The following is a 114,499-nucleotide window of genomic DNA, read 5'->3' as shown; positions in this document are numbered from 1 at the left end:
ATCTCCAGGACCCGGGTCCCCGGGCCGACCCCGGCCAGGTCGAGCAGGCGGTCGATCTTGCGGTGCTGGGCGGCGTGGAACGCACGCGATGTGGCCGGGAGCGTGTCGAACACGGCTGAGGAGTAGGTCAGGCTCGGGTCCAGGAAGAGGGCGAACAGGTCGTTCGACAGGTCGTAGTGGCGCTGGATGTTGTCCCGGGCGCCGTCGAGGGTGTTGCGGTCGCGGTCGGGGCGCCGGTGCGCCCACGCACCCCGGAGGCGGCGCAGGGGGGCCGGTACGAGGTCGTCGACATGGGTGGCGAGGACGGTGAGCACGCCGACGAGGTCGTCGCTGTCCCACTCGCCGGCCATGTACGACTCGCCGAAGCCGATCAGGCCGTCGGCGCCGATCCGCCGGTGGAAGGCGCCGGGGTCGTGCAGGGTCAGCGTGGGTGGGCCGTCCCCGCTCGCGGCCGGGTGGGGAACGGTGGTGGGTGTGCTGCCGTTCCGTATCCGCAGCGGCAGGCGGGCGAGGGCGCGTTCGACGACGCGTCGGGCGATGGCTGTACGGAGGGCGGAGGCGCGCGGGAGGCGGGCGACGTCGGGCCAGCGCTCGGGGTCGACGCGCGGGTGGGCGGGACCGGTGGCGACGGGTTCGGGCGACGGGACGGTGACAGTCACAGCATGCCTTCTCGGGTGGGCGTCACGGGTCGGGGACGGACGGGAAGTCCCTTGAGGTACAGGCGGATTCCGTGCCACCGGATGCCTGCGCTGACGGCCGCGGTGGACCAGGGGTGGCGCAGCGCGGCGGTGAGCAGGCCGCGGGTGTCGGCCGGACGGCGTCGGCCTCGGACGGTGGCGGTGAGGGGGCGGCTCCCGTCGTCGTGCCGCAGTTGGACGGTGAGGTCGAGGCGCTCGCCGGGGAGCGGGAGCCGCATCCGGTAGGAGCCTTCGACGTCGAAGAACGGCGAGACGTAGAAGTCCTTGGCGACGTCGGCGCGTCCGTCGGCGTCTGGCCGCAGCAGGTAGCAGTGCCGACCGCCGTAGGTGTTGTGCACCTCGGCGACCACGCAGACGGGGCGCCCTGCCCGGTCGTGGCACCAGTACAGCGTCAGCGGGTTGAAGACATGGCCGAAGACCCGGGCGTGGGCCAGCATCAGCACCTGACCGTCGGCGTTCCGTACGCCGTGGGAGGCGAGGTACGCGTCGAGGCCCGCGCGCAGCGTGGGTGCCCGCCCCCCGAAGTGGTCGCGGGCGTCGAAACGGGCTAGCGGCCGCAGGAGGCGGGGCAGCCGGGGGAGGTCGTCGAGGTCCACGAGCCAGAGGTAGGTGCATCGGCGCAGGCTGTGGCGGACCGGCTGGACGCGGGTGTGCGCGACCTCGCTCGGGTAGAGGGCCGGCACCGGGACCCGTACGACGGTTCCGGTGACGGGCGGGACGTCGGCGGCCGGAGCTGTCACCAGTCCACCCCCAGGGCTCGGGCCGCCTCGACTCCGGAGCGGCAGCCGTCCTCGTGGAAGCCCCAGCCGTGGTAGGCGCCGGCGAAGGCGGTGACGGACGTGGCGAGGCCGGGCAGTTCACGCTGGGCGGCGACGGAACGGGGCGTGTAGACGGGGTGTTCGTACACCATGCGGGCGAGGACGGTGCTCTCGTCGACGCGGCCGTCGGCGTTGAGGGTCACGATGTGCGGCTCGTCCGCCGGGAGGCGCTGGAGCCGGTTCATGTCGTAGCTGACGCGTACGGACTCGGGGCGCGCCTCGCACGACGGGAGCCAGTAGTTCCATGAGGCGCGGGCGTGCGGTGACCGCGGCAGGACCGTGGTGTCCCGGTGCAGGACGGTGGGGTTGCGGGAGTAGGTGAACGCTCCGAGGACGCGGCGCTCGTCGGGGGTGGCGTCGGCGAGCATCCGCAGGGCCTGGTCGGGATGGACGGCCACGACGACGCCGGCGTACGTGTCGGACTCCCCGTCCTCGGTGGTCACGCGCGCGTGGTCCGGGGCACGTTCGATGGCCCGGACGGGTGTGGCCGTGCGGACGGCGGAGAGTCGCTTGGCCGCCTTCTCGACGTACGCGGAGGAGCCGCCGGTGACCGTCTTCCACCGGGGTGAGCCGGTGGTGGAGAGCAGTCCGTGGTGGTCGAGGAAGCGGAAGAGGTAGGCCGCCGGGTAGAGCAGTGCGGTGTCCGGCGCGCAGGACCACACGGCGGAGACCAGCGGGATCGCGAAGTGTCCGACGAAGTACGGCGAGAACCCTCCACGTTCCAGGAAGGCGCCGAGAGTCGGGCCGTCGTTCCCGGTGGCGAGCAGGCGACGGGCGGCGCGGTGGAAGCGCGGCACGTCGGCGAGCATCCGCAGATGGCGGCCGCGGCGCAGGTTTCCGCCGCCGAGCAGCCCGCGGGGGCCGCGGGCCCCGGCATACGCGAGACCGCAGCCGTCGCACCGGACGGACATGCTCATCTCGGAGTCCTGGGTGGCGACGCCCAGTTCGCGGAAGAGGCGCAGGAGGTTCGGATAGGTGCGCTCGTTGTGGACGATGAAACCGGTGTCCACGCGCACCGTGCCGCCCGCCCGGGTCGGCAGCTCGTGGGTGTGGGCATGCCCGCCGAGCCGGGAGTCGGCCTCGTAGAGCACGACGTCGTACGAGCGGGACAGCACGTGGGCGGCGGTCAGGCCGGACACACCCGCCCCGACGACGGCGACGGTCCTCCGGTTCATGCGTTCCCCCTCGTGTCCGCGGGCTTCCACCCGTCCGCCACGTCCGGAGCCAGGCGGCAGCGGAGCCGCTGCATTCCGCGCCGGGCATGGCTCTTGACGGTGCCCAGCGGCAGGCCGGTCCGCCGCGCGATCTGCACCTGAGTCAGGTCCCCGAAGTACGCGAGGGTCAGCACGTCGCGCTGGACGCCCGGCAGGCGGGCCAGTTCGCCCCTGACGACGAGCCGGTCGAGCACGTGGTCGGGCCCGTCGGCGGTCACCGTGTGCGGGGGCAGCGCGGCTCCGGCCGCGGCGATGAGGGCGGTCCTGCGGGTGCGGGCGGAGAGCGCGTCGGCGATCTTGCGGCGCGCGATGCCGACCAGCCAGGCCGGGACCGGTCCCCTCTCGGGGCGGTACCCCGCACGGCCGCGCCACGCGGCGAGAAAGACCTGCTGCGTGACGTCCTCCGCCTCGCGGGAGTCGCCGAGCGTACGGCTGGCGAGCGTGTGCACGAGACCGCCCCAGCGCCGGTACGCGAGAGCCATGCAGTACTCGTCGCCGCGGAGGAGCCCGGCGCCGATCTCTTCGTCCGTGGGCTCGTCCGTTGGTGCGTCCGTGGGCGGTTGTGCGGGACGTACGTCCGGGGCCGGCAGAAGAGGGCGCGGGGCGGACGGTGTGTCGGTCGCGAGCGGGCGGACGCGGCGCGCCGTGGGCGCTGTGATCATGACGGCCACTCCTTCTGTCCGGCGTACGGGCGCGGTCGGCCGGCAGGCGTCGGCCATGAGGGTGCCGATCCGCCACCCGAAGGCAGGCGCTTCCGGCTCCCTCAGGATCCGGCGGTCGGGAGTCGCGGATCAAGACGCATCGGTTGCGCATCGTTTCGGCGATGTCGTCGACCTCTCGCGCGGTGAGCAGCTCGTCGAGCTCCTGGAGGTACGCCGCGCACGTCGGCGAGGTGGAGGCGTGGATGCGGTCCCGTCCGGCCGTCCGGACGCGTGAGAGCCCCCGACGGCTTGGTGAAAACGGACCAGTGAGAGTGAGTGCCGCCCACGCGCGGGACCGTCGGGCCGTCCTAGCGTGGACGGAGCGGGGCATCCCCGCCCCACCCCACCCGCCACCGCCTTCACCGAGGACTGGTCCCATGCCCATGCAACCCTGGTTCCCCGATGCCAAGTTGGGCATCTTCCTCCACTACGGCATCTACGCGGTCGACGGCGTGCCCGAGTCCTGGTCGTTCTACAGCGGGCAGGTTCCGCACGAGCAGTACATGCGGCAGCTGGACGGCTTCACCGCCTCCGCGTACGACCCGAGGGCCTGGGCGGAGCTCTTCGCCCGCGCGGGCGCGCGGTACGCCGTGCTGACCGCGCGCCACCACGACGGCGTGGCCCTCTGGGACACCGACCACGGCGATCTGAACGTCGTACGGCACACGCCGGCCGGACGCGACCTCGTGGCCGGGTACGCCGCTGCGCTGCGCGAGAAGGGCCTCAAGGTCGGCCTGTACTACTCGCATTCGGACTGGAACCACCCCGACTACGCGAGCGTGGTGCACCCCGAGCCGCCGAACGAGGACGTGGCCACCCACCCGCTCGTCGCGCCGAAGGACGGGGTCGAGGACCCGGAGGCCTGGAAACGCTACGTCGCGTACCGTGACGCCCAGGTCGGTGAGCTGGTCTCCCGTTTCCGCCCCGATCTGCTGTGGTTCGACGGCGAGTGGGAGCGCAGCGAGGAACAGTGGGGCATGCGCGCGCTGGCCGAGCAGATCCTCGCCGGGAACCCCGGGACGGTCCTCAACGCGCGCATGCTCAGTCACGGCGACTACTCCACGCCGGAGCAGGGTGTGCCGCTCCTGCCGCCGGACGGGCCGTGGGAGCTCTGCCTGACCATGAACGACTCCTGGGGCCACCAGCACCAGGACCACAATCAGAAGTCGGTCCGCCAGCTGGTGCGCTACTTCACGGAGACCATCGGCATGGGCGGCAACCTGCTCCTTGCCGTCGGCCCCAGGGAGGACGGCACGATCCCGGCGGAGCAGGTCGAGCGGCTGGAGGGTCTCGGGGCCTGGATCGCGCGGCACGAACGGGCGGTGTACGGGACGGTGGCGGGGCTGCCGGCCGGACACCACTACGGCCCCAGCACGCTCTCCGCCGACCGGCGCACGCTCTTCCTGGTCTGCTTCGACGCCCCCCGTGAATCGGTCTCGCTGCGCGGTCTGCGCAACAGGGTCGAGCGGGTGACCGTCCTCGGTACCGGCGCCGAGCTGGCCCATCGCGTGACCGGCGGACTTCACGACGTGCCGGGGGTGCTGTGGATCGACGCTCCGGAAGAGGTCGACGTCGACGGGTCGGCGACCGTGCTGGCCGTCGAGCTCGACGGCGAACTCGACCTCTACCGGGGCACCGGCAGGACCTGAGGCCGCCCGGCGGCACCGCTGCTCCGCCCCGCTCGGCCGCCGGCGCGAACCCCTCGTGGGGAGACGCCCAGTTCGCGCCGGCACGCTTTGTTGAACGCCTGCAGGTCGTCGATCCCGACCGCCGCCGCCACCGCGGGGATCGGCAGGGTCGACTCGCGGAGCAGATGCCGTGCCCGCTCCATTCGCCGCTGCCGGATGTACGCCACGACGGTGGTGCCGGTCTCGGCGCGGAAGAGCCGCAGCAGATGGTTGTGCGACACCCCCGCGGCCCGCGCCACCTCGGGAACGAGGAGCCGCTCCGCCAGGCGCGACTCGATGTACGCGACGGCGGCGGCGAGCGAGGCGTGCGGACCGCTCTCACGCCCCACCGGCTCGGCCAGTTCCGCCAGCTCCCACAACGCCGTCCAGACCTCGGCGTCCGCCCTGCGGGGAGCACGCGGAGCCACCGCGATGGCCCGCAGCAGCAGTTCCGAGAGGGCCGGTGTGCGCGCACCGGCGTCCTGGACGACGGGCAGGGTGACGGCCTCCCCCGTACCGGAGAGGCTCAGGTGCGCGTACAGATGCTCGGACCGTCCGCGGTAGCGGAAACGCACCTCCGTCCCCGGTGGCACCAGGGACACGTACCCCGGGCGGATGACATGGAGCACGCCGTCGACCACGAGTTCGGCGGTGTACCGGTAGAGGTGCAGCTGCCACAGGTCCGGCAGCCGGAACACGTCGACCGGACTCGTCGTGCCGTGGACTCCGACACCGAGGCCGAGCACGCGCGGCGGCTCGTCGAGCCGTACCTCGCAGGAACGTCCCTGTCCCACCCGGACCCCTCTCCGTCATGTGAAGAATCCACCAGCGCATCATCCCTGGCGGCCCGCCGACTCGACCAGCGAGATGAGGACTTCCTTGCCCGACTCCCGCTCCCGCGCGTCACACAGGACCACCGGTGTTCCGGTTCCAGGTCCACGCCGCATGAACAGCCCGGGCGTCAAGGGCAGGGACCCTGGTGGGCCGCGTCCGATGCCGTCCGTGCCCCGCCGGGAAGCCGCACCGTGACCAGGAGGCCGCCGGTGGGGCGGGGGGTGAGATCGAGGGTTCCGTCGTGGGCGCGGACGATGCTGTGCACGATGGCCAGGCCGAGGCCCACGCCGGCGTGCTCGTCGGTGCGTACGCGTTCCGTTCCGCGCCGGAAGGGTTCGGTGAGGGTCGGCACCAGGTCCGGGGCGAGCCGAGGGCCCGTGTTCCCGACCCGCAGCACGCTCATGTCGCCGAGCGCCTCGGTGTGGACCGTCACGGCGCCGCCGGCGGGGATGTTGTGGACGACGGCGTTCTGGACGAGGTTCGTCACCATCCGCAGCAGAAGCTCCGCGGAGCCACTGGTCGGGGCCGCCCCGCCGGTGACGTCAAGCGTGATCCGGCGCTGTTCGGCGAGGGGAAGCAGCGTTTCGGCGGCTTCTTCGGCGAGCAGCGAGAGGTCGACGCTGTCGCGGGTGACATGTCCGCTGTCGCCGCGGCTGAGCACCAGGAGGGCCTCGGTGAGGTCGATCGCCCGCGTGTTGGCCGCGTGCAGGCGTTCGACGAGCTCGCCCCGGTCCCGCGTGGGGTCCTGGCGGGCGACGTCGAGGAGCGTCCGCGAGATGGCCAGCGGGGTGCGCAGTTCGTGGGAGGCGTTCGCGGCGAACCTCTGCTGCTCGGCGACATGGGACTCCAGTCGGTGGAGCATCGAGTCGAACGTGTCGGAGAGTTCCCGGAATTCGTCCTGGCGGCCCTTCATTCGGATCCGGTGGGACAGCGACCCGTTCCCGGCCCTCCGTGCCGCGTCCGTGATCTGTGTGAGGGGGGCGAGCATCCGGCCGGCGAGGATCCATCCCCCGACGAGGCCGAAGCCGAGCAGGAAGGCCATCGCCACGCCCGCGGCGGGGACGAAGGTGCGCACCAGGAGGTAGCGGTTGGGCGAGATCCCGAGCAGGCCCTGGGAATTGTCGGGTACGTAGCGCAGCAGGAACATCCACACCACGGCCAGCAGGAGGGCGCCGGCGACGGCGAGGAACCCGGCGTAACTGAGGGTGAGCCTGAGTCGGACGCTGAGCCCCGGGCGTCTACGCATGCGTGCTGCCGGGAAGGGCGGTGTCGGAGCCGGTCTCGATGCGGTAGCCGACGCCGGGCACCGTGGCGATCAGCCACGGTTCGCCGAGACGTTTGCGCAGGGCCGAGACGGTGATGCGCACGGCGTTGGTGAGGGGGTCGGCGTTCTCGTCCCAGGCCCGTTCGAGCAGCTCCTCCGCGCTGACGACCCCGCCCTCGGCGGCGACGAGGACTTCGAGGACGGCGAACTGTTTACGGGTGAGCGCGACGTAGCGTCCGTCGCGGAAGACCTCCCGGCGGAAGGGGTCGACCCGCAGGCCCGCGAGCTCGCGGACCGGGGGCCGGGCGTACGCGCGTCTGCGGTCGAGCGCCCTCAGCCGCAGGACGAGCTCCCGCAGCTCGAACGGTTTGGTGAGGTAGTCGTCGGCGCCGAGCCCGAACCCGGAGGCCTTGTCGTCGATCCGGTCGGCAGCGGTGAGCATGAGGATCGGGATCCCGCTGCCGGAGGCGACGATGCGCCGGGCGACCTCGTCACCGGAGGGGCCGGGGATGTCGCGGTCGAGGACCGCGAGGTCGTAGGAGTGGACGCTGAGCAGCTCCAGGGCCGAGTCGCCGTCGCCGGCGATGTCGGCGGCGATCGCCTCCAGCCGCAGGCCGTCACGGACGGCCTCCGCCAGGTAGGGCTCGTCCTCCACGATCAGTACGCGCATGGGGGAAGCCTAAGCAGGAGGGGATGTCGCCGGTGTGTGCGAGGACGTGTGGGCACCGGACGCGCGACTCAGCCCGCCTGTGCCATCGCGGGGTGAGGGCGGTCCGCCGGCGCCTCCGACGTGGTGCGCCACCAGCGGCGGGACGCGAACCCGGCCAGCACGGCGCCGGTGGCGTTGACCAGGACGTCGTCCACGGAGGAGACCCGGTCCAGCCGCAGGACGTACTGCGCGGTCTCGACCAGGATCGAGCAGCCCGCCCCGAGCGCCAGGATCCGCGGCAGGGACGCCACCGCCGCGAACCGCATCGGGGCGAAGAACCCCAGCGACGCGAAGACCAGCAGATTGCCGGCGATCCCGAGCGACCCCATTGTGACCAGGTCCCGCAGCGGTACCAGGCTCACCCGCGCGGGGGCGGTGCCCGGCGCGGCGCCCGGCATCATGGTCAGCCAGAGGAACGGCACCGTCCCGTGGACCATGCCCACCTCGGCCAGCGACTTCCGCCACGGCGACCGGACACCGGCGGTGCGCCGCCGGCGCGCGAGGGCCCATGCCACCAGCACCGCCAGGGGCAGCGCGACCAGCGTCATGAGCACGACCCCGTTGAACGTGTCGTAGCAGCCGTGCCACTGCCCGGCCATGCACCTCGGGGCGGACATCATGAGCGGTCCGCGCACGACGAACAGGGCGCTCGCCAGTCCGAGGACCGCCAGGCCGAGGAGCACGGTCCTGCGCGTGCGGCGGGGCGGTTCCGGCAGGGATGCGTCATGGTTCATGACCCCATTGGAGACGGAGGGCCGTTGCGGGGGCGTATGCGATTTTCGATACGCCCGCGATACACGGAGACTCCGGGCATCCACGAGGGCCGGCTCAGCGGCCTTCGATGAGGGCGTCGGCGAGGTCCGGGGAGAAGGAGCCGGCCGGCGGGGAGCCCGGCGGGCACGCGGCCGAGTCGCCGTCCGAGTCGCCGGGGTTCTTGATCCACAGGAGGTACTCGGCGCCGCCCTCGCCGGCCCGGGACGTCACGCCCAGCCTGCGCCCCTGCGGGTTGCAGAACCCCACGTGCCCGCTGCCGGGGTCGCCAGGGGTCGCATAGGCCCCGTTGCCGTTGCGCGCGGTGTCCACCACCCACCGGGCGTCGACGCCGAAGTCGGCCCTGAGCTGCGCGGCCAGCATGCTGCCGTACTGGTTGGAGATGTCGGTGGCGTCGAAGTTGGAGACGCCGATCGAGACCCCTCGGGCCATCGAGACGCCGGAGCGGTTGAGCAGGTAGGCCATCCGCTGGAGGCCGATGCCGCCGTCGCCGCCGAGGTCCTGCCCCAGGGTCCAGGTCGTGTTGCCTGCGTCGAGGTACGTCCGGACGAAGCCACCCTGCGCCTGGAGGTGCTGGTTGGCGTACCAGAGCATGTCGAAGCGGGCTTCGAGGGCTTCGCCCGAGATGCATCCCGGGTCGGCGGACTGGGCGACCGCGTCGGGCTCCAGGATCACGACGGCGGGCCGGCCCCCGATGCCCTGGGCGAAGGCGTCGATCCACGCCTTGTAGCGGTCCGCGTCCTCGGAACCGCCCGAGGAGGCACCGCCGCAGTCACGGCCGGGGATGTTGTACGCGACGAGCACGGGAAGCTCGCCCCGCGCCGCCGCCGCGCCCACGTAGGCGCCCACCTCGTCCCGGACACCGGTCGCCGGGTCGCCGTCGGCGTCCCAGTTGCCGAACCACTTCACGGTGGTGTGGTCCGCGACGGCCGACGCGATCTTCGCGGCCCGGGGGTCCGTCGTTCCGCGCACCCATGTCATGGCCGTGCTGGCGGGGTCGGTGTAGAAGCCCTCGCGGACGGTCGACGTGGTCAGCGAGACGTTGTCCAGGACGATGTCTGTCCTGTCGGCCTGGCCGCCGACCTGGAAGTCGATGTGGCCGTCGGCCGAGTCCAGGGAGGAGGTGAAGGTCCAGCTGAAGTGCTGGGTGTCGGTGGTCAGGTCGAGTTCGTTCGCCAGGGACGCCGGGTAGGGCTCGGTTCCGAGCTGGACCGTCGACCTGATCTTCGTCGCCCTGGAGGCGCTCGCGTCGAAGGACAGGGTGTACGTGACGCCCGGGCGCAGGGTGATCCGGTTCTGGCCCATGACCGTGCGGTACGACTGGCCGACCTGGTCCGCCGGGGCCGGTTCGACCGTGGCCCGCAGCGCGCCGTTCTCGGCGGTCATCGAGACGCCGGAAGTCCCCCACCAGTCCTCGGTGCCGGTGGCGAAGGTGCCGTTGCGCGCCAGTTCGCCGTAGACGGCCTGCTCGGGCTCCGCCTCGGCCGCCGTGGCGGGGGCGGCGAGGAGGGAGGCGACGAGCGCGCAGGCGCCGAGGCCGGTGATCGATATCGGGGTGTGCTTCATGCTCGGCCTTCTCTTCGACGGGAGGTGCTGGGCGAGGCGTCCGGGCTGTCCAGTACGGGCTGCGCGCCGTCCTCCCGCGCCACGTGTGCGGCGAGGAGACGGGGCGCCGACCGCTCTGGCGAGGCACTGACCGCCCTCCGACGCCGACTCCTCCCGGGGATCGACGGGCAGCGGCCGCAAGCCGAGCCCACGTCGGACCGGTGGGGTGTCTTCGGGGAGGTGAGGTCACACGTCCTGGATGCGCCGGAAGGGCCGCTCCGCCTCCAGCGCGAACGCGACCTCCAGGAGCGTCTGTTCCCCGCCCGGGCGGCCGGAGAACATGACGCCGATGGGGAGTCCGTCCTCGGTGGCGCTCACGGCGGGCACCGAGATCGACGGGGTGCCGACGACGTTGTTGACCGGGGTGAACGCGACGTACGCGAGGATGCGTTCGATCAGCGTCTCGTACGGAACGGTCGGGCTGAGGTGACCGATCGGCGGCGTGGTGTGGGCGAGCACCGGCGACAGGATGAGGTCGAGACCGCGGAACGCCGCCGCGTACGCGCGCTCCGTCCGCTTCAGTCTCCGCAGCACCCCCGGGGTGCGCTGCCAGGTCGCGAGGTACGCCTCGCGCAGGCCCCGGCTCAGGCCGTCCATGCGGCGCCGGTCGAAGTCCGCGCCGAGGGTCCGGCCGGTGATGCCGAGGAGGAACGACAGCATCCCCCAGTAGGCGAGGAAGTCCTCGGTGAAGCGCGGGTCGAGGGCCAGCTCCACGGGTTCCACGGTGTGGCCGAGTCGTTCCAGGGTGGCCGCGGTCTCCGTGACGGCCGCACGGGTGGCGGCGTCGGAGCGGACGCCGTTGGGCGAGTCGAGCAGCAGGCCGATCCGCAGCCGCCGTCCCGAGGGGCCTTCGACCAGGCCCAGCGGCGGCAGCTTCGGGTTGCGCCAGTGCGTCTCCGCGGCGGCGAGGAAGGCGGCGGTGTCCCGCACGGAGCGGCTCACGACGCCGTCGGAGACGAGGTCCAGCGGCAGTTGGCGGCTCTGGGCGTTCGCCACGACCCGGCCGCGGGTCGGCTTGAGGCCGACGAGTCCGCAGCAGGCGGCGGGGATCCGGATGGAACCGCCGCCGTCGTTGGCGTGCGCGATGGGGACCGCACCGGCCGCGACGAGCGCGGCGCTGCCTCCGGACGAACCACCCGCCGAGAAGCCGGTGTTCCAGGGGTTACGGACGGGCTCGGCGCCCTCGTACTCCGTGGTCGGGCTGAAGCCGAACTCGGGCAGCCGGGTCTTGCCCAGCACCGTGACACCGCTGCTCAGGAGCTGCCGGGCGAACGGAGCGTGCCGGCGGGCGGCCCTCGGGGTGAAGGCGGCACTGCCGTGGCCGGTCGGGAGCCCCTGGTGGTCGGTGTTGTCCTTGACGAAGGTCGGCACCCCGGCGAAGGCGCCGCTCCCGCCGGCCGCGTGCGCCGGAAGGTCGACGTGCACCTGGACCGCGTGGAGCCGGGCCTCGACGGCGCGCACCCGCTGCGCCGCGTCCCGTGCGGCCTCGTCGGCGCCGACCTCACCGCGCCGGATCGCCGAGGCGAGGCCGACGGCGTCGTGGTCTCCCAGGGCGTCGTCCCGGAAGGCGTGCACCGTGGTTCGTTCGTCGAAAGTCGTCACCGCTGCCTCAGCCCCCGACCGTGTGGATGGTTGCCCGTCATCATTCCCTACCGCCAAGTAGCACGCGAGGATTTCGGGGCTCCGTCGCGGCGCGTCCCTCCGACACCGGCTCTCGGCAAGGGAGTTGACGGACAGTCAAAACTGACAGGTACATGGCGGATGTGGGGTGCGGGGGCATACCGTCGAGGTTCCCGCACTCTCGGTTCCGCACGTTCCGCACGATCCCCAGCGGTTCCGAGCCCCCACGAGTGAAGGAGCAGCATGCCCCTCTCCACATGGCTGAAGGCAGGCACCACCGCCGCGGCGGTCGTCCTGGCCACCGCGACGGCGGCGACCGCCGCACCCGGAACCACGCCGCAGCCGTCGACGGCCGGCACGTCGGCGGTGGTGACACTTCGCTACGACGACAGCAGGGCCGGCGGCTGGGAGGCGGCCGTCGCGGCCGGAGTCGCCTCATGGAACGCGAACGTCGGCAACGTGAAGCTGGTCGAGGCCGCGCCGGGCACCCGGGCCGAGATCGTGATCGTGGCCACGACCGGCTGGCCCCAGGCCACCCTCGGCCCCGTCCGTCCGGGCCGGCAGGTCCGCGTCGAGCTCGGGAGCCAGGCGGTGACACAGGGGTACGACAAGACCCGGATAGCCGCCCATGAACTCGGCCACAGCCTGGGCCTCCCCGACACCAAGCCCGGCCCGTGCTCACAGCTGATGTCGGGGTCGAGCGCCGGCACGAGCTGCGTCAACGCGGTCCCGAACGCGACCGAGCGGGCACGGGTGGAGTCCACCTACGCCAACGGCGCCGCCCTGGGCATCCCCGTCGACGGCCGGATCCTGGTCGACGCTCCGTAGCCGAGGGCTCACCGCGGCAGGGTGCCCGACCCGGTGCCTCCCGGTCGGGCACCCTGCCGCCGTACGGTCACGACTTGCGCCGTATGTCCGCTTTCGAACCACTATCGAGCGTGAGACAGAGCACTCTGCGTAAGGCATTGCGCATGGATCCCCGGGGTCGGGGCAGGCGGCCCGACCGCCGGGCAACCGGCAGGGGGATTCAAGGAAACGAAGGGCCATACGCGACGTGACCGCAGAACAACAGACCATCCATGTGGGCGGAGAGTGGCGAGCGGCCCTCTCCGGCGCCACGCGCGACATCATCGACCCCGTCGACGCGACCGCCTTCGCGGTCGTGTCGGAGGGTGGTGTCGCGGACACCGACGACGCCGTGGCCGCGGCACGCGCCGCGTTCGACGACGGTGCCTGGCCGCGTACGCCGGTCGCCGAGCGGGCCACCCTGCTGCGGCGGGTCGCCGACCTGCTCGAGCGGGACCGCGAGCGCATCGGTGCGCTGGAGAGCCAGGACGCGGGCAAGACGCTGGAGGAGGGCCGCGTCGACGTCGACTGTGTCCGCGACGCCTTCCGCTACTTCGCCGACCTCGTGGAGAGCGAGAGCGGCGCACGCGTCGTCGACGCCGGGTCGGACGAGATCCACAGCGTCGTCGTGCACGAGCCCGTCGGCGTCTGCGCCCTCATCACGCCGTGGAACTATCCGCTGCTCCAGGCCAGCTGGAAGATCGCGCCCGCCCTCGCCGCCGGCAACACGTTCGTGATCAAGCCCAGCGAGATCACCCCGCTGAGCACCGTCGTCCTGGTCGAACTGCTCCTGGAGGCCGGGCTGCCGCTCGGCGCCGCCAATATCGTCACCGGCCCCGGCCAAACCGTCGGCGCCCGGCTCGCCGACCACCCCGACGTCGACCTCGTGTCGTTCACGGGCGGTCTCGTCAGCGGTACGAAGGTGGCCCGCGCGGCCGCCGACAGCGTGAAGAAGGTCGCGCTCGAACTGGGCGGCAAGAACCCCAACGTCGTGTTCGCCGACGCCTGCGCGACACCCGAGGGCTTCGACACCGCCGTCGACCAGGCGCTCAACGCCGCCTTCATCCACAGCGGCCAGGTCTGCTCCGCCGGCTCCCGCCTCATCGTCGAGGAGCCGCTGCGCGACCGGTTCGTCGCCGAGCTCGCCCGCCGGGCCGAACTGATCCGGCTCGGTCGCGGCACCGACGCGGGCGTCGAGTGCGGACCGCTGGTCTCCGCGGCCCAGGTGGCGAAGACCGAGGAGTACGTGGCCTCCGCCCTCGGCGAGGGCGCGGTCCTGCGTGCGGGCGGCGAGAAGCCGGCCGGTCCCGGCTACTTCTACCGGCCCACGGTCCTGGACCGGTGCCACCGCTCCATGCGGGTCGTCCGCGAGGAGGTCTTCGGCCCCGTCCTCACCGTGGAGACGTTCCGCACCGAGGAGGAGGCCGTCACCCTCGCCAACGACACCGAGTACGGCCTCGCCGGGGCGGTGTGGACCACCGACGAGGACCGTGCCCGGCGCGTCGCCGCCCGGCTGCGCCACGGCACCGTCTGGATCAACGACTTCCACCCCTACCTGCCGCAGGCGGAGTGGGGCGGCTTCGGAAAGTCCGGCATCGGCCGCGAACTGGGCCCCAGCGGTCTCGCCGAGTACCGCGAGGCCAAGCACATCTACCAGAACCTCGCTCCGCGCCCCGTGCGCTGGTTCGCGGGCACGACGGCGAAGGACCAGGCATGAACGACCAGCACGTGTACGACTACGTCGTCGTCGGCGGCGGCACCGCGGGTTCGGTCATCGCCTCCCGGCTGACCGAGGACCCGGACGTCAGCGTCGCCGTCATCGAGGGCGGCCCCAGCGACGTCGGGCGCGACGACGTCCTCACCCTGCGCCGCTGGATGGGCCTGCTCGGCGGGGAGCTGGACTACGACTACCCCACCACCGAGCAGCCCCGGGGCAACTCGTACATCCGCCACAGCCGTGCGCGGGTCCTCGGCGGCTGTTCCTCGCACAACACCCTCATCGCCTTCAAGCCCCTGCCCTCCGACTGGGACGAGTGGGCCGAGGCCGGTGCCGAGGGGTGGGACGCGGCGGCCATGGATCCGTACTTCGACCGGCTGCGCAACAACATCGTGCCCGTCGACGAGGCCGACCGGAACGCGATCGCCCGGGACTTCGTCGACGCGGCGCGGACCACGCTCGGTGTGCCGCGCGTCGAGGGCTTCAACAAGAGCCCGTTCCATGAGGGCGTCGGCTTCTTCGACCTGGCGTACCACCCGGAGAACAACAAGCGGTCGTCCGCTTCGGTCGCCTATCTGCACCCCTTCCTGGACCGGCCGAACCTGCACATCGCCCTGGAGACCTGGGCGTTCCGGCTCGAGTTCGAGGGCACCCGCGCCACCGGCGTCCACATCCGTACCAAGGAGGGCGGGGAGCACGTCGTACGTGCCCGGCGCGAGGTCCTGGTGTGCGCGGGCGCCGTGGACACCCCGCGTCTGCTGCTGCACTCCGGCGTCGGGCCGCGCGCCGACCTGGAGAAGCTCGGCATCCCCGTCGTGCACGACCTGCCGGGCGTCGGGGAGAACCTCCTCGACCACCCCGAGTCGGTCATCGTGTGGGAGACGCACGGCCCGATCCCCGAGAACTCCGCGATGGACTCCGACGCCGGACTGTTCGTCCGCCGGGACCCGGAGTCCGAGGGGCCGGACCTGATGTTCCACTTCTACCAGATCCCCTTCACCGACAACCCCGAGCGCCTGGGCTACGAACGGCCTCCGCACGGCGTGTCGTTGACCCCGAACATCCCCAAGCCGCGCAGCCGTGGCCGGCTCTACCTGACGAGCGCCGACCCCGAGGTCAAGCCCGCGCTCGACTTCCGGTACTTCACCGACGAGGACGACTACGACGGCCGGACCCTCGTCGACGGCATCCGCATCGCCCGGCAGATCGCGGCGAGCGAACCGCTGGCCGGATGGCTGAAGCGCGAGGTGTGCCCGGGGCCGGAGGTGACCTCCGACGAGGAACTCAGCGCGTACGCCCGCCAGGTCGCGCACACCGTCTACCACCCGGCCGGTACGTGCCGGATGGGGGCCGCCGACGACGAACTCGCCGTCGTCGCGCCCGATCTGAGGATCCGGGGCCTCGACGGCATCCGGATCGCCGACGCGTCCGTCTTCCCGACCATGACCGCCGTGAACCCGATGATCGGCGTGCTCATGGTCGGCGAGAAATGCGCCGACCTGCTGGGAGGCACGGCCCGATGACCACTCCGCACACTCCGCCGCAGAATGCCGCGGACCCCGTCTTCTCCGTACGTGACCTGTGGAAGGTCTTCGGTCCGAAGGCCGACCGCGTGCCCGCCGACCCGGAGCTCGGTTCCCTCGACGCCACCGAGCTGCGCGAGCGGACCGGCTGCACCGCCGCCGTCCGCGACGTCTCGTTCGACGTCCGCAAGGGTGAGGTCTTCGTCGTCATGGGCCTCTCGGGCTCGGGCAAGTCGACGCTCGTCCGCTGCCTGACCCGGCTCATCGAGCCGACCTCGGGCACCATCGCCATCGACGGCGAGGACGTGCTGTCCATGGACACCGGCCGGCTCCGGGAGCTGCGTCGGCACCGGGCGGCGATGGTCTTCCAGCACTTCGGTCTGCTGCCGCACCGGACGGTGCTCGACAACATCGCGTACGGGCTCGAGATCCAGGGCGTGGGACGCGGCGAACGCCGCGAGCGGGCCGCGGAGTTCGTCACCAAGGTGGGCCTGGACGGCATGGAGCACCGCAGGCCGAGCCAGCTGTCCGGTGGCCAGCAGCAGCGCGTCGGGCTGGCCCGCGCGCTCGCCGTGGACCCCGAAGTCCTGCTGTTCGACGAGCCGTTCAGCGCGCTCGACCCGCTCATCCGCCGGGACATGCAGGAGGAGGTCGTCCGCCTGCACCGGGAGGAGGGACGCACGATGGTCTTCATCACGCACGACCTGAGCGAGGCGCTGAAGCTGGGCGACCGCATCGCGCTGATGCGCGACGGCCGGATCGTCCAGCTCGGCACGCCGGAGGAGATCGTGGGCTCCCCCGCCGACGACTACGTCAGGGACTTCGTCCGGGACGTCCCGCGCGAGCAGGTACTGACCGTCCGCTCGGCGATGCGCCCGGCACTCGCCGACGAGCACGAGGCCGGACCCGCGCTCGCCCCGAGCGCCACCGTCCACGAGGCCATCGAGGCCGTCGCCCGTACGGGCGAGAACGCGCGGGTCGTCGAGAACGGCCGGTGCCTGGGCGTGGTCGACCAGGCGGGACTCCTCGGTGTCGTCGCCGGGGTCCCGGCCACGACGGGGAAGGCGGTGGCCTGATGTACGCCCATACGACCTGGCCGCCGCCGGGCGGCACGAGCGGTACCGGCGATCGGGCCGCCGCCCACTGCGTGAGCGGGACCCCCTCCACCGGGCGGTGGGGCCGATGACCGCCACCGTCACCCCCGCTCCCCCCGGCCCCACGGCCGCCCGCGACGCCGGGTCCGGTGCGCTGCGCGCGCTCGCGCGCCACCGCGGCCGGCTGATCGGCGCCGGCGTGGCCGTCGCGCTCGTCCTCGGAGCCGTTCTCCTGGGCGGCGGAAGCTGGCCCGCGTCGCTCGCCGTCGATCTGTCCGGGCCGCTGGGGCGCACCAGCGACTGGATCATCGACAACCGAGACGGCCACCCGCTCTTCCTCTACTTCCTCGGGCACGTCAGCAACGTCGTGGTCGTGTCCGTCCGCGCGGTGTACCTCGTGCTGCTGGCTCTCGGCTGGGCCGGCGTCACCGCCGCCGCCGGGCTCGTGGCCTGGCGCGTCGCGGGTGTGCGGCTCGCGCTGATCTCCGTCGCCGCCTTCGCCGCCTGCGGCCTGCTCGGCATGTGGGTGCCGACGATGCAGACGCTCGCCCTGATGGTGGTCGCCGTCGCCGCGTCCGTGCTGCTGGGCGGTCTCCTCGGCCTGGCCGCCGGCCTGTCGGACCGGATGCACCGGATCCTGCGCCCGGTCCTCGACACCATGCAGGTGCTGCCGGCCTTCGCGTATCTGCTGCCCGTCGTCCTGGTCTTCGGCATCGGCGTGCCCGCGGCCGTCCTCGCGACCGTCGTCTACGCCGCGCCGCCCATGGCCCGTCTCACCACGCTCGGGCTGCGCGGCGCGGACGCGGGGGTCATGGAGGCCGCCGCGTCGCTCGGCGCCACCGGTCGGCAGCGGCTGCTGACGGCCCGGCTTCCGCTGGCCCGCAAGGAGCTTCTGCTCGGCGTCAACCAGTCGATCATGATGGCGCTCGGCATGGCCGTGATCGCGTCGGTCATCGGCGCGGGCGGCCTCGGCGACCGGGTCTACCAGGCGCTTGCCTCCGTCGACGTCGGTGCGGCGCTCGCGGCCGGTGTGCCGATCGTGCTGCTCGCCATCGTCCTGGACCGGGTCACCGCCGCGGCCGGAGAGCGGATCGGCGCTGCTCCCGTCCGCCGGGCCGGACTCGGCTGGGCCGTCGCTCTCGCGGTGACCGTCGTCGTCGCCGTCGCGGGCCGCCTGTCCGACCGGCTCTCCTGGCCCGACGCGTGGACGGTGGACATCGCCGAGCCCGTCAACGGTGCGGTCGACTGGATGACCGCGCACCTGTACTCCGGCGTGCCGCTCGTCGGCGGCACCGCCGACTGGGCGGGGCGCTTCACCACGTGGGTCCTCAACCCCCTGCGCGACGGTCTGCAGTGGCTGCCCTGGTGGGCGGTCCTGCTGGCCGTCGGAGCGCTCGCCCTGCTCATCGGCACCTGGCGCACGGCGGCGACGGCCGTCCTCGCGATGGCGGCGATCGGTGTGCTCGGCGTCTGGGACCCGGCGCTCGACACGCTGTCGCAGGTGCTCGCCGCCGTCGCGGTGACGCTGGTGCTGGGTGTCGCGCTGGGCGTCGCCGCGGCTCGCAGCACGCGCCTCGGACGCGCCCTGCGTCCGGTGCTCGACGTCTTCCAGACGATGCCGCAGTTCGTCTATCTGATCCCCGTGGTCGCCCTGTTCGGTGTGGGCCGCGCCCCGGCGGTCGCCGCCGCCGTGGTCTACGCGCTGCCCGCCGTCGTACGGATCACGGCCCAGGGCGTGGGCGGGGTGGACCCGGCCGCGATGGAGTCCTCGCGCTCGCTGGGCGCGACCGGGCGGCAGCAGCTGTTCCAGGTCCAGCTACCGCTGGCCCGGCCCGCGTTGCTCCTCGCCGTCAACCAGGGCGTGGTGCTGGTCCTCGCCGTGGTCGTCATCGGCGGTCTCGTGGGCGGCGGCGCGCTCGGGTACGACGCGGTCTTCGGTCTCGCCCAGGGCGACCTGGCGACCGGTCTGGTCGCGGGCGCGGCGATCGTCTGCCTGGGCCTGATGCTCGACCGCGTCACCCAGCCGACGGAACGCCGTGAACTCGCCGGAAAGGGGGCCTGAGATGGCTCGCACACGCATCGCCGCACTCGTGACCGCGGCCGCCCTGGCGGCCGGCCTCACCGGCTGCGGCGCCGCTGACATGACCCGCCAGGCCTCCCCCTACGCCGACGCGAAGGGCTCCCGCACGGTGACCCTGTCCGTGCAGTCGTGGGTGGGCGCGCAGGCCAACGTCGCCGTCGCGCAGTACCTGCTGGAGCACGAACTCGGCTACCGGGTGGACACCGTCCAGATCGACGAGGTGCCCGCCTGGGACGCGCTCAGCCAGGGCCGGGTGGACGCCATCCTGGAGGACTGGGGCCACCCGGAGCAGGAGAAGCGGTACATCGACGACAAGGGGACGATCGCGCGCGGTGGCGATCTCGGGGTGACCGGCCACATCGGCTGGTTCGTACCGACGTACTTCGCCGAGAAGCACCCGGACGTCACCGACTGGAAGAACCTGAACAAGTACGCAGACGAGTTCCGTACCGCGGAGAGCGGCGGCAAGGGCCAGTTGCTTGACGGGTCCCCCTCCTACGTCACGAACGACAAGGCTCTCGTGGAGAACCTGGACCTCGACTACCAGGTCGTGTTCGCGGGCTCGGAGGCGGCGCAGATCACGCAGATCCAGCAGTTCGCCAAGGAGAAGAAGCCCTTCCTGAGCTACTGGTACAAGCCCCAGTGGCTGTTCGAGAGGGTTCCGATGACGGAGGTGAAGCTGCCCGCGTACACCGAGGGCTGCGACGCCGACCCGAAGAAGGTGGCCTGCGCGTACCCGCACACGCCGCTGCAGAAGTTCCTCAACGCCCGCTTCGCGGACGGCGGGGGCGACGCCGCCGCCTTCCTGAAGAAGTTCCGCTGGACGACCGAGATGCAGAACGACGTCGCCCTGATGATCGCGGAGGAGAAGCTGTCTCCGCAGGAGGCGGCGGGCCGCTGGGTGAAGGAGAACGAGGCCACCTGGCGGGCGTGGCTCCCGTCCTGACGCGGGCGCGGCGGACCGGGCACGATGCCGGCCCGCCGCGCCCTCCCGGGCCCCGCGCCCTCTCCGGGGCGCGGTACGTCTCAGTCCACGCCCCGGGGCTCCGGCTCCGGCGGTGGGGCGGCGCTCCGGCGGCGGCCGTAGAGGCGGCCGACCGGCTCACTGCTCAGGCCGTGCAGCACGATGCTGACCATGACGGTGATGACCATCACCCGGGAGATGAAGTCGCCGCCGCCGGCGGCGGGCAGCTCCAGCGCGGCGAGGAGCCCGAAGACCACCGAGGTCACGCCCCGGGGCCCCATCCAGCCCAGGAAGAGCCGGTCCGGCAGGGACACATCCGTACCGATCAGCACGAGCATCACGGGCACCATCCGCACCAGGGTGACGGCAAGGAGCCCATAGAGGACGACGGAGAGGTGGAAGCCGTCCCAGAACTCGTCGTTGACCAGCTGCCCGAAGAGGAACCACAGGGCGAGCGTCAGCAGGGTGACCAGGTCGTCGGTCATCACCACCGCGTCCTTCGGCAGATGCCGCAGCGCCGGCGCGATGCACACACCGGCCACGAAGGAGGCGACGAAGCCGTTGCCGCCCAGGAACGCGGACAGGGTGTACGCGGCGATGGGCACGCTCAGCACCGCGAGCCTCGTCGCGGCGGGCTGCGTCCACCCTCGCGCCCAGGAGCGGCGGAGCACCCATCCGGCCACGTAGCCGACGAGTGAGCCGGCGCCCAGGGCCCAGGCCGCCGCTCCGATCGCGTCGAGGACGGCCTCGGCGTAGTCGTCGCCCGCCGTGTGGGACTCGGCGGCGGCGGCGACGCAGAGCAGGAACACCGGGGAGACGATGCCGTCGTTCAGGCCGCCCTCGACGTTGAGCACGTCCCGCAGGCGCGCCGGGATGCGCTTGTCCCGGATCACGGCGGCGGTGGGCGCCAGGTCGAGGGGGACGACGACGGTCGCCAGTACGGCCAGCACCCATCCGGGCTGGTCGGGGAAGAAGGCGAGCGCGGTCAGGAAGGCGGCGGCCAGGGTGAGCGGCAGCGCGCCGCCGAGGAGTCGGACGACGACGCTCCTCTCCCGGCGGACGACTCCCTTGGGCACCTCGGTCGCGTCGACGAAGAGCAGAAGGGCGAGGACGACCTCCACGGCGTGCTCGAAGCCGGCCATGTCGCCGAAGTCGAAGACGAGCGGCGGATCGGAGCCGCTGGTGAGGGCGATGCCCGCGACCATCATGGCGATCGGTGCGGTGATGCTCCATCGCGCGAGCCGGTGTGACAGGACGCACCAGGTGAAGAGAATGCCCGCGATGACGGTGACGGCGATCAAGAGCATCCGCGCTTTCGACGGGGCCTCGGACAGACGCAGCGTACGACCGATGCCCCCGCCGACCCGTGTGAGCACGCCGACATTGGCGCGCCCCACCCCCGAGCGGCCCCTTGGCGCCGTGGGGCCGCCCAGGTCCGGCGACGGGGGTCAGATGACGCCCTGCGCCGTCATCGCCCGAGCCACCTTCAGGAACCCCGCGACGTTGGCGCCGAGCACATAGTCCTCGGGGTCGCCGCCGTACGCCTGGGCGGTGGCGCGGCACTCGGCGTGGACGCCGCGCATGACCGTGGCGAGCCGTGTCTCCGTCTGCTCGAAGGACCAGCTGTCGCGGGCGGCGTTCTGCTGCATCTCGAGCGCCGAGGTCGCCACACCGCCTGCGTTGGCGGCCTTTCCGGGTCCGAAGAGCACCCCCGCCTCCCGGAGCACCTTCACCGCCTCGGGCGTACAGGGCATGTTCGCGCCCTCGGCGACGGCGAGGACGCCGTGCTTGACCAGGGCCACGGCGTCGTCGCGACCCAGCTCGTTCTGGGTCGCGCAGGGCAGGGCGATGTCGCACGGGACGTCGTACACCGTGCCGCGGGCCGAGAAGCGCGCGGTCGGCCTGGCCTCCGCGTAGGCCGAGATCCGGGCCCTGCGTACCTCCTTGACGTCCTTGAGGAGCTCCAGGTCGATGCCGTCCTCGTCGACGAGGTAGCCGGAGGAGTCGCTGCAGGCCACGACGCGGCCGCCCAGGGCGTGCACCTTCTCCGCCGCGTACACGGCCACGTTCCCGGACCCGGAGACCACCACACGGCGCCCGTCGAAGTTCTGCCCGCGCGTGGCGAGCATCTCCTCGGCGAAGTACACCGCGCCGTACCCCGTCGCCTCGGTGCGGACGTGGGAGCCGCCCCAGCCCACCGGCTTCCCGGTGAGGACACCGGACTCGTACCGGTTGGTGATCCGCTTGTACTGGCCGAACAGATAGCCGATCTCCCGCGCCCCGACGCCGATGTCCCCGGCGGGAACGTCGGTGTGCTCGCCCAGGTGCCGGTACAGCTCGGTCATGAAGGACTGGCAGAAGCGCATGATCTCGCCGTCCGAGCGGCCCTTGGGGTCGAAGTCGGCGCCGCCCTTGCCACCGCCGATGGCCATCCCGGTCAGCGCGTTCTTGAAGATCTGCTCGAACCCGAGGAACTTCACGATGCCCAGGTTGACGCTCGGGTGGAAACGCAGACCGCCCTTGTACGGCCCGAGGGCGCTGTTGAACTCCACCCGGAAGCCCCGGTTCACCCGCACGGCGCCCTGGTCGTCGACCCACGGCACCCGGAAGAGCAGCTGCCGCTCCGGCTCGCACAACCGCTCCAGGATCCCGGTCTCCGCGTACTCCGGGTGCCGGTCGAGCGCGGGTGCGAGCGAGTCGAGCACCTCGGCCGCCGCCTGGTGGAACTCCGCCTCCCCGGGGTTGCGCCGGCAGATCTCGGTGTAGACGGCCTCGATGTGCGCGCTGACATGCATGCCTGGTGTCTCGCCTTCTGCTCGCCGAAAGTTCCGTCGCCCGTGTCCGTTGCCCACGGGCGACGTCACGCAATTGTTGCCGGATGCGCAGGCCCGTGGGGCGGTTGAGGCGATCCGCGTTCGGGTCGACCGCCCGGACGGCAAGCGGTGTCAGCGCGTCGAGGATCGGGAGAGCGACCGGCGGCCGGGCAGGAGGCGTCAGGTCGGGACTAGGTGGAGACGGTTTCGACGAAGTCGCCGACCTGGCCCTCGGAGAGGGTCCTGGCGACGTCCGCCTGGGCGATGATGCCGACGAGGACATGGTGGTCGATGACGGGTACGCGTCGGATCTTGTGCTCGCCCATGACGCGGAGCACCTGCTCGGCGGTGTCGTCCGCGGCGACCGTGACGATCGAGTCCTGCGCGAGGTCGCCGGCCGTGCACGTGGCGGGGTCCCTGCCCTGGGCGATGACCTTCACGACGATGTCGCGATCGGTCAGCATGCCGTGCAGCTTCTCGTCGGGGCCGCAGATCGGCAGGGCTCCGACGCCGAGGTCCGCCATCTTCCGCGCGGCCTCGACGATGGTCTCGCTCGCGCGGACACAGGTGGCGTCCGCCGTCATCAGGTCACGTGCGGTGGTCATGGATATCGCCTGATTCGTTTCCGTGGTGCGGGGTTCCCACGGCGACTTCCCCGTCACGTCACCGCCAACCGTGCCACGGGCTCCGGCCGGAGGGCATGGGCGTGCGCTCGTTCACCCTGCGGTTGCGGACACGGTCCGAGGTGCCGCGCTGAGCCGGTGGCGCCTCACCGGGACTGGCCCGACGCCCCGCGTGTTTCCGAAAGCCCCGTCCCCGAACGTCACGGTCATGCGCGTGCGGCATGTCCCTCGGCGACGCGGCGCAGGCGGTCCGCCGCCGCGGCGAGGGAGCGGGGGCGCGGGGCGGGGGTCCAGGGGTCGTCCTTGAGGAGTCGGTCCGCGTCGGCGAGGGTCCGGCGCCGGGCGTCGAGCCCCGGGTCGTCCAGGTCGCCCCAGGCGATCGGCGCGGCGACGGGCGCGCCGGGGCGGGCGCGTACCGCGTAGGGCGCGACAGCCGTCTGCCCGTACGCGTTGCGCTGGAGGTCGACGTAGAGCCGCCCGCCCCGCGCCTTCTTGCGGGCCTCGGTGGTGAGCCGGTCGGGGTGGCGGGCGGTGAGGACACCGGCGACGTCGGCGGCGAAGGCCCGTACGTCGTCGAAGGCCGCGCCGCGGTCCAGCGGGACGCTCACGTGCAGGCCGCGTGAGCCGGTTGTCATCAGCTGCGAGGGCAGTCGCAGCTCGTCCAGCAGGTCTTGGAGCCACCGCGCGGCATCGCGGACCCGCGTGAAGTCGTCGTCGGACGGGTCGAGGTCGAAGACAAGCCGGTCGGGCCGGTCCGGCAGGTCGGCCCGGGAGAGCCATCGGTGCGGGGTGATGCAGCCCTGACCGGCGAGCAGGACCAGGGTGGCCGTGTCGTCGCACAGGACGTACGTCACGGTGCCGCCCTCCTTGGGCAGTTCCGCGCGGTGGACCCAGTCCGGGAAGTGGTCGGGGATGTCCTTCTGCATGAATCCCCGGTCGCCGATGCCGTCCGGGTGCCGTTCCAGCATCAGGGGGCGGCCGCGCAGATGCGGCAGCATCCGGCGGGCGACGGTGCGGTAGTACGTCGCCAGGTCTGCCTTGGTGATGCCGTCCTCGGGGAAGAGCACCTTCTCCGGCCGGCGGACCTCGACCGTGCGCCGGCCCGCCCGGATCTTCTGCGGGGCGGTCATGCCGTCCTCCCCGCGGCGATCTGCCCCAGCGTGTGACCGGTGCGCACCGAGCGGGCGCGCCGGGGGTCGGGCGTGCCCGCTCCGGAGGCGCGCTCGTCGGAGCGTTTGACCAGCAGCCATGTCTCCCGCCCACCGTCCGAGTCGGTACGGAAGCGGGTGAGGGACCAGCCACCGCGCAGCTTGTGCCCGTCGAGCCAGAACGAGACGTGGCCGTCCGCCAGGGCCTGCGCGAACGGGATCTCCGTCTGTCCGTCCCGTCGCGTCGAGAGATTTCGGTACGTGCCCTCGTCCCAGACGATCACGGTGCCGGCGCCGTACTCCCCTCCGGCGATGACGCCCTCGAACTCCCGGTACGCCAGGGGGTGATCCTCGGTGGGCATGGCCAGCCGCTTGTCGTGCGGGTCGGTCGACGGCCCCTTGGGCACCGCCCAAGGACTTCAGGACCCCGTCGACCTCCAGCCGGAAGTCGAAGTGCATCGCTGTCGCGTCGTGGATCTGGACGACGAAGGACGGTCGCTCACCCGGCTCCGTCGCGGTGGTGTCCTCCGGTTCCGTCGTCTTCGAGAAGTCCCTGCGCCGGCGGTACTCCGCCAGTTCCGCGTGCTGGGGCGCCATGTGCGTCTCCCGCCGTCGGGTGGTCGAGGTCGAGGGTGAGGTCGCGGGTGAGGTCCACGGGCCCGCCGAGGTCAGCTCTGCCAGGCGTTGCGGACGTCGTCCCGGTGCGCGGCGAGCCAGTCGGCGAAGTTCTCCAGCGCGGGGTTGAGCTCCCGGGCGGCGGTGAGGTCGCGGGCCCTGATGTAGGGCTCCTCGCAGTCGGCGAAGAACTGGAACATGTTCCCCGCCTCGTCCGCGCCCGGGTGCCCCTGCGCCCGGTACGCGTCCGGCGTCAGCGGCCGGTACAGCACGGGTTCACCGCGTGCCTCCCCGAGCGCGGCGGCGAGGTCGGCGACCTTGAGGTGCTCCCCGGCGATGCTCACCGTGGCGGCGATGAGGTCCGTACCCCGCTTGAAGACGGCGAGCGCCGTCCTGCCGATGTCGACGGCGGCGATGCCCGAGAGCCGGTGGTCTCCCATCGGGAGGTTCAGCTGGAGCGTGCCGTCCTCGCCGCGCTGCGGGGGGAAGAAGTCGAGGAAGTTGTCCCAGTAGAAGGTGGTGCGCAGGAAGGTGGTCGGTACGCCTTCGTCGGTGAAGTAGCGGTCGGCCTCCGCCTTGGCGTCGAAGTGCGGCACCTTGTAGTGCTCCTGGAGCGTGGGCATCCGGTCGTCGTCGAGCGGGATGCACGCGCGTGTGTCCTCCAGCGTGGACCAGACGGCGTGCTGCACGCCCGCGTGCGAGGCGGCCCGGGCGAGCGCCAAGGCCTGGTCCTTCTCCTTGGCGGCGGACATGTGCTCCCAGAAGGGGGTGACGAGGAAGGCGCCGTAGGCGTGCTCGAAGGCCGGGGCGAGGCTGGGCGGGTCGTCGATGTCGCCGTGGACGATGTCGGTGACGCCGAGGTGTTTCAGCTCCTGCGCCGCGTCCCCGTCGGGGTGCCGCGTGACGGCTCGTACCGCGAACTCCTGGTCCGGGTCGGCCAGGACGGCACGGACGAGTCCGCCGCCCTGCTTCCCGGTCGCTCCGATCACCGTGATGATCTTCTTGTCGGACATGACTCGATTCGCCTCGCATATCCCGCGCGCGTCGACCTCTTCCCCAGCGCGTGCCCGGGGCGCGGGCCGGTATGCGTCATGCGTGGTGGGAAGGGTGCGGTTCGAAGGGGACGCCTCGGACGCGTCGCCTACTCGGCGATCTCCGTACGCTCCCACCACTCGTACACCCGCAGGGTCCCCGCGGCGGTGTCCTCACGGCGCGGGGTCTCCCTGAAGTGCTCGTATCCCCCGAGATGCGGGAGCTTCACGTCCTCGCCCGGGGTCTCGACCTCCACGATCCGCTCGGGGAGATCGTTCGGCCCGCCCTCCAGAAACACCTTGTGCGCCATGGCACCAGTCTTGCCACACTCGCCGCACGTCGCACGCGGGAAGCGTCTGTCGGGGCGGCCGCCGTGCCACCGTGCGGGCCGGGCCTGCGGGCGACGGCCGGTCGCGCGCGGGGAGGGTCCGCACGCGGCCGGCCGTGGGGACGGGCGTCGTCAGGGGCGGACGACCAGGACGTTGCCCAGCGAGCGCTGGCCCGTCGCGTCCGAGGGCCGGTTGACGACGCCCGACCGGGCCGTGGCCAGGACGCTGGAGCCGCCTCCGTCGAGGTTCATAGCCTGGCGGGCGCCGAGCTGCTTCATCAGCTGAGCGGCCTGCGGGACGCCGAGCCCCTCGCTGTACCCGGCCTGCCGGCCGTCGACGACCACGAGCATCAGCCTGCCCAGGTCGTCCACGCCGACCATCGAGCGCGGGTTGCTGCGCAGGGTCCAGTTGTACGTGAAGGTCTGGTCCGCGCCGTCGCGGATGATGCCGTCCGCCTGGGCGTTGACCGACACCTTCCCCTCACGTACCAGGGCCGGGCCGACCTGAAGGATCGTCGTGTCCGAGGTGAGCGGCACCTGACGGCCCCTGCCGTCCTCCACCCGCTCGGAGAACGTCAGTGTCTGACCGACCACGACGTGGCTCAGCAGCCACTCCGCACTCGCGCCGGTCGCCTGGACGGTCGACCCGCCGTCGGGCACGCTCGCGCCGCGCGAGGTGTTCACGGCCGTCACGCGGCCGGCGCCGTCGAGCACCGCCTCCGCGCCCGCTCCGGCCGGCGGCTTCCCCCATTCCGGGGTGAAGCGCACCAGCTCGCTGCTGTCGGTGCACTTCAGGTCGTGCTGCGGCTTCTGCGTCGGCAGGTCGCCGCCGACACCGCCGCAGTTCCAGACGTCACCGGGCACCCGGTTCACCCCGTCGACCTCGACGGTCTCCGTCCCGGTCTTGAGCGTCACATGCGCGGTGTACGTGTCCACGGCGAAGGAGCGGCCGCCGTTGGTCACCTTGAGGCCCGCCCGGCCCTGGGTCGCGGAGCCGAGCAGCTTGCCGTCCTTGACGTACAGACCGGCCGGTGCCTGGTTGTAGAACCACTGGGCGTTGATGCCGGCGAGCGCGCCCGTGGAGGCGATGAGGTCGGTCAGGGTCTCCGTGCCGTTGAGCCTCGGCCCGAAGTCCGTGCCCACGCTGCCCTTGAACGTACGGAAGTCCAGGCGCAGCACATGCACCTTCTGCGGTGCCTGCTTGTCGGTGCCATCCTGCGCCGTGTAGCGCGTACCGCCCGCGAAACCGGCGGACTTGATCCGGTTCAGCTGCGCCGTCGCGTCGGCTTCGTTCGCATGGAGGCCGACGCGGACGGTCCAGCCCAGCGTGCCGGGACGGCGGTCGGCGAACGCCGGGGCCACGACCTCTTCGACGCGGGGCTCGAACCCCTTCTCGCGCAGCGCCGTGGCCACCCGGTCGGCGGTGGCCCGGGGGCCGAGGGCCGTCCCCGCGGACGGGAGCGGGCCGTCGGGGGCCGCGGGGAGATAGACATGCACGGTCCACCGATCGTCGGCGTTCTGCTTGCCGTACGAGGTGGAGGTCAGGGTCACACCGGGCGCCACGGTCGTGCTCACCGAAGGAGCGCTCGGGATGAACGGGTGCGGGGTGCGGGCGACGGCCGATGCTCTGGCGGCCGCGGAGCTCTGCGGCGGCGCCGCCTCCGCGACGGGCACCGCCGAAGCCGTGCCCAGAACCGTCGCAGCCGCCGCCAGGAGGGAGAGGGACTTGCGCTGCATGAGCGTCCTTCCGTCGTAGGAACGTAAGGCAAGGCAAAGCGCAGTCAGTTGCCGGAAGATGACTCCTAGTGCAACGGACGAGGCAGCTCGGTGGAAGGGTCTTCTCCAGGTGGGCTCGCATCGTTTCAACGACGCGCATGAGCCCCGCGGCTCACACACCGTCATGACGAGCGCACCCCCCAAAGGTTTCGGGGGAGGGAAGGGCCCGTGCCGAGGAGGGGTTGTGGGGCTCGGTCGTCGACAGCCCGTCACCGGCGCCGAGTTCGGCACCGCGCGGCTGGCGCCGGAACGCGCGGCGCGGCTCCCCGCCGCATGGGCGGGAAGCCGCGCTTCGATGGATGTGTGGGGGTATGGGAGTCAGTGGGGTGTTCGGGTGCATCGAGCGTCCGCACGCTCAGAAACGCGGCGGCTCCCCGGACTTACCGGGGAGCCGCCGCGCCGGAGAGAGCCCGGTTCAGTCGGCGCTGTCCTCCTCGTGCGCCGCGGCGCTCCGCGCCTGGGCGCGGCGGCCCACGACGGCGGCGGCCGCGAGGGCGCTTCCGAGGAACGCGGTGGCGACGACCCAGGGGCGGTCCAGGACGTGACCGGTGGCGTGGTCGAGGGAGTAGCGCCCGGCGCCCGCGACACCGATGGCGGCCGCGGTGAACCCCAGGAAGGCCGGGTACTCGTAGCCACCGGCCTGGGCGAAGAAGCCGGCCGGGGCGTGGACGGAGACCGCGCCCGCCATCGCTCCGGCCGCGGCGGCGCCGGCGGCCGGGGTGGCCAGGCCCAGGGCCAGCAGGACCCCGCCTCCCGTCTCGCCGAGCCCCGCGGCGATGGCGCTCTCGCGGGGCGGATGGAAGCCCATGGCCTCCATCGCCTTCGTGGTCCCCTCCAGTCCGCCTCCCCCGAAGAAGCCGAACAGCTTCTGCGTGCCGTGTGCGGCGAGGACGGCGCCGGTGCCGACCCGGAGGACGAACAGCCCGATGTCGCGTCGGTTGAGGGTGGTCATCTGGGTCTCCCTGGGCAGAGCCGAAGCCGTACGACTTCTACTGTCACCTCTCCGAGGGCCGGGGCCGGTGCGTTGTTGCTCCATACAGGGAACGCTCCGTGCCACGCGGGTCCCGCCGCGCGCCGGGTGGCCACCCGGCAGGGGGCCAGGACGCATGCGCTACATTTTGCCGGTCCTTGACCGCGATCATTCACGATCCCTCCCCTCGGAGCCGGCAACACATGAGCGACATCGTCAACGGCCTCGGCCGGGCCACCGCCTACGGCGCCCTCGGCGTGGTGCTGCTGATCCTCGGCATCGTCCTCGTGGACCTGCTCACGCCGGGGAAGCTCGGCCGGCAGATCTGGGAGGAGCGCAACCGCAACGCGGCGACGCTCCTGAGCTCCGCGCTGCTCGGCATCGGCGGCATCGTCTTCACCTCCATATGGACGACGTACGACGACTTCGGCAAGGGCCTCGCCTCGACGGCCGCCTTCGGCCTGCTCGGCCTGGTCATGATGGCCGTGGCGTTCCTGGTCGTGGACCTGGTCACGCCGGGCAAGCTCGGCGCCACCCTCGTCGACCCCCAGCCCCACCCGGCGGTCTGGGTCACGGCCTCGTGCAACATCGCGGTCTCGGCGATCGTCTCCGCCTCCATCGCCTGATCCGAGCCGACCCGAGCCGAGCCGACCCGAGCCGACCCGAAACGAGCCGAGCCGCCAGGGGCCGTCCCTTCAGTGCCCCATCGGCTCGACCTCGAGGAACCGTCTGCGGCGCGGCCCCCGATAGAGCAGCGCCTCCCAGCCGAGCCGCTCCAGGACGGGCACGCACGCGCCCAGGGCGGACTCCTCCCCCTGGACCGCTCCCCCTCCGGGCGGCCCCACCCATTCCACGACGGCGGTGCCGGGCCGCTCCCCGGCCGTGACGCGGTACCCGGTCGCCGTCCGGCCGCCCGCGGCGTCGACCGCGGAGGGCGCGACGCCCGCCGCCTCCAGGGCGAGTGCCACCGCCCGGACGGGCTGTCTGCGCTCCCACTCGGCGGGCCGCTGCCGTGGATCGCCGCCTCCGTGGCCGCCGGTCAGCCGCCGTATCTGGAGCAGCCCCTCGACCGCGGCCCGTACCTCACGGGATCGCTGCTCCCTGTCTCCCTCCGGCAGCGGCGGATCGTCGCCCGTCACCGCCTCGAAGGTCCCCCGGTTCTTCGTCATGCCCCCACGCTAGGACCCGCCACTGACAACCGCGCTCAGCGCTGGCTGCGGCCGCTCGTCACGGCGTAGTACTGCATGTCCTGCTTGTCGACCGGCCGCCGGACCGGGTAGCGGGTCGTGACCTTCGTCGTGGTCGCCCCGGCGCGTACGACGGTCGCCGCGCTGTGTCCCGTACGCAGCGGGAACAGTTGCGCGTGCACACCGGACGGTGCCCGGTAGCCGCTGTCCGTGTCACCGGTCCTCGTGCGGATGTCGGCGGGGGCTGTGAGGAAGGAGAGGACCTCCACGGTGTCGCGGGGGTCCGTGGTGCCCTCGCGGGGCCGTATCACCTGCGGCTGGCGCGCGGCGGGCGGGAGGTCGTCGGCGAACTGGACCCGTGCGGTCAGATAGAGCGTGTCGCGCAGGATCTTCGGCCAGGCACCGGTCTTGAACCGCGTCAGGTAGTACGAGGACAGGTCCAGGTACGCGTAGCCGTTGTGCAGCGAGGGCGCGACGTGGGTCCCTTCGGAGTAGTCGTTCCAGGTGGTGAGCTGGACCCAGTCCGCGCCGGAGTCGATGGCGGCTCCCCAGCTCGCGCGCAGGGTCTCGGTGTTGCCGGCCTCGTCGTAGACGCCCTGGTTGGGGCGGGTGTCCTGGACGGAGACCGGCTGCATCCAGATCTTCCCGAGCCGGTGGGCCCGTTCGGCGTCGGCAACCGCCCCCGCCTGGCGGCCGGCGCTGCGGGCGCCCCATTCGGAGAGTCCGTGGCTGATCGCCGCGTACGCGTCCCGCTCCGGCGTGAAGTCGAGGAAGAGCGGAACGAGGGCGGTGCGGATGCCGTGCCGCGCCTCCAGTTCGCCCATCATCCGCCGCCACCAGTCGGGGTCCTTCTCCTCGGCCTTGAAGGGGGAGACGACCAGCCGTCCGTCGGGGAGCCGGTGTGCCGAGGGGCTCTTGGCCAGTTGCGCGAGCGAATCGGCGAGGCCGGCGGGGGTGGTCGACGTCAGGGCCGTCATGTCCGGCATGAGCTGGATCCGGAAGCCTGGGTCCTCCTCGTGGGCGGCGCGGAGCAGCAGTTCGGCGCGGTCCCGGTTGCGTCCGGTCTCGGAGAGCAGGTCGAGGGTGAAGCCGTCGAGTCCGGCGTCGCGGGCGGTGCGGACCTCCTGGCGCAGATGCGCCAGTTCCCAGTCCCCTGCCTCGGGCGCGGCCGGGATCGGGCGGTCGCGCAACAGCCCTCCGTAGGCCTGGTGTCTGCCCTTCTCTCCGTCCGGGGTGAGGTAGTTCCGCGCGTAGTAGTCGCGCTCGGCGGGCTCGTTGTCCAGGGAGAGCGGGTACGGGGTGAAGTAGTGGGCGAGGACCAGCTTGTCCGAGCGGCGCAGTTCGGCGGTGGACGGCAGGTCGAAGGGGAGGGCGGTGCTGTACGCCTTCGGGGGCGTGGCGGTCGCCTCGGCGGGGGCGTTCGCGCGGAGCGAGTTCGCCGCGCCGATGCCGGCCAGGGCCCCGACGAGGAGGACGCCGAGGCCGATTCCCGTGGCGAGCCGACGCCGTCGCGGAGCCCGGTGGGTGGTCCGGGCGGAGGACTTGTCCGCCATGGGCGTCCTTAGGGTCGGTCGCGGCTGCCGCGGAGCCGCGGGCTGGCTGTAGTACAGCCGATGGCGGACGGGGGAACAACCACCGTCGGGCGTGTGGCGGACCGGCCGCGCGAGCCTACGGCGTACCGCTTCCGAGGCGGTCGGTGCGGTGACCGGCGACGTACGCGGCCAGGGTGTCGTTCCGCATCGCCGCCCACAACGCGTCGGATCCGCCGCGGTCGAGGAGGACGACGGACTGACCCTTGATCATCGCGGTGCGGGCGACGGGCGCGTTCATGAAGACCATGTCGCCGGGCCTCACCGACCGGTTGTCCCAGAGGAGTTCGCGCAGGTCGGCGTCGCTGAGCCGGTCGTCCACGCTGACACTTGCGGTGAGCGTGTCGAGCAGTTCCGTCGCCCGGACGGGGTTGGTGAGGTTGCGCGTGGTCATCGTCTTGGTGAGGACGGCGCGCAGGAAGTTCTGCTGGCGGTGGGTGCGGTCGAAGTCGCCGCGGGGAAGGTTCTTGCGCTCGCGGACGTATACGAGCGCCTGGGTGCCGTTCATGTGGCGGACCGTGCCGTCCACGCGCAGGTCGACCCCGCCGACCGCGTCGGTGAGTTCCTTGAACCCCTCCCAGTCGATGATCGCGAGATGGTCCACGCGGACGTCGGTGAGGCGCTGGACGGTGTCGATGAGCAGCGGCGGACCTCCCCAGGAGAAGGCGGCGTTGAGCTTGGCGGTGCCGTGTCCGGGGATGTCGACCCAGGAGTCGCGGGGCAGCGACACGACGTACGCGTTGGAATGGTCGGCCGGCAGGTGGACGAGCATCATCGTGTCGCTGCGCTGGGCTCCGTACGTCCAGGACGGCGCCTTGGCGTCGCGCCCGGTGGTCGGCAGGTCGGAGCGGCTGTCGACACCGACGAGGAGGAAGGTCTGCCCGCCCTTGGAGGGTGGAGGCTGTTCGGCCGGCGGTACGTGGGTCGGGAACGCGCCCGGGATACGGTCGACCTTCCCGGTGTAGTGCTCGACCGCCCACCAGCCGGCACCGCCGAGCATCAGGATCCCGATCCCGAGCAGGGCCAGCGCCACCAACAGGACGCGTTTCGGGCTCACTCGGCGCTTGCGGGGCGTGACGGACGGTGTGCTTTCCGCCACAGTGCCGGCTCTCTCCCCCTCCGTGACCTGCTCCCCCTCCGACACGCTCCCACCTCTTCCTTCCATGGCCCCACGTGCGTCAACTCCCTTTGAACAGACGTATCATGCGCTCGGCCGTGTCCACACCGGCCCTCACGTCACGAGATGAATACGCCATCGCCTTCTGAGGTCGTTCGCGTGAACTGCAGCGGACGTGCGCATGTATGTCGTACTGTTCCGGCGTTGCGACGCTTGTTCGTCGATCAGGGGGTCGACGAACAGGGTGGCGAACGTCGACACGTGCCTGGGGGGTACATGTGGCATGCCCGCACAACTGAGACCAACTCCACCGGAACCGCTGCCGGTTCAGCGGTTACAGCGACACGCCCTCGCACCAAGGCGAGCTGGTATCCGGTCGCCGCGCTGACCGTCGACGTGCTCGGCGTGGGGCTGCCGGTCGCGCTGATACTGCGCGTCGAGCGCCAGCCGTACGCCTATGCCAGCGCCCTCGTGGCCGCTGTCGCCTGGGCCGCGGTGCGGTCCATGCGCCGACGGTACGCGCGGCGCGAGCTCGGCGAGTCGCGAGGCAGCCTGCCCGTCCTCCACGACTGGCTGATCCTGCTCGGGGTCCTCGCCGTCCTGCGGGCCGCCGCCGATCTGCACCACCCGGCGATCCTCTGTCTCGCCGCGCTGCTTCCGGCGCCCGTACTGACCCTGACCTGCTCAAAATTGACGTGGCGTCACCTGGTGGCCGCGCGCCGCGAGGCGCAGGTGGTGACCCGCGTGCTGGTCCTCGGTGAGCCCGCTGCCGCCGGTGACGTGGCCGAGCATCTCGCCGGGCGGACCGAGCATCCGTACGTGGTGGTGGGGATCGTCGCGATCGGCGAGGGCGCCGTCCGCACCGGCGCCCCGGTGGCCGCGCGGCTCGCTGTCCCGATGCCGGAGGCCGCGGACGGTGACACCCGGCAGGTGCTGGACGCCGCCCGCGAGCTGGAGGCTGACGTCGTCCTGGTGGCGGCGGGCCCTCTGATGGCGGGCGAGCGGTTGCGCCGGCTCTCCTGGGGACTGCATGACGCCGGGACCGAACTCGCCCTGGCGCCCGGCCTGGTGGAGTGCGCGGTCAAACGCCTGGAGACCACGTCGGCCGCCGGTCTCGCACTGCTCCGGGTCGCTCCGCCGCTGCGCAGCGGCGTGCAGCCGTTCCTGAAGTCCGCGATGGACCGGGCGGGAGCGGCGCTCGGGCTGCTTCTGCTGTCGCCGGTCTTCCTGGCGATCGGTGCCGCGGTCCGGCTGGGCTCGCAAGGGCCGGTCTTCTACCGGCAGGTGCGGATAGGCCAGGGCCGCGTGCCGTTCGTGATGTGGAAGTTCCGCACGATGTTCCTGGACGCCGACGCCCGCAAGGCGGAGCTGGAGCGGGCCAACGAGCACGACGGGCTGATGTTCAAGATGCGCCGCGATCCGCGGGTGACCCGCGTGGGCCGGCTGCTTCGCCGCACCTCACTCGACGAACTGCCCCAGCTGATCAATGTGCTGCTCGGTTCGATGTCCCTCGTCGGGCCGCGTCCGCCGCTGCCGGACGAGGTCGCCCGGTACGGGGACGTGGAGCTGCGCCGCCTCGCGGTGCGGCCGGGGATGACGGGACTGTGGCAGATCAGCGGCCGTTCGGACCTGTCGTGGGACGAGACCGTCGAGCTCGATCTGCACTACGTCGACAACTGGTCGTTCACGAGTGATGTGGATGTCATGGCCCGTACGTTCCGCGCCGTCGTCGACGGTCGCGGAGCGTACTGACGGGCCGCCGCGCATGAGATCAGTGCTGTTCCCGCCACCAGGCATAGGTGGCGGCGATCCCGTCCGGCAGGGCGATGGCGGGCTTCCAGCCGAGACCGGTGAGCCGGGAGACGTCGAGGAGCTTGCGCGGGGTGCCGTCGGGCTTGCTCGTGTCCCAGGCGATCCGGCCCTGATAACCCGTCACTTCTGCGACTGTTGCGGCCAGTTCGCGGATGGTGAGGTCCTCGCCGCAGCCGATGTTGACCGGCTCGTCGCCGTCGTAGCCGCGCAGCAGAACGGCACAGGCGGCGGCGAGGTCGTCGACGTGCAGGAACTCGCGGCGCGGGCTGCCGGATCCCCAGAGCGTGATCTCGTCCCGCCCCTCCTCGCGGGCCTCGTGGAAGCGGCGGATCAGCGCGGGAAGGACGTGAGAGGTCTCCAGGTCGAAGTTGTCGCCGGGGCCGTAGAGATTGGTCGGCATCGCGGAGACGTACTGCGCGCCGTACTGCTTCCGGTACGCCTGGATCTGGACGATTCCGGCGATCTTGGCGAGCGCGTAGGCCTCGTTGGTGGGCTCGAGCGGGCCGGTCAGGAGCGCGTCCTCGCTGATGGGCTGGGGGGCGAGACGGGGGTAGATGCAGGACGAGCCGAGGAAGAGCAGGCGCCGGACTCCGGCGGCGTGCGCACCGGCGACGACGGCGAGCTGGATCTGGAGGTTCTCCTCCAGGAACTGTACCGGGTAGGTGCTGTTCGCCATGATCCCGCCGACCTTGGCAGCGGCGAGCACCACGGCGTCGGGGCGGGTCTCGGCGAGGAAGGCGGCGGTCCGCGCCGCGTCCCGCAGGTCGAGCTCGGCACGGGTCCGGGTGATCACCTCGTGCCCGTCGGCGGCGAGCCGGCGGGTGATCGCGGAGCCGACGAGGCCGCGGTGTCCCGCGACGAATATCCGGGCCCGCTCGGGCAGGTACGACGTCGATGCGCTCGGAGAGGCGCTCGTCGATTCAGTCATGGCCCGGATCATGCCAGGCCGAGCGGGACCGCAGTACACCAGATCCGGATTTTCTGCTCGGATCACATCATATCCGCAAGATACGGACCGGCTGGGGGCCGGTCCGTCAGGGAGGGGCACGACGCATGAGCAAGACCGCACTGATCAGCGGCGTCACCGGGCAGGACGGCTCGTACCTGGCCGAGCTGCTGCTGTCCAAGGGCTACACCGTGCACGGCCTCGTCCGCCGCTCGTCGAGCTTCAACACCGAGCGGATCGACCACATCTACCAGGATCCCCAGCAGGCGAACCGTTCCTTCGTGCTGCACCACGCGGATCTCGCGGACGGTGTGGCCCTGGTGAACCTGCTCCGCGACATACGCCCCGACGAGGTCTACAACCTGGGCGCCCAGTCCCATGTGCGGGTCTCCTTCGACGCCCCGCTGTACACCGGTGACGTGACGGGCCTCGGCGCCCTGCGGCTCCTGGAGGCGATCCGCGCCAGCGGTGTCGACACCCGGATCTACCAGGCGTCCTCCTCCGAGATGTTCGGCGCGACCCCGCCGCCCCAGAACGAGGAGACCCCCTTCCACCCGCGCAGCCCGTACGGCGCCGCCAAGGTCTTCGCCTACTGGACGACGGTCAACTACCGTGAGGCGTACGGGATGTTCGCCGTGAACGGCATCCTGTTCAACCATGAGTCGCCGCGCCGGGGCGAGACCTTCGTGACGCGCAAGGTGACCCGGGCCGTCGCCCGGATCAAGGCCGGGCTTCAGGACCGGCTCTATCTGGGGAACCTCGACGCCGTACGCGACTGGGGTTACGCCCCCGAGTACGTCGACGCCATGTGGCGGATGCTCCAGCAGGACGAGCCGACCGACTACGTGGTGGCGACCGGAGTCCCCGCGACCGTACGGCAGTTCGTGGAGACCGCGTTCACGCACGTGGGGCTCGACTGGGCCGAGCACGTCCGCTACGACCCCAAGTACGAGCGGCCCAGCGAGGTGGACGCGCTGATCGGTGACGCGAGCAAGGCCCGGGACCTCCTTGGCTGGAAGCCCTCGGTGCAGGTGGACGAACTGGCCCGGATCATGGTCGACGCCGATGTCCGGCTCGTCGAGGACCAGTTGGCCGGCGTGACGGTACGCATCGACCGCTGAACTGCGCCTTTCGGTCGCGCCGGGGGACCGAGAGGCGCCTGCGTTCCGCGTGCCCCCGGGCGGCTCCCGGGCCGGCAGATACAGAATTGGTCAAGTTGGCTTGTCCGACTGCCACTTCGTCATACAGTTCGCATTCATCAGATGGCAGTTGCACCACTTCACGCCACATTGACTGGGCTATCACGCCTGGGGGGAACATGCGTAGATCCTGGGGGCTCACCACTGCCCTCGTCCTGACCGTCGCGGCCGGAGCCGGAGGCTCTCTGGCCCCGACGGCCGCGGCACTGACGCCGCCGGTGGCCTTCACCGCGGACGATCTGCCGACCTGGCAGACCAACGGTGTCGTCTGGGCGCTCGCCGAGGCGAACGACACCGTCTTCGTCGGCGGCACCTTCTCCGAGGTGCGTCCGCCCGACGGCGGGACCGGCACTCCGAGGAGTGCCGTCAACTTCGCGGCGATGGACGCGGCCACGGGCGCGCCCACCAGCTGCAACCTCTCCTTCACCGTCGGCAGCGGCACCGCGACCGTGCGGACCCTGGTGGTCTCGCCGGACAAGAAGACGCTGTACGCGGGTGGATACTTCGGCGCCGTCAACGGCACCCCTGTCTCCAGCCTCGCCGCGATCGACATCGCCACCTGCACGCCGAGGGCGTCCTTCACCCCGAGCTTCCCCGCCACGGTGCGGGCGCTCGCCGTCACCGACACCACCATCTACGCGGCCGGCGACTTCGGCACCGTCGAGGGGCAGACGCGGGAGCGGTTCGCCGCGATCACCACCGCCGGCGCGCTGCTGCCCTTCACGGCGAACGCGGACGAGCCGGGCCGGGCCGTCGAGGTGACCCCGGACGGACAGAACGTCCTGCTCGGCGGCGACTTCTTCAGCGTGAACGGGTCCAACTCGCACGCGCTCGCCGTGGTGAACGCCACGACCGGCGCCGTGACCAAGGCGTACCCGAACGGCTGGATCCCGTCGAACTCCGTCGTCAAGGACATCGAGACGGACGCGACGGGCTTCTACACCGGCAACGAGGGCACCGGCGGCGGCGTCTTCGACGGCCGCATCGCCCTGAACCTCTCGAACTTCGAGCAGCGCTGGCGCGACACGTGCCTGGGCGCCACCCAGGCCGTCCGCTCCTACGAGGGCGTGCTCTACAGCGCCTCGCACGCCCACGACTGCTCCAGCGTCGGCGAGTTCCCCGACGGGCGCCGCTACCACCTGCTCGCCCAGCCGACCACGTCGACCGGCAAGCTCGGCTGGTTCCCGGACACCAACGACGGCATCGGCGAGGGCATCGGTCCGCGCGCCTTCACCGTCTCGGGCAGCGGTTCCGCCAAGTACCTCTGGGTGGGCGGCGAGTTCACCACCACCAACGGAGCCCCGGCACAGGGTCTGACCCGCTTCGCGTCCGGTCCGGACACCGGCGCTCCGACCGTTCCGGTCGCCAGCGCGGCGGCCGTCGGCCCGAACTCGGTGCAGATCCGCTGGCGTTCCAGTCTCGACCTGGACGACTCGAAGCTGACCTACAAGGTCTACCGCAACGGCGCCGCGACGCCGATCGCGACCGTCCAGGGCGACTCGCTGCACTGGTCCCGCCCGCAGGTCTCCTTCAAGGACACCGGCGTGACCCCGGGCCAGACCTACAGCTACCGGGTGACCGCGGGTGACGCGGACGGCAACACCAGCGCCCTGTCCGCGACGTCCACGGTGACCGTGCCGACCTCGCCGGAGCCGTACGCCTCCAAGGTGATCGCCGACGGTGCCGGGCTGTACTGGCGCTTCGACGAGTCGACCACGCCCTACGCGGCCGACTCCTCCGACGGCGGCAACAACAGCGGTCTGTACGTCAACGCCCCCGCGATGCGCCAGACTCCGGGCGCCGTCTCCGGCTCGTCCACGGCCGTCGCGCTCAACGGCACGGACGAGCAGATCCACAGCGACCGGCGGCAGAGCGTCACCGGTGCCTTCACCGTCGAGACGTGGTTCAAGACCACCACGAACCGCGGCGGCAAGCTGATCGGCTTCGGCAACAACACGACCCGCAACAGCGGCAGTTACGACAAGCACCTGTACATGACGAACTTCGGCAACGTGGTGTTCGGCGTGTACACCGGGTCCACCCGGACGCTCACCTCCCTCGGCTCGTACAACAACGGCCAGTGGCACCACGCCGTGGGCACCCAGGGTCCCGAGGGCATGCGGCTGTACATCGACGGCCAGCTGGTCGGTTCCAACAGCGTCACCACCAACCAGCAGTACGACGGCTACTGGCACGTCGGCGCGGACAACCTCTCCAGCTGGCCGCTGCGGCCGACGAGCAACTTCTTCGCCGGTCAGGTCGACGAGGTCGCCGTCTATCCGTCGGCGCTCACCGGGACGCAGGTCGCCCAGCACTACAACCTGGCGAAGGCCCCGGCCGACTCGGTCACCACCGTCACGGCGGCCGAGGACACCTACGCCAACGCCGGCGCGCCGAGCACCAACTACGGCACGTCCAGCTCGCTGGCCGTCCGCGGCACCTCGCCGTACGCGTCCTACCTCCGGTTCCCGCTGCCGGCCGCTCCGGCCGGCACGGTCCTGAAGAGCGCCCGGCTCGCGGTGAAGACCACCACGATGACCGGCGCGGGCTCGGCCGACTCCCAGTCGGTCGTGCCGATCACGGGCTCGTGGGCCGAGGACACGCTGACGTACAACAACCGGCCGACGCTCGACGCGAACCCGATCGGGACGCTCAGCGGCGCGGTGGACGGCTCGGTGGTCTACTCGGCCGCGCTGGACACCACGGCGGTCTCGGCGGCTCTCGGCAGCTCGTACGGCCTGGCGCTGACCAGCACCGGGACGGACCCGCTGTGGCTCTGGTCGTCCGAGGCGACGGCGGCGGAGGGCACTCCGCAGCTGGTGCTGACCTTCGGCGCTCCGTAACGGGTCGTCGTACCTCCATCACGGATGCGGGGCCCGGCACTCCGGGCCCCGCATCCGACGTACCACAGGAGTTCGCTCATGCGTCGATCGCTTCAGCGGCGCCCGGCAGCGGCGGCGGCCGTGCTCGCCTCGCTGCTCGCCCTGTCCGCCTGTTCCTCGGGGAGCGAGGGCGCCGACGGGGCGGCGAAGGCCGCCGCGCCCACGCGCTCGGTGGCCGTGCCCGACCGGCAGGCCGAGTCGGAGCCCACGGGCCCCACCCCGTCCGCGACCACCACGGGCCCGGTCGTCCCCGACTCCGCGCTCAAGCCGGTCACCGGCTCGTTCACGGAGAAGGAGAAGAAGTTCCTGAGCGGGCGGGTGCCGCAGAACACGGACCCGGCCGCCGTCCTCCAGACCGGCCAGGAGTCCTGCCAGCGTCTGGAGCGCACCGCCAAGCGGGACAAGGACGCGGCCGTCGGCGCGATCATCGCCGGCGACATCCGCGACGCCGAGGCCGTCGTGACCCATCTCTGCCCGGCGCAGAAGCCTCTGTTCGCCACGGCGGAGACCGGCTTCCCGGACGGCACGGCGGCGAACCCGAAGGCCGGCACCTACCGCGCCCTCACCACCAGCCCCGCCTGCACCTGGCGGGCGGTCGGCGCGGACGGAAAGGTCCTCGCGTCCGGACCCGCGACCGGATCCGAGGGGCCTGTTCGCGCGAAGGTTCCGCCAGGGACGAAGGAGTTCGTCTCCAGCGCCTGCTACGCCTGGCTGCCGGCGTGACACCCGCGCGATACGAGTGAGCCCGGTGCGGTCATCGCGACCGCACCGGGCTCACTCGTACTCGGCCAGGTCAGACCCCGCCCGCCGCGCCTTCGTAGACCCCGAGCAGGGTGTCGAGGACCGCGTCCATCGAGAACGCCTCCGCCGCGAGCTTCCGGGCCGCCGCCGACGCGGCGTCGTTCGCTCCGGGGTCCAGGAGCGCGCACACGGCCGGGGCCAGGCCCGCGGCGTCCGTGACCACCCGTCCCGCGCCGGCCTCCTCGATGTCCCGGGCGAGGCCGTTGGAGGTGGTGACGACGGTCGGGGTGCCGACCGACAGGGACTCCAGGACGGACATCGGGAACGGCTCGTCGACCGACGGCAGGACGTACACGTGCGCCCGGCGCAGTTCGTCGAGCATCTGCCCGGACGTCAGCGGTCCCGGGCGGCTCACCCGGTCACCGACGCCCAGGTCGGCGACGAGCGCGTCCACCGCGGCCCGCTCGCCCTCGTCCGGTCCGGCGAGGACGAAGTGGGCGTCCGGATGGTGGCGCAGGATCTCCGGGACGGCCGCGACGAAGTCCGTGGGCCGTTTACGGGCCTGCAGCCTGGCCGCGTACAGGATGCGGGGCGGGCCGCTGGGCGCCGGGCGCGGCTCCTGGGCCGGGACGCCGTTGACCAGGCGTACGGACCCGGCGAGCGGCCCGCCGACGACCGCGTCCAGGTCCCGGCGCTCGCGGTCCGTCAGGTACAGCACGGCGGAGGCACCGCGGAGCACACGGCGTACGGCGACCGCGTCGAGGAGCTTGGCCAGCGGTCTGTCGCTGGGGTCGACCATGCCGTGCGTCTGGAGCACCAGCGGGCGGCCGGCCCGGAGCGCGGCGAGCGCGACGGGCAGGGTGACGAGATCGCGGGCCAGGTGGACGTGGACCACGTCGGCGTCCTTGACCAGCGCGCTCGCCCCGGCGAGCAGCGCGGGCGAGGTGATGCCGCTGAAGCCCAGCGGGAGGATCGAACGGGCCTGGTAGAGCCGCGCCGGCACGCCCTCCACGTCGGTCGGGAGGGGGCCCGGGAAGCCGTCGCCGAGAGCCGTCAGCCGCACCTGGTGGCCGCGTGCGGCGAGCCCGCGGCAGAGGTTCACGGCGACCCTGACCGGTCCGCCGAAGGCGTGGGTGGGGCTGTGCAGGGTGACCGCGTGGAGGATCCTGAGGCCGCTCACGCGGGCACCGGAACCGGTCGGCGGCCTTCGGCCGTGTGCAGCGTCAGCTCGGGCAGGTCCTTGTGGAGCGTCGTACCGGCCGCGACGACCGCGTGACGGCCGACGGTGACACCGGCGAGGACGGTCGCGCGGGCCGCGACCCAGGCGCCGTCCTCCACGGCGATCGGGGCGTTGCGGTAGCGGAAGTCCGCGGCGCGATGGTCGTGGCTGCCGGTGCAGAGCAACGCCTCCTGGGAGACACAGACATGGGCACCGAGCGTGATGGGCTCCAGGTTGAGCAGCCAGGCGCCCTCGCCGATCCAGGTGTGGTCGCCGACGGTCAGCTTCCACGGCCACAGGATCCGCACCCGGTGCCGTATGAGCACACCGTCGCCTATGGTCGCGCCGAAGGCCCGCAGCAGCGCGACCCTCAGTCCGGCCGGGCAGAACCAGGCCATGAAGACCGTGTTCATCACCGCGAACCAGAGGGCCTGCACGAGCTTGCCGCGGCCCTTGTCGTATCCGGCCAGCGTGAAGGCCGGTAGATTCCGCATGAGTTCACCCCCACCGGCGCCTCCCCAGGCGCCCGGCGTTCAGACTAACGGTTGACACGAGGTGACAGGGGGGCGTCGGTACACTGCCGCGAAGTGATGTTCCGGGGTGGGGACTTCGACGTCCTCGGCGGCCGCGGCTCCGGGGAGTCCAGGGGGCGGAATGACGACCGATGTACGCGGTGCGCAGGCCCAGGCGCGCCCGGAGCCGGCCGGGCCCGCGCCGCTGCTGCTCGCCCCCGCGGTGTCCCCGCGGACGCTGCTCTCGCGGGCTCTGTCGATCCCGCTGGTGCTCGGCTTCACGGTGTTCCTGCCGCTGCTCGTGGCGATCCAGCCCGGCGCGGGCGTGCACGACGCCGCGTACTACCTCCAGATCGCGCTGACCATGTACGCCGGGGCCCGGCTGTCGGCGATGATCCTCACCAGCCGGCGCAAGCTGCTCCAGGGGTCGTTCTGGCTCTTCGTCTACATGGCGATGGGGGTGGCGCCGCTCGCCCAGGCCGTCCTGGGCCGCGTGCCGACGCCCGTGGTGGGACCGCGCTCCGATCTGACGACGGCGGTGGCGCTGGTCCTGGTCGGCTGCGCCGCGTTCGACGTGGGGTCGCTGCTGGCCCGCGGCCGGCCGGGCACGTCGCGGAAGGCGGAGGGCCGCCCGGTGCTGGTGCACCGACGACGGCTCTACCTCCTGGTGCTGCTGGCCTTCGTGTGCAGCGGTCTGTTCGTCGTCAAGCTCGGCGGGCCCGCGGTCTTCTTCTCCAGTCGCCAGGAGATCATCGCGGGGATCGAGGAGGCGGGCGTCTCGCAGGCCGACTCGCAGGCCGGGCAGGCGTTCCTGCGCGGCTTCGGCACGGTCCCCGCGCTCTTCGCGCTGCTCGTGTACAGCCGCTGGCTGGTCACCTCGCGACGGGCCAGGCGCCGCCCCATGGTCCTCGCCGTGTTCATCGCCCTGGTGCTGCTCAACTGCGTGGTGAACAACCCGATATCGAACCCGCGGTACTGGTTCCTGACGGTGATGTTCTCGCTGCTGTTCACCGTCTTCCCGGTGAGCGCCGCGATGTACCGGTCGGCGCTGAGCCTGGGTGTGGTGATGGCGCTGATCGTCTTCCCGTTCTCGGACCGCTTCCGGTACGACGAGAAGAACTACCGCCCGGTCGAGACGACGTCCGTCCTGGAGCCGCTGGCGCTGAAGGACTACGACCAGGTCGGCATGTTCGCCAACACCATCACCCTGGTCGACTCGGGCAGCCGGCACCGGTACGGACGTCAGCTGGCGGGGTCCGTGTTCTTCGCCGTGCCGCGCTCGGTGTGGCCGGGCAAGCCGCGGGACACGGGGGTGATGGTCGGCCAGTGGATGGGGACGGTGAACACCAATCTCTCCTCCCCCGTCTGGGCCGAGCTGTGGATCGACTTCGGGGCCGTGGGGATGGGCGCCGGGATGATGGGGCTCGGCTACGCGGCCGCCCGGGTCGACGGGCGGTTCGCCCGCCGCGGCACGCGCCGGGCTCCCCCGGGCAGTCTGATCTCGCTGGTGGTGCCGCTGGTGGCGGGCTACTCCTTCATCCTGCTGCGGGGCCCGCTGCTCCAGGCCTCCGGGCGGGTGGCGATCGCGCTGATCTGTGTCGCCCTGGTGATGACCTGGCGTCAGGACAAGGGCGCGGCGCTGCGCTGATCCTCCGGGCGCGGCGCGGCCGGCTCGGGGTGGGTGCGCGCCACCCGCGTCCACGCGGCGAGGGCCTTGAGGGCGGAGCCGGCCGCCAGGCCCCAGGCCGCCCCTGCGGCGCCGCCGGCTCCGTATCCGGCGAGCATCAGGGCCACGGAGAGCAGCGAGAAGACCACCTGCACGGAGAGGGTGGCGCGCGGGCTGAGGACGCGGAGAGTGACGAGGGCGCAGGTGCCCGCCGCCATCACGGCGTACTGGCTGCCCGTGGCGGGCAGCAGCGCGGTGGTGGACTGCCAGGTGGCGCCGAGGAGTTGGCGTCCGACGCGGTCGGGCAGTGCGTACAGGACGGCGGCCCAGCCGAGGGCGACGAGAGCGAGGACGGCGGCGAGCGCGGCGGCGGCCCGTACCGTCGCGCGGCGGCCGCCGGCCCTGCCGAGGAGGGGCGGGCCGAAGGCGTTGACGGAGGTGAACAGCGTGTTGAGCGGGCCGAAGAGGGTGGTCGCGCCGCGCAGCGCGCCGACGACCAGGGGGCCGGCGACGAGTCCGAGGCCGAGGACGGCGAGCTGGCTGGAACCGCTGCCGACGGCGAACTCGACGACGAAGCGCCGGCCGAGGTGGTCCTTGCGCAGCTGGCGGCGGAGTGACCAGGGCCGGTTCCGTACGTACGGGTGGAGCAGGGCGAGCCCGAGGAGGGCGGCGGGCAGCGCCGACAGGCCCCAGACGAGGACGAGGCGGGCCGGTGAGCTGCCGTGCGGCTGGATCAGCAGGGCCGGGACGGCGCAGGCGAGCCGGAGCAGGTCGGCGGCGAGGGCCAGGTGTGGCCGGCGCAGCGCGGAGAAGCCGTAGCGCAGACCGTCCTGGACGAGTACGACGGGGAGGACCGCGCCGAGGGCGAGCACGGCGAGTCCGGTGGCGCCGCCGATGACGGCGCCGGCCGCGAGGAGCAGGGCCCCTGCCGCCGTGGAGGCGACCGCGGTGAAGGTGACGGCGGACCGGACCGCCGCGCCGATCTCGTGATCCTCGCCCTTCTCCAGGACGACGCTCTGCCCGACGTGGGCCGCGCCCAGGCCGAGGAGCACGGTGAAGACGATGTACACCATGGAGAAGGCGGCGAAGCCGTCCGCGCTGGAGGCACGGGCCGCGATCACCAGGACGGCGATGTTGGTGAGACTGGCCGCCGCCTGGTCGAGGACCGAGGCGGCGACGGTGACGGCACGTCTCAACGGTCGCCCGCGTGGATGTCGCCGGTCCGCAGGTCCTCCGCGCGGAGCGCGCGCAGGGCGACGGTGTCGGAGCCGTCGCCCACGAGGATCTGCTCGGGTTCGGCGGCGAACTCCTCCGTCCCGGCAGGCTCCGGTACGGGTCGGCCGGCCCGACCGCCGCCCGGACCTCGGCGGGCGGGCTGCTGCTTGGCGGCGCGGCGGCGCTGGCGGCCCGGGGTGTACACGACGGCGCCGAGGACGGTACCGCCGGCGCCCGCTATCAGCTCGCGGATGCGCTGGAGGTCCGTACGGTGGACGCCGCGCGGGTCGCAGACGATGAGGACACCGTCGACGCGGTCGACGAGCGCGAGCGCGTCCGCGTAGTTGAGGACGGGCGGGGCGAGGACGACGACGGTGGAGTTGGGCGAGTCGGCCTCGGCGATCAGCCGGGAGACCCGGGGGCCGGTCAGGGCGCGCGCCACGTTCCGTACCCGCTCACCCGGCACCAGACCGAAGGAGCCCGACTCCCCCGCGTCGACGGAGAGCTGACGCCTCGCGGGCCAGCCGTTCTCCTCGCTCTCCACCGGGTTGCTCCAGCGCGGAGCGGCCGCCGCGTGGGCGCGCAGCCGTCCGGCGAGGGTGGGAGCGCGCAGATCGGCCTCGATGAGCAGGACGTCCTTGCCGGTCTCTGCGAAGGAGGCCGCGAGGTGGGAGGCGACGGCGACGGCGGCCTCGTTGGAGCCGCGCGGGGCGACGACGAGGAGGCGTCGGCGGTCGGCGAAACGCTGGTCGTAGGCGAGCCTGAAGGCCACGGAGCGGTACTCCTCGGCGGCCCGGGCGTCGGTGTGGTCCTCGGCGAGAAGGACGTCGGTGGCCCCACGGGGCAGGGTGCCGAGGACCGGGGCGCGCACGGCGCGCGCGACGTCGCCGGCGGAGCGCGGCGCGGGGTCGAAGACGAGCCGGACCCAGGCGGCGAGCAGGCCGAGCGCCACGCCGACGAGGGCGCCGAGGCCGAGGCTCATGGGGAGGCCGGGACCGTCGGAGTAGCCGGGGGCGGTGGCGACGCGGATGACGGTGCCCGGCGACATGTCGAGCGACTTGAGCTGGGAGATCCGGCCGTCGAGTTCGTTGATGCGGTTGAGCAGGTTGGTCTTGACGCCGTACTCGGCGTCCCGGGCCGCCCCGTCGGGCATCCGGTCGAGTTCCTTGGTCTTCTGGTCGTGCTTCTTGGCCACCTCGTCGAGCTGTTTCTGCTGCCCGTCGAGCATCGTGGTCCTCAGGTCGGTCCACTGCTTCTTGCGCAGGTCGAGGTAGGCCTGGGTGACCGCGTTGGCCCGGTCGGCCGCGGCCTGGGGCGTGTCGGCCGTGTAGGTGAACTGGAGCACCTGGCTCTGGGGCGGGTTGGTGACCTGGAGGTCCTTCTGGAGCTTGCCGATGGTGCCGGTCCAGCGGAGCTTCTTCGCGGCCTGTTCGGCGACGCTGCTGCTGAGCGCGGTCTGCCGCTCGGACCCCATGTTGAGGGTCTTCTCCTGCGAGATGCTGGGGTTGAAGGGGTCGTTGACGGGAGCCCGGAGGACGACCTGGCTGGTGGCCACATAGGTGTCCGCGTTGGACATCCCGAACCAGACGCCGCCGAGCAGACCGATCCCGATGCCGGCGGCGATGATCGCGCGGTAGCGCAGGAGCTGGCGGAACTGGTCGCGCAGCAGCTCCGGTTCGTCGTCCTCCACCGCGGTGACGTGCGAGTGTGTCACGTGCTCGGACCCCCCAGAGCCTCTTCGATCAGTGCGTCGATCCGGGCGAGCCCGGCCGCCCGCGTCAGATGGGCCTCGACGTGGCGGGGCCCCTGGGCGCCGAGCGCGTCGGCGGCCGCCGGATCGTCGCCGAGTCTACGGATCTCGGCGAGCAGCGCGTCGGGATCCTCCGGAGGTACGAGAACGCCGGCGCCGGAGCGCAGGACCTCGTGGGCGGTGCCGCCCCCGGCGGCCACGGAGGCGACGACGGGGCGTCCGGCGGCGAAGTACGAGGTCAGCTTGGACGGCACGCTCATGTCGAGGACCGAGGCCCGCTGGGTGACGGCGAGGACGTCGGCCGCGGCGAGGGTGTCGGGGAACTCGTCGTCGCCGACGGGCGCCATGAACTCCAGGTTGGGGATGCCCACGCCCGACTCCGCCAGATGGGCCCGCTGGTTGCCGTCGCCCAGGAGCACGACCCTGATCTTCGGGTCGCGGCGGGCCGCTTCGACGAGCACCTCGAGTCCCTGCTTGAGGCCCATGTTGCCGGAGTGGAGGACGACGGTCTCTCCCTCGCCCCAGCCGAGCCGCTGCCGGGTCTCGTCGCGGGAAGCCGAAGGGCCGGTCACATGGGACCAGTTGGGGACGAGCCGGATGCGGCCGCGGTCGACGCCCATGGCGGCGACCTTGTCGACGAACGTCTCGTGGATGACGCCGACGAGCACGGCGCGACGCACGGCGTACGTCTCGGCCCGGGCGGCGAGTGCGGCGGCGCGGTCCCCGCCGGCGATCCCGCTCTGCGCGGCCGCCGCGCCCATCAGATCCTGGACGACGGGGACGTACGGAACGCGCCAACGGGCAGCGAGCCGGGCGCCGATGATGCCGCCGGCGAGGCTGGGCATCTGGGCGAGGACGGCATGGGGACGGGCCATCGTGGGCGGGGCCACGAGGCCGTGGGCGAGGACGCTGGCTTCGAACGCGGCACGTCTCAGCGCGGTTTGGCGAGGCGGGACGGTGTGGCGTCGGCGGTGGACGACGACTCCGGCCCGCTCTTCGGTGCGGCGCCAGGTCTTGGCGTAGGCCGGGTCTAGGGACCAGGAGGGGTAGTGCGGCATTCCGGCGAGTACATGGGTCTCGTGGCCGATGGCCGCCCAGTGTTCGGCGATCTGCGTCGCGTAGGGTCCTATGCCGGCATGCTCCGGTGCATAGTTGGTGGACACCATCAGCAGGCGCCTGCGCCCGTCCGGTGTATCCGAGCCGCTGTTCCCCGCCGTCCGTCCGCCCACGCGACCGCCCCTCTCCCCCGACGCGAACCGGTCATCACCCTAGTCGTTCACCCACTCTCAACGGAACGTGCACGCTATCGTCGAAACTCCTTCGCGCTGGGGAGCGCGAACGCACCTGGGGGGTTTCGTACATGACCGCAGGAAGGCCGTACCGCGTCGGCTACGCGCCGGGGGCCTACGACCTCTTTCACATCGGGCATCTCAACATCCTCCGGCACGCGCGCAGTCAGTGCGACTATCTGGTGGCGGGTGTGGTCTCGGACGAGATGGCCGAGCTGGCCAAGGGCCGGCGGCCGGTGATTCCGCTCGTCGAGCGGCTGGAGATCGTGCGCCATGTGAAGTACGTCGACGCGGCCTTCGTGGAGACGGTGCCGGACAAGCTGGAGACCTGGAAGCAGGTCCGGTTCGACGTGCTGTTCAAGGGTGACGACTGGCGCGGCACACCCAAGGGGGACCGGCTGGAGCGGGACTTCGCGGGGGTGGGGGTGGAGATCGTCTACTTCCCGTACACGATGCACACCTCCAGCACCCAACTCCGGCGCGCGCTCGACCTCCTGACGCAGGAGGCCGAGCCGGGCACCGGCGTGGGCGGGATCGGCGGCGTCAGCGAGGGGCTGCGCTGAGCTCGCGGAACCACTTGGCGAGGAAGGCGAGGAGGAACACCGCGCTCGCGACGCCGAGCGCGGTGTAACCCCAGCGGAAGGCCGATCCGCCGCCCAGGAGCAGGAAGACCAGGCAGAAGACCCCGTGGTCGACGGGGAGCAGGGCCACCGCGCGCAGGGTGGACGGCTGCGGGGCGGGGCTGCCCGGCGCCGGGCGGGGCTTGAGCTTCTCGGTCAGCAGGCCGCCGAAGAAGGTGACCACGGCGGCGAGTTGGAACCCGAGCGGGACCAGGAGCCAGCTGTCGGCCTCGGTGCCGAAGTGCTCGGGGTGGCGGTAGAAAGCGATCAGCACCGCGGTGTGCAGCGCGGTGATCTTCGCGCAGTCCACGACGTGGTCGAGCCACTCCCCCGCGGGGCTGCCGCCGCCGCGCAGCCGCGCGAGCTGCCCGTCGGCGGAGTCGAAGGCGAATCCGACAGCGAGACCGAGCCAGACCAGCAGACCGAGCACCCAGGACGGACCGCCGACGGCCAGTCCGGCGACAGCGGCGAAGCTGAACAGTGCGCTTGTCAAGGTGACTTGATTGGGCGTCAGTCCGATGGCGTACGAGCCGGCCGCGAGGAGGCGCCCCACCGGACGGTTGACGAACCGCGAGTAGAGCGAGACCCCCTTCGCGGACTTCTGGGCGGACTTCAGCTCGGTCAGCGCGGTCCCGATCGTTCCCACGAACCCCCCCGGGTCTTTGTGCGAGTTTCGTACTTTCGTACGTGATGGCGCACATCATGGCATCACCGGGGGGTTCGGGGTGGCGGGACCTACGCCTCCACCGCCTCCGCGTGGCGGTTCTCCTTGATCGTGATCCGGCCCTTGCGGATGGTCGCCAGGCGCGGTGCACGGCGGGCGATGGCACTGTCGTGGGTGACCATCACGAACGTCAGCCCGTGCTCCTTCCAGAGCCCTTCGAGCAGCTCCACGATCTCGTCGCGCATCGACTCGTCGAGGTTGCCGGTCGGCTCGTCGGCGAGGAGCACCTTGGGCCGCTTCACCAGGGCGCGGGCGATCGCGACGCGCTGCTGCTGTCCGCCCGAGAGCTCGGACGGCAGGTGCGCCCTGCGCTCGCCGAGACCGACGGCCTCCAGCGCCTCCGCCGCGAGGGAGCGCCGCTCCCCGGCCTTGATGCCCATCGGGACGAGCGCGGTCTCCACGTTCTCCTGGGCGGTGAGCGTGGGGATGAGGTTGAAGGACTGGAAGACGAAGCCGATGTTCTGACTGCGTACGGCCGTCAGCCGGCTCTCCGGCAGCTTGGCCAGATCGACGCCGTCGAGCATGACACTGCCGGCCGTGGGCCGGTCGAGACCGCCCAGCATCTGCAACAGCGTGGACTTGCCGCCGCCGGTGGGGCCCTGGATGACGAGTCGGTCGCCCTCCCTGATGGTGAGGTCGATCCCGGCGAGGGCGTCGACTCTCTCCTGGCCCCTGCGGTACTGCTTGGTGACGCCTGTGAGTTCGTACATGGTGCAACTCCTGCGATACGGGGAAGGGGTTCGGGCTACCGGCTACTCGACGCGGCGCAGCGCGTCCGCCGGGCGCAGGCGCGAGGCGCGCCAGGCGCCGAAGCCGCCCGCGACAAGCCCGCCGCCGAGGGCGAGGAGGACGGCGAGGCCGACGGTGGTGAGGCTCACGGGCGCGGTGAGGGCGATGTCGAGGGTGTTGCCGCCCCCGGCGTCGCGGGCCACGGCCATGCCGGGTCCGGCAAGCATCCGGCCACCGCCGCCGCCCGTCAGCGCGCCGCCGCCGAGCTCGGCGGTGAGGGTGGGGCTGACGGCGGTGACGAGGTACGCGCCGCCGAGGCCCACGGCGATGCCGAGTGCGCCTCCGATGAGGCCGTTGACGAGCGCCTCGCCCATCACCTGCCGGGTGACCCGGCCGCTCTTCCAGCCGAGCGCCTTGAGCGTGCCGAACTCACGCACCCGGCGACTGACGGCCGAGGAGGTGAGCAGCCCCGCGACGAGGACGGCGGCGACGAGGACGGCGTACGAGAGCCACTTGCCCACGTTGGTGGCGAGGTTGGCGGCGGTGTCGAGGGAACCGGAGACGGTCTCGGCGAGATCGGCGGAGGTGGTGACCGTGGTGCCGGTGACGTTCTTCTGGATGGCGGCCTTGACGGCCTCGATCTTCGTCGAGTCGGTCGCCTTCACATAGACGGTGGTGATCTTGTCCTTGGAGTCGGAGAGCGTCTGCGCCTTCGTGAGCGGCAGGTAGACCTGGGCGGCGGCCTGGCCGCTGTCGGCGGTGGCGACGCCGACGACCTCGAACTTCACGCCCTTGACCGTGAGCGTCTCGCCGACGTCGAGGCCCTCCTGCTTGGCGTAGGCGCTGTCGATCACGACGACCGCGGCGTCGGTCTCGGTGGCCTTGAACGTGCGGCCCTTGGTGAGGGTGGAGGTGGTGAGGGGGCCGAGGTCGGGGGCGGTGACGTCGGTGCCGTAGAGGGTGAAGGAGTTGACGTCGAAGGCGGCGCCACCGCCTTCGACCCGGCCCCCGCCGCCGCCGTTGCCGCCACCTGGGGTGCCGGGCTGGGCGGGCTGGGCGGGCTGCGCCTGCTTGAACTCGCCCCGCTTGAACTCACCGTCGATCTTGAGGTTGACGAGGCTGAGACCGCCGACGGCCTGGGCGACGCCGGCCTGCTTCGCGACCGTGGCGGAGGTGGAGGCGGGCAGGGTCTGGAACCCCTGGACCATCAGCCGGTCGCTGCTCTGCTCCTCGCCGTCCTCGCCGGCGTCGAACTCGAACCGCGGCCGCTGAGCCTGACCACCGGCCTGGGGCTCCTCACGGGCCTTGGTGACGGTCAGATCGGTACCGAGCCCGTAGAGGGACTCCAGGACCTGGGTCTGGGCCTGCTTCATGCCGGAGGCCACGGAGTTGACGACGATGACCAACGCGATACCGAGCGCGAGCCCGGAGGCGACGACGAGCGCCGCCTTTCTGCGACGGCGCAGCTCGCGCCGGAGGTAGGTGAAGAACATGGGCGCGAAGCTAGGTGCGCGCGGTGATGGCTGGATAAGGCCCGCGTGAGAGTGGGATGAGAGAACCAGGTGGGGCCGGGGGACTGGGCTCAGGGGGCGAGGCGGGGGCTCAGGGGCCGGGGCGGGGGGCTCAGGGTTGGATCGGGGGCCGGGGGGTCAGGGGCCGGGGCTCAGGGCTCGTACGAGAGGGGGTCCGCCAGGACTTGGCGGATGACGAACGCGGCCGCCCCGCGGGCCGCCGGGCTGGAGGTGGAGGCGGCGCGGAGGCGGCCCGCGTCCGGTGTCCAGAGGCCGGAGACCACGCGGCGGGCGAGTTCGGCGTCGACCGCGGGGCCGAGACGGGGCATCAGCAGCGGGTAGATCCCACCGAGGACGACGGCCTCGGGGTCGAGCAGGTTCACCGCACCGGAGAGCGCGAGCCCGAGCATCCGCCCCGCCCCCTCGACGGCGGTCACCGCCCGTGGCTCCCCCGCGTCGGCGCGGCGCGCCAGTTCCTCGACGTCGGCCGCGCCCGCCGACCGCAGCAGCGCCGACTGGCCCGCGTACTGCTCGAGGCAGCCGCGTGAACCGCAGCGGCAGAGAGGACCGTTCGCGTCCACGGGCAGATGACCGATCTCGCCCGCGAACCCGTGTGCGCCGCGCAGCAGTTCGCCGTCGACGACGATCGCCCCGCCCACCCCGATCTCGCCCGTGAGGTACAGGAAGCTCCGTACGTCGCCCAGGGCGCCGAACCACAGCTCCGCCAGCGCCGCCGCGTTCGCCTCGTTGTCCGAGGCGACCGGCAGCTCCCGCCGTGCGCGGTGCTTCGCGAGCGCGGTGCCGAAGAGCCGGTCGGCCGCCACGCGGTTCCAGCCGAGGTTGGGCGCCTGGCGGACGGTTCCGGACGAGACCAGGCCCGGCAGGGCGAGCCGTGCCCCCACCGGACGCAGCTCCAGGTCCGCCGCGCTCCGCAGGGCGCGCGCCGCGATCCCGGCGGCGCGTGCGAGGACCTCGTCCGGCACGGGGGCGCGGTTGTCCAGGGGTTCGGTGATCCGGACCCGATCGGCTCCCGCGAGGTCGACGACGCAGACGGACACGTAGTCGACGTTGATCTCGACGCCGAGCCCGGCCGGACCGGTGTCGGCCGCCTTCAGGACCGTCCCGGGCCGTCCCGCCTGTCCGCTGAAGGTCTTGCCCGACTCGACCAGGAAGCCCTGCTCCAGGAGCTGTTCGACGAGGGAGGAGACGGCGGCACGGGTGAGCCCCACGCGCGCGGCGACGGCCGCGCGGGTCGTCTCGCCGGCGTCGTGGACGGTCCGCAGGACGAGACTGAGATTGTGCCGCCGTACGCTCGCCTTGTCGGCCTTGGGCTCCCGGGGCCGCGATGCCATCCGCGTCCGCTCCTCTCCGGGCGCACTCCGCGCGGGCGTGCCTGCCGCCCGCGTACCTGCCGCCGGGGTGCCCTCGGCCGGGCTGCCTTCTTCCACCGGCTTCCGTTCCTTCGGGCGAGCGTCCCCGGTCCGCGGAGTCTTCGTCATCGTGTGTCGAGCCTAATCCCCCTCCACCTCACCTCGCCCTTCCCTCCCACCGCACGTCCTTCCCGCAAAAGAGTTCAACCACCGAACTCTCTGCGCTACTGTCTGCGGCATGCCCCTTCCCCGCGACTACAGCGGCCAGAGCTGCGCCCTCTCCCGCTCCATGGAGATCGTCGGCGAGCGCTGGACCCTGCTGATCGTCCGGGACGCGTTCTACGGGGTCCGCCGCTTCGGCGAGTTCGCCGCCCATCTCCGCCTCCCCCGCGCCGTCCTCGCCGACCGGCTCGCCGCCCTCACGGAGGCCGGCGTGCTCGACCGCCTGCCCGGCACCGGACGGCGCGAGGTGTACGGGCTGACGCCCAAGGGCGTCGCGCTCTGGCCCGCCGTCCGCGCGCTCACCTCCTGGGGCGACGAGTTCTACGCGGCGGGCGGTGGCCCACGGCGCATCTTCCGCCACGCCGACGACGAGGCCCCGGTCGCCGGGGACGGCCGCTGTACGGGCTGCGGGGCCGCGGTCCCGGTCGGCGACCTCGTCGTGGCGCCCGGCCCCGGGCTGCCCCCGCCGGCCGGGGACGACGACCCGGTGACGGCGGCCCTCGCCCGCCCGCACCGTCTGCTCCGCCCCCTGCTCGTACCGTCCACCACGCAACGCTCCCCGAGAGGTCCGCACTCATGAAGATCCTGGTCGTCGGCGCCGGAGCCACCGGAGGCTACTTCGGGGCGCTGCTCGCCCGTTCCGGGGAGGACGTCACCTTCCTGGTCCGTCCGCACCGCGCCGCCGTGCTGCGCGCCCGCGGTCTGCGCATCACAGGCCGGGGCGAGGAGTGGTCCCTGGAGCCCCGGCTCGTCACGGCCGACGAGCTGACCACTCCGTACGACCTCGTGCTTCTCTCCGTGAAGTCCACCGCCCTCACGCAGGCGATAGAGGACATCGCTCCGGCCGTCGGGCCGGACACGGCGATCGTGCCGCTGCTCAACGGTCTCGCCCACATCGAGGCCCTGAACACCCGCTTCGGCGCCGCGCCGGTGCTCGGCGGCGTCGCCAAGGTGGTCACCACGCTCAGCGACGAGGGGGACATCGTCCGGCTGGCGCCGCTCGCCCATCTGACGATCGGCGAGCAGGACGGGGCCCCGTCGCCCCGGGTGGAGAAGATCCGGGCCGTCCTCGCCGAGGCCGGCATCGACGTCCTGGTCCCGGAGGACGTGATGGCCTCGATGTGGCACAAGTGGGTCTTCATCACCACCTTCGGTGCGGTGACGAGCCTGATGCGCGGCACGGTCGGCGAGATCAACGCCGTCCCGGGCGGCGCCGACCTGGGTCCGGCGGTCCTCGCGGAGGCCTCGGCCGTCTCGGCGGCGGCGGGCCATCCCGTACCGGAGTCGGAACGGGCCGCGACCCTGGGCATCGTGACCGCGACCGGGTCCCCGATGGTGCCCTCGCTCTACCGCGACCTGATCGCCGGACGCCCGACGGAGGTCGAGCACCTCTTCGGCGACCTGGTGACCCGAGCCCGCACCCTGTCGGTACCCACCCCGCTCCTCGACCTGGCGACCCTGCACCTCCGTGTCCACCAGGAACGGGTCTCGGCCACCGGCGCCTGACGCTCCGTCAGAACCGTCGGCCGGCTCCCCTGTCAGAGGCGCCCGTTAGTGTGCGGGCAACTGATCATCGGGGACAAGGGGGGCCCGTGCGGCGCTGGGAGTACTTCGCGGACGGCTCGGAGCAGGAGAGCGGCGGGGCGGTGGCGGCCGTGCCGGAGAGTGTGGTTCCGGAGGCCTCGGAGGTTGCCGAGACCGCCGGGTCCGCGTCCGCCGCCCTGGCCGACGAGGACACCTTCGTGCTGCCCGCCGCCTGGAAGCGGAGTCTGCACCCGCGGCGCGGCGGGGTCCGGCGGACCGTGCCCGCGGTCGAGGCGGACGCGCCGGAGAAGCTCCGCGTATGGCTCGCGCGGGACGCCGAGGCGATCGAGCGCGCACTGGACTCCGAGCAGAGCGACCCCGCGCTCGTCGAGGCGGCCCGCGCGCACCGGCGCGGGAAGCCGGACGCCGTCGGCGCGGCGGTGCTCGCGCGGATGGTCAACTTCCAGCGCGGGGGCTACGGAGCGGTCGCGGACGCCTGGGTGGCGGAGTTCGGGCTGCCGTTCGCCGCCTGCGCCGCGGTCGAGCTGGGAGAGGTGCGGAACGTGTGGCTGCAGAAGGACCGCCGCAGCCTCCTCGTCGGGGTCGAGGTGAACCCCGAGGATTCCGGCGGCTGGGGACAGGGCGTCACAGGATCGGCCCTCGACCGGATCAGGGCGCTGCTGGCGGGGACGGACGATGCCACGTACCTGGCCGCGGTCGAGGCCCTCGCCGGGCACCGGCACAGTGTCCGCAGGGCGGTGCGGGCGTCGTACCTCGTTCCCTCGGAGAGCGCGTGGGTGGACGAGTGCTGCGCGCGGCTGAGGCATCCCGTGCACGCCGACGCCCATGTGCGCATGATGCTGCTGTGTTCGCTGGGAACCGCCGAGCAGGCCGCCCTCTTCGGCGGCCGCTGCGATCTCGGCTGGCGCGGCTGGAGCCCGGCGGTCGTCGCGACGGTCGGCGAGGGCGTGGGCGCGGCCATGGCCCCTCTGCTCGCGGGTGAACTGAACGGCCAGTACATCGACGCGGAGGGCACCAAGGCCATGGCCACCGCGCTCGGCGAGCTGCCCTCGGACGAGGCCTTCCGTCAGCTGGTCGCCCGTGTCGACGACAAGCATGTGCGGAGCGTCCTGGTCACCGCCGCGCGCCGCTTCCCGATGCGGGCGCTGCGCCTGCTCGGCGAGGCCGCGGGCGGTGAGGGCGAGACCCCGGCCACCGTCCGACGGCTGCTCACGGCGCATGTGGCCGCCCACCGCGAGACGGCGCTCGCCGTCCTTCCGGACCTCCCCGAGCAGGTCGCCGAGATCGTGGGGTCGCTCGCGCGCCAGGACGGACGCATGGAGGAGGTCGCCCTCACCTCCCTGCCCGAGCTGCTGGCCGCGCCGCCGTGGACCCGGCCACGCACGGTCGTCGAGCCGCGGGTGGTTGCCGGGCTCGTCGCCCCGGCGGACTCCCGCATCGTGTGGGAGCCGGGCGAGCAGCAGCTGTGGACGGTCGCCGAGTCCTGGATCAGCGGCTGGCAGCCGTACCGGCCCATGGAGGAGCTGATCGAGCAGATGCGCTCGGGCCTGCGGAACTCCTGGCACGACGTGGCGGTGTTCACGCACGGCCCGGTCGAGACGGTCCGGCCGCTGCTCGCCGAATGGACCCCCGGTGACAGCTCCTACGACGGCCCGGAGATCTACAAGCCGTTCGTCGCCCGGCACGAACTCCTCGCGCTCCCCTCGGTCCTGCGCGTCGCCAGGGACCATCCGACCTCCCTGGCGCCGCTCCTGATGCCCTTCGTCGATCCCGCCGTGGCCCGGCTGATGGCGGACTGGCTGGAACGGCTCAAGACGGCCGGGAAGACGGCCAGGGCATGGTTCGTCCGGCACGGCGCCGACGCGGCGCGACTGCTCGTCCCCGACGCCCTGGGCAAGCCCGGCGCGGCACGGACCGCCGCCGAGCGGGCGCTGGCGCTGATCGTGTCGGCGCACGGTGCCGACGTCGTACGCAAGGCGGCGGCGGAGTACGGCGAGGAGGCCGCCGAGGCGATCGAGGTCCTGCTCGACTCCGATCCGCTGACGGCCGCGCTGCCCGCCCGGATGCCGGAGCTGGGCGCGTGGGCCGATCCGCTCGCGCTTCCTCAGCTGGTGACGTCGTCCGGCGGTGCGCTCCCGTCCTCGGCCGTGGGTCACCTCCTCACGATGTTCGCCCTCTCCAAGCCGGGTGCCGTGTATCCGGGTGTGGCCGTCGTACGGGAACTGTGCGCGAAGGACTCCCTCGCGGCGTTCGCCTGGGCGCTGTTCGAGGAGTGGCGGCTCGCCGGGATGCCCCCGAAGGACGCGTGGGCGCTGCACGCGCTCGGCTGGTTCGGGGACGACGACACGGTCCGCGCGCTGGCTCCGATCATCCGCGTCTGGCCGGGCGAGGGTGCGCACCACCGGGCAGTCGACGGTCTGGACGTACTGGCCGCGATCGGTACCGACGTCGCTCTGCTCCAGCTGCACGGCATCGCCCAGCGGGTGAAGTTCAAGGCGCTGAAGCTCCGCGCCCAGGAGAAGATCTCCTCCGTCGCCGCCGGGCTCGGCCTGACCGGTGAACAGCTGGCCGACCGTCTGGTGCCGGATCTCGGCCTGGACGCCGACGGCAGCACTGTCGTCGACTACGGCGACCGCCGCTTCACGGTCGGCTTCGACGAACAGCTGAAGCCGTTCGTACGGGACGAGGCCGGGCGGCGTCTGAAGGATCTGCCGAAGCCGGGCGTACGGGACGACGCGGAGCTCGCCCCGGCCGAGCGCAAGCGGTTCGCCGCCCTGAAGAAGGATGCCCGGACGATCGCCTCGGACCAGGTGCGGCGCCTGGAGGAGGCGATGGTGACGCGGCGCTCCTGGACGGGCGGCGAGTTCCGGCAGCTGCTCGTGGAGCATCCGCTGGTGTGGCATCTGGTGCGCCGTCTGGTGTGGCGCGCCGAGGAGGAGGGGACGGTCACCGCGTTCCGGGTGGCCGAGGACCGTACGTACGTGGATGCCGAGAACGTGACGGTGTCCGTCGCCGACGACGCGACCGTCACGCTCGCCCACCCCCTGCACCTGGGTGGCGCCGAGCTCGCCACGTGGTCGGAGCTGTTCGCCGGCCACGAGATCGTGCAGCCCTTCCCGCAGCTCGGGCGGCCGGTCCTCGCCGCGACCGATGAGGAGGCCGCCGGCGCGCGCCTCACCCGCTTCGAGGGTGTGACCGTTCCGGTCGGCAGGCTGCTCGGTCTGCAGAAGCGCGGATGGGAGCGGGGAGTGCCCCAGGACGCGGGTGTGGAGCGGTGGTTCTCCCGGCGGATCGGGCCCCAGAGCCATCTGGTCATCGCGCTGGAGCCGGGCATCGCGGTGGGCAACATCGAGATGTTCGAGAACCAGACGCTGGAGACGATCTGGCTCGACAAGCGGCCGTGCGATCACTGGGCCAACCGCGACCACGCCCTGAAGATCGCCGACCTCGACCCGGTGACGGTCTCCGAACTGCTCGCCGACCTCACCGAGCTGACCTCGTGACCGCCACCGGGAAGCGCACCGATGAGCGGCATCCGCTGCGGTCGTCGGCCGAGCGGTCCCTGGGCGGAGGTCCAGCTCCAGTTGCTGACCGCGGCGGAACTCCGTTCCCGGGACGAGTGGACGGCGCTAGCGGCCGAGCCACCCCCGGAGGAGCCTGCTCACGGCCGGCATCGCCACGTACGTCATCAGGACGTTGAAGACGGCGGCGATCACCGCGCTGCTGAACACCAGGGGCAGGGCGGTCAGGTGGGGCACGAGGAAGAGGCTGCCGAGGAGGGAGATCGGGTAGATCGCAAGGGTCGCGCTGATCGCCATCTTCCAGCGGGGCGGGGCGGGCCGTGTCGAGCCCGGCTTGGCGAACCAGGTCTCCATGCCGGTCAGTCTCCGCCGGGCGATCTCGGTGTGGTGGTGGCCTTCGCAGTCGGCGAACCAGGCCGCCCGCTCCGGCGACTCCTGCCAGGACCGGCAGGCCTCCGCGTCCCGGAACCGGTGGACGAGGAACCAGGGGGCGTCCCCGCCCGAGGAGCGGAAGAGTCCGTATCCGAGATGGCCGGGGAAGGCGGCCGCGCTCTCGAGAATGCCCTTCGCCCAGCGCTCGAAGGCGGCTTCGTAGCCGGGCTCCACCCGGCGGGCTATCAGCAGGGTCACCTCGCCGGCGTCGGCGGGGACGCTGGCGTGCTCAAGACTCACCGCGGTCACACATACTCCTCGTGATCACACCGCGCCCGCCCACACTGTACGCGGCGTCCGGTCGGAGCGGTCCGGTGCCGGACCGAGGGCCCGGCGAGCGCCCTGGGCGCCGCCGGTATGATCACCGCACCCGGATGTAGCGCAGAGGCAGTCGCACCGACTTCTCAGGTCGGGTCACGTCGGTTCGAATCCGACCGTCCGGGCCTCTCCGGTCCTGTAGCGCAGAGGCAGTCGCGCCCTCCTCCTCGGAGGGGACACGCCGGTTCGAATCCGGCCGGGACCACGGCATCGAACGACAGCGGGGCGGAACGGACATGGGGCGGGTCGGCGAGGAGATCAGCGACGAGGAGCTCGCCGCCTTCGACCGTACGGTCGGAAAGCTCCGCGCCCTGCCCGTCGACGATCCGGTCCGTCTCCGCGCCGAGCAGGTCGCCGAATCCTTCGCCCGCGACGGCCGCACCCGGCGCCGCAAGGCCCGCAGGGGCGCACTCGGCGAGGCCGACGCCACGGTCGTGGCCGCCACGGCGACCGGCGCCGTCGCGCGCCGCGAGGACGCCCCGCTGGGCCGCGGGCACGCGGGCGGGGGCGGGGTCTTCCACCGGCCGCGGCGCTGCTACGTCTGCAAGACGCACTACCGGCAGGTCGACGCGTTCTACCACGCGCTCTGCCCCGAGTGCGCCACCGACAACACCACCCGCCGCGCCCTGTCGACCGACCTCACCGGGCGCCGTGCCCTGCTCACCGGCGGCCGGGTCAAGATCGGCTTCCAACTGGCGCTGATGATGCTCCGGGACGGTGCCGAACTCCTCGTGACCTCGCGTTTCCCGCACGACACGCTCCGCCGGTTCGAGGCCGCGCCGGGCAGCGAGGCGTGGCTCGACCGGCTGACGGTCGTCGCCGTCGACCTGCGCGACCCGCGCCAGGTCCTCGGGCTCTGCGAACGGCTCCGCGAGGACGGCGAACCGCTCGACATCCTGGTCAACAACGCCGCCCAGACGGTCCGTCGCCCGCCCGAGTCGTACGCGCTGCTCGCCGCGGGCGAGACGGCGGCGCTCCCGCGTTCCGCCTGGGCCGCCCCCGGTTACGCCCCGCTGCGGGCCCTGGAGGCACCCTCCGCCGGCGGCGCGCTCGCGCTCGTCCTCGCCGAGGCGGACGAGGCGGGTCTGCTGCCCGATCACGCCCCGGTGAACTCCTGGTCGGCCCGGATCGGTGCGCTGGACCCGGCCGAGCTCCTGGAGACCCAGCTCGTCAACGCGCTCGCGCCCGCGCTCCTGGTGGACCGGCTGCTGCCGCTGCTGCTCGCCTCGCCCAGGCCGAACCGTTACGTGGTCAACGTGACCGCGGTGGAGGGCCGCTTCGCCGCGCGGCGCAAGACCGCCGGGCACCCGCACACCAACATGGCGAAGGCCGCGCTCAACATGCTCACGCGCACGAGCGGGCCCGAGCTCGCCGCCCAGGGCGTCCATATGTGCAGCGTCGACACCGGCTGGATCACCGACGAGAACCCCCTGCCGAAGAAGAACCGCCTCGCCGCCGAGGGGTTCCGTACGCCCCTCGACATCGTGGACGGGGCGGCGCGGGTGTACGACCCGATCGTGCGCGGCGAGGCCGGCGCGCCGGTGTCCGGCGTCTTCCTCAAGGACTACCGGGAGGCGGCGTGGTGACCGGACCGGGGAACACGGCAGGAGACGAGGGCGGCAGCCCCTTCGCGGGCGTGCCCCCCGTCCTGCCCCGTTCGATCGCCGACCTCGGTCCGCTGATCGACTGGCTGCGCGGCGGCGGGGCCGCCGACCGCAGGCTCGATTTCCCGGCGGGTACGGCCATGCCCGACGGACGGCTCGACCTGTGCAAGCAGGCCCTCGGCCCCGAAGGCGCCGCGCTGATCGCCGAGGCCCTGGGCGACACGGCCGGCCCGAGGCGGGTCCGTCATCTCCTCCTCGGTACGGACGGGCTCGGTGACGAGGGCGCGGCGGATGTCGCGGAGAAGACCGTCGGCGCGGGCGTCGAGACCCTCTATCTGGGCTGCAACGGCATCACCGCGGGCGGTGCCTGCCGGATCGCCGACAGTCTGCGGGCCTCCGAGCACGTCGTCAGCGGGGTCTGGCTCAAGCGCAACCCGCTGGGCTCGGGCGGCGGCCGGGCGGCGGCGGATCTGGTGGCCGCCGCCTCCGGGCTTCGCACCCTCGACCTCGTCCAGACCGGCCTCGACCCCGCGGGGCTCGCCGTTCTCGCGGAGGCACTGCTCACGGCGGCCGCCTCAGGGCGCCGGATCGAACGGCTCTTCGTCGGCGGCAATCCGCTCGGCCGCACCGGGGCCGCACCGCTCGCCGCCCTGCTCGCCTCCGGAGCGGTCGGCGAGCTGTACGCCTCGGCGGCCCGGCTGGGCGACGACGGGGCGCTGCTCCTCGCGGACGCGCTGGAGCGCGCGCCGTACGGCCGTACGACCAGGCTCTCCGTCGCGAGCAACGGGATCGGGCCGGAGGCCGCCGCCCGGCTCGTCGCCGCGGCGGCGGGCGCGGGCGTCGAACTGCTCGACTTCGGCCGGGTCCGCGCGGCGGGCACGCTGGGTGCGGCGGACAACCATGTTGACCTGGGTGCCGCGACCGCGATCGGCGAGACGCTGGCCGGGCGCGAGCACCGCCTGACCCACCTCGTCCTCGCCCACACCGGTCTGCGCAGCCGCGAGGCCCACCGGATCCTCGACGCCGCGCCCCGGGCGCTCACCCCGACGCGCTTCGTGCTCGGCAAGGGCATCGCGACGAGTGTCCGGCGCCGGCTCGACGCCTTCAGCGCGCACCTGCCGAAGCCGGCGGTCTCCGCGGACGTCGAGGCCGTCCGCAGCGTCCACCGCACGGCCCCGCCGGCCTCGGCGGACCCGGCGGACCCGACGGACCCGGGCAACGACCCCTGACCTCCGGGGCCGACGACGGACGGGTGCGGGTGTGTCACGGGCCGGTTCGGCGTACGTCCGGGGCGTGCAGGGGGTCCCGGGCGTCCCCCGCGGCGCGGGCCAGGAGCCCCGAGAGTTCGACGCGGGAGCGGACGCCCAGCCGGGCGAACACGTTCCGCAGATGGTGGTCGATCGTGCGGGGGCTCAGCGACAGCCGGTCGGCGATCTCACGGTTCGTCGCCCCCGCCGCCACCAGACCCGCGATGCGCTGCTGCTGGGGCGTCAGCTCACCGGCGGCCTCCGGCGACGCCGCGGCCGTACCGCCCACGGCGCCACCGGTCGCCCGCAGTTCCGCCCGCGCCTGATCGGCCCAGACACCGGCCGCCGCCCGTTCGAAGGTGACGAGCGCGTCGCTGAGGGGCGCCCGGGCATCCACCGGACGCCTGCGCCTGCGCAGCCACTTGCCGTACGCCAGCAGGGTCCGCGCCCGCTCGAAGTCGTTGCCGGTGTCCTCGTGGTGCCGCACCGCCTCCCCGTACCAGTGCGCGGAGTCGTCGGCACCGGCCAGCAGCGCACGGCAGCGGGCCAGTTGGGCGGGCGCCTGGGGATCGACCCCCAGACCGGCCCACACGGCGAACTCCTCCGCCGCGGCCCGGGCGTCCGTCGCCCGGCCCGCCGCGCAGGCGGCCTCGACGAAGCAGGGCACGGCCAGCATCCGGAGGGCGAAGTGGCCGCTGCGGGGCCCCTGGCCCACGAGGGGGGCGAGGCGTGCCGCGGCCTGGGCGGCGAGCCCGTCGGCCAGTTCCGCCCGGGCCAGTGACCACTCGGCGAGGGTCGTCGCCTGGACGAGCCCGTGCGGCCGGGCGGTCCCGAGCGCCCGCCCCGCGTGTTCGGCCACGGCGCGTCTGTCGCCCGAGACCGAGGCCGCGAGGGCGAGCACCGCGTGCTGGTGGGCCGCCGCGTTGCGCTGGCCGGTGAGTTCCGCCGTACGGAGCCCCTCCCGGGCGTGGGCGGCCGCGCGTTCGTGGCATCCGGCCCTCAGCTCGGCGTACGCCAGGTGCTCGAGGACCCGCGGGAGCAGCGCGGTACGGCCCTCGGCCCGTACCTTGGCCAGCGCGCGGGAGTGGACGCGCACGGCGGTGGGCGCGTCGCCCAGAACCAGAGCGGCGGCCCCCGCCCGCAGCAGGTTGCGCGGTTCCTCGGCCGCTCCGTCCTGGGCCACGACGCGGGCCAGCGGCGCGCGTGCCTCGTGCAGCCGTACGGCGAGCGCGGCGCACATCCCGTCACGGAAGTCCCGTTCGGCGGCGTCGGTTGACTCGTCCGCGCGTTCTGTTCCGGGGGTACGGACACTGTCGCCACCGCCGAGCGCGGTCGCGCAGGCTTCGGCGTCCCCCGCCGCCCAGGCGGCCTCCATGGCGAAGAACCGGGCGTCGGCCGCCTCCTCGGGCGCTCCCTCGCGCAGCAGCGAGGCGGCGAGGAGCAGCACCTGGTGGGCGTCCCCGGCCGGGCCGTCGGCCAGTACGGCCAGACCGCGCACCAGCTCGGCCCGTCCCCGCACCACACCGGCCGGCGCGCGCACCTCCTCGGCGGCCAGGAGCCCGTCGGCCGCGATCTCCGCCACGGCAACGGAACCCGCCCCCACCACGGCCCCCGCCCCGGTGCGCGGAGCGAGGAGCGCACGCAGCTCCCGGCGCCGTGACGGCGTTACGGTGCCCAGGACGGCGCGCCGCAGCAGCGGGTCCTCGAACCGCAGCGCCTCGCGGGTCCCCCGCAGCAGCCCGTAGGCGACCAGCCGGTCGAGCGCTTCGGGCGATGCCCGTACGGCGCGGGCGGCCGCCAGGACGGCATCGGCACCGACCGGTCGCACGTCGCCGGGCCCGGCCGCTGCCGGGCCCGGCTCGCCGGCGGTCGCCACCAGCGTCAACACCCGTTCGCATTCGGCCGGTAAAGACTCCAGCAGCCCTCGGTACACCTCGGACAGCACCGCGTCGTCCGTCACGGAGCCCAGCAGGTCACCCCCGGCACCCGACTGCCCGCCCGCCGCGGAGAGTCGTGCGGCCATCGCCGTCAGGACCCCGGGGTGCCCGGCGGCCTCGTCGAGCAGCCGTGCGCGTACGGAGGCGGTCAGCGGCGCCCGGCACACCTCGTCGAGCAGGGCGGCGGCGCCCTGCCTGCCGAGCCGCCCCAGGCGCAGCACCCGGGCACCGGGCACCTCGGGCGGCCGGTGGTGCCCCGCGAACGAGACGACCCACGCCCAGGGAACGGGGCCCGCGCGCCACACGGCGTCGAGCGCGGTGCGCGAGTGCGCGTCCCACAGATGGAGGTCGTCCACGCAGAGCAGCAGGGGTTCGCCAGGGCGCAGGGCGGTCAGCGCCCCCGCCACGCCCTCCGGGCCGCGGGCCGCCCGCACGGCGCGTCGCGCGGCCGAGGGCGTCGGGGCGAGTGCGGACACCAGGGCCCGCACGCCGCTCCAGGGAACCCGGTTGCCGCTCGGCGCGCCCACCCGGTGCGCCCGGATCGCACACTCCCGTACCGCCCGGTCGAGCAGCGCCGTGCGGCCCATGCCGGGGCCGGCGGTGACCAGCAGGACACCGCCCGAACCGTCGGCGGCCCGCGCCGCGAGCTCCGCCCCGGCGGCGAGTTCGGACGTACGGTCGTACAGCCGCGGAGCAGCGGCGGCCCTCGACGCTCCACTCACGCCGCAACGGTACTGGCGGGTAGGGACCGAGGGAAGAGTCGCGTGTTGGGCCCGGGCCCACACCTGTGGGGCACCCGCTGTGCACCGGGACAAGCGTCACCCCCGCCCCGCTCACGCGCCCCACGCCCGGGGCGCGCGGCGGGGACGGCGGCGGCCGTCAGGAGCCGAGCGGGCAGGTGCCCCGGTACTCCTCGATCGTCAGGCTCGGCCGGGGCAGCGGGCAGAGGAACTGGTCGTAGCGGGTGTCGTCGTCGATGAACCGCTTGAGCCAGGAGATGCTGTACTTCGCGATCGTCGTGTTCGAGCTGTTCGGCGTGAAGTGGGTCGCGCCGTTGAGTTCCAGGTACGCCTTGTCCAGGGACGCCGGCAGGCTCTCGTAGAACGGCTCCGAGTGGGTGGCGACCGGCGCGACGGTGTCGCCGTCGGCACCCATGACCAGGGTGGGCGTGCTGATCTCCGGCCAGGTCTTGTCCGTGTTCCAGCCGGTGAGGGGGATGGCGGCCTTCAGCGAGGGCCGGCTCTTGGCCGCCTCCAGCGTGCCGCCGCCGCCCATCGAGTGGCCCATCACGCCCAGGCGCGAGGCGTCGACGCGGCCGCGGACCGAGCTGCGCTGCGTCAGGTAGTCGAGGGCCGCGAGGAGCTGACGGCCCCGGCTGTCCGGCTGGTCGAGCGTGGTCAGGGTGTCGATGGTGAAGACGACGAAGCCCTGCGAGGCAAGACGCGGGCCCAGCCAGGCGATCGACGACTCGTACGCGGTGAAGCCGGGGGAGATCACGACCGCGCCGAACGTGCCGTCGCTCGTCGACGTCGGGTAGTAGACGGTGCCGCCGCCGAAGCCGGTGACGGCGAGGGAGGAGACGCTGGTCTGGGAGACGGCGTAGGAGCCGCGCGCCGCCTCGATGGAGGCAACGGTCGGCGCCGGTCCGCGCTGGTAGGGGTTGTCCGCGGCGTCGGCGGCGGGGGCGGCCAGGAAGGCCAGGGATGACAGGGTTACGGCGGCGGCGAGGTGTCGTTTCACGACGGAGTCGTCCTCTCGTGTCGTGTTGCGTCATGTCGTGGGGGTGCGGCGACGGCCTGGGGATCGGCCGGCGCGCCGGTATCGACCGGCTCGGGCCACTGTCGGGGCAGCGGCGGACGAAGGCATCGGCGAAATGACCGGTCACCGGGTCGCGGGACCTGCGAGGTCGGACGTGACACGACGCAGGAACGCCGCGGAGAGGTGGCCGGAGGGTGCCGAGCGCGGGTGTCCGTGGATGCTGGTGTCACAGAGGGCGATGAGGAGGCGACGCAGCTGCCCGGCGAGGGCGTCGCATTCGTCCCGGCCGCGCCCCTGGCCGCAGGCGCGGCCACCTGGGCCCCCTGCTGCTCCTGGCCGCCGCGGCCGCCGTGTTCGTCGCCACCGGCAGCGACGCGGTCCTCTCCGTCCGCGCCTCCCGGCAGGTGTCCGAAGCCCGGCGGCCGGCCGCGATCGGGCTCTTCGTCCTCTGCTACCAGCTCGGAGGCGCCGTGGGACCGGCGCTCGCCGCCCTCTTCGTCCTCACCTGAGCGGGTGTCACCGCGGCATCGCGGCGAACACCTCGATCCAGAAGCGCTGATGCTCCTCCGAAGCTCCGACCAGATAGGTCGACCGCAGCTTCGGAGGCAGCAGCGCGACCAGCCGGGTCACGGCCTTGCGGTGCTTCTTCAGCTGCGACAGCTCGGCGTTGGCGATGACCTGGTGCACCACGTCGCTGTCGTCACCGCCCTCGGAGGACTCGTCCGCCGCACGCCGGAGCCGCGTCTCCCACGCCTCCACCTGCCGGGCCATCTCCCGCAGCCCCGTCACCGGCCGGTTGTTCAGCCGCTCGACGAGACCGGTCAGCGACACCGGGGCGTACTCGCCGTCCCCCAGATAGACCGTCCCCATCTCCAGGGGCAGCCCCCGCTGATGGAGCTTGACCAGCCGCTCGATGGTCCGCTTCGTGATCCAGGCACGGCCGTCGTCGTCGATGTCGTGCTTCCACCACTCGAGCACGGTCTCGGCCACCGGACCGTACGTCTCGATCAGCCACTCGTTGGCCGGGATGTCCCCGGGCTGAACGGTCAGCGAGGCCGTGAAGCGCGTCGCCTGGGCGATGTTGTTCCGCGCCACGAGGAGCTTGCGGCCCAGATGGTACGGCGGGTTCTGCACCGCGATCTGGGCCCGCAGCCCCTCGATCTGCCGGCCGGCCAGGGACCACTCCTGGGTGATCTCCATGAGCTTGGCGAAGGCCGCCTTGTCCTTGGGGCGGTTGTACTCGTCCCAGACGATCGCCTTCGGCTCCGTGCCGGTGAACGCGGCGGCCAGCAGATTGTCCAGCGAGCCGTCCGGGGTCGGGATGGGGGCGCAGAGGTCCTCGACGTTCGTGACGGGCAGCGAGAAGTACAGCGGCTCCCGCCCGCCCATGCCCTCCCGGACCGTCTGCCGGACGAGTTCGGTCTTGCCGCAGCCGGGCGGGCCCTGGAGCAGCACGGTCCACCGGTTGCGCAGGGCCGCCCGCACGACGGTGCGCACGGGGTCGGCGATCCGCGCCGGGTTCGGGACGCCGAGCGTCTGCGCGATCCGGTCGAGGATCTCCTGGGTCCTGTTGGGGCCGGGGCTGCCGTCGGGGCGCGGCTCGGCGAGGCGCAGCCGCTCCCCGTTGACCAGGGGCAGCCCCCAGCTCAGCGGAAAGCCCTCCTGCGCGTTGGCGAGGATGTGGTCCAGGGTGCGGGGCGAGAGCAGCTCCCGCAGACCGGGGCTCAGCGACGCCCACAGGGAGAACACCCCGCCGAGGTCCCACCCGCGGTACTTCGCCGCCAGCTTGAACCGCCAGGCCGTGTCGTTGGCGGTGATCCGAACCGTGACCATCCGGTCCAGGATGGCCAGGTCGCTGCGGCGGGCCGCGGTCTCGGCGAGCGACTCGTTGTCGGTGAGGAAGACACCGATGCAGCCGAGCGCCCGGAGGTCGTAGCCGCCGAGCGTCCAGTTGCAGGCGATCTGCATGAGCTGCGACTGGATCGACTCCCCCGCCTGCAGCGAGTCGTCGATGAGCAGCACGAACGGCTTCCCCGGCTTCAGCTGGCTCATCACCAGCTGCCGCAGCACGAGCCTCCCGGTCTCCTCGTCCCGTACGGGAGCGTTGGCGAGCAGGTCGTCCGGGGTGAGGTTGGCGGCCGGGACGAAGACCAGCTCGGCGTCCGGGTAGGCCTCCGCGACGTGCGAGAAGAACGTCGCCGTCTTGCCGATGCCGTGCTCGCCGAAGACCTGGCCGGTCTGGCCCATGTCGATCATCGCGTCGATGAAGCCCTCGAGGCGCGACACCCCCGTCCAGCCCTCCGGCGGCTGCGGGTAGGTGGCGTTGGGCCGCCACGGAGCGGCGGTGGGGAGCGCGGTCATGTCGATCCTGTCGTGACGCGATGGCAGGCCATCGCGGGTGTGTGGGAGTCGGGCCAGTCGTCGCCGCCCTCGGTGATGAGCCAGATCCACTTGTCGGGCTCGGCCGGCGTGATCGGGGGTGCGTACCCGTCGGTGAGCATCACCACGGCGTCCGGGGTCTCCTCGAAGGGCCGGCCGTCGACGAGCGTGCGCCCTTCCACGTAGTCGGCGACGACCTGGAAGCTCGTGCCTCCGCCGCCGAAGACCCGCTCGCCGGGGCGGAACGGCATCACGACGGCGTCGAAGGAGAGCCAGTGGGCCTCCACCCCGTCGATCCCGCCGACCAGTTCGGTGAGCCAGTCGACGACATGGTCCGGCATCGATCCCGAGGTGTCGTACGCGATGACGAGGACCTTGTCGCGCACCGGGCCGCGCCGCGACAGCATCGGGTCGAGGCCGAGCGCCGCGAGCAGCGCGCCCCGCTTCTTCGGGTACACCAGCCGCTCGCCGTCGCGCAGCTTCGACGCGACGACGTCCACCAGCCAGCGCTGCCACCAGTCCACCCGTCCCGTACGGGGTGTCTGTCCGCGCAGCAGCCCCGCGCCGAGCCGGCCCCACATCCGGGTCACCCGGTCGGAGGCTCCGTCCGTGCGGTCCATCAGGTCGCCGAGCTCCGCCTCGGCCACGGCGTGGCCCCGGCGCGCCGCGAGCAGCGCGTTGAGGAGCACGGAGGAGGCGAGGGTGTCGACGGTCTCCTGGTCGGTGGGTATCGCGTCGTGGGAGAGCCTGGCGCACAGCGCCGGCGCCGGAACGGGCGGGTGCGCCATCCGTTTCAGCTCTCCGTACACCGACATGTCCGTGGCGATGAACTCCCGGTACTCCACGGGCTCCAGGCCGTGTGCACGCAGGTCCTCACGGTAGGTGGCGTGGATCTCGCGCGGGTTCACGCCCACCGGTACGCCGTCGCGCGTCGGCAGCTCGCGCGCGCCGAGGCGCACCATCGCCACATGGTTGATGGAGACCTCGGCGGCCAGGGTGAACACCGGATCGCTCCGCAGCTCCGGCTCGACGAACAGATGCCGGTGGATCAGGTGCCGCGCCTCGTGGAAGAGGACGAACGCGACGCCGTCGAGCCCGAGGGAGACGAAGAACTCCGGGTTGTAGACGAGCAGACAGGTCCCGTCGCCGCTCGCCACCACCGCCGCCGTGTCCACCGCCGTGGTCGGTATCTGGTGGCGGCACTTGGCGTACAGCCAGGAGGCCACGGCCGAACCGGAGAGCCCGAAGTCGAGCAGCGCGGCCTCCTTCAGCCGCCGTGCCTCCGCGATCACCGCCTCGTCGGCGGGCCGCCACCGCTCCAGAGCGCGCCGGTCCGTCAGATCGACCACATGGCGGGGCCGTCCCCCGCGCTCCCCGTACGCCATGTCTCCCCCGTCACTCCCTTGGTGCTGGTCCATTGCTATCAGGCGACGGCGACAGCGGGCGAAGCTGTTTCGGCCGCGGGCATGTGCTCTAGGATCGGCCACAAGGCGGGGCCGTAGCGCAGAGGCAGACGCACCGGTCTCCAGAACCGGGACACGCTGGTTCGACTCCAGCCGCCCCGCCCCCCGTTCCGAGACCCGGTCCGCTCTCCGGGCGGCGCCTCCTCCTCGGGGCGCCTCAGGCGATGGCGCCCGCGGTCACGATCAGCTCCGGGACGGTACCGGTGAAGGTCGGCAGCAGTTGCGCGAGTACGGCCCAGGCCTCGACATTCGCCCCCAACGAGCCGCGCACCAGGGGCCGCAGCACGTCCTCGGCCTCCCGAAGCCGGGTGGGAAAGGCCCATCGGCCGGTGTCCAGTGTGGCCAGGACCGTGTGGGCGGTGCGCCACTCCTGTACGTAGGCGGCCGGGCTCTCGACGATGCCGGCCGTGCGCATCCGGTGGGCGTAGCTCGGGTGGTCGGAGAACCGCTTCCGCAGCTCCGTGGGGCAGTCGGGCCGCAGCGCGAGCGCCCACCGGGCGTACCCGGGCAACGGGTCCGCGCTGTCCGCCTCGACGACCCGCGGCCAGTCGTCGCGGGCGACCGCCCTCGCGGCCCGGCGGCCAAGGCGCATGGTCGTCACCGACCGGAGGGCGGGGACCAGTTCCTCCTCGGGCAGCCGCTTCACCGCCTCCGGTCGGGGCCGGTCGGCCAGCGCCTTCGTCACCGGCACCCGGCGGTGCGCGTCGGGTCCGAAGGGCTCGCCGTTGAGGACCGCCAGCTCCAGCGCTCCATGGAGGCCGCTGTCGAGGAGGACCACGATCTCGTTGATCTCGGGGTTGTCCTCCTCCAGCATCCACAGCCAGGTGGAGGCGCGCGGGTCGGTGGAGGCGATCTGCCTGGTGGCGAGCCAGCGCCGGGGGTCGGTCGTCCCCGGCCGCTCCGCGACTCCGATCCGCTCCCGTATCCGCCCGGCGTCGTCCATGTCGGCCAGCGAGACGAGCACGTCCAGTGCGCCGTCCAGCGTGCGGTCATGATGCATGGCCCCGACCTCTCGTGTTCCTCGGGCCGCGTCCGCCCCGATCATGCCAAGACTGGCAAAGAGTACGGGAATCGAGGACGCGGCCCGAGGAGCGGTGCTCCGGGTTCAGTGCAGGTCGGCCTGCGCGGGGGTGTCGTCGAGGAAGCCGCCCGACTGGTGCTGCCAGAGCTTCGCGTAGGCACCGCCGAAGGCCAGCAGCTCCTGGTGCGTGCCCTGCTCGACGATCCGGCCGCGGTCGAGGACGACGAGCCGGTCCATGGTGGCGACCGTGCTGAGCCGGTGCGCCACCACGAGCGCCGTGCGTCCCGCCATGAGCTTCCACAGCGCGTCCTGGACCAGGATCTCGCTCTCGGAGTCCAGGGCGCTGGTGGCCTCGTCGAGCAGCAGGATCGGCGCGTCGCGCAGGATCGCCCGGGCGAGGGCGACCCGCTGGCGCTGACCGCCCGACAGCTTCACCCCCCGCTCGCCCACCATGGTGTCGAAGCCCTCGGGGAGCGCGTCGGCGAACTCCGTGACGTGCGCCGCCTCGGCGGCGCGGCGGATCTCGGCCTCCGTGGCGCCCGGCCGGGCGAACGCGATGTTCTCCCGCAGCGTGCGGTGGAACATCGCCGGGTCCTGCGGTACGTACGCGATCAGGCTGCGCAGTTCGGCCTGGCGCAGCCGGCTGATGTCCTGGCCTCCGATCATGATCCGGCCGCCGTCGATGTCCGACATCCGCAGCAGCAGCCGGGTGAGCGTGGTCTTGCCTCCGCCGGACCGGCCGACGAAGCCGATCTTCGCCCCGCCGGGCACGTCCAGGTCGAGGTCCTCGAAGAGCGGCTCGGCCCCCGCGTGGGCGAAGGTCACCTGCTCGAAGCGCACGTCGGCGCCCTGGGGCAGGAGCGGCTCCGGGGACGAGGGGTCCCGTACGCTCGGCGGTTCGAGGAGCAGTTCGGTGAACTGCGCCGCCTCCGTCATCGAGCTCTCCAGGCGGCGGTAGATCTGGTTGAACTCGAACATGATCCGGGTCGCGTTGGCGTAGTACGTGAAGGCGACGATGACCGCCTCGACGCCGTGCTGTCCCGCGCCGAGGGAGAGCGCGAGCAGCAGCCCCAGCAGGTTGGTCAGTACGGACATCGGCGCGACGAGTGTGTCGATGCGCAGATTGCCGTAGTCCCAGGACCGCAGCGTGAGCCGCCGCGACTCGGCGACGCGGGACCGGTGCTCGGCGGCCTCGCGGTCCTCGGCGGCGAACGACCGGACCGTGTCCATGTTCATCAGGCTGTCGGCGACATGGCCGGAGACCCGGGCGATGGCCTGCTCGCGCCGGGCGACCAGCGCCTGGCGGCGACGGATCAGGGGCGTCACGCAGACCGCCGTGACGGTGATCAGCGTGAGGAGGCCGACCACGAGCAGAGGGTCGTACTGCCAGAGCACCACCGAGGCGAAGACCAGCGGTACGAAGCTGCCCATGACGGAGAACGTGAGCGTGTCGACGAACTCCTCGAAGCGGGAGGCGAAGCTCAGGACCCGTTTGGTCAGCGATCCGGCGAAGTTGTCGTGGAAGAAGGCGGCGTCCTTGGCGTACAGCTCGTCCATGCCGATCACGTACAGGTGCTCGATGCCGCGGGCGTCGAGGCGGTTCAGACAGTGCAGTCCGATACGCCACAAGGCCTCCGCGAGCAGCAGGACGCCGGCGAAGCCGAGGACGTACGGCAGCATCGGGCCGATTCCGGCGGCCGCGTCGCCGTCCCCGGCGATCCGGCCGACGAGCTTGGCGACGATCAGGGGCGCGATGTAGAAGATGCCGATGTTGCCGAGCGCGGGCAGCAGCATGGCCGGCACGGTCATCCACCGGAGCCGGGACAGCTCCCTTCCGTAGTAGCGGAGCGCGAGGAGCACCGAGCCCTTGCTCGGTAACCCTTCGGACGTTTCAGGTGATCCCATCTCGAACCCTGTGCTCTCGGACCGACAGGTGACAAAACGTCAGTCTTCCGTGTCGGCACGTGCGCGGTCCACGTGTTTTCTCCGCGCACGCGGGAGCCGGAGACGGACGAGGCTCCCGCGCCTCCCCGTGACATGTCGTACGACACGCACGGGGTGGCCGGGAGCCTCGCTCACACCGGGAAGCGATCAGAAGGCCCCGATCGGGCCCCTCTCTTCCCTTCCCGGGCTACCTCTTGCCTTCCCAGGGGTCCACGCCCTCCTGCCAGAGGCGCTTCTGCTCGCCCTCGCCCAGGAAGAGCGCGGACTGCCTCCCCCACAGGGAGAGGTCACCGAGCGGGCACTCGTCGAACTCCCCGCGCAGGACGCGCGCGAGGAACTCGACCATCCCGCAGTCGTAGCGCCGCCACAGGTCGTCGTCCCGGTTGCGCACCAGGACCGGCCAGGCGCCGGGGTCGTCGCCCGAGGCGTCCCAGCACAGCAGGTCGGAGCTCGCGTCGACACCCCAGGTGATCAGCACCGGGTCCGCGCCCGCCAGCTCGGGAGACTTCTTCTCCCTCGCCCAGGCACCCTCCGCGTTCGCCGTCTCCAGGAGCATGCCCCCGTACGGCGACGCCGGCTCGGCACCCTTGTACTCGGGCAGCTGGATCACCAGGCAGCCCTGGATCGTCCCGGCGCCGTACGCCTCGATGAACTGCCGGTAGTCGGGCGGGAACTCCCTGCCCCACGACTCGCTCATCCGGCTCCAGTCGACCGACGTCCCGCTCTCGGCCGGAGGCGGCATGAGTCGCCGAAGCTCGTCCCATTCGGCCACCTGCGTCACTCTCCTCTCCTCTCGTTCCGCATGGATCCGGCCCTCACTCCATCGATCCGGTCGGTATCTGTCGGCCGGTGTTCTGGTCGTTGAACATGCCGAGGTTCCGGCCGGCGAGGGTGTTCGACACGAAGGTGTCGATCCTGATCCCCGCGGACCCGTCCGGGTTCGTACCGTACGCGGTGATCTTGAACCCGAGCGGAACGGTCCTGCGGCCACTGTAGGTCGGGGTCACCTGGTACAGGACGTCCTGCCCCGCCGCGACGGCCGCCGCGACCTGGTTCTCGTAGTTCTTCATGTTGTTGTCGCCCTGCTGGGAGCCGGTCTGCCAGTCGTTGGCACCGCGCGCGCACGTCGCCAGGTTGTTCAGATCGGTGCCCGAGCCGCTCAGCTGCTTGCCGAGGAGGTGGCAGGCGTTGATGTTCTGCTCCACCGGGTGCGCCCCGAGGAAGCCGGCCGTGCGCTGCGCCCACCGGTAGCCGGGAGGCGTCACCTTCGACGTGTCCGTCTTGGTGCCCTTGTTCTCGGCGAGGTAGGACTTGTTCAGGCAGGCGGAGACGCCGGTGGCGCGGCTGCCGTTGGCCTTGTCCACGTCACCGTGCCTGACCCAGCCGCACTTGCCGTCGTTGTCGTCGTCGTCACCGCCGTCGGTGCCACGCGGCTTCGGCTGCGGCTGAGGCGTGGGCTTGGGCGCCGGGGTGTCCTCCTCGGCCGCCTCGTCGATGGCCTCCTCGATGCGGTCGGCGGCCTCCTCCACGACCGCGACCACGGCCGCCACGATGACGACCGCGGCGACGAGCACCACGGCGGCGGCGACCACCGGGATCGCGGCGAGCGCCCAGACGAAGTGCCCGTCGACCTCCACGTTGCTGATGGGGTTGCCACCGGTGAAGGCGTAGCGGTTGCCGGTGAGGGTGTCGACGCCGAGCCCCATGTCGGCGAGGGCGCCGTTGTACAGGTCCCGCGTCGTGAAGCGGTTCAGGCCCGGGGAGTAGTCCCGGAAGCCCATGTCGTACGTGCCGGACTGGGCGTCCCACCGCTTGGCGTTGAAGCGGTAGTGGTTGTACTCCTGCTTCGTCGGGTCCCCGGCGTCGGGCTTGTCGATGCCGGTGAACTCGCTCTTGTCCTCGCTGCCGTAGGCGGTGTAGCCGTAGGTGGCCTTGGTGTCCCCGTTCTTGTCGGTCAGCGTCTCGACGTCGGTGTGGCTGTTGTAGCCGTAGTACGCGTCCTCGGTCGTCCCGTCGCTGTTGTGCGTGACCTGGGAGAGCCGCTGTCCCCACGGGCTGTACTCGTAGGACTTGGTCAGCTTGCCGGCGACCTCCTCGTTCAGCACCTCGTTGGAGAGACCGAGGTAGTTGAACGTGGTGGTCTTGCCCTCGGCCGTCTTGGAGACCGTCCGGTCCAGCGGGTCGAAGGTGTAGGTCGTCGACTTCATCGCGCCGCCGGCGTCGCGCTGCTGCGACTCGACGACGTGGTCGAAGCCGTCGTACACGCTCCGCGACACGATCTGCCCGCCGCTGGAGACGGACTCCTGGCGTCCGAAGGGGTCGTAGGTGAAGGAGGACGTGACGCCCGAGGTCGAGGACCTCAGCAGCCGGTTGCGGTCGTAGGTGTACGTCGCGGACGACGCCTTGTCCGACTGGCTGATGACGTTGGCGTTGTCGTCGTGGACGAACGTCTCGGTGTTGGCGCCGTTGCCGGTCTTGACCGACTTGGCGAGCCGCTCGACCGGGTCGTAGGTGTAGTCGGTGGTGGAGTCGAGGTACGCCGCGTGGTTGTCGGCGTTCATCTTCTTCGCGACGTCCTGCGCCTTGTTGCCGTTGGCGTCGTAGGCGTAGGAGTGCGAGGAGACCAGGGTCCCGTTCGGCTTCTTCTCCGTCTGGGACTTCACCGCCCCGTCGAGGTAGTACGTGTTGTCGACGGTGTTGCCGTTGGGCTTGGTCTCACGCTGGACCACACCGCGGTCGGTGTAGGTGAACGACGAGACGTTGGGCGTCGGGTCCGTGGCGGAGGTGCCCACGGAGACCGTCTTGACCAGCTCGCGCAGGTCGTAGCTGTACTTCGCGAACTGCTCGGGGTGGGTGACCGTGTCCGGCCGGCTGTTGATGTCGTACGTGTAGGAGGTGGTCTTCTTCTCCTGGCCGGCCAGCTCCTCGGTGACCTGCCGGACCTGGTTCAGCTCCGTGTAGGCCATCTTGTAGGCGTCGACCCGGGTGCCGGACGAGGTGTCGGCGATCGACTCCATGTTGCCGTTGGCGTCGTACGCGTACGTGAAGGTGTGCTTCTCGGTGTCGGTGTCACCGGAGGTGTCGCGCACCAGCTTCACGCCGTCCGCGACGACCGCGCCGCCGCTGTTCTGGAACAGCTGGAGCTTGGCCGCGTCGCCCTGCGTGAACGTGAACGAGCCGAGGCTGACCCAGGCACCGCCTCCGGTGGCCTGGCTGATCGTCTTGTCCGTGGTTCCGGCGGCGTGCGTGACGGTGTACTTGGCGTTCGTCGCCGCGCCCGAGACCTGCGGGAACTTGACGTAGGCCGTGTAGGTCCCGTTCCTGGGGATGTTCAGCGTCCAGGTGAACGCGTCCGTCCCGGCGCCCGCGGCGTGGACCTGGTGGTCGTAGCCCTGCTCGCCGGTCAGGCTCCCCTTGGCCCAGGTGCCGGTGGAGGTGGTGTGCTGGACGTCGGAGTTGTCGACGAGCGGGACCGCGCTGCCCACCGGAACGCCGTCGTCGGTCTTCGACTTGAGCGTGCCGTTGGGGTGGTACGACCAGCCCATGGTGCGGCTGGAGGAGCCACCCGCCGAGGTCAGCGTCCGCGAGGTCTGCTGACCGATCTCGTTGTAGTCGTAGGTGGTGACGATGTCCCACGGGTCGGTGGACGACTTGGCCCAGCCGTTGTCGAAGTAGGTGTAGCGGGTGTCGTTGCGGACCGTCTGGCCCTCCGACGGCGGCAGCGAGGTCCTGGAGACCCGGCCCACCTCGTCGTAGAACGTCTGGGTGTAGACGTTCGGGCTGTTGTAGCGGGCGTCCGCCGGGTCGTACGGCTGGAACTGCTTGACCGGACGGTTCAGGGCGTCGTACTCGGTCCGGGCGGCGAAGTCGTCGGGGTTCGCCGTGGCCGTGCCGCGCGGAGTGGTGACCTTGGTGGCGTTGCCGACCTGGTCGTACTCGTACGTGGTCGTCCGGTACGTGATGTTCGGCGCGGTTCCCGTGTGCGGGACCTTGACCTCGACCTGCTTGCCCCGCTCGTCGTAGTCGACCAGGGTCTCGTTGCCCTCGGCGTCCTTGGACGCGACGACGAGCGAGTCCTTGTCGTACGTGCGCGAGGTGGTCCTGCCCAGCGCGTCGATGCTCGTGACGGCCCGGTGGTCGAGGTCGTACACCGTCTTGGCGGAGTAGTCGGTCGTGTCCGGGGTCGCGTTCCGGCGCGGGTCGATGACCGTGACCGGGTTGCCGACGTTGTCGTACTCGTAGGAGATCTTGTGGCCCGCCGCGTTCACCACGGAGCTGAGCTGGTAGATCTCGTCGTAGGTGTTGGTCGTGACGTAGTCGTTGGGGTCCGCGGTGGTCGCGGTGCCCTTCGGCTCGGTCGTCGTCCTGAGGTGACCGGTCCTGTCGTAGGTGTAGGCCGTCCGGCGCTCGGGCGCGGTCGGCGAGTCCTTGGGCGCGGTCGCCGAGGTGATCTGGTCACTGGCGTCGTACACGGCCGTGGAGACCGCGCCGTGCGGAGCGGTGACGAGCGTGACGTTGTCGTTGGCGTCGTAGACCGGTGCCGGGGTGGTGATCAGTTCGCCCGCGGCCTGGTTCTTGGGGACCGTGCTGACCAGCGGACGCCCGTACGTGTCGTACGTCTGCGTGGTCTTCTTGCCCAGCGCGTCCGTGACCTCGGTGACCAGACCACGCACGTCGTAGGCGGCCTGCGTGGTGCGGTTCAGCGCGTCCGTCGTCTTCGCCGGGTAGCCGGTGGGCCCGAACTCGGTGAAGGTGGTCGGGTTGCCGTTGGCGTCGACCGTCCGGACGGGCTGGCCGTGGGCGTCGTAGGCGTGGGTGGTGGTGTAGTCGCCGGCGGTCGCCGAGGCCACGCCCTTGGGGTCGGTGACCCTCGTGACGTTGCCGAAGGTGTCGTAGCCGAACTCCCAGGTGCGGCCCTCCGGGGACGTCTTGCGGTAGAGGTCGGTGGCGAAGCCGTCCAGGCGCGTCTGGTACTGGAACTTCTGCGCGCCGGCCGGGTAGACGCCGGGTGCGCAGTCGCTCGGCGCCGGGATGCCGCCCTTGTTGCTCTCCGCGCCCCGCTTCCAGAGCGGATAACCGGTCTTCTGGTCGTAGCACGACACCGTCCTGGCGCCGTTGGCCTCTTCCAGGAGGACGACGTTGTTGTCGGCGTCCCAGGCGAGCTTGCCGACCTGGGACTTGGCGTCGGTGGTCCGCACCGGACGGCCGAAGTCGTCCGTCACATAGGCGGTGACGCGGTTCTCGGCGTCGGTGACCCGGGTGTCGGTGAACTTGTCGTTGACGGCGTCAGGGGCGTAGGTGAAGGAGGTCGTACCCTGCTGACGGTCGGTGATCGACTTGGTCCACCAGTGGTACTTCGGGTCGTCGCCGGTGCGCGGGAAGTTGTACTCCAGCGAGGTGGCGTTCCCGCGCGGGTCGGTGACCTTGACCAGCTTGACGTTCTTGTTGCCCTGCGTGGCGTCGTACTCGAAGCCGAACACCTTCGGCTGGGACGAGCCCGCGCCGTCGGTGAGCTTGGTGAGCAGACCCTTGTCGGAGTACTCGAAGGCGAGCTTGCGCCCCGAGATGTCCGTCATCGATTTGACGTGGTCGATGATCTTGGGGCTGCTGGTGTCGGCCTTGCCGTAGTACGCGACGCTCAGCGTCTGCCGGCCGACCGGGTCGGTGATGTAGCTGAGGAACTTGGTGGGCTTGTTGTTGGACTTGCGTTCCTCGTACGTGTAGGTCTGCGTGTTGCCGTTCCGGTCGACGACCGACGTCATGTAGCCGTCGCAGCCGAACAGGAACCGGGTGCCGTCCGGGCGCGTGAGCGTCCAGGCGTCCGTGATCGGGTCCTTCTCCGGGGTGCAGTCCAGGCCCGGCTTGGGCGTGACCTTGTAGTGGACGCCGGCCGGGGCCTTCCACGAGCCGTCCGGCTGCTTGCTGAAGACATGGGTCGTGCCGTCGCCGTCCGGGAGCCTGATCTCGGTCGGGTGCGGCTTGGGGTGGAACTCCAGCGGCGCTCCGAGGCGGATGGGTCCCGCCGCCTGGCCGGACCAGCCGTGACCGAGCACGGTGTCCGAGGTGTCCAGGGAGTTGTAGGAGAACCGGACGAAGGTGTTCAGCCCGCGGCCCGGGTTGGAGAACGCGTTGTAGGACCAGACGCTGTTGCCGGCCGCCGCGTTGTTCATGACGGTCGAGCCGGCGCCGGTGTTCTTGCCGGAGAAGAAGTAGAACTTCTCCAGGCCGAGCTCGTTGGACGTGGGGTCCTCGACCGCCACGTTCTGCTTCAGCCCGGGGATCCCGGCCGTGCCCGACGCCCAGGTGCCGGCCGTCTTGTCGAAGACGTCCCAGGTCAGCGCGTAGTCGGTGCGCTTGTTGCCCGAGTCCGAGTTGATCGGGGTCTTCACCTGCGCCTGGAGGGTGACCGAGTCACCCGGTGCGACGTCCCGGGGCAGGGCGGTCTGGATCTGGTTGCCGCCTCCCGTGACGTCCGTGCCGTCGGGCAGGGTCCACCGGTACGTGAGGACCTGGTCGAGCGCCTTCCAGGTGGCGGCGGTGGTGTTGGTGAGCGTGAAGTCGACCGTGTAGGTGGTGTTCGGGGTCATCCGGGCCGGCGTCTGCGGCGCGTAGTAGGTCGACTCGGTGGTGGAGTCGACGTAGGTGACCACGAACTTCGGGCGGAGCCGCTGCTCGGCGCCCTCGGAGGAGAGGAACAGCGTCCGCTCCTGCGAGACGGTCTCGTCGGCCGTCTTGACGACCACGCCCTTCTGGGACGCGGGCGTCGTCACCCAGGACTGGGCGAGCGAGGTGACGTTCCAGTCGTGGCGGGCCGGGTCGTTGCTCATCGCGCCGGTGTCGGACACCGTGGCGCCGAAGTCACCGCCCTGGCTGGTCCAGTTCGTCGTGGCGTTCGCCTTGACCCAGGTGGCGGTCTCGTCGAAGTCGCGGGTGAGCGGGCGGAGTTCGTAGACCGCGCCCGGACTGTCCGTGGTGGTCTGCGTGCCCCAGAGACGCACGTCGGCGTCCAGCACCCGGGCGGTCGCGGGGATGCCGAGGGGCGGGAACTTCAGGACGGCGCGGGTCTTGCCGTACGTCGCCGAGTTGTTGCCGACCGAGACCCAGGTCTGCGGGCCGCCGTCGTCGATGCTGTCGTGCGGGGCGGTGGACTGCGTCGAGGACAGCGTGGTGTCCTGGGACGCCTCGAAGACCTTCGTCGTCCGGCCGGCCTTCGGCAGCCGCACGAGCTGGGTCGGCGCGGGGACGAGCTGCCCGTCCTTCGTCTTCACCGCGACCATGTAGTAGTACGCGCGCCCGAACGGGTCGGCGTCGTCCGCCTTGGTCGGGACCGCCGTGGTGTCGGTGAACGACGTCACACCTGCCGTGATCGGCGAGACGAGCGTCGAGGCGGAGGGCGTGAAGGTCTGGAAGACGGAGCGGTGGACCTGGTACTCGGCGAGGTCGTCGCCCGTGTTCAGCGGGTCCCGGTCCTGGTACGCGGACCAGTTCAGCTCGGCGCCCGTGTCGTGGATCGTCGTCGGTGCCGCGAGGTCGACGCCCTGGCGGCCGAAGGTCAGCACGAGCCGCGGGTAGTTGGCGGTCTCGCCGGCGTAGGCGAACTCGCTTCCCTCGTACCGCGGGCCGCCCTTGGGGCCGCCGGCGCTCTCGTCGCCGGCCTTGACGACGAAGCCGTGGTTGGCGTTCGTGCCGTCGACCCAGGACTGGACGGTCCTGGTCACCGGGAAGGAGTGCCAGGTGTTCTGCTCGCCCGGCTTCTTGGTGACCACGCCGCCCTTGGTGAACCGGACGGCGTCCGCGATCACCGAGGTGGCCGTCGACGCGGGACCGTCGCCCAGGACGATCTTGCCGAGGGTGCCGGCCTTGAAGGGGTGGGACCCGAGCGTCTTCCACACGCCGGCCGTGCCGGACTGCTGGTTGACGGTGTACGCCTTGCTGCCGCCGTCGTAGGTGACGGTGTACGGGGCGGTGGTGGCCCGGTCAGAGGCGGGCACGTAGTGCGCCTCGACCTGGTAGGTGCCGTCCTCGGGGAGGCTCGGCTGCCAGGTGTACGTGTCACCGGCGACCGAGTCCTTGTTGTACAGGTAGTCCTGGTTCACCGCGTACTGCGTGAACGCCGTGTTCCCGGAGGCGGGCCAGGCGCCGACGGCCGCGGTGCGGCCGGTGTCGCCGTCGTCGACCACGACGGCTGTGCCCGACAGTTCGCCCGTGATCGCGTTGGCGTTGCTCCAGGTCGCCTGGGCCTCGGTCCAGGCCTGCGTGGCCCGGTGTGCCTCCAGTTGCACCTCGGTGTCGCCCGCGGTGTGCGTCTGGTCGTAGTAGAGCCGCAGATCGGCGGAGTCCAGCTTGGTGCCCGCGGGGATGCTGCCCAGCGGGAACTTGACGAGGGCGCGTGAGGAGCCGGTGCTGGTGTTGCCGACCGACAGACGCCAGTTGTCGTCGTAGTTCGTCGTGGGACCGTCCGAGGAGATCATCACATCCTGGGCGGTCGTCGGCGTCGGGGCGATCGCCAGCGTCGGATCGACCGTGACCGGATACTGCCGCTCCTCGGCGGCCAGCCACTTCGCGTCCGGGGTGACGGTCAGCTTCCAGCCCTTGCCGTCCCGGGAGAGCTTCTGGGCGACCTTGTCGCTGTAGGCGAACCCGTACGGCGAGGTGGCGTCCTTCTTCGCGTCCGTCATGAACGCGGCCGGGATCACCAGGACGGGTTCGGCGCCCTCGCCGTAGAAGCGGACCGAGCCGTCCTCGCCCGCCTTCGGCGTGAGGCCGCCGGAGTCGAGGGTGAAGGTGAACGAGACCGGCCCGGTGGGCCGTTCGTCCAGGACGATGTTCTCCTTGACCCGCCCGGGACCGACCTCGTACGACAGGTCGGCGCCCGCCACCGCGTCCTTGTAGGTGACGGTGCTGCCCTCGGCCGTCGGCGCGAGCCTGCCCGCGCCCTCCAGGCCGAGCGTCACCGCGTGCCCGTCCCCGGTCTCGAACTTCAGCAGACGGCGCGCGTCGGAGCCGAACCAGCTGCGGGCCGCGTTGGTCGTGTTGCCGAAGGTGAATCCGCCGGCGTCCGTCGCGCGGACCGTCGGGTCGATGTCCCGCCACGACTTCCCCGCGCGGTACCCCGTCGGCACGGCCGACACCTCGGCCTGCACCCGGCCGTCGGAGAGCTGCCAGTACCGTGCGTTGGCCGTGCGTCTGCCCGTCAGCTCCGCGACACGCTTCGCCTTCGGGGCCGCCTTGCCCTTCGGCAGCGACTCGCGGGTCGGGAGGGCGGGAGTGCCACCGGTCGACGGCTGTGCCGGCCGGCCGGCCTCGCCTTCGTCCTCGTCGGAGAACCACCCCTTGAGGGTGTCGAAAACACCCTCGCCCCCACCGTCCGAAACCGGCGCGGCATAAGCCACGTTCGGGACTACGGAGACGGTGACCGCCGAAGCCACAAGGCAGGCTATTGCCCGCCCGAATCTCACTTTCACGCCAATCCCTTCATCCGCGCCCTCTCGCACGCACGCGAAAAGGGCGCACAGGTGCGCCGGCGCGGGTACTTCCGTCGTCGGTCGCACTGACCTCGAACGGAGCAATTCCGGGCACGCCGAACGAGACCCGCTCCGGTCTTGGCGGGAGGCTTTCTAATCAAACGCCGACTGCACTGTCAACCGACTTCAGAATTGGGACATTTGACGAGGTGACAGGGGCTGGACGAAGCCGGAACGGGGGTCGGAAGGAGGCCGTTCGCCCGATATCTCCGCGCCCTGGTATTCCTCGATTCGGATGGTGTATAACCCTGCCGAATTCCCATCGACCGAGAGCGCGGACCCATGGCAAGCACAGAAGAATCGCCGAATCCGGAAGTGCCGGACCGCACGGGGATCGCCGTCGCCGCCGCGCTGTTGCTCGGGTGCGCGGCGCTCGTCGCGTACGGATTCGCCGGTGGCGGCGAGGACCGGGCGCCGCGGCGGGCCGCGACGGAGACGGTCGGCGTGACATACGAAGTACTCGGCGAGGGCACCGCCGACATCACCTACCGGGGCGGGGGCGACGGCGACCGGGCGGAGTCCGTCCGGGGCGCCCGGTTGCCGTGGCGCAAGACCGTGGACGTACCGCGGGGCGCCGCGCCGCTCGTGAACATCGCCCTCGGCGAACGCGGCGGCAGCGCGAGCTGTGCCCTCACCGTCGACGGCCGCCACGTCCAACGCGCCACAGCGTCGGGCGCGTTCGGCCGCAGCACGTGTACGGGAGCGGCGCCGGCCGGGAAGTGACGGCAGCGGACGACCATCGGGGCGAGTCGGGGGGCTCGCCCCGGTCGGGTGGCACGGCGTCAGGCGCGGTCGGCCGACCGTGCCGGCGCTCACCGGTCCCGGGCGCCGGCCGGTGGATCATGTTCTCGGGCCACCCCCTGGCCCGTGCGGGTCTCCGTGGCCGCCTTTGCCGTCGGCCCGGCGTGCTGGACCGCCCCTCCGCCCGGAAGGAGCATCCGAGGATGCGCAAGCTGCTGGTCGACGCGGCCCACACGCTGGTCCCGCCGAAGGGCGACCGGCACGGGCCGTTGCCGCCGCTCCTGCTCACGCTGACGGTGGTGACCGGCCTGGTGGACGCGGTGAGCTATCTGGGGCTCGGGCATGTCTTCGTGGCCAACATGACCGGCAACGTGGTGTTCCTGGGCTTCGCCCTGGCGGGCGCCGAGGGCTTCTCCGCGCCCGCCTCCCTCACGGCGACGGCGGCGTTCCTCGCCGGCGCGGTGGCCGGCGGCCGCTTCGGCAGCCGGTTCACGGCGCACCGCGGGCGACTGCTCGCCGCGGGCACCGCCCTGCAGGCGCTGCTCGTCGCCGCGGCGCTCGTCACCGCGGTCGTGGCGCGGGACAAGGTGAGCGAGCCGGTCCAGTACGCCCTGATCGTGACGCTCGGCGTCGCCATGGGGCTTCAGACCGCGGTCGCCCGGCGGCTCGGTGTCCCGGGCCTGACCACGACCGTGCTGACGCAGACGCTGACCGGACTGGCCGCGGACTCCACCGCGGCCGGCGGAACCGCGCCCCGACCGGGCCGCCGGTTGCTGTCCGTGCTGGCCATGTTCCTCGGCGCCCTGGTGGGCGCGCTGCTCCTCCAGGTCGGGCGGCTCGCCCTCGGCCTGGCGGTGACGCTGGCGCTGTTGCTGGTCACCGCGCTGGCCATCAGACGGCTGTCGGCCACCGACGCATCCTGGATCAGGCCATAGCTTCCCGTACGGGAAGCGCCGCCTCCCGTACGGGATGCTTGCTCAGGATCGAGACGCGGTTGAACGCGTTGATGGTGATAGCCACCCAGATCACCGCGGACAGCTCGTCGTCGTCGAGGACCTCGCGGGCCGCTTCGTAGGCCCGTTCCTGCGCGAAGGCGTCGGCGGGGTCGGTCGTGGCCTCCGCCAGGGCGAGGGCCGCGCGCTCCCGCGCGGTGAAGAGCTCGGTGTCCCGCCAGGCGGCGAGCACACCGAGACGGCGGGGCGTCTCGCCGGCCCGGAGCGCGGCCCTCGTGTGGACATCCAGGCAGGAGGCACAGCCGTTGATCTGCGACACGCGGAGGTTGACCAGCTCCACGAGGACGCGGTCGAGGCCCGCCTCAGCGGCCGTCGCGCGGACGGTCTCGGCCGTCCGGACCAGCGCCTGGTAGGCCGCCGGGCTCTGCTTGTCGAGGTAGACCCGCCTGCCCGTGGGGACCTGCGCCATGTCGCTCACCGCTCGCTCCTTCGCCGCCGACCCGTGCGCGTCACGGGTGTGAGCGCTATTATCGTCCATGATTGTTGAAAACGAAACTACATGAGAGGGGTCGGGCATGGGCGACACGGCGATAGAGGTCCTCTCCGCACGGGACGTCCCCCTGGGCGGCCCGCGCGCCATGACCGTACGGCGCACACTCCCCCAGCGGTCCCGGACGCTGATCGGGGCGTGGTGCTTCGCCGACCACTACGGCCCCGACGAGGTCGCTGAGTCCGGGGGCATGGACGTCGCTCCCCACCCGCACACCGGACTGCAGACGGTGAGCTGGCTCTTCAGCGGGGAGATCGAGCACCGCGACAGCCTGGGCAGCCACGCGCTCGTACGGCCCGGGGAACTGAACCTCATGACCGGCGGGCACGGCATCAGCCACTCCGAGGTCTCCACGCCCGGTACGACCGTCCTCCACGGGGTGCAGCTCTGGGTGGCGCTGCCCGACGAACACCGCCACGCCGACCGCGACTTCCGGCACCACGCCCCGAAGCCGGTGCGGCTGGAGGGCGCCGAACTCCGGGTCTTCCTCGGCTCGCTCGCCGGCGAGACCTCCCCGGTGCCCACCTTCACCCCGCTCCTCGGCGCCGAACTCCTCATCGACGCCGGCGCCACGGTCACGCTGACCGTCGATCCGGCCTTCGAGCACGGCCTCCTCGTCGACGAAGGTGCCGTCCGCCTCGCGGGAACCCTGCTGAGCCCGGCCGAACTGGGCTACGCCGGCACGGGACACACCACGCTGACCCTGACGAACGAGTCCGACCACCGCGCGCGGGCGGTCCTCCTCGGCGGAACGCCGTTCGACGAGGAGATCGTCATGTGGTGGAACTTCATCGGCCGCAGCCACCAGGAGATCGTCGCGGCCAGGGAGGAGTGGGAGCACGCCTCCGCACGCTTCGGCCACGTCGACGGTTACCCCGGCGACCGCCTCCCCGCCCCCGCCCTGCCCAACGCCGCACTCACCCCGCGCGGAAACCCGCCCCGCGCCTGATCCCCCGCCCCCTGACCTCCGTCATGTCCGGACCCCCGAAAGGCACATCATGAGCGAGCAGGACACCACCCCCGTCGTCCGGCGTGTCGACCCCCGGCACCGCTACGAGATCCTGGTCGACGACGAGCACGCCGGCCTCACGGCGTACCGCGACCGCGGCGACCGGCGGGTCTTCTTCCACACCGAGATCGACGACGCCTACGCCGGCCGGGGGCTCGCCTCGATCCTCGTCGAGCAGGCGCTGACCGACGTACGGGCCGCCGGAATGCGGATCGTGCCGGTCTGCCCGTACGTGGCGAAGTTCCTCAAGAAGCACGAGGAGTTCGCCGACATCACCGACCCGGTGACGCCTGAGCTCCTCCAGTGGCTGGAGGGGGAACTGGCCCGCCACTGACTCGCCCGACCGGCCGCGTCGCGAGGGTCCGGCTCGGCCCGGCAGGGCACTTCCAGGCGGGTGACAGGGCAATAGAGGACCACCGGCGCGGGTACGGCTGACTTGGCATCAGGCCGTCCGTACCACCGAGCGAAGGAACGCACATCCATGCCGCACATCACCGTGGGCCAGGAGAACTCCACCTCCATCGATCTCTACTACGAGGACCACGGCACCGGTCAGCCGGTCGTCCTCATCCATGGCTTCCCCCTCGACGGCCACTCGTGGGAGCGCCAGAGCGCCGCACTCCTCGGCGCCGGACACCGGGTGATCACGTACGACCGCCGTGGCTTCGGCCGGTCCTCCCAGCCCACCACCGGCTACGACTACGACACCTTCGCGGCCGACCTGAACACCGTCCTGGAGACCCTGGACCTGACAGACACGGTCCTGGTCGGCTTCTCGATGGGCACCGGCGAGGTCGCCCGGTACGTGGCCAGGTACGGCTCGGCGCGCATCGCCAAGGTCGCCTTCCTGGCCTCGCTCGAGCCCTGCCTGCTCAAGACCGACGACAACCCGGGCGGGGTCGCGCCGAAGGAGTTCTTCGACGGCATCGTCGCGGCCGTCAAGGGGGACCGCTACGCGTACTACACCGCGTTCTTCAAGGACTTCTACAACCTCGACGAGAACCTGGGCACCCGCATCAGCGAGGAGGCCGTCCGCAACAGCTGGAACACCGCGGCCCTCGGTGGCTCCTTCGCCGCGTCGGCGGCGCCCTCCACCTGGTACACCGACTTCCGCGCCGACATCCCGGCCATCGACGTCCCCGCCCTGATCCTGCACGGGACGGGCGACCGCATCCTTCCCGTCGAGGGCACCGGGCGCCCCTTCCACAAGGCCCTCCCGGCAGCCGAGTACATCGAGATCGAGGGCGCCCCGCACGGCCTGCTCTGGACCCACGCGGAGGAGGTCAACAAGGCGCTCCTCGCCTTCCTGGCGAAGTAGCGTCACTCCAGTCCGGGTCCACCCCCGCCCGCCGCTGGGCCCCCGCGCCCCCGGACACACGAAAGGCCGCTCTCCCCTGAGGGAGAGCGGCCTTTCGTGCGCTCCGCCGGGGCGACGCGTGTCGGCCCCGTTCGGTTCCGTGATCACCGTCACTCTGGTGATTCGTGGCCCGTGTCAACCGGACGCCTGGTGCCAGGCGTATGCGGGGTGAAGCGAAAGATCCGGGAGTGAGTGTTGACCGTTGAGGAGTTCGAGGCGTTCTACGAGCAGGCGGTCGCGCGACTCACAGGGCAGCTGTACGTGATGCTGGGCGATCTGCACGAGGCTCAGGACGTCGTGCAGGAGGCGTTCGTCAAGGGCTGGAGCCGGCGGCGGCAGCTCGATCGCGACGGGCAGCCGGAGGCGTGGATCCGTACCGTCGCCTGGCGGCTCGCCGTGAGCCGCTGGCGTTTCCGCCGGCGCGCGTCGGACGCCTGGGACCGCGCCGGCGCTCCACCACCGGTCGAGGGCCCCGGCCCCGAGCATGTGGTGCTCATCGAGGCGCTGCGTGACCTGCCCGCCCAGCAGCGGCGCACGGTGACGCTGCACTACCTGTGCGACCTGAGCGTCGAACAGATCGCCGGCGAGACGGGACAGTCCGCCAGCACCGTCAAGACGCACCTGGTCCGCGGCCGGGTCGCGCTCGCCGATCGTCTGCAGCCCCGGAACGTCGAGGAGGACCCCGGTGCTTGATCCCCAGGAACCCCAGGACCCCCTTCGCGAGCTGTTCCGGCAGGCCGCCGCCTCCGGGCAGTCCCGATCCCGTGCCGTACCGGTCGCGCGTATCGCCGAACGCGCCAGGCGCGTGCACCGGCGCCGCCTCGCGGTCGCCGCCGGGGCCGCGTGCCTGCTCTTCGCCGGTGGCGGGGTGACCGCGGCCGCTCTCCTGTCGGACGGCCCGACGCCCGTCGGCCCGGCCACCAGCCCGAGCCCCAGCCCCAGCCCTCCGGCCCAACCGCCGTCGCCCGGGGAGACGACCCGGCCGCCGGCGACCAGCTCGACGTCGCCGACCTCTCCCACCGGCGAGGGCACCCCGGGCGACCCGTCGACCTCCGCGACATGGCCGTCGGGGCGGACGACCACCACGCCGCCCTGACCTCCACCGCCCCCTGGCCCCTTCGCCCTGCGGCCCGCTATGCCCGCACTGACCTCCGCCGTCTGACCTCCGCCACCTCTTCCCGCGACGCGCCGCCGTCGCGCGATCCCCCATGCCTTCTCACACCCACGAAAGTCCGATATGTCTGTGATATCCCCGAGGTCGCGGGAAGAGACGCCGCCGCTCGCCCTCCCCCGCACCACCCCGGAACCGAGCCCCGGCCGCGCCGGCTCGGGCACCGGTCGTCTGCGGCTGAGCGCCGAGGACCGGGACGTCCTCTGGCTCTACCTGCTGACCCGCACAGCCCTCTGGACGACCGCCTACTGCGCGCGGTGGATCTTCCCCGCAGACGCCGACACCCGCGACCCGGGCCCCGCCCTCGCCCCCTTCGAGCGATGGGACTGGGGGCACTTCCTGAACGTGGCGCGCGACGGCTACTTCCCCGCGGGAGACGGTCCGTGGAACGCCGACTGGGACAACCGCGAGGCGTTCTTCCCTGGCTTCCCGCTCGCCCTGCGGGCGGTACACATCGTCGTTCCGCACTGGACCGCGGCGGGGCTGCTGATCTCGTTCGTCGCCGGAGGCATCGCCGTACTGGCGCTCGCGCGGGTCGCGCGGCTGTACCTGCCCGACGCGAAGGCCGGCCGCCGGACGGTACAGCTCCTGCTCCTCTCGCCGTGCGCGGTCTTCCTCGCCGCGGGCTACAGCGAGTCGCTCTTCCTCGCCCTCGCCCTCCCCGCCTGGCTCGCCGCCCACCGCCGCAACTGGCCCCTCGCCGCCACACTGGCCGCCCTGGCCACGACCGTACGCATCAGCGGTCTCTTCCTCGCGGCCGCCCTGGCGCTGCACTTCGTCCTGACCGCCCGCACCCGCACCGACTGGGGACGGCTGCCCTGGCTGGCCCTGCCCGCCGTGCCCGCGGTCCTCTACGCCTGGTACCTGCACGCCCACACCGGCGACTGGATGGCCTGGAAACACGCCCAGGAACGCGGGTGGTACCGCCGGTTCCACGCACCCTGGGAGGCCTGGAGCACCACCTGGGAGTCCGCGTTCGGCCACGTCCAGACCACCGGCTACGCCTTCATGTTCCAGGCCGAACTCCTCACGATGCTCATCGGACTCGCCCTGGCGGCCCTGCTGATACGTCGCCGCCGCCGGCCCGAAGCCGCCTACATCGTCCTCAGCCTCTGGGCCCTTGGCACGTCCTACTGGTACACCTCCATCCCCCGGGCGACCCTCCTGTGGTGGCCGCTGTGGGTCACGCTCGCCGCGTGGAGCCTGCGTTCCCCGCGTTTCAGGACCGCGTACTACTGCCTGGTCACGCCCCTGTCGACGGTGTTCGCCCTCACGTATCTGACAGGGCGTTGGGCCGGCTGACCGAGCAACCCTCGACCGCTCCATCACGTCCTTGGGGACGTGATGGAGTTCTACGACAACGACGAAGAGACCGTGCGCCCCGGGCCGTTCTGGCGCCACGCGCTGTGGGTGGCCGGCATCACCGCCGCCGCGCTGGCGCTGGGTTGGGCCACATCGTCGTTCCGCATCGGACCCGAACGGTACGGACTCCCGGCCGCCGCTCCCGGTGAACTCACGCCGTACCTGACGGCCTGGGCCGCGACGGGCCTCGCGACGGCGACCGTCCTGCGCGCCGCCGCCGCCAAGGTCCCCGTCTACGCCCCCGGCCGTGTCGCGGCGGCCCTCACCTACCTGGGCACCCGCCTCTCCCTGGGCTGGCGCCCGGAGGCGCCCCTCCTCGTCGGCATGGCCGCCGTCGCCCTGATCGCGGCAGCCGCCTGGTCCGCCTTCGCGCTCCGCGCACTCCGACGCCCCCCGCAGGAACCCACCACCGCCGAACGGTAGTTCCGCGCCGGCCGTCACCGGGCGAGGCCCATCCCGCGACCAATCGGGCAGGGGGCGGTCGTCGATGACGTTCTTCATGACGAGGGTGGAGGTCAGGCGCTGCGCCTGAAGCACGTGCGGGACGGCGGCCACGGCCACTTCGAAGGCCGTGACCGTGTCGGAGAATCGGTGGCGCGGGTCACTGCTGTCCTGGCGCGTCCGCGCATCGGACGGCCCGCGTCAGGCGCCGGCCCGGCGCCTGCCCCGCACGCGGCGCGGGTACGGGAAGAGCCGCGGAGGGCGCTTCGCGGCCAGGTCCTCGACCCAGCCGAAGGTCAGCACCAGCAGTCCGGTCAGTGGGATCGCCACCATCAGCGGGAACCACTGGCTGGTCAGCAGCCACTGGAAGTGCTCGTAGAAGAAGCCGACGGACCAGAGGGGGTCGATCAGCGGGATGGCGGCCACCAACGCGGCCTGGTGCCAGAGGTAGACGCTGACCGCGCGTGTGTTGAGCAGACTGATCAGGCCGTTCCAGCGTTCCAGCGGTCGGGGCCACTGTTCCCAGGAGGGACTGACGTGGAGCAGGAGCGCGACGAAGCCGAAGGACCACAGGGCCTGGGCTATCGGCCAGCTCTCGATGTCGGTCGGCACGGTCGGATCGACCGGCCGGGTCTGCAGGTACCACCAGCCGGCCACCATGATCAGCGGCGCGACGGACGGCACGACGTACTGCGGGATCTTCCTGAGCAGGCCCTCCTGGTGAGCCATGCCGAGGATCCAGCAGGAGCCGAAGGTGGCGAAGTCGCTGACGGTCTCCCAGACCCGGCCGTAGAGGAACTCCTGGTCGATGAAGAACGTGTTCATGACGATCGACAGCACGAGCGGCACGGACAGCGTCACCACCGGCATCCGGCGCAGCGCCCACAGCATCAACGGTGACAGCAGGACGAACCAGAGGTACGCGCGGAGATACCAGAGCGGGACGACGACCTGCACCGCCCAGCCCTGCCCCACAAGATGGTCGAAACCGTTCAGCGAGTCGGCGTACGGCGGAGTACTCAGCGGCAGGATCCAGAACAGCAGCTTGCCCCACCACCAGTTGGGGTGCCCCTCGGCGTCGGGCCCTCCGCCGTCGAGAAGCTGGGCGGTGAGCAGGATCGCGCCGAACAGCCACATCGGCGGCAGCAGTCGGCGCAGGCGGCCCCGGATGACGCCGAGGGCGGGCCGGCTCAGCGAACGGGCCATCAGCGCCCCGGCCAGCGCGAACATCACGCCCATGGACGGGAAGACGACGGGCAGCCAGAACCAGCCGAAGTTGTGGTAGAACACCACGCGAACCAGCGCCAGGGCACGCAGCAGGTCGAAATAGCGGTCTCGGCCGCCCCTGGCCCTGGACGGTGCCGTGGGGTGCGCCTCCGGCTCCCGCTCCGGTTCCCGTCGCAGAACGGCGGGGACGCGCAGCCGGAGGGTTTCCTGGGTGCCCCCGAACTCGAAGGATGCGGTCATGATCAGGCCTCCACCGGCGCGGCGACCTCGCCGGTGCGCCGGAGCTTCTGCCAGCGCAGTCGGCCACCGGTCAGCGCCGTGATCGCGGACTGCAACAGGACGATGTACATCAGCTGCCGATAGACCAGCTGCTGGATCGGCAGGCTGATCAGATGCAGGACCTTCTCGCCATCGAGCCGGAAGGCGTACCAGGACAGCACGGCCTGGAGCAGAATGAAGCCGCCCCAGCTGGCGAGGGTGATCGGGGCGTCCGCGAACAGCACGCCGTACAGCAGGAACATGTCGACCAGCGGCGCGAGCAGCGGGGCGACCACGCCGAACAGGACGACGAGCGGCAGCCCGAGCCGGCCGAAGCGCCCGGCCGGGCCGCGGGACGTCACGGCGCGCCGGTGCTTCCACATCGCCTGCATGCTGCCGTAGCTCCAGCGGTACCGCTGGGACCAGAGCTGCTGGAGGCTGGCGGGGGCCTCGGTCCAGGCGCGGGCGCGCTCGGCGTAGACGATCCGCCAGCCGTCGCAGAGCACCGCCATGGTGATGTCGGTGTCCTCGGCGAGGGTGTCGTCGCTCATCCCGCCGACCCGCCGCAGGGCTTCCTTGCGGAAGGCGCCGACCGCGCCGGGGATGGTCGGAATGACGTTGAGCATGTCGTACATCCGGCGGTCCAGGTTGTGGCCGAGGACGTACTCGATGTGCTGCCAGGCGCCGATCAGGCTGTCCCGGTTGCCGACCTTGGCGTTGCCCGCGACCGCGCCGATCGCCCGGTCGCCGAACGGCTGGACCAGCTCGCGCACGGTGGACGACTCGAAGACGGTGTCGCCGTCCATCATCACGATGATGTCGTGCGACGCGACCGCGATACCGGTGTTGAGCGCGGTGGACTTGCCGCCGTTGGCCTTGCGGATCAGCCGGACGAACGGCAGGGCCATCGCCTCGACGATGTCCGCCGTGCCGTCCGTGGAGCCGTCGTCGATGACGATGACCTCGATCGGATAGTCACTGGCGGCCAGCGAGTTGAGGGTGTTCGCGATGCACTCGCGTTCGTTGTAGGCCGGGACGAGGACGGTGACCGGCTCGGTGACGGGTGGTCCCCACGCGTCCCGCCGCCGGGAGCGCCGGGCGTGGAGCGGCGCGAGGACCAGCATCAGCGCGAACCGGCCGAAGTTGAGGAAGCCGACGACAGCCAGCAGCGCGACCAGCACCGGCAGGGTGAGCACGGCGGCCTGGCTGGCCCAGATGTAGCACTTGCCCGCCCACAGCTGGTAGCCGTGCACCGGCACGGTGGCGTCGGTGGCGCCGAGCGCCTCGGAGACGGTGGCGAAGCGGTACCCCTCGCCCTGCAGCTTCTCGATGATCTGCTCGAGCGCGGCGAGGGTCTCGGTACGGTCGCCACCCGCGTCGTGCAGCAGGATCAGCTCGCCCGCGCCGGGCTTGCGCGGCATCGCCGCCTTGACGATCGCGTCGACGCCGGGACGCTTCCAGTCGTCGGTGTCGCGGTCGATGAACGCGGTGAGGTAGCCGTGGGAACCCACGTACTTGATCACCGGGTAGTTCCAGTTGTCGAGCGCCGAGGCGTCGGAGGAGTACGGCGGGCGGAACAGCGCGCTGTGGACGCCCGCGACGCCGGCCAGCGCCAGCTGCGTCTGCGCCAGCTCCCAGCTGATCCGGGCTTCGGACTGGTACACCAGATCGGGGTGGGTGAAGGTGTGCACACCGATCTCGTGGCCGCCCTCGACGATCTGCCGGATCAGCTCCGGGTGGCGCGTGGTCATCGCGCCGGTCACGAAGAAGACCGCGTGGATGTCGTGGGCCGCGAGCACGTCCAGGATCTTCGGGGTCCACTCCGGCGAGGGGCCGTCGTCGAAGCTCAGGACCACGGTGCGGTCGGGGACCCGGTAGCTCACCGGGCGCTCGTTCCTGTCGCCGCGCGCGTCGATGATCGGGCCGCCCTTGAGCAGGTGGCGCGGCACCATCGTCTTGTCGACCGAGGTCGCGATCCGGTCGTCGTGGAAGGCCTCGTTGGTGGCGAGGCCGCGCAGGACGAGGAGCGCGAGCAAGCAGGCCAGCAGGGACAGCGGCATGAAGAAGCGCAGCGGCGGCGCAGCCAGTCGGCGCGGTCTCAGCAGTGACTGCCGACGACGCTGGTGGCGGGACAAGGGCGCTCCTGGAGATGGGTGGTGCGGACGATCAGGCACGCTCGGCCGGCCCGCAGGCGTTGCTCCGGGCGGCACGATGGTCGCGATATGCCGTGGAATGTGGCGATGTTCGGCGTGATGGCCGAACTTTTCGGGTGGGGTGTCGCAGACCGCGCCCTCTAGGGCCAGGTGGGAGACAGGGGTCCCCTGGTGGGCAAGTACGCGGGTTTCGGCGGAATCTCCATCGCCGGGGCGTCCGACTGCATACCGATCAGACTGCTGCCCATGGCGGCCGCCAGGATCGCGCCGACCACGGAGACCGGCCAGCCGAAGCGCCGGAACAGACGGCTGCGCAGGCCCGACTGGTCGACGAACACCGGTGCCGGAACAGGCTCCTGGAGACTGGATTCGGCCACAACGGCCTGTGCCGGGTATACCGGTCCACGCCCGAAGGATGTGGAGACTTGGTGCATCTCGTGTGGCCTTTTTGTGCAGGGACGTAGACGGCTGAAGCGTAGAGCGGACCGTAGCGGATGACCCTGATCGATTGGTGTGCGATATCCGCTTTTGACATGATCCGATCGAATGTCGTAACCGGATCGGTATGTCGGCGGACGTGTCCCGACCCATGAGCGGCCGGTCGGGCACACGCGTCGGAGTGGCCTGAACCCTTCGCTAGGATGACGCCTCCATTCATGTGATCAGCGTTTGACCCCCATGCAAGGGGCGTGCCCAGACATCGCCCCTACGCCCCAAGGAGCCTGCGTGAGCCAGTCCCGCCGCACCTCTCGTCGCCGCGCGTGGACGGCGCTCACGCTGCCCGTCCTCCTGTGCGTACTCGCCGCGTGTTCCGCCGACCCCGCGGCCGGCGGGGGCTCCCACGCCGCCGGGCCCGAGGGGGACGCCTCGCCGACGCCCACCGGACCGCCGGGAACCCTGTTCGACAACTTCAACTACACCGGCGCCGACGACCCTTCCCTCGCCGCGCACGGCTGGGAGATCCGTACCGGCGGGGGCGGCCCGGGGATCAAGGACACCTGGAACGCCGACGGCGCCGCCTTCCCCGTCGACCCGACGGCCAAGGGGGGCAAGGTCCTACGACTGCGCTCCTCCACCGACGGCACCGAGCAGGGCACCACGCAGGTCGAGGTTCAGACCACGAGCCGGAACTTCTTCACGGGAACCTTCGCCGCCCGGGTCCACCTCAGCGACAAGCCCACGAGCGGACGCGACGGCGACCACGTCGTCCAGACCTTCTTCCCGATCTCTCCCTCGGACTCCTCGGAGAACTACAGCGAACTCGACTTCGAGTACCTGCCGAACGGCGGCTGGGGTTCGGTGGGTCCGCAGCTCGACAACGTCAGCTGGTACAAGGCCGACCCGCCGGACCGGGTCCACAAGACCCTCGAGCGGCGCCTCGAGGGCTGGCACACCATGATGATCACCGCCATGGACGGAAAGGTCACCTATTCCCTGGACGGCGAGGAGCTGTTCACCAGCTCCGGCAAGTACGTCCCGCGCGAGCAGATGGACATCCACTTCAGCAACTGGTTCATCGACCTCCCCTTCACCGGCGGCCCGCGCACCTGGGACATGAAGGTCGACTGGGTCTACCACAAGGCCGACGAGGCCGTCTCGCAGGCGGACGTCCAGAAGACGGTGGACGGCTTCCACAGCACCGGCACCGACTACATCAACACCGTCCCGAAGTCCTGACGCCACCCGCTGCACGGTCGTCCCCCTCAACGCGCCGCTCACCGAACGGGAGATCACCCACCACCTGGAGGACCGCCGGCGGACTTCACCCGTGACGCGCCCGCCGAGTTCGGTCTCGCCGTGGGCGCGACCACGTGCTACTGCCGCGCGGGGAAAACGATCAAGGGGCCGCTTCAGATTTCTCTGAAACGGCCCCTTGAACTCCGACTTCGAAAAGTCGGGACGACAGGATTTGAACCTGCGACCCCTTGACCCCCAGTCAAGTGCGCTACCAAGCTGCGCCACGTCCCGATGCCCGTGCCCCCGGTTTGTCCCCGGCGGCGGCGTGCAAGAGAACATTACCCCACTCCGTGCGACGTCGTGGCGCACCCCCTCCCGGGTCGCGGGTGGCATTCGCGCAGGCCGTGCGGGCTCGGGGGAGAATGGAGGCGTGGACAGGATGCCGAGGGACCGGGACACGGAGGGGCGGGCACGCAGTGGGCGGCCCCGGGACGGGCTGGGGCGGCCGTTGCCGTACGGGACCGAGGGGGTGCCACGGCAGCCCGAGGGTGTCGTGCGGACCCCGGAGGCGACCGTGCGCGAGGCGCAGCGGCTCCTCGACGCGGGGATGCCGTTCCATGCGCACGAGGTCTTCGAGGACGCCTGGAAGAGCGGCCCCGGCGAGGAGCGGGAGCTCTGGCAGGGGCTCGCGCAGCTGGCGGTGGGGCTGACGCACGCGGCCCGGGGCAACGCGGCGGGCGGGGCGCGGCTGTTGCTGCGCGGTGCCGCGCGGATCGCCGGGCAGCCCGATCCGTACGGGATCGATGTCGGCGGACTCGTACGGTGGGCCGAGGCGCTGGCCGACCGGGCCGGTGAGGTGACGGACGCCGCCGCCGAGGCGCCGCGACTGCTCGGGGAGTGACGCGGCGCCCGCTGCGGATCACCAGGTGACCGGCAGCTCCAGGGGCGAGCGGTGGATCATGGTCGGCCGCATCACGACCTCCTGGTCCTTCGCGAGCCGCAGCCCGGGGAAGCGGCGCGTGAACAGCTCCAGGGTGAGCCGGAGTTGGGTACGGGCCAGCTGGGAGCCCGGGCAGCCGTGGGCGCCGTGGCCGAAGCTGACGTGGCGCGTGGGGCTCGCGGGCCGGGTGATGTCGAAGGTGTCGGGCTCCTCGTGGCGTGCCTCGTCGCGGTTGGCGGAGCCGTAGGCGACGAAGACGGTGGCACCGGCGGGCAGTTCGGTGCCGGAGAGCACGACCGGGCGGGTGGTCGTACGGCGGAACCCCTGGACGGCGGTGTCGAAGCGGGCCGCTTCCTCCACCGCCCCGGGTATGAGCTCGGGCCGGGCGCAGAGCAGCTCCCACTGGTCGCGGTGGGACAGCAGATGGAACAGCGCGGTGCCGATCAGGGCGGTCGTGGTCAGGTGGCCGGCGATGAGGAAGTTCTGCAGGTTGGAGACGAGTTCGTTCCGCTGGTCGTCGGTGAGTTCACGGGTGCCGGGCCCGAGGCCGGTGTCGGGCGCCAGGGCGGCGACCATCGCGGAGCAGAGGTCGTCGCGCGGCCGGGCCCGCCGGTCGCGGGCGTAGCGGTCCAGGAGGTGCTGGAGGGCGACGACGTCCTCGGCGGCGGCCAGCTGTTCGTCCTCGGTCATCGGCCGGAAGAGGAGCTGTTCGGCGCGGTGTCCTCCGTGCACCGCGGCGGGGACGTCCTCGGGCGCGAAGCCCAGGAGCCTGCCGATGACGGCTCCGGGCAGCTCGCCCGCGTACGACGTCATCACCTCGGTGTGACCGTCCGCGGCGAAGCCGTCGACGAGGCGGGTGGCGACCTCGGTGACGTACGGCGTGAGGGCCGCGACGCACGCGGCGGACAGGCCGCGGTTGATCGGGGCCCGGTGGCGGCGGTGCGCGGGGCCGTCGGTGGAGACGACGGTGGGCCGTTGGCCGAAGCCGCGAGCGAGGACGCCGAAGACGGCGGGCGCGGGCAGGACGTCGGGCCGCAGGGACTGCGCGGAGGAGAAGTCCTCGGACCGCAGCAGCACTTCGCGGACGTCGGCGTCCCGGGCGACCAGCCAGGCGTCGAGCTCGGGGACGAAGGTCAGACCGTCGGCCTGTCGCGCTCGTGCGTAGAGGGGGTACGGGTCGCGCTGCAGCGCGTCGAGCAGCTCGTGACGTGCGTACGTAGTCGGGTCCACGCGGCGCCTCCGGAACGAGAAGGTGCGGAACTCGGGCAGGGGTGAACTGCGTGCTGTCCCGCCATGGTGACCGGACCCTCGTACCCCTGGCTACGCCGCCGAAGCGGCCAGGGCGCGCTCGATCACCGACGTGTGGCTGAGAGAAGGGTCCTTGGCGGCGGTGAGGAGGGTGACGGGGCCCCGAGCGGCGAGGGTACGCAGCCGGTCGAGGGCATCGGCGGCCTCGGGTTCGGCGAGCTCCTCCTCGTACCGCCGGCAGAACTCCTCGTACGAACCCTCGGAGCCGTGGTACCAGCGGCGCAGTTCGGTGGAGGGGGTGAGCGCCTTGGGCCACTCGTCGATGTGGGCGTCGGCCTTGGCGAGGCCGCGCGGCCAGAGGCGGTCCACCAGGACCCGTACGCCGTCGTCGGGTGAGGGTGCTTCGTAGATCCGTCGGACGCGTACGTCGGGGGCTGCGGAATCCATGGGTCCAGGGTGCCGGAGGGGACGGGCGGTCACACCTCGGCGCGCCCCGCCGGCATCAGCGCGGGCAGCAGGACGGAGTCGACGAAGACGCGCATGGTCGAGGCGTCGGCGAACCGCTCCTCGAAGAGCCGCTCGATGCGGAGCATGCCGAGGAAACAGGGAGCGACGAACCCGACCGCCGGGTTGTCCGGGTCGATCTCGCCGCGTTCCACGGCCCGCCGGAGGACCTCGTCGAGCGCGGCGATCTCGGGGCTGATCACGGTCTCGCGGAGCGCCTCGCGCAGATCGGGGTACTGGACGTACGCCTGGCTGACGGCCTCCATCAGCTCGGCGTCGTGGTCGCGGCGGGTCGCGGCGAGGTGGGCGGCCTCGCGGAGGTCGCCGGCGAGCGAACCGGTGTCGATTCCGGCGAAGAACACGCACCGCTGCTTGGACAGGGCGGCCGTGACGAGCTTCGGCTTGGTCCCCCACTGCCGGTAGAGCGTGGCCTTGCCGCACTTGGTGCGGGCCGCGACGCCCTCCATGGTCACCGCGTCGTAGCCGCCCTCCCGGAGCAGGCAGAGCACGGCCTCGTACAGCTCGGTCTCCCGCTCGGGGGTGATCTTGCTGCGGCGGGCGGCTTCGGTCGCGGCCTGCGTGGACATGGCTTCCTCCCGGACAGCTCTCTGCACATACGAGAGTAGGGGGTGCACAATCGAGACGCAAACGTATCGAGACGCTTGCGTCTCGATGAATTCGGATCTAGGCTTCCTCCGTTTGCAGGCGATTTGACGGAAAAAGGGGCCGGGCATGGCTGCCGGGATACGCGGGACACGTCCCACCGGACCGGGGCCGACCGCTACCCCGAACCCGCCGGACAGCGCGAACCCCCCGAACCCGCCGAGCAGCCCGAACCCGCCGTCCGCGTCGCGCAGCGCGAGACCACCCCTGGTGCGTGAGCTGCTGCTCGTCACCGCGCTGTTCCTCGTCTACAAGTTCGGCCGCCTCTTCGCGAACGGCCACGAACTGCGGGCCTTCCACAACGCCGACCGGATCTGGGACGCGGAGCGGTGGGTCCATCTGCCCGGCGAGGGTTCCGTACAGGCCCTCCTGATGCACGGCGAACCGCTCGTCCGGGGCGCCAACACCTACTACGCGGCCGTGCACTTCCCGGCCACGATCGCTTTCCTCGCCTGGCTCTACTGGCGGCGGCCGGAGCACTACCTCTGGTCCCGGCGCATCCTCGCCCTCCTCACCGCCGCCGCGCTCGCGCTGCATCTCCTGATGCCGCTCGCCCCGCCCCGGATGCTCGACGCGACGGGGCTCGTCGACACCGCGCGGGTCTACGGGCCGTCGGTGTACGGCACGACTCCCGCCACGGACTCGATGGCGAACCAGTTCGCCGCGATGCCGTCACTCCACTTCGGCTGGGCGCTGATGGTCGCGATCGGTCTGATCGTGGCGACCCGCACACGACTGCGGTGGCTGTGGCTCCTCCATCCGGCGCTGACCCTGCTGGTGATCGTCGGCACGGCCAACCACTACTGGTTCGACGCGCTCGCGGCGGCGGGGCTGCTCGGTGTGGCGCTCGCGGTCGTACGCACTCCCGGCACCGGCTCAGCCACCCCCGGGCCCCTCCTGCGCGCCGCGGCGGGCCGCCCGGCCGAGGTACTGCGATGAACGGCCTCCAGGGCACCATGATCGCCGTCCTCCTGTCCCTGGTCTCCGCCGCCGGCTACGCGCTGGCCGCGGTCGCCCAGTCCCGGCTCGCCTCGTCCTCCGACGGCGGACGCGGAGCGCTGCGCGCGCTGCTCGCCCGGGGCCAGTGGTGGTGGGCGGTCGGCCTCAACGCGGCGGGCGCGCTCGCCCATGTGGCCGCGCTGCACTACGGTCCGCTGACGCTCGTTCAACCGCTGGGGGCGCTGACCCTGGTGGCGGCGCTGCCCCTGGGGGCGTACTACGCGCGGCGGCGGGTGACGCGGGCGGAATGGCGCGGTGCGCTCTGGACCCTGGCCGGGCTCGTCGGCCTGGTCTCGGTCACCGGACCGGCGACACCGGGCGACGCGCTCAGCCTGCGCGAAGCCCTGGTCGTCGCGGCGGTGACGGCGCTCCTCATCGCGGCCCTCTCCTCGGGCGGGCGGCGGCACGGAGGTGCGGGCTCGCGCGCGCGAGGCGGCGCCGGGCATGGACGCGGAACGGGCCCGGGGCCGAGCCAGGGCCGGGTGCCGGGTCGCGGGAGGGGGCTGGGGCATGCCACGGCCTCCGGGATCGCCTCCGGGGTCGGCTCCGCGCTGACGCAGACGCTCACGGCCGCGCTCGCACGGGAGTTGCCGGGTGGCCCGACCGCCTGGTGGCAGACGGCCTTGATCGCGGTGCTGATCTCCGCCTTCGCGGTGGGCGGGCTCCTGCTCTCGCAGACCGCCTACCGGGGCGGCCTGGCCGCACCGCTGGCCGTCGTGAACCTCTCCAACCCGGCCGCCGCCGCGATCATCGGCGTGGCGCTGCTCGGGGAGACGTTCCGCGCGGGGGTGTGGGGCTGGCTGGTCGCGGCCGCCGCCTCGATGGTGACGGCACGCGGGGTGGTGGTCCTGACGGCAGGGGCGGGGACCCTCCCCGCACCCCCGAATCCCTCTCCGGTCGTCGCCTCCGGACAGCCGCTGCCCTCACCCCGTACGAACGAGGTGACAGCCTCTCCCGCTCCCGCTCCCGCTCCCGCGCCGGTAGCCGGCTGACGGAGGACCGCTGGCGGCTGGCGGCTGAGGGCTGACGGCCTTCGGAGACCTCTCGCATCCCTCATTGGATAGCTGAACTATCCTCAAGGGGCGGAGTAGAACTCCTCGGTACCGGTGTCGAGACGACGGGAACGGTGAATCGCTTGTGCGCCTCTCCGAGTTGAGCGACCGCGGCGGCGTGTCCGTGGCCACCGTGAAGTACTACCTCCGCGAGGGACTCCTGCCCCCCGGCACGCCGGTCACCGCCAGGCAGTCGGAGTACGGCGAGGAGCATCTGCGCCGGCTGCGCCTGGTCCGGGCGCTTCTCACGGTGGGCGGAATGACCATCCAGCAGGCCCGGGACGTCCTGGCGGTGGCGGACGATCCCGCCTCCGGCCGCCACGAGCGCGTCAGCGTCGCCGCGTACATGCTCGGCCCGCAGATCTCGCCGCCGGAGTCCTCCGATCCCGAGCGCGCGCTCTGGGACGAGGTCTTCGCCGAGATGCGCGACCTGCTCGCCGAGATGGGCTGGCGGGTGAGCGACGGGGCGCCGGCGCTCGCCGCGCTGACCCGGGCCGTCGTGACGCTCCGCGCACTGGGATACCGGGGCGGCGTCGACCACATCCGGCGGTACGCCGAGGTGATGCACCCGATCGCCGCCGAGGAGTACGCGGTGATGGAGGAGTACCCGGTCGTGGAGGAGGCGATCGAGGCGGCCGTCGCGTACACGATGCTCTACGAGCCGATCCTGCTGGCCCTGCGCCGCCTGGCGCACGAGGACGTCTCGGCACATCTGCACGACATCACCCCGCCGGAACCCCCACTTTCGTCATCTTGACGAAAAGAGGCCGGGCCCCCTAACGTCAGCATGACGACAAGGGGGATTCCATGGCCGACATCACCCGCCGCGCCGGCTGGCGCCATCTGCGGTCCGCGCCCACCGCGCACATCCGTCATCACCGGCGCGGACGTCTCGTCCACGACGGGACGGGGCTGAGCTTCTGGTACCGCTCCCTGTCCGCCGCGCTCTCCGAAGTGCCGGTCAACGACCGGGAGCTGGCGATGGCGTTCCACGCGCGGACCGCCGACTTCCAGGACGTGAGCGTGCAGTCCACCGTCACGTACCGGATCGGTGAGCCGGAGGCGGCCGCCACCCGGCTCGACTTCTCCATCGACCCGGACACGGGCGCGTGGCGCGGTGCGCCGCTGGAGCAGATCGCCACGCTGCTGACCGAGACGGCCCAGCAGCACGCCCTCGACGTCCTGGCGCGCACCCCGCTGGCGGCGGCGCTGGTCGACGGCGTGGCGGCGGTGCGGGACCGGATCGCCGACGGGCTCGCGGCCGAGCCGCGGTTGCCGGCCACCGGGATCGAGGTGGTGGCGGTACGGGTGGTGGCGATCCGTCCCGAGCCGGAGGTGGAGCGGGCGCTGCGCACCCCGGCCCGCGAGCAGATCCAGCAGGAGGCGGACCGGGCGACGTACGAGAGGCGGGCGGTGGCCGTCGAGCGTGAGCGGACCATCGCCGAGAACGAGCTCGCGAGCAAGATCGAGCTGGCCCGGCAGGAGGAGCGGCTCGTCGACCAGCGCGGTACCAACGCGCGCCGCGAGGCCGAGGAGAGCGCCGCCGCCGACTCCGTACGGGCGGAGGCCGAGGCGGTACGGAAGGTCCGGCTCGCGCGGGCCGAGGCGGAGGCAGCACGGGAGGTCGGCGAGGCGCGGGCGGCCGCGCAGGCGGCGTGGCTCCGGGTGCACGGGGAGGTCGACACGGGGACGCTGCACGCGCTGGCGGCGACCCGGGCCGCGGAGAACCTGCCGCGGATCGAGAGCGTCACGGTCTCCCCCGATGTACTGACGGCGCTGCTCGGCAGGCTGGGCGGCGGGTCCTCGTCGTGAGCCTGGCGCCCCGCGCGGTGCTCGTGCACCGCGTCACGGAGTACGAGGGGCTGCTCGCGCGCCACGGTACGCACGGGCAGGCGGAGTTCTTCCTGTCGAGCCGTGGCCGGAGCATCGAGGACGTACGGCGGCGGCACGAGCGGACCCTGCGGGGGCTCGCGGAGGTCGCGGCGGCGGTGCCGCTGTCGTGGCGTCAGGCGAGGGTGGAGCGGGCGGACCTGGACCGGTTCCTGTTCGGCCCCGAGGACGTGGTCGTGGTGGTGGGGCAGGACGGTCTGGTGGCCAATGCCGCCAAGTACCTGGACGGTCAGCCGGTCGTCGGCATCGACACCGACCCGGGGCGGAATCCGGGGGTCCTCGTCCGGCACCGGGCGGCGGACGCGGGGGCGTTGCTGAGGTCGGCGGGGGCGTCGGCGGGGCGGACGGGGGTGGACGCGCTCACGATGGCGGAGGCGGTGACGGACGACGGGCAACGGCTCCTCGCGCTGAACGAGATCTACCTCGGCCCGCCGACTCACCAGACCGCGCGCTACACCCTCGCGGTCGAGGGCGGTACGGGGCCGGCGGAGTCAGTGGGGTCGGGGGAACCGACCGGATCGACGGAGCGGACCAGCGCGACGGAGCCGACCGGGGCGACTGGGTCGGCGCCCGAGCCACAGGCGTCCTCGGGCGTCCTGGTCGGTACGGGGACGGGCGCGACGGGCTGGCTCCGCTCCCTCTGGCACGAACGCTCCAGCCCCCTGGCGCTCCCCGCCCCGACGGCCCGCCGCCTCGCCTGGTTCGTCCGCGAGGCCTGGCCGTCCCCGACGACGGGCACGACGCGGGTGGAGGGAGTGCTGGACGCCGGGAACCGCCTCCACCTCACGGTGGAGTCGGACCGCCTGGTCGCCTTCGGCGACGGCATGGAGTCCGACGCGCTGGACCTGACCTGGGGCCAGACGGTCCGGGTCGGGGTGGCGGAGACCGCGCTCCGGCTGATGGGGTGAGGGCCACCCCCGGCACCCGCCGTTCGTGCGCGCCGGAGCGCTGCGGCCACCACCACGAGCTCCGGGCCCTCCGCGTCCGGCGGGCCACCACCCCGCGACGTGGCCTCGGCCCCGGCACGCGCTGTTCATCCGCCCAGGAACGCGCTCAGGGCTTCGGCTTCGGCGTGGACGGCTTCGCGCTCCGAAGGGGTGAGGGTGCGGAGCGGGGTGACGGCGACCTGTGCGTCGTGCACGGCCCACGTGGCGGCGACACGGCCATCGACGAGGACCGCGCGCTGACCGGCGACGGACAGCCCGAGGTGGGCGTCGTCGATGATGCGGCCGCGGTCGGCGTAGCCGAGGATCGCGTTGTCGAAGGCCGGGAGGAACCGGACCGGTGCGGGGGTGTCCCGGTCGGGGCGCGGCGCGTCGGGCAGATCGAGGAGCTCGCGGCCGCGTTCGTCGCGGAAGGAGACGAGTTCGTCGCGGAGGGCCTTGACGGCTGCCGGCAGTCCGGCGAGGCCGCTCCAGGCGCGGAGGTCGGCGGTCGCGGCGGGACCGTAGGCGGCGAGGTAGCGCCGTACCAGCTGCTGCCCGGTCGGGTCGGTCTCGTCGGGGGAGAGCGGGTCGACGTCCCGTCCGAGCCAGGTGGCCAGGGGCAGGTTGCGGACACCTCCCTTGGCCTGCCACAGCCCGCGGGGCGGGAGTTGGGCCATCGGGACGAGGGCCGCCACGAGCAGCTCGCCGAGGACGCGGCGCGGGGGCGTGGGCCAGCGGTCGTCGAGTTCCTGGACGAGTGCGGCCATGGTGCGGGGCTGACCGTCGGCCATGACGGCTCGGCCGGCCGCGGCGACCTCGTCGACGTCGACGCCCGCGAGCTCACGCCGGTAGGTGGCGAGCACACGCTGGCGCAGCATCGCGTCGTGGCGGGCCCGCCAGGCCAGCGCGTCCTCGGCGGTGACGAGGTGGACGGTCCGGCGCATCAGGTGCGTGCGCACGACCTGGCGGCCTGTCAGCGCGTCGTCCAGTTGTCGCGGCGCGAAGCCACGCAGCCGGGACCACAGGCCGACGAACGGTTCCTGCGGTTCCTGTGCCTGCATTCCGCACAGGTGCGCCACGGCGTCCCGCACGGGCGTGTCCGCACGCTCCAGCAGGTACTGGCGGGCGAGGGTGGCGCGGTTGAGGGCGCGTGTGTCGAGGACGGTCATGCTGCTGCTCTCCGGTCCGGGGGCGATCCGGAGATCACCCTCGCAGCAATGGCGGACAGGTTGTGTCCTCGAACTGCGGGCAGAACGGGATCGCCGGAAGCCCAGGCACACCGCTGCCGTTTCCACGGCGGCCCGAAAGTATCGGCGGCCGCCCGCCGGGCCGGACGTGCTCGCTAGGATCGGACCGCTTCGTCCGGTTCGCCCCCACCGCCCCGTGCTCCACCGGCTGTCGAAGGAACGCCCATGGCCTCCCCCACCCCCGGTACGCTCCACATCACCCCGGCCACCCTCCAGGACTGGGCGGTCGTGCGCGGGTGGGCGGCGCACGAGGGGTGGAATCCAGGGGCGTCCGACGCCCGGGCGTTCTTCGCCCAGGATCCGGAGGGATTCTTTCTCGGCCGGATCGACGGGGAGCCCGTCTCCGCCGTCTCGGTCGTCAACTACAGCGACCGGTACGCCTTCCTCGGCTTCTATCTCGTCCGCCCTGATCTCCGCGGTCGCGGCCACGGCCTCGCGACCTGGCGCGCCGGGCTCGCGCACGCCGGCGAGCGGACGGTCGGACTCGACGGGGTGCCGGACCAGCAGGACAACTACCGGCGTTCCGGCTTCTCCCTCGCGTACCGCACCGCGCGGTACGTGGGCGAGTCCGCCCCGGCCGGAGCCGTCTCGCCCGACGTGGTCCCCGCGGCGTGGGTCGACCCGGCCGCCCTCGCCGCGTACGACAGCGCCTGCCATCACGCCGAGCGGCCGCGGTTCCTCGTGCCGTGGCTGACCACTCCTGGCCATCGGGCGCTGGTGCGGGTCGTCGACGGGCGCCTCACGGGGTACGGGGTGGTGCGGCCGGCCGAGGACGAGGCGCGGATCGGGCCCCTGTTCGCGGACACGCCCGCCGACGCCGCCGCCCTCCTGGACGCGCTGGCCGCCGAGGCGCGGGCCTTCGGCTCGCCACGCGTCGCGATCGACATGCCCGAGGCGAACCCCGCCGCTGCCGCGCTCGCCGTGGAGCGGGGTCTGGAGCCCACGTTCGAGACGGCGCGGATGTACACGGGCGAGGTCCGGCCGGTGGCGCGGGAACGGGTCTTCGGAGTGACGACGCTCGAACTGGGCTAGGTGAACGGCGGGCCCCGGTGGGCCGGGGCTCTCAGGGGCTCGCCCGACCGCAGACCGAAGCCGAGCGGCTCACCGGTGTCCGCGGGAGGGGGTCTGCGACCGGACAACTGGCATGGCGCGTTCCGCTACTGAGGAGGCCGCAGGGTTTCCTTATGCCCCGACATCTCCCCTTCTGGGCACCTTGCGTGGCGACATTTCCGGCCGAAAGTCCGCGGGTCGACGCCACTTCGCGTCAACCCGCGCGTGCCCCACACCCCCTCCCCCACCCCCCTCGGGGGCCGACAAGGGTTTTCCCCGTATCGGGTTCATCTCGCCGTTCCCTACTGTCTGCCGCACCGGCAGATCCCATCCCCCGCCCCGCCTGTCAGGTTCATGGGGAGCGGTGGGTAGTGTCCGCCGGTGACGGCCTTGACCCGGGCCGTCGTGTCGCCGGTGGCGGCGCACGGGCCCCCCAAGCCCAGGGAACGACGGACCGCGACCCCACATCGCCCCGTGGCTCCCGCGCCGCCGCCACTGCTCCGCACCTACGTCGTGCTTGAAAGGGAACACCTTGAACAGTTCCAGGCGGAGAGTCATATCCGTCGTGGTCGCGAGCGCCGCGATCATCGGCGCCGCTGCCACCTCCTCCGGGGCGTTCGCCGCCGCCCCGGCCGCTGCCACGCCGAAGCCGGCTCCGGCAGCACAGGCGATGACCGCGCTGCCCAGCGCACCGGTCGAGAAGGTCATCGTCACCTACAAGTCCAAGACCGCCGAGGCCGGCTCCAACGCCGCCGCGAAGAGCGACGCGGCCGCCAAGGGCGCCGAGACCGGCGAGCGCCTCGCCTTCGAGCGCCGCCTCGCCGGCGGCGCCGCGCTGGTCGACCTGGGCGGCAGCGCCACGAAGCAGGACGTCGCCGAGGTCATGGACGCCTTCCGCGCCGACCCGCAGGTCGCCTCGGTCGAGCCCGACATCCGCGCGTACGCGATGGCGGTCACCCCGAACGACACCGACTACGCGAAGCAGTGGGACCTCTTCGAGGCCACCGGCGGCATGAACGTCCCGACCGCCTGGGACAAGACGACCGGCTCCGGCGTCACCGTCGCCGTCATCGACACCGGCTACGCGACCCACACGGACCTCGCCACCAACGTCGTCTCCGGCTACGACTTCATCTCCGACTCCGCGGACGCCCGCGACGGCAACGGACGTGACGCGAACGCCAAGGACGAGGGCGACTGGAACGCCACGGACAACGAGTGCGGCCTCGGCTCCAAGGCCTCCAACTCCTCCTGGCACGGCACCCACGTGGCCGGCACCATCGGCGCGGTCACCAACAACACCAAGGGCATCGCGGGCATCGCGTACAACGCGAAGATCCAGCCCGTGCGCGTGCTCGGCAAGTGCGGCGGCTCCTCCGCCGACATCGCCGACGCCATCACCTGGGCGTCCGGCGGCACCGTGCCGGGCGTCGCGGCCAACGCGACCCCGGCGAAGGTCATCAACCTGAGCCTGGGCGGCGCCAGCTCCACCTGCCCGAGCGTCTACCAGAACGCGATCAACGGCGCCGTCTCGCGCGGCACCACCGTCGTCGTCGCCGCGGGCAACAGCAACGCCAACGCGTCCGGCTTCACCCCCGCGAACTGCGCGAACGTCATCAACGTGGCCTCCACCAGCCGCGAGGGCAACCGTTCGTTCTACTCGAACTACGGCACCATCGTGGACGTGGCCGCGCCGGGCGGCGAGACCCGCCGCGCGACCGACACGCCGGGCACGATCACCACCCCGCAGAACGGCATCTACTCCACGCTGAACTCGGGCGCGACGACCCAGTCCGCGGAGAACTACGCGCCCTACCAGGGCACCTCGATGGCCGCGCCGCACATCGCCGGCCTCGCCGCGCTGCTGAAGTCGGCGAAGACCAGCCTCACGCCGGCCGAGATCGAGTCCGCGATCAAGTCCAACGCCCGCCCGCTGCCGGGCACCTGCACCGGCGGCTGCGGCACCGGCATCGCCGACGCCACGAAGACCGTGAACGCGGTCACCACCACGACGCCGCCCACCGGCACCGTCTTCACCAACGCGACCGATGTCACGATCTCCGACAACACCACCGTGTCGTCCACGATCTCCGTCACCGGCCGCACCGGCAACGCCCCCGCCGCCCTCAAGGTCGGCGTGGACATCAAGCACACCTGGCGCGGGGACCTGGTCATCGACCTGGTCGCTCCCGACGGCACGGTGCGCAACCTGAAGGCCTCCTCCGGCTCGGACAGCGCCGACAACGTCGTGACCACGTACACCGTGGACGCGTCGAGCGAGGTCGCCAACGGCGCCTGGAAGCTGCAGGTCCGCGATGTGGCCTCGGGTGACACCGGCTACATCGACTCGTGGAACCTCACCTTCTGAGCCCCACCTGAACCACCCCCCACAACAGCATTACTGCTGGTCAGCGACGCGCTCGTGGTCTACACCACGGGCGCGTCCTGGCGTGGTGACCGACATCGGCTGTCCGTATGCCGGACAACAGGCCTGGACTGCGCCGGTACGCTCCGTATTCTTCTGCCCCACGGGGCTCACGGGCAGGGCCCGAGTGCCGGAGGGGGTGGACACGTGACGACAGCGGCACACCTTCCCCTACGCCCCGGGGGCGTGGGGGGACACCCGGCGCCGGTGGGCCGGGAGGAGCTGCTCTCCCGACTCGAACGCGTCCTGCACTCCCGCGGCCGCGCGCTGCTCACCGGCACCGCGGGCGTCGGCAAGACCGAGGTCGCCCTGGCGGAGGCGGCCCGCGCGGAGGCGCGCGGCGAGACCGTCCTGTGGCTGGCGACCCTGCCGGCCGACCGTGACATACCCGGTGCGGCTGCCGCCGCCCTGGTCGCCTCGGCCGCGGCGACGGTGACCTGGCCGAGGGCGGCCGACACGGCGGGCCTCCTCTCCCTACCGGAGGCGCCCCGCGCCGGCGTCCCGCTGCCCGGCGTGCCCGCGCCGCGCGCGGACGTGGTGCCCGACGGCGACCTCGCCCGTCACGCCGCTCCCGCCGACTCCGCGACGAGCGACACCACGCACGCCGGCCACCCGGGACAGCACGACCGGTCCGGCCCGACCGGCCCCGTCGGCCACACGAACCACGGAGCCCACCCCGGGGATCCCGACGGATTCCGTACGGCCGTCGGACCGGTCACCGCGTCCGGGGTCTTCGACGGGCTCCCAGGGCCCCAGCGGACCGCTGTCGCGATGCTGTGCCGCGAGGCGCCCCTCTACGACGGCGGCTGGGACCCGATCGCGCTGCGTCTCGGCATCGCCCAGATCCTGCGAGCCCTCACCGCCCGCGGCCCCGCGCTGCTCGTCGTGGACGGTGTGCAGCACATCGACGCCGACAGCGCCGACCTGCTGCGCTTCGCCCTGCACCTGGCCCCGCCCGCGCTGCGGGTCATCGCCGTCGAGACCCCCGAGGCGTACGGCGCCGAGGACGGTCACGACGCCCGGCTCTGGGTGCCGTCGGAGGCCGACATCCTGCTCGTACCGCCGCTCCACGCCGACGAGATCGCCGAGCTCCTCTTCCACCACCGGCTGCCGTCCCGGATGGCCGGCCGGATCCACAAGGCGAGCGGCGGCAACCCCCGACTCGCGCTCGCCGTGGGCCGTTCGCTGGCCGACGCCCGCACCCCCGTCCACCACGCCGACGCACTGACCCTGTCCGGCCGGGCCCGCGATCTGGCGCGGCAGCTCCTCGGCGCGGCGCCGCCCGACGTACGGCAGACGCTGCTGCTCGCCGCCCTCGCGCTGCGCCCCACGGCGGCGCTGATACGCCGGGCCGGGCGCCCCAACGCGGAGGCGGACCTCGCCGCCGCCGAGCGCGCCGACCTGGTCTCGCTCGCCGAGGACGGCACGGTCGCCTTCACCGCCGGCCTGCTCCCCTCCACGCTGGTCCACGACGCCTGCTGGGCCGAGCGCAGCGCCGGGCACGCCGCGCTCGCCCGCGTGGTGGACGATTCGGTCGAGGCGGTACGGCACCGGGCGCTGGCCACCGACATCCCCGACGAGTCCCTCGCCGCCGAGGTCGCCGACGCCGCCGATCTCGCGCGGCGGCGCGGCAACAGCGCGCTCGCGGCCGAACTGGCCCTGCTCGCCGCCGAGTCGACGCCCGTCCGGAACGCCACGCAGCGGATCACGCGGCTCGTGGACGCGGCCGAGGAGGCCGCCCGCGCCGCCCGGGCCGATCTCGCGATGCGTGCCGCCACCGATCTGCTGGCCCGCGACGCGGCCCCCTCGGACCGGGTACGCGCCCGGCTCGCCGTCCTCGACACCGCGGGCCAGGGGCTGACCGGCCTCGACGAGATGTACGTGCACGCCATGGAGGACTCCGAGGGCGACACCGCGCTGCGGGCGGGCGTCCTGCTCCGCCTGGCCGTCAAATACGTGCTGGCGGACGGGGATCCGCTGCGCTCGCGGGCTGCGGCCGTCGAATCGGCCGCGCTGGCCGCCTCGGTGGGCGATCCCCGGACGGCGGCGCAGGCGCTGACCGTACAGGCGCGGATGGACCGGGCGCTCGGAGCCTCGGACGCGGAGTCGGTGCTTGCGCAGGCGCGGGGCCTGGAGATGGCCGAGCGTCCGCTCGGAATCCGTAACGCCGCACAGATCCTGACGCTCCGTCATGCGCTCTTCGACGACCGGCTGACCGACGCCAGGGACCAGGTGAACGCCCTGCTTCCGCTGGTGCAGCGGCGTGGTTCGGTGGAGGACACGATCGAGCTGTTCTCCACACTCGCCGCGATCGAGTCCCGTATCGGGGCGTGCCCGGCGGCGCTCGTCCACGCGGGGCAGTCGCTCGCCCTGACCCTGGAGGCGGGCCTCTCCCCCGGACCGGCCTGGTACACCCTCGCGCTCGCGGAGACGGCGGGCGGCAGCTTCGCCCGGGCGGCCAGCTACGCGCGGCGCAGCGTCCAGGCGTCGGAGGAGGAGGGCGACCGGGTCTTCCTCTCCCGCAGCCTGTACGCCCTGGGGCGGGTCCAGCTGATCAACGGGGACGTCGCCTCGGCCCTGGAGACCCTGCGCCGGGTGCAGGCCAACGAGCGGGCGCAGTCGACCGTCGACCCGTCGATGCTGCGCTGGCACGAGGAGCTGGCGGAGGCCCTGCTCGCCAACGACGCGGCGCAGGAGGCGGCGGAGCTGCTGGACGAGGTGCGTCCGGTGGCCGAGGAGCTGCGCCGTACGACCGTACTTCTGGGCTGCGACCGGGCGTACGCGCTGTACCTCGCCGGCTGCGGGCGGACGGACGAGGCGGCGGAGCTGCTCACCCGCACGGCCGAGCGGTTCGCCGAGGCGGGGCTGCCGCTGGAGCACGGGCGGGCGCTGGTCTCGCTGGCGCGGGTGGAGCGGCGGCGCCGGCGGCGTTCGGCGGCGCAGAGCGCGCTGCAGTCGGCGGCGACGGTGTTCGAGCGGGCGGGGGCGGCTCCCTGGCTCGCGCTGGCGAGCGAGACCCCGGCCGGGGAGGACTCGCTGCCCGCGCTGTCCTCGCTGACAGACGCGGAGCTGCGCCTGGCCCACCTGGTGGGGCAGGGCGCCAGCAACCAGGAGGCGGCGGCCAAGCTGTATCTGAGCGTGAAGACGGTCGAGGCGCGCCTCACCCGGATCTACCAGAAGCTGGACGTCCGCTCGCGGGCGCAACTGGCGACCGCGCTCCGGGGCTGATCGAGTGGCCCGCGGGCCCGGCGCCGCGCGCGAAGCGGTGATGCGCGGTACTTACGTCGTATGGAACCGACCGATCCCCTGCCCTCCCCGCCGCACCCGCGCGCGGGCGGACAGCGCCACGAGTCGTTCGACGACCGCACCGGCTACGACGAGGACTTCCTGGGCCCGACCGTGCCGCTGCCGCTGCCCGTCCGCGCTTCGGTGGAGACGGTGATCCTGCCGTACACCCACTTCACCGTGGTGTTCCGGCCGGACCGGCGGCTCGCCGCCTCGGCCGCGGTCTGTGTCCAGGGCGGGCAGATGTCCGAGGACGCGCCCGGGACGCACGGGGTGAACGGCGTACAGGGGGACGACGTCTGGGAATTCGACCCGCGGCTGCCCGACGAGCATCAGGCCGGCAACGACGTCTACCGGAACAACAGTCTGGACCGGGGTCATCTGGTGCGCCGGCTCGACCCGGTGTGGGGCCCGGCGGCCGTGGCCGCCCGGGCCGCCACCGACACGTTCCACTACCCGAACGCGGTCCCGCAGTCGGACCTCTTCAACCAGGGCAGACAGCTCTGGCAGGGGCTCGAGAACTACTTCCTGGAGCACGCCGCGGAGTTCGACCGGAGGCTGACGATCCTCACCGGTCCCGTGCTGCACGACTCCGATCCGCCCTACCGGGGCATCCAGGTGCCGCTGCGCTTCTGGAAGGTGGCCGCGTTCATGCAGGAGGGGGCGCTGGTCTCCGCCGCGTACGTGCTGGACCAGAGCCCGGATCTGGGCCGTGACGCCGAGCGGGCGCTCGCCGGGGCGAAGCCGGGCGCGCCGCCGCCGCTCGGCCCGTTCCGTACGTACCAGGTGCCGGTCTCGGACATCGCGGAGCTCACGGAGCTGGAGTTCGGGCCGCTGCCGGACGTCGACCTGATGCCGCCGTTCCGTTCGCCGGAGGATCGCTGGCGGCGTCTGGAGTCGTTCGACGACATCGTCCTGCAGAGCTGAAGGCCCGGGGGGCCCACGTCGTACCGCTTCACCCGTTTGCTCCTCCTCCGGCCCGGTGAAACCATGGCAGGGCTCGACGCGCTCACGGACGGACGGAAGGAGCGCGGAGAGACGGAGGTGGCGGGACATGAGGACGCTGTACGGATCACCCGTCGCGACCGATCCCGCGCGGGTCTTCGAGGACCTGCGCCGCGTCGCCGCGCGGGTGCGCCGGCATCTGGAGGAGGAGATCTCCGGACCGGTGGCGGAGCTGCCCGGGGACGAGACACCGGCCGGCCAGATCTCCCGCTTCGCGCAGGAGGAACGGGCCCGGGTCCTGGAGGCGGGGGTCTCCGGTCTGGAGAAGCTGGCCGCGGACCGCGCGGACGAGATCAGCGAGGACGAGCACTTCGGCATGGAGGCGATCGTCCTCCTGGAAGGCAGGCCCGCGATCCCCGTGCAGGGGCGGGACTTCGCCGCGCAGGACGGTGTCTGGTCCGTACTGGAGGCCGACCGGGCCGCCATCCGCGCGTCGATCGCGCGGGTGGGCCGTCTGGAGGTGACCGGCCATCCGAGCCTCGACTGGGTCGGTACGGCCTTCCTGGTGGGTCCGCGGACGGTGATGACCACGCGCCATGTGGCCGGGGAGTTCAGTGGGGCGGAGGACGCGGGACTGTCCTTCCGGGAGGGCATGTCGGCCCGCGTGGACCTGGGCGAGGGGTACGAGGTCACCGAGGTGATCGGCATCCATCCGGACGTCGACATGGCGCTGCTGCGGGTCGTCCCGCCCGACGGCGGCGCGCTGCCCACCCCGCTCGCGGTGGCCGCCGACGCACCCGCGGACCTGCCCGGCCGGCCGGTGTACATGATCGGCCACCCGGTCTGGGACGGGCGCCGCGACGAGCCGGAGTCGATGCGCCGGATCTTCATGGACGTGTACGACGCGAAACGCCTCCAGCCGGGCACGGCAACGGAGTTCACCCCGGACCGCCTGGTGATGAGACACGACTGCTCCACCCTCGGCGACAGCGGCGGCTCACCGGTCTTCGACCTCGCGGACCACCGTGTCCTCGGCCTGCAGTTCGGAGGCCGCTACGGGTCCGGCAACGAGGCCGTACCTCTGTGGGAACTCGTCGACGATCCGCTCCTGGAGCGCGCGGAGGTCAACTGGGTCTGACCGGCTGCGTTGGAGGCCTGGTACCCGCCAGGACAGCCCGACCCTCCGTCGGCGACGACGCCGACGTCACCCGGCCGGCCGTAAGGCGTCGGGCGCCGAAGGGCACCTCTTTCCTGCGGAAGGCGGACGACGGGCGCCGGGACGCCACCGCCCCCACCACCGCCCTCGCGGGCAACATCGCAGGTCAGAGCCCGTTTCGCGAGATCATTGGGATATTCCCTCCGACCCATCGGAGTTCCGATGTCAGACATCGGATTCCGCATTGGAAACCTGTCGGCGGCGGGCATAGCTTCGAGGACATCACCGCACTGGCGATCTGAATCCTCGGAGTGACCCTCATGTCCAAGATCCTTTTTGTGCTGACCGGCGCCGACCACTGGACGCTCGCCGACGGCACCGAGCACCCCAGCGGCTTCTGGGCGGAGGAGGCCGTCGCCCCGTACGAGGCGTTCAAGGCCGCCGGCCACGACGTCGTCGTCGCCACGCCCGGCGGCGTCGTCCCGACCGTGGACAAGGGGAGCCTCGCGCCCGAGTTCAACGGCGGCCAGGAGGGCGCCGACAAGGTCGCGGCCGCGCTCGCCTCGATCGACGAGCTCCGGCACCCGATCAGCCTGGAGGACGTGAACCTGGACGACTACGCGGGCGTCTTCTACCCCGGCGGCCACGGCCCGATGGAGGACCTCTCCGCCGACCGGACCTCCGGCCGGATCCTCGTCGACGCACTCGCATCGGGCAAGCCGCTCGCCGTCGTGTGCCACGGCCCCGCCTCGATGCTGGCGGCCACGAAGGCCGACGGCACGAACGCCTTCGCGGGGTACGAGGTCACCGCGTTCACCAACGCCGAGGAGACGCAGGCCGGCTTCGC

At 72.2% G+C, this 114,499-nt stretch carries 91 protein-coding genes, 4 tRNA genes and 1 pseudogene (2 of these 96 cut by a window edge); 45 read left to right on the top strand and 51 right to left on the bottom strand.

What is annotated here, in order from left to right:
• The 4 genes in view from ACZ3OF_RS02605 to ACZ3OF_RS02590 are tightly spaced (at most 53 nt apart) and all read right to left on the bottom strand, a layout consistent with a single transcriptional unit that may run on beyond the window.
• Nucleotides 1-659 carry the 5' portion of a class I SAM-dependent methyltransferase gene (locus ACZ3OF_RS02605; RefSeq protein ID WP_467302247.1) on the bottom strand. It extends 652 nt beyond the left edge of the window, so 659 of the gene's 1,311 nt are visible here — the first part of the coding sequence; the start codon lies at nt 657-659; the stop codon falls past the left edge of the window.
• Entirely contained in the window at nt 656-1,381 is a 726-nt protein-coding gene (locus ACZ3OF_RS02600; RefSeq protein ID WP_467302819.1) for a DUF1365 domain-containing protein, read from the bottom strand. The genes ACZ3OF_RS02605 and ACZ3OF_RS02600 overlap by 4 nt, the downstream gene beginning before the upstream one ends.
• A gap of 53 nt (nt 1,382-1,434) precedes the next feature.
• Nucleotides 1,435-2,691, bottom strand: a complete 1,257-nt coding sequence (locus ACZ3OF_RS02595; protein ID WP_361666645.1) for an NAD(P)/FAD-dependent oxidoreductase — start codon at nt 2,689-2,691, stop codon at nt 1,435-1,437.
• Nucleotides 2,688-3,392, bottom strand: coding sequence for a sigma-70 family RNA polymerase sigma factor (locus ACZ3OF_RS02590; RefSeq protein ID WP_361666646.1), 705 nt, complete (start codon nt 3,390-3,392; stop codon nt 2,688-2,690). The genes ACZ3OF_RS02595 and ACZ3OF_RS02590 overlap by 4 nt, the downstream gene beginning before the upstream one ends.
• 416 nt (nt 3,393-3,808) lie before the next feature.
• On the opposite strand from ACZ3OF_RS02590, the gene ACZ3OF_RS02585 reads away from it, so the two are divergent.
• Nucleotides 3,809-5,080: an alpha-L-fucosidase gene (locus ACZ3OF_RS02585; protein WP_467302245.1), complete on the top strand. Its 1,272-nt coding sequence runs from the start codon at nt 3,809-3,811 to the stop codon at nt 5,078-5,080.
• Here the strand turns inward: ACZ3OF_RS02585 and ACZ3OF_RS02580 are convergent.
• The 7 genes and pseudogenes from ACZ3OF_RS02580 to ACZ3OF_RS02550 all read right to left on the bottom strand — a co-directional run bounded on the left by ACZ3OF_RS02580 (nt 5,056) and on the right by ACZ3OF_RS02550 (nt 11,883).
• Nucleotides 5,056-5,892: a helix-turn-helix domain-containing protein gene (locus ACZ3OF_RS02580; protein ID WP_467302243.1), complete on the bottom strand. Its 837-nt coding sequence runs from the start codon at nt 5,890-5,892 to the stop codon at nt 5,056-5,058. The two genes, ACZ3OF_RS02585 and ACZ3OF_RS02580, sit on opposite strands and share 25 nt — an antisense overlap.
• A gap of 39 nt (nt 5,893-5,931) precedes the next feature.
• Nucleotides 5,932-6,024: pseudogene (locus ACZ3OF_RS02575) on the bottom strand (ATP-binding protein); the annotation flags it as partial.
• Between the two features lie 35 nt (nt 6,025-6,059).
• Nucleotides 6,060-7,178, bottom strand: a complete 1,119-nt coding sequence (locus tag ACZ3OF_RS02570) for a sensor histidine kinase (protein WP_467302241.1) — start codon at nt 7,176-7,178, stop codon at nt 6,060-6,062.
• Nucleotides 7,171-7,866 (bottom strand): response regulator transcription factor, encoded by a 696-nt coding sequence (locus ACZ3OF_RS02565; RefSeq protein WP_361666652.1) that lies wholly within the window; start codon nt 7,864-7,866, stop codon nt 7,171-7,173. Before ACZ3OF_RS02565 ends, ACZ3OF_RS02570 begins: the two co-directional genes overlap by 8 nt.
• Before the next feature lie 68 nt (nt 7,867-7,934).
• Nucleotides 7,935-8,639, bottom strand: a complete 705-nt coding sequence (locus ACZ3OF_RS02560) for a VanZ family protein (RefSeq protein WP_361666654.1) — start codon at nt 8,637-8,639, stop codon at nt 7,935-7,937.
• A gap of 94 nt (nt 8,640-8,733) precedes the next feature.
• Nucleotides 8,734-10,242: a glycoside hydrolase family 6 protein gene (locus ACZ3OF_RS02555; RefSeq protein ID WP_361666656.1), complete on the bottom strand. Its 1,509-nt coding sequence runs from the start codon at nt 10,240-10,242 to the stop codon at nt 8,734-8,736.
• 225 nt (nt 10,243-10,467) lie between these two features.
• A complete protein-coding gene (locus tag ACZ3OF_RS02550; protein WP_361666658.1) occupies nt 10,468-11,883 on the bottom strand; it encodes an amidase in 1,416 nt (471 codons plus the stop codon).
• A gap of 261 nt (nt 11,884-12,144) precedes the next feature.
• On the opposite strand from ACZ3OF_RS02550, the gene ACZ3OF_RS02545 reads away from it, so the two are divergent.
• The 6 genes from ACZ3OF_RS02545 to ACZ3OF_RS02520 all read left to right on the top strand — a co-directional run bounded on the left by ACZ3OF_RS02545 (nt 12,145) and on the right by ACZ3OF_RS02520 (nt 20,107).
• On the top strand, nt 12,145-12,729 hold the full coding sequence (locus ACZ3OF_RS02545) for a snapalysin family zinc-dependent metalloprotease (protein ID WP_361666659.1): 585 nt from the start codon (nt 12,145-12,147) through the stop codon (nt 12,727-12,729).
• Between the two features lie 226 nt (nt 12,730-12,955).
• Nucleotides 12,956-14,464: an aldehyde dehydrogenase family protein gene (locus ACZ3OF_RS02540; RefSeq protein WP_361666660.1), complete on the top strand. Its 1,509-nt coding sequence runs from the start codon at nt 12,956-12,958 to the stop codon at nt 14,462-14,464.
• Complete coding sequence (locus tag ACZ3OF_RS02535) at nt 14,461-15,987, top strand: GMC family oxidoreductase (protein WP_467302236.1); 1,527 nt, start codon at nt 14,461-14,463, stop codon at nt 15,985-15,987. Before ACZ3OF_RS02540 ends, ACZ3OF_RS02535 begins: the two co-directional genes overlap by 4 nt.
• Complete coding sequence (locus tag ACZ3OF_RS02530) at nt 15,984-17,063, top strand: quaternary amine ABC transporter ATP-binding protein (RefSeq protein WP_361666664.1); 1,080 nt, start codon at nt 15,984-15,986, stop codon at nt 17,061-17,063. The genes ACZ3OF_RS02535 and ACZ3OF_RS02530 overlap by 4 nt, the downstream gene beginning before the upstream one ends.
• Nucleotides 17,064-17,169: 106 nt before the next feature.
• Nucleotides 17,170-19,143, top strand: coding sequence for an ABC transporter permease subunit (locus ACZ3OF_RS02525; protein ID WP_361666665.1), 1,974 nt, complete (start codon nt 17,170-17,172; stop codon nt 19,141-19,143).
• 1 nt (nt 19,144) lies between these two features.
• Nucleotides 19,145-20,107, top strand: coding sequence for an ABC transporter substrate-binding protein (locus tag ACZ3OF_RS02520; RefSeq protein WP_467302234.1), 963 nt, complete (start codon nt 19,145-19,147; stop codon nt 20,105-20,107).
• An 80-nt stretch (nt 20,108-20,187) separates the two neighbouring features.
• Here the strand turns inward: ACZ3OF_RS02520 and ACZ3OF_RS02515 are convergent, their stop codons facing one another.
• The 9 genes from ACZ3OF_RS02515 to ACZ3OF_RS02475 all read right to left on the bottom strand — a co-directional run bounded on the left by ACZ3OF_RS02515 (nt 20,188) and on the right by ACZ3OF_RS02475 (nt 29,412).
• Nucleotides 20,188-21,522: a cation:proton antiporter domain-containing protein gene (locus tag ACZ3OF_RS02515; protein WP_467302232.1), complete on the bottom strand. Its 1,335-nt coding sequence runs from the start codon at nt 21,520-21,522 to the stop codon at nt 20,188-20,190.
• 51 nt (nt 21,523-21,573) lie between these two features.
• Nucleotides 21,574-22,920 carry an NADP-specific glutamate dehydrogenase gene (gene gdhA / locus ACZ3OF_RS02510; protein ID WP_361666670.1) on the bottom strand — a complete coding sequence of 449 codons (1,347 nt, stop codon included), beginning with the start codon at nt 22,918-22,920 and terminating at the stop codon, nt 21,574-21,576.
• A gap of 209 nt (nt 22,921-23,129) precedes the next feature.
• Nucleotides 23,130-23,543, bottom strand: coding sequence for a CBS domain-containing protein (locus tag ACZ3OF_RS02505; protein ID WP_361666671.1), 414 nt, complete (start codon nt 23,541-23,543; stop codon nt 23,130-23,132).
• Nucleotides 23,544-23,767: 224 nt separating this feature from the next.
• Entirely contained in the window at nt 23,768-24,691 is a 924-nt protein-coding gene (gene ligD, locus ACZ3OF_RS02500; RefSeq protein ID WP_467302229.1) for a non-homologous end-joining DNA ligase, read from the bottom strand.
• Complete coding sequence (locus ACZ3OF_RS02495; RefSeq protein ID WP_467302227.1) at nt 24,688-25,116, bottom strand: DNA polymerase ligase N-terminal domain-containing protein; 429 nt, start codon at nt 25,114-25,116, stop codon at nt 24,688-24,690. The genes ligD and ACZ3OF_RS02495 overlap by 4 nt, the downstream gene beginning before the upstream one ends.
• A gap of 261 nt (nt 25,117-25,377) precedes the next feature.
• A complete protein-coding gene (locus ACZ3OF_RS02490) occupies nt 25,378-26,337 on the bottom strand; it encodes an NmrA/HSCARG family protein (RefSeq protein WP_361666674.1) in 960 nt (319 codons plus the stop codon).
• Between the two features lie 128 nt (nt 26,338-26,465).
• Nucleotides 26,466-26,666 (bottom strand): DUF5988 family protein, encoded by a 201-nt coding sequence (locus ACZ3OF_RS02485; protein WP_361666675.1) that lies wholly within the window; start codon nt 26,664-26,666, stop codon nt 26,466-26,468.
• Between the two features lie 150 nt (nt 26,667-26,816).
• The gene (locus ACZ3OF_RS02480; RefSeq protein ID WP_361666677.1) at nt 26,817-28,421 is read right to left on the bottom strand and encodes a phosphodiester glycosidase family protein; all 1,605 of its coding nucleotides are present in this window, start codon (nt 28,419-28,421) and stop codon (nt 26,817-26,819) included.
• A 454-nt stretch (nt 28,422-28,875) separates the two neighbouring features.
• The gene (locus tag ACZ3OF_RS02475; protein ID WP_361666679.1) at nt 28,876-29,412 is read right to left on the bottom strand and encodes a DoxX family protein; all 537 of its coding nucleotides are present in this window, start codon (nt 29,410-29,412) and stop codon (nt 28,876-28,878) included.
• Nucleotides 29,413-29,633: 221 nt separating this feature from the next.
• Between ACZ3OF_RS02475 and ACZ3OF_RS02470 the strand changes: the two genes are divergently transcribed.
• Nucleotides 29,634-30,056 (top strand): DUF350 domain-containing protein, encoded by a 423-nt coding sequence (locus ACZ3OF_RS02470; RefSeq protein ID WP_352189376.1) that lies wholly within the window; start codon nt 29,634-29,636, stop codon nt 30,054-30,056.
• Nucleotides 30,057-30,125: 69 nt separating this feature from the next.
• On the opposite strand, the gene ACZ3OF_RS02465 is transcribed toward ACZ3OF_RS02470, so the two are convergent.
• The 3 genes from ACZ3OF_RS02465 to ACZ3OF_RS02455 all read right to left on the bottom strand — a co-directional run bounded on the left by ACZ3OF_RS02465 (nt 30,126) and on the right by ACZ3OF_RS02455 (nt 33,263).
• Nucleotides 30,126-30,599, bottom strand: a complete 474-nt coding sequence (locus tag ACZ3OF_RS02465; protein WP_361666680.1) for a hypothetical protein — start codon at nt 30,597-30,599, stop codon at nt 30,126-30,128.
• A gap of 35 nt (nt 30,600-30,634) precedes the next feature.
• Nucleotides 30,635-32,170, bottom strand: coding sequence for a glycoside hydrolase family 71 protein (locus ACZ3OF_RS02460; protein WP_467302221.1), 1,536 nt, complete (start codon nt 32,168-32,170; stop codon nt 30,635-30,637).
• A gap of 115 nt (nt 32,171-32,285) precedes the next feature.
• Nucleotides 32,286-33,263: an LCP family protein gene (locus ACZ3OF_RS02455; RefSeq protein WP_467302220.1), complete on the bottom strand. Its 978-nt coding sequence runs from the start codon at nt 33,261-33,263 to the stop codon at nt 32,286-32,288.
• Nucleotides 33,264-33,599: 336 nt separating this feature from the next.
• Between ACZ3OF_RS02455 and ACZ3OF_RS02450 the strand changes: the two genes are divergently transcribed.
• Nucleotides 33,600-35,075, top strand: coding sequence for a sugar transferase (locus tag ACZ3OF_RS02450; protein ID WP_467302817.1), 1,476 nt, complete (start codon nt 33,600-33,602; stop codon nt 35,073-35,075).
• A 19-nt stretch (nt 35,076-35,094) separates the two neighbouring features.
• On the opposite strand, the gene ACZ3OF_RS02445 is transcribed toward ACZ3OF_RS02450, so the two are convergent.
• The gene (locus ACZ3OF_RS02445; protein ID WP_467302218.1) at nt 35,095-36,063 is read right to left on the bottom strand and encodes a GDP-L-fucose synthase family protein; all 969 of its coding nucleotides are present in this window, start codon (nt 36,061-36,063) and stop codon (nt 35,095-35,097) included.
• Nucleotides 36,064-36,188: 125 nt separating this feature from the next.
• On the opposite strand from ACZ3OF_RS02445, the gene gmd reads away from it, so the two are divergent.
• The 3 genes from gmd (at nt 36,189) to ACZ3OF_RS02430 (ending at nt 40,885) form a co-directional block, all read left to right on the top strand.
• Nucleotides 36,189-37,202, top strand: a complete 1,014-nt coding sequence (gene gmd, locus ACZ3OF_RS02440; RefSeq protein ID WP_361666688.1) for a GDP-mannose 4,6-dehydratase — start codon at nt 36,189-36,191, stop codon at nt 37,200-37,202.
• A gap of 197 nt (nt 37,203-37,399) precedes the next feature.
• Nucleotides 37,400-40,123, top strand: a complete 2,724-nt coding sequence (locus ACZ3OF_RS02435; protein ID WP_467302215.1) for a LamG-like jellyroll fold domain-containing protein — start codon at nt 37,400-37,402, stop codon at nt 40,121-40,123.
• A 78-nt stretch (nt 40,124-40,201) separates the two neighbouring features.
• Complete coding sequence (locus ACZ3OF_RS02430) at nt 40,202-40,885, top strand: hypothetical protein (protein WP_467302213.1); 684 nt, start codon at nt 40,202-40,204, stop codon at nt 40,883-40,885.
• Nucleotides 40,886-40,955: 70 nt separating this feature from the next.
• Here the strand turns inward: ACZ3OF_RS02430 and ACZ3OF_RS02425 are convergent, their stop codons facing one another.
• Both ACZ3OF_RS02425 and ACZ3OF_RS02420 read right to left on the bottom strand, forming a co-directional pair.
• The gene (locus ACZ3OF_RS02425; protein ID WP_467302211.1) at nt 40,956-42,083 is read right to left on the bottom strand and encodes a glycosyltransferase; all 1,128 of its coding nucleotides are present in this window, start codon (nt 42,081-42,083) and stop codon (nt 40,956-40,958) included.
• Nucleotides 42,080-42,616 carry a WcaF family extracellular polysaccharide biosynthesis acetyltransferase gene (locus ACZ3OF_RS02420; RefSeq protein ID WP_361595099.1) on the bottom strand — a complete coding sequence of 179 codons (537 nt, stop codon included), beginning with the start codon at nt 42,614-42,616 and terminating at the stop codon, nt 42,080-42,082. Before ACZ3OF_RS02420 ends, ACZ3OF_RS02425 begins: the two co-directional genes overlap by 4 nt.
• A gap of 160 nt (nt 42,617-42,776) precedes the next feature.
• Here ACZ3OF_RS02420 and ACZ3OF_RS02415 point away from each other — a divergent pair, with 160 nt between their 5' ends.
• On the top strand, nt 42,777-44,282 hold the full coding sequence (locus ACZ3OF_RS02415; protein WP_467302208.1) for a hypothetical protein: 1,506 nt from the start codon (nt 42,777-42,779) through the stop codon (nt 44,280-44,282).
• On the opposite strand, the gene ACZ3OF_RS02410 is transcribed toward ACZ3OF_RS02415, so the two are convergent.
• The 3 genes from ACZ3OF_RS02410 to ACZ3OF_RS02400 are packed head-to-tail and all read right to left on the bottom strand — an operon-like array spanning nt 44,255 to nt 48,431.
• Nucleotides 44,255-45,496, bottom strand: a complete 1,242-nt coding sequence (locus tag ACZ3OF_RS02410) for an MATE family efflux transporter (protein WP_467302206.1) — start codon at nt 45,494-45,496, stop codon at nt 44,255-44,257. The two genes, ACZ3OF_RS02415 and ACZ3OF_RS02410, sit on opposite strands and share 28 nt — an antisense overlap.
• On the bottom strand, nt 45,493-47,229 hold the full coding sequence (locus tag ACZ3OF_RS02405; protein ID WP_361666697.1) for a polysaccharide biosynthesis tyrosine autokinase: 1,737 nt from the start codon (nt 47,227-47,229) through the stop codon (nt 45,493-45,495). The genes ACZ3OF_RS02410 and ACZ3OF_RS02405 overlap by 4 nt, the downstream gene beginning before the upstream one ends.
• Nucleotides 47,226-48,431, bottom strand: a complete 1,206-nt coding sequence (locus ACZ3OF_RS02400) for a glycosyltransferase family 4 protein (protein WP_467302815.1) — start codon at nt 48,429-48,431, stop codon at nt 47,226-47,228. The genes ACZ3OF_RS02405 and ACZ3OF_RS02400 overlap by 4 nt, the downstream gene beginning before the upstream one ends.
• 194 nt (nt 48,432-48,625) lie before the next feature.
• On the opposite strand from ACZ3OF_RS02400, the gene ACZ3OF_RS02395 reads away from it, so the two are divergent.
• Nucleotides 48,626-49,117, top strand: a complete 492-nt coding sequence (locus tag ACZ3OF_RS02395; RefSeq protein WP_361666698.1) for an FAD synthase family protein — start codon at nt 48,626-48,628, stop codon at nt 49,115-49,117.
• Here the strand turns inward: ACZ3OF_RS02395 and ACZ3OF_RS02390 are convergent.
• The 4 genes from ACZ3OF_RS02390 to ACZ3OF_RS02375 all read right to left on the bottom strand — a co-directional run bounded on the left by ACZ3OF_RS02390 (nt 49,098) and on the right by ACZ3OF_RS02375 (nt 53,490).
• Complete coding sequence (locus tag ACZ3OF_RS02390) at nt 49,098-49,820, bottom strand: CDP-alcohol phosphatidyltransferase family protein (protein WP_361666700.1); 723 nt, start codon at nt 49,818-49,820, stop codon at nt 49,098-49,100. The genes ACZ3OF_RS02395 and ACZ3OF_RS02390 overlap by 20 nt on opposite strands.
• 89 nt (nt 49,821-49,909) lie before the next feature.
• A complete protein-coding gene (locus ACZ3OF_RS02385) occupies nt 49,910-50,608 on the bottom strand; it encodes an ABC transporter ATP-binding protein (RefSeq protein WP_361440037.1) in 699 nt (232 codons plus the stop codon).
• A 42-nt stretch (nt 50,609-50,650) separates the two neighbouring features.
• On the bottom strand, nt 50,651-52,120 hold the full coding sequence (locus tag ACZ3OF_RS02380; RefSeq protein ID WP_467302201.1) for an ABC transporter permease: 1,470 nt from the start codon (nt 52,118-52,120) through the stop codon (nt 50,651-50,653).
• Nucleotides 52,121-52,290: 170 nt separating this feature from the next.
• Nucleotides 52,291-53,490, bottom strand: coding sequence for an ROK family transcriptional regulator (locus ACZ3OF_RS02375; RefSeq protein WP_361666703.1), 1,200 nt, complete (start codon nt 53,488-53,490; stop codon nt 52,291-52,293).
• 256 nt (nt 53,491-53,746) lie between these two features.
• On the opposite strand from ACZ3OF_RS02375, the gene ACZ3OF_RS02370 reads away from it, so the two are divergent.
• The 3 genes from ACZ3OF_RS02370 to ACZ3OF_RS02360 all read left to right on the top strand — a co-directional run bounded on the left by ACZ3OF_RS02370 (nt 53,747) and on the right by ACZ3OF_RS02360 (nt 58,778).
• Nucleotides 53,747-54,310 carry a winged helix-turn-helix transcriptional regulator gene (locus ACZ3OF_RS02370; RefSeq protein WP_467302199.1) on the top strand — a complete coding sequence of 188 codons (564 nt, stop codon included), beginning with the start codon at nt 53,747-53,749 and terminating at the stop codon, nt 54,308-54,310.
• The gene (locus ACZ3OF_RS02365; protein ID WP_361666706.1) at nt 54,307-55,236 is read left to right on the top strand and encodes a ketopantoate reductase family protein; all 930 of its coding nucleotides are present in this window, start codon (nt 54,307-54,309) and stop codon (nt 55,234-55,236) included. The genes ACZ3OF_RS02370 and ACZ3OF_RS02365 overlap by 4 nt, the downstream gene beginning before the upstream one ends.
• Nucleotides 55,237-55,322: 86 nt before the next feature.
• Entirely contained in the window at nt 55,323-58,778 is a 3,456-nt protein-coding gene (locus tag ACZ3OF_RS02360; RefSeq protein ID WP_467302196.1) for a DUF4132 domain-containing protein, read from the top strand.
• Nucleotides 58,779-58,904: 126 nt separating this feature from the next.
• Here ACZ3OF_RS02360 and ACZ3OF_RS02355 read toward each other — a convergent pair whose 3' ends face one another.
• Nucleotides 58,905-59,477 (bottom strand): antibiotic biosynthesis monooxygenase, encoded by a 573-nt coding sequence (locus ACZ3OF_RS02355; protein ID WP_467302194.1) that lies wholly within the window; start codon nt 59,475-59,477, stop codon nt 58,905-58,907.
• Between the two features lie 121 nt (nt 59,478-59,598).
• Between ACZ3OF_RS02355 and ACZ3OF_RS02350 the strand changes: the two genes are divergently transcribed.
• From ACZ3OF_RS02350 to ACZ3OF_RS02335, 4 genes are all read left to right on the top strand, one after another.
• Nucleotides 59,599-59,671: transfer RNA gene (locus ACZ3OF_RS02350), tRNA-Glu, on the top strand.
• Nucleotides 59,672-59,678: 7 nt separating this feature from the next.
• Nucleotides 59,679-59,751, top strand: a tRNA-Arg gene (locus tag ACZ3OF_RS02345).
• 31 nt (nt 59,752-59,782) lie between these two features.
• Nucleotides 59,783-61,132, top strand: coding sequence for an SDR family NAD(P)-dependent oxidoreductase (locus ACZ3OF_RS02340; RefSeq protein WP_467302192.1), 1,350 nt, complete (start codon nt 59,783-59,785; stop codon nt 61,130-61,132).
• Complete coding sequence (locus ACZ3OF_RS02335; RefSeq protein WP_467302190.1) at nt 61,129-62,379, top strand: leucine-rich repeat domain-containing protein; 1,251 nt, start codon at nt 61,129-61,131, stop codon at nt 62,377-62,379. Before ACZ3OF_RS02340 ends, ACZ3OF_RS02335 begins: the two co-directional genes overlap by 4 nt.
• Before the next feature lie 34 nt (nt 62,380-62,413).
• Here ACZ3OF_RS02335 and ACZ3OF_RS02330 read toward each other — a convergent pair whose 3' ends face one another.
• Entirely contained in the window at nt 62,414-65,056 is a 2,643-nt protein-coding gene (locus ACZ3OF_RS02330; RefSeq protein ID WP_467302188.1) for a helix-turn-helix transcriptional regulator, read from the bottom strand.
• 157 nt (nt 65,057-65,213) lie between these two features.
• Complete coding sequence (bdeA, locus tag ACZ3OF_RS02325) at nt 65,214-66,074, bottom strand: bis(hydroxyethyl) terephthalate hydrolase (RefSeq protein WP_467302186.1); 861 nt, start codon at nt 66,072-66,074, stop codon at nt 65,214-65,216.
• A 368-nt stretch (nt 66,075-66,442) separates the two neighbouring features.
• Here bdeA and ACZ3OF_RS02320 point away from each other — a divergent pair, with 368 nt between their 5' ends.
• Nucleotides 66,443-66,601 carry a hypothetical protein gene (locus tag ACZ3OF_RS02320; protein ID WP_361666714.1) on the top strand — a complete coding sequence of 53 codons (159 nt, stop codon included), beginning with the start codon at nt 66,443-66,445 and terminating at the stop codon, nt 66,599-66,601.
• 7 nt (nt 66,602-66,608) lie between these two features.
• Here the strand turns inward: ACZ3OF_RS02320 and ACZ3OF_RS02315 are convergent, their stop codons facing one another.
• Complete coding sequence (locus tag ACZ3OF_RS02315) at nt 66,609-68,453, bottom strand: AAA family ATPase (protein ID WP_361666715.1); 1,845 nt, start codon at nt 68,451-68,453, stop codon at nt 66,609-66,611.
• Nucleotides 68,450-69,856 (bottom strand): vWA domain-containing protein, encoded by a 1,407-nt coding sequence (locus ACZ3OF_RS02310; protein ID WP_467302814.1) that lies wholly within the window; start codon nt 69,854-69,856, stop codon nt 68,450-68,452. Before ACZ3OF_RS02310 ends, ACZ3OF_RS02315 begins: the two co-directional genes overlap by 4 nt.
• Before the next feature lie 105 nt (nt 69,857-69,961).
• Between ACZ3OF_RS02310 and ACZ3OF_RS02305 the strand changes: the two genes are divergently transcribed.
• Nucleotides 69,962-70,037: transfer RNA gene (locus ACZ3OF_RS02305), tRNA-Trp, on the top strand.
• A gap of 54 nt (nt 70,038-70,091) precedes the next feature.
• On the opposite strand, the gene ACZ3OF_RS02300 is transcribed toward ACZ3OF_RS02305, so the two are convergent.
• From ACZ3OF_RS02300 to ACZ3OF_RS02285, 4 genes are all read right to left on the bottom strand, one after another.
• Nucleotides 70,092-70,934: a hypothetical protein gene (locus ACZ3OF_RS02300; protein ID WP_361666717.1), complete on the bottom strand. Its 843-nt coding sequence runs from the start codon at nt 70,932-70,934 to the stop codon at nt 70,092-70,094.
• Between the two features lie 105 nt (nt 70,935-71,039).
• The gene (locus ACZ3OF_RS02295) at nt 71,040-72,860 is read right to left on the bottom strand and encodes an ABC transporter ATP-binding protein (RefSeq protein WP_361666719.1); all 1,821 of its coding nucleotides are present in this window, start codon (nt 72,858-72,860) and stop codon (nt 71,040-71,042) included.
• 226 nt (nt 72,861-73,086) lie between these two features.
• Nucleotides 73,087-73,680 carry a hypothetical protein gene (locus ACZ3OF_RS02290; RefSeq protein WP_361666721.1) on the bottom strand — a complete coding sequence of 198 codons (594 nt, stop codon included), beginning with the start codon at nt 73,678-73,680 and terminating at the stop codon, nt 73,087-73,089.
• 34 nt (nt 73,681-73,714) lie between these two features.
• Nucleotides 73,715-81,370, bottom strand: a complete 7,656-nt coding sequence (locus ACZ3OF_RS02285; RefSeq protein WP_467302812.1) for a golvesin C-terminal-like domain-containing protein — start codon at nt 81,368-81,370, stop codon at nt 73,715-73,717.
• Nucleotides 81,371-82,705: 1,335 nt separating this feature from the next.
• Here ACZ3OF_RS02285 and ACZ3OF_RS02280 point away from each other — a divergent pair.
• Both ACZ3OF_RS02280 and ACZ3OF_RS02275 read left to right on the top strand, forming a co-directional pair.
• Entirely contained in the window at nt 82,706-83,146 is a 441-nt protein-coding gene (locus ACZ3OF_RS02280) for an MmpS family transport accessory protein (RefSeq protein WP_467302184.1), read from the top strand.
• Nucleotides 83,147-83,367: 221 nt separating this feature from the next.
• Entirely contained in the window at nt 83,368-84,099 is a 732-nt protein-coding gene (locus ACZ3OF_RS02275; RefSeq protein WP_361666724.1) for a YoaK family protein, read from the top strand.
• On the opposite strand, the gene ACZ3OF_RS02270 is transcribed toward ACZ3OF_RS02275, so the two are convergent.
• A complete protein-coding gene (locus tag ACZ3OF_RS02270; protein WP_467302810.1) occupies nt 84,089-84,586 on the bottom strand; it encodes a carboxymuconolactone decarboxylase family protein in 498 nt (165 codons plus the stop codon). The two genes, ACZ3OF_RS02275 and ACZ3OF_RS02270, sit on opposite strands and share 11 nt — an antisense overlap.
• 106 nt (nt 84,587-84,692) lie before the next feature.
• Between ACZ3OF_RS02270 and ACZ3OF_RS02265 the strand changes: the two genes are divergently transcribed.
• The 7 genes from ACZ3OF_RS02265 to ACZ3OF_RS02235 all read left to right on the top strand — a co-directional run bounded on the left by ACZ3OF_RS02265 (nt 84,693) and on the right by ACZ3OF_RS02235 (nt 89,989).
• Nucleotides 84,693-85,616, top strand: coding sequence for a pirin family protein (locus tag ACZ3OF_RS02265; protein WP_361666725.1), 924 nt, complete (start codon nt 84,693-84,695; stop codon nt 85,614-85,616).
• Between the two features lie 49 nt (nt 85,617-85,665).
• Entirely contained in the window at nt 85,666-86,010 is a 345-nt protein-coding gene (locus ACZ3OF_RS02260; RefSeq protein ID WP_361666726.1) for a GNAT family N-acetyltransferase, read from the top strand.
• Nucleotides 86,011-86,157: 147 nt separating this feature from the next.
• Nucleotides 86,158-86,994, top strand: a complete 837-nt coding sequence (locus ACZ3OF_RS02255) for an alpha/beta fold hydrolase (RefSeq protein ID WP_467302181.1) — start codon at nt 86,158-86,160, stop codon at nt 86,992-86,994.
• Between the two features lie 234 nt (nt 86,995-87,228).
• Nucleotides 87,229-87,726, top strand: a complete 498-nt coding sequence (locus ACZ3OF_RS02250) for a SigE family RNA polymerase sigma factor (protein WP_361666729.1) — start codon at nt 87,229-87,231, stop codon at nt 87,724-87,726.
• Nucleotides 87,719-88,129 (top strand): hypothetical protein, encoded by a 411-nt coding sequence (locus ACZ3OF_RS02245; RefSeq protein ID WP_361666731.1) that lies wholly within the window; start codon nt 87,719-87,721, stop codon nt 88,127-88,129. Before ACZ3OF_RS02250 ends, ACZ3OF_RS02245 begins: the two co-directional genes overlap by 8 nt.
• Nucleotides 88,130-88,270: 141 nt before the next feature.
• Entirely contained in the window at nt 88,271-89,506 is a 1,236-nt protein-coding gene (locus tag ACZ3OF_RS02240) for a mannosyltransferase family protein (RefSeq protein ID WP_467302179.1), read from the top strand.
• 42 nt (nt 89,507-89,548) lie between these two features.
• Nucleotides 89,549-89,989 carry a hypothetical protein gene (locus ACZ3OF_RS02235; RefSeq protein ID WP_361666734.1) on the top strand — a complete coding sequence of 147 codons (441 nt, stop codon included), beginning with the start codon at nt 89,549-89,551 and terminating at the stop codon, nt 89,987-89,989.
• A gap of 219 nt (nt 89,990-90,208) precedes the next feature.
• On the opposite strand, the gene ACZ3OF_RS02230 is transcribed toward ACZ3OF_RS02235, so the two are convergent.
• From ACZ3OF_RS02230 to ACZ3OF_RS02220, 3 genes are all read right to left on the bottom strand, one after another.
• Nucleotides 90,209-91,474, bottom strand: coding sequence for an acyltransferase family protein (locus ACZ3OF_RS02230; RefSeq protein ID WP_467302177.1), 1,266 nt, complete (start codon nt 91,472-91,474; stop codon nt 90,209-90,211).
• A 2-nt stretch (nt 91,475-91,476) separates the two neighbouring features.
• Complete coding sequence (locus ACZ3OF_RS02225) at nt 91,477-93,552, bottom strand: bifunctional polysaccharide deacetylase/glycosyltransferase family 2 protein (protein WP_467302808.1); 2,076 nt, start codon at nt 93,550-93,552, stop codon at nt 91,477-91,479.
• Between the two features lie 233 nt (nt 93,553-93,785).
• Nucleotides 93,786-94,022, bottom strand: a complete 237-nt coding sequence (locus tag ACZ3OF_RS02220) for a hypothetical protein (RefSeq protein ID WP_361666736.1) — start codon at nt 94,020-94,022, stop codon at nt 93,786-93,788.
• Nucleotides 94,023-94,371: 349 nt separating this feature from the next.
• Between ACZ3OF_RS02220 and ACZ3OF_RS02215 the strand changes: the two genes are divergently transcribed.
• The gene (locus tag ACZ3OF_RS02215; RefSeq protein ID WP_361666737.1) at nt 94,372-95,322 is read left to right on the top strand and encodes a glycoside hydrolase family 16 protein; all 951 of its coding nucleotides are present in this window, start codon (nt 94,372-94,374) and stop codon (nt 95,320-95,322) included.
• Between the two features lie 217 nt (nt 95,323-95,539).
• Here the strand turns inward: ACZ3OF_RS02215 and ACZ3OF_RS02210 are convergent.
• A tRNA-Pro gene (locus ACZ3OF_RS02210) sits at nt 95,540-95,613 on the bottom strand.
• 148 nt (nt 95,614-95,761) lie between these two features.
• Here ACZ3OF_RS02210 and ACZ3OF_RS02205 point away from each other — a divergent pair.
• Entirely contained in the window at nt 95,762-96,223 is a 462-nt protein-coding gene (locus ACZ3OF_RS02205) for a DUF309 domain-containing protein (protein ID WP_361667319.1), read from the top strand.
• Between the two features lie 18 nt (nt 96,224-96,241).
• On the opposite strand, the gene ACZ3OF_RS02200 is transcribed toward ACZ3OF_RS02205, so the two are convergent.
• The 3 genes from ACZ3OF_RS02200 to ACZ3OF_RS02190 all read right to left on the bottom strand — a co-directional run bounded on the left by ACZ3OF_RS02200 (nt 96,242) and on the right by ACZ3OF_RS02190 (nt 98,601).
• A complete protein-coding gene (locus ACZ3OF_RS02200; protein WP_467302176.1) occupies nt 96,242-97,492 on the bottom strand; it encodes a cytochrome P450 in 1,251 nt (416 codons plus the stop codon).
• A 90-nt stretch (nt 97,493-97,582) separates the two neighbouring features.
• Nucleotides 97,583-97,957, bottom strand: a complete 375-nt coding sequence (locus ACZ3OF_RS02195; RefSeq protein ID WP_361666739.1) for a DUF488 domain-containing protein — start codon at nt 97,955-97,957, stop codon at nt 97,583-97,585.
• A gap of 29 nt (nt 97,958-97,986) precedes the next feature.
• Nucleotides 97,987-98,601 carry a TetR/AcrR family transcriptional regulator gene (locus ACZ3OF_RS02190; RefSeq protein ID WP_361666740.1) on the bottom strand — a complete coding sequence of 205 codons (615 nt, stop codon included), beginning with the start codon at nt 98,599-98,601 and terminating at the stop codon, nt 97,987-97,989.
• A gap of 145 nt (nt 98,602-98,746) precedes the next feature.
• On the opposite strand from ACZ3OF_RS02190, the gene ACZ3OF_RS02185 reads away from it, so the two are divergent.
• The 5 genes from ACZ3OF_RS02185 to ACZ3OF_RS02165 all read left to right on the top strand — a co-directional run bounded on the left by ACZ3OF_RS02185 (nt 98,747) and on the right by ACZ3OF_RS02165 (nt 103,526).
• Nucleotides 98,747-99,616: a phosphatase PAP2 family protein gene (locus ACZ3OF_RS02185; RefSeq protein ID WP_467302175.1), complete on the top strand. Its 870-nt coding sequence runs from the start codon at nt 98,747-98,749 to the stop codon at nt 99,614-99,616.
• On the top strand, nt 99,613-100,668 hold the full coding sequence (locus ACZ3OF_RS02180) for a DMT family transporter (protein ID WP_467302174.1): 1,056 nt from the start codon (nt 99,613-99,615) through the stop codon (nt 100,666-100,668). The genes ACZ3OF_RS02185 and ACZ3OF_RS02180 overlap by 4 nt, the downstream gene beginning before the upstream one ends.
• 145 nt (nt 100,669-100,813) lie before the next feature.
• Nucleotides 100,814-101,485: a MerR family transcriptional regulator gene (locus ACZ3OF_RS02175; protein ID WP_361666742.1), complete on the top strand. Its 672-nt coding sequence runs from the start codon at nt 100,814-100,816 to the stop codon at nt 101,483-101,485.
• 50 nt (nt 101,486-101,535) lie between these two features.
• On the top strand, nt 101,536-102,540 hold the full coding sequence (locus ACZ3OF_RS02170; protein WP_361666743.1) for an SPFH domain-containing protein: 1,005 nt from the start codon (nt 101,536-101,538) through the stop codon (nt 102,538-102,540).
• Nucleotides 102,537-103,526, top strand: coding sequence for a hypothetical protein (locus tag ACZ3OF_RS02165; protein ID WP_467302172.1), 990 nt, complete (start codon nt 102,537-102,539; stop codon nt 103,524-103,526). The genes ACZ3OF_RS02170 and ACZ3OF_RS02165 overlap by 4 nt, the downstream gene beginning before the upstream one ends.
• 125 nt (nt 103,527-103,651) lie before the next feature.
• Here ACZ3OF_RS02165 and ACZ3OF_RS02160 read toward each other — a convergent pair whose 3' ends face one another.
• Nucleotides 103,652-104,713: a winged helix DNA-binding domain-containing protein gene (locus ACZ3OF_RS02160; protein ID WP_361666747.1), complete on the bottom strand. Its 1,062-nt coding sequence runs from the start codon at nt 104,711-104,713 to the stop codon at nt 103,652-103,654.
• A 243-nt stretch (nt 104,714-104,956) separates the two neighbouring features.
• Here ACZ3OF_RS02160 and ACZ3OF_RS02155 point away from each other — a divergent pair, with 243 nt between their 5' ends.
• The 6 genes from ACZ3OF_RS02155 to ACZ3OF_RS02130 all read left to right on the top strand — a co-directional run.
• Nucleotides 104,957-105,823: a GNAT family N-acetyltransferase gene (locus tag ACZ3OF_RS02155; protein WP_467302170.1), complete on the top strand. Its 867-nt coding sequence runs from the start codon at nt 104,957-104,959 to the stop codon at nt 105,821-105,823.
• A 688-nt stretch (nt 105,824-106,511) separates the two neighbouring features.
• Nucleotides 106,512-108,209, top strand: coding sequence for a S8 family peptidase (locus tag ACZ3OF_RS02150; protein WP_361667321.1), 1,698 nt, complete (start codon nt 106,512-106,514; stop codon nt 108,207-108,209).
• A 243-nt stretch (nt 108,210-108,452) separates the two neighbouring features.
• Nucleotides 108,453-111,494 (top strand): helix-turn-helix transcriptional regulator, encoded by a 3,042-nt coding sequence (locus ACZ3OF_RS02145; RefSeq protein WP_467302168.1) that lies wholly within the window; start codon nt 108,453-108,455, stop codon nt 111,492-111,494.
• Nucleotides 111,495-111,554: 60 nt separating this feature from the next.
• Nucleotides 111,555-112,478 (top strand): DNA/RNA non-specific endonuclease, encoded by a 924-nt coding sequence (locus tag ACZ3OF_RS02140; protein WP_361666751.1) that lies wholly within the window; start codon nt 111,555-111,557, stop codon nt 112,476-112,478.
• 127 nt (nt 112,479-112,605) lie between these two features.
• On the top strand, nt 112,606-113,634 hold the full coding sequence (locus tag ACZ3OF_RS02135) for a trypsin-like serine peptidase (RefSeq protein ID WP_361666752.1): 1,029 nt from the start codon (nt 112,606-112,608) through the stop codon (nt 113,632-113,634).
• 338 nt (nt 113,635-113,972) lie between these two features.
• Nucleotides 113,973-114,499: the 5' portion of a type 1 glutamine amidotransferase domain-containing protein gene (locus ACZ3OF_RS02130; protein WP_361666753.1), read on the top strand. 169 nt of this gene lie beyond the right edge of the window; only the first 527 of its 696 coding nucleotides appear in the window; its start codon is at nt 113,973-113,975; the stop codon falls past the right edge of the window.

It is taken from the genome of Streptomyces sp. NPDC022552, from assembly GCF_055561875.1.
The sequence above is the reverse complement of the archived record's forward strand: the minus strand, read 5'-3'. Positions and strand labels throughout refer to the sequence as shown.

Coding starts and splice junctions, on each gene's coding strand:
- ACZ3OF_RS02595 (WP_361666645.1), bottom strand. CDS start 2,691: ATGAACCGGAGGACCGTCGCCGTCGTCGGGGCGGGTGTGTCCGGCCTG.
- ACZ3OF_RS02590 (WP_361666646.1), bottom strand. CDS start 3,392: ATGATCACAGCGCCCACGGCGCGCCGCGTCCGCCCGCTCGCGACCGAC.
- ACZ3OF_RS02585 (WP_467302245.1), top strand. CDS start 3,809: ATGCCCATGCAACCCTGGTTCCCCGATGCCAAGTTGGGCATCTTCCTC.
- ACZ3OF_RS02570 (WP_467302241.1), bottom strand. CDS start 7,178: ATGCGTAGACGCCCGGGGCTCAGCGTCCGACTCAGGCTCACCCTCAGT.
- ACZ3OF_RS02565 (WP_361666652.1), bottom strand. CDS start 7,866: ATGCGCGTACTGATCGTGGAGGACGAGCCCTACCTGGCGGAGGCCGTC.
- ACZ3OF_RS02560 (WP_361666654.1), bottom strand. CDS start 8,639: ATGAACCATGACGCATCCCTGCCGGAACCGCCCCGCCGCACGCGCAGG.
- ACZ3OF_RS02555 (WP_361666656.1), bottom strand. CDS start 10,242: ATGAAGCACACCCCGATATCGATCACCGGCCTCGGCGCCTGCGCGCTC.
- ACZ3OF_RS02545 (WP_361666659.1), top strand. CDS start 12,145: ATGCCCCTCTCCACATGGCTGAAGGCAGGCACCACCGCCGCGGCGGTC.
- ACZ3OF_RS02535 (WP_467302236.1), top strand. CDS start 14,461: ATGAACGACCAGCACGTGTACGACTACGTCGTCGTCGGCGGCGGCACC.
- ACZ3OF_RS02530 (WP_361666664.1), top strand. CDS start 15,984: ATGACCACTCCGCACACTCCGCCGCAGAATGCCGCGGACCCCGTCTTC.
- ACZ3OF_RS02525 (WP_361666665.1), top strand. CDS start 17,170: ATGACCGCCACCGTCACCCCCGCTCCCCCCGGCCCCACGGCCGCCCGC.
- ACZ3OF_RS02520 (WP_467302234.1), top strand. CDS start 19,145: ATGGCTCGCACACGCATCGCCGCACTCGTGACCGCGGCCGCCCTGGCG.
- gdhA (WP_361666670.1), bottom strand. CDS start 22,920: ATGCATGTCAGCGCGCACATCGAGGCCGTCTACACCGAGATCTGCCGG.
- ACZ3OF_RS02505 (WP_361666671.1), bottom strand. CDS start 23,543: ATGACCACCGCACGTGACCTGATGACGGCGGACGCCACCTGTGTCCGC.
- ligD (WP_467302229.1), bottom strand. CDS start 24,691: ATGACCGCCCCGCAGAAGATCCGGGCGGGCCGGCGCACGGTCGAGGTC.
- ACZ3OF_RS02490 (WP_361666674.1), bottom strand. CDS start 26,337: ATGTCCGACAAGAAGATCATCACGGTGATCGGAGCGACCGGGAAGCAG.
- ACZ3OF_RS02485 (WP_361666675.1), bottom strand. CDS start 26,666: ATGGCGCACAAGGTGTTTCTGGAGGGCGGGCCGAACGATCTCCCCGAG.
- ACZ3OF_RS02480 (WP_361666677.1), bottom strand. CDS start 28,421: ATGCAGCGCAAGTCCCTCTCCCTCCTGGCGGCGGCTGCGACGGTTCTG.
- ACZ3OF_RS02475 (WP_361666679.1), bottom strand. CDS start 29,412: ATGACCACCCTCAACCGACGCGACATCGGGCTGTTCGTCCTCCGGGTC.
- ACZ3OF_RS02470 (WP_352189376.1), top strand. CDS start 29,634: ATGAGCGACATCGTCAACGGCCTCGGCCGGGCCACCGCCTACGGCGCC.
- ACZ3OF_RS02465 (WP_361666680.1), bottom strand. CDS start 30,599: ATGACGAAGAACCGGGGGACCTTCGAGGCGGTGACGGGCGACGATCCG.
- ACZ3OF_RS02460 (WP_467302221.1), bottom strand. CDS start 32,170: ATGGCGGACAAGTCCTCCGCCCGGACCACCCACCGGGCTCCGCGACGG.
- ACZ3OF_RS02450 (WP_467302817.1), top strand. CDS start 33,600: ATGTGGCATGCCCGCACAACTGAGACCAACTCCACCGGAACCGCTGCC.
- ACZ3OF_RS02445 (WP_467302218.1), bottom strand. CDS start 36,063: ATGACTGAATCGACGAGCGCCTCTCCGAGCGCATCGACGTCGTACCTG.
- gmd (WP_361666688.1), top strand. CDS start 36,189: ATGAGCAAGACCGCACTGATCAGCGGCGTCACCGGGCAGGACGGCTCG.
- ACZ3OF_RS02435 (WP_467302215.1), top strand. CDS start 37,400: ATGCGTAGATCCTGGGGGCTCACCACTGCCCTCGTCCTGACCGTCGCG.
- ACZ3OF_RS02430 (WP_467302213.1), top strand. CDS start 40,202: ATGCGTCGATCGCTTCAGCGGCGCCCGGCAGCGGCGGCGGCCGTGCTC.
- ACZ3OF_RS02420 (WP_361595099.1), bottom strand. CDS start 42,616: ATGCGGAATCTACCGGCCTTCACGCTGGCCGGATACGACAAGGGCCGC.
- ACZ3OF_RS02415 (WP_467302208.1), top strand. CDS start 42,777: ATGACGACCGATGTACGCGGTGCGCAGGCCCAGGCGCGCCCGGAGCCG.
- ACZ3OF_RS02400 (WP_467302815.1), bottom strand. CDS start 48,431: ATGGTGTCCACCAACTATGCACCGGAGCATGCCGGCATAGGACCCTAC.
- ACZ3OF_RS02395 (WP_361666698.1), top strand. CDS start 48,626: ATGACCGCAGGAAGGCCGTACCGCGTCGGCTACGCGCCGGGGGCCTAC.
- ACZ3OF_RS02385 (WP_361440037.1), bottom strand. CDS start 50,608: ATGTACGAACTCACAGGCGTCACCAAGCAGTACCGCAGGGGCCAGGAG.
- ACZ3OF_RS02380 (WP_467302201.1), bottom strand. CDS start 52,120: ATGTTCTTCACCTACCTCCGGCGCGAGCTGCGCCGTCGCAGAAAGGCG.
- ACZ3OF_RS02375 (WP_361666703.1), bottom strand. CDS start 53,490: ATGGCATCGCGGCCCCGGGAGCCCAAGGCCGACAAGGCGAGCGTACGG.
- ACZ3OF_RS02370 (WP_467302199.1), top strand. CDS start 53,747: ATGCCCCTTCCCCGCGACTACAGCGGCCAGAGCTGCGCCCTCTCCCGC.
- ACZ3OF_RS02365 (WP_361666706.1), top strand. CDS start 54,307: ATGAAGATCCTGGTCGTCGGCGCCGGAGCCACCGGAGGCTACTTCGGG.
- ACZ3OF_RS02340 (WP_467302192.1), top strand. CDS start 59,783: ATGGGGCGGGTCGGCGAGGAGATCAGCGACGAGGAGCTCGCCGCCTTC.
- ACZ3OF_RS02315 (WP_361666715.1), bottom strand. CDS start 68,453: ATGACCGCGCTCCCCACCGCCGCTCCGTGGCGGCCCAACGCCACCTAC.
- ACZ3OF_RS02310 (WP_467302814.1), bottom strand. CDS start 69,856: ATGGCGTACGGGGAGCGCGGGGGACGGCCCCGCCATGTGGTCGATCTG.
- ACZ3OF_RS02300 (WP_361666717.1), bottom strand. CDS start 70,934: ATGCATCATGACCGCACGCTGGACGGCGCACTGGACGTGCTCGTCTCG.
- ACZ3OF_RS02295 (WP_361666719.1), bottom strand. CDS start 72,860: ATGGGATCACCTGAAACGTCCGAAGGGTTACCGAGCAAGGGCTCGGTG.
- ACZ3OF_RS02285 (WP_467302812.1), bottom strand. CDS start 81,370: ATGATCTCCTCGGACGGTCCCACGACGAACTACGACGACAACTGGCGT.
- ACZ3OF_RS02280 (WP_467302184.1), top strand. CDS start 82,706: ATGGCAAGCACAGAAGAATCGCCGAATCCGGAAGTGCCGGACCGCACG.
- ACZ3OF_RS02275 (WP_361666724.1), top strand. CDS start 83,368: ATGCGCAAGCTGCTGGTCGACGCGGCCCACACGCTGGTCCCGCCGAAG.
- ACZ3OF_RS02270 (WP_467302810.1), bottom strand. CDS start 84,586: ATGGCGCAGGTCCCCACGGGCAGGCGGGTCTACCTCGACAAGCAGAGC.
- ACZ3OF_RS02265 (WP_361666725.1), top strand. CDS start 84,693: ATGGGCGACACGGCGATAGAGGTCCTCTCCGCACGGGACGTCCCCCTG.
- ACZ3OF_RS02260 (WP_361666726.1), top strand. CDS start 85,666: ATGAGCGAGCAGGACACCACCCCCGTCGTCCGGCGTGTCGACCCCCGG.
- ACZ3OF_RS02255 (WP_467302181.1), top strand. CDS start 86,158: ATGCCGCACATCACCGTGGGCCAGGAGAACTCCACCTCCATCGATCTC.
- ACZ3OF_RS02240 (WP_467302179.1), top strand. CDS start 88,271: ATGTCTGTGATATCCCCGAGGTCGCGGGAAGAGACGCCGCCGCTCGCC.
- ACZ3OF_RS02235 (WP_361666734.1), top strand. CDS start 89,549: ATGGAGTTCTACGACAACGACGAAGAGACCGTGCGCCCCGGGCCGTTC.
- ACZ3OF_RS02230 (WP_467302177.1), bottom strand. CDS start 91,474: ATGACCGCATCCTTCGAGTTCGGGGGCACCCAGGAAACCCTCCGGCTG.
- ACZ3OF_RS02225 (WP_467302808.1), bottom strand. CDS start 93,552: ATGCCGCTGTCCCTGCTGGCCTGCTTGCTCGCGCTCCTCGTCCTGCGC.
- ACZ3OF_RS02205 (WP_361667319.1), top strand. CDS start 95,762: ATGCCGAGGGACCGGGACACGGAGGGGCGGGCACGCAGTGGGCGGCCC.
- ACZ3OF_RS02195 (WP_361666739.1), bottom strand. CDS start 97,957: ATGGATTCCGCAGCCCCCGACGTACGCGTCCGACGGATCTACGAAGCA.
- ACZ3OF_RS02190 (WP_361666740.1), bottom strand. CDS start 98,601: ATGTCCACGCAGGCCGCGACCGAAGCCGCCCGCCGCAGCAAGATCACC.
- ACZ3OF_RS02185 (WP_467302175.1), top strand. CDS start 98,747: ATGGCTGCCGGGATACGCGGGACACGTCCCACCGGACCGGGGCCGACC.
- ACZ3OF_RS02180 (WP_467302174.1), top strand. CDS start 99,613: ATGAACGGCCTCCAGGGCACCATGATCGCCGTCCTCCTGTCCCTGGTC.
- ACZ3OF_RS02170 (WP_361666743.1), top strand. CDS start 101,536: ATGGCCGACATCACCCGCCGCGCCGGCTGGCGCCATCTGCGGTCCGCG.
- ACZ3OF_RS02160 (WP_361666747.1), bottom strand. CDS start 104,713: ATGACCGTCCTCGACACACGCGCCCTCAACCGCGCCACCCTCGCCCGC.
- ACZ3OF_RS02155 (WP_467302170.1), top strand. CDS start 104,957: ATGGCCTCCCCCACCCCCGGTACGCTCCACATCACCCCGGCCACCCTC.
- ACZ3OF_RS02150 (WP_361667321.1), top strand. CDS start 106,512: ATGACCGCGCTGCCCAGCGCACCGGTCGAGAAGGTCATCGTCACCTAC.
- ACZ3OF_RS02140 (WP_361666751.1), top strand. CDS start 111,555: ATGGAACCGACCGATCCCCTGCCCTCCCCGCCGCACCCGCGCGCGGGC.
- ACZ3OF_RS02135 (WP_361666752.1), top strand. CDS start 112,606: ATGAGGACGCTGTACGGATCACCCGTCGCGACCGATCCCGCGCGGGTC.